Below are 112172 nucleotides of genomic sequence, written 5' to 3'. Positions count from 1 at the left end.
CCAAGCACCGCGGCTGGTATGCGATGATCCCGCAGCTCGGCGCGCCGATTGGTTTTGCGCTGGCCAGCACGCTCTTCGGTTATTTCGTCGCCAATCTTTCCAATGAGGATTTCCTCTCCTGGGGCTGGCGTTATCCCTTCTTCGTCGCTTTTGCCATCAATGTCGTGGCGCTGTTTGCGCGTCTGCGCCTGGTCATGACCAAGGAATTCGGCACGCTGCTGGAACAGCACGAACTGGAAGCAGCTCCCATCCTCGACGTGCTGCGTGTCCATGGCCGCGACATCCTGATCGGCGCCTTCGTGCCGCTGGCGAGCTTTGCGATGTTCCACCTCGTCACCATCTTCCCGCTCGGCTGGATGAGCCTTTACGGCAACCAGCCGATCGGCGCCTTCATGGTGGTGCAGGTGGTCGGCGCCATGGTCGGCATTGTCACCATCATCGCGTCAGGCCTGATCGCCGACCGTATCGGTCGGCGCGCCCAGCTTGCCATCTGCGCCGTCATCATCGCTATCTTCAGCTTCGTCGGGCCGATCCTGATCGCGTCCGGAAACAGCGGTCATGACGCTTTCGTCATCATCGGCTTCGGCGTGCTCGGCCTTTCCTTCGGCCAGGCGACGGGCTCGATCTCTTCCCGCTTCGGCCGCGGCTACCGCTATACCGGCGCTGCCTTCACCTCGGACCTGGCCTGGCTGATCGGCGCAGGTTTTGCACCGCTGGTGGCGCTCAGCCTTTCCAGCCGCTTCGGCCTGCCCTTCGTCGGCTACTACCTGCTGTCGGGCGCCATCTGCACCCTTGCAGCACTCGCCTTCAGCAGGGCGCTGGAGCAGCGCGAATAGACGGACTTGAACCCAGAGGCCTGCATGGGAAACCATGCAGGCTTTTGTTTTTAGCCGACATTCTGGTCGGCGATAAACTGAATTGCTTTCTTGCGATCTGAACAAGTTTTCGCACGGCTGCGATAAGCCAGCTTGATGAGATCGAGCGTCAGACCGATTTGCGAATCGATCAGCCGGTCAGGACGAATTGGTGGAACGCGCCAACTGGTCATTTCACGATCTTTTATCGTGATCTATCGTGTTCGCCAGAAAATCGAACAGGTGGAAATTTCGCGCCTCGTTCAACGCGCACAGAAATGGCCGCCGAAATCTTGCTTTGAAAACCTACTGCGCCATCTGCGGCTGTTTCGCCGCCCGGGCTGCGGTCAGCTCCGCGGTGGTGTGGTTCAGGCGGTCCGCCAGCACCCGCATGATTTCCACAGCCATCTCGGGGAAGTCGCTGAGCAGCTTCAGGAAGTGCTCCTTGCTGATGCGCAGCACTTCGAGCGGCGAGGTGGCGCGCACCGTTGCCGTGCGCGAGACGTCGCAGAGAATGTCGATTTCGCCGACGATCGAATTGGGTTCGACATCGGCGACCTTGATCTCGCCCGCCGGCGAGGAGACGACGATATCGGCGGTACCCGAGAGGATGACATAGGCGGCGTCACCGACATCGCCCTGATGGAAGAGATCCTGTCCGGCCTTGTAGGTCATGCGATCGGAGGTAAAGGCCAAAAGCTTGAGCTTTGCTGGCGCGATCCTTGAAAAGATCGGCACCCGTCGCAGCATTTCGACTTCGTCTCTCAACAGCATGAGCGTTTCAATCCCCTGACGCAGGGTCCACAGGACCAGGCATCTTCAAACTCCGAGGTGTTCCCCATCGGGAACACCCACCATCGCCGCCCCTATAGAATATTACGATAACAGTTCCTTGAACATCCCGTTTTTCTCGGAAAGTTCCGGATAGTTTCCAGCCTCCGCCAATCCGCCGCGATCGAAGAGCAGGATCCGGTCGAACTTCTCCGCCAGCCGGGCATTAGAAAGCACCCAGATGATCGCCGGCCGATGGCCTTCTTCGTGCAGGCCTTCGATGATGTTGCGGGTGATCTGATCCTGAACCCGTTGGTCGAGCGCCGACAGTGGCCGGTTGAAGATGAAATAGTCCGAGCGCTTCAACAGCGCGCGGGCAAGGTTCAGCTTCTGCCGCTGCACCATGGTCAGTCGCTTGCCGCCGGAGCCGACGTCGAATTCGAGGCCGATCGACAGCACGTCGTCATAAAGGTCGAGCGCATCGAACAGTTCGCCCATGATGCCGCGGATGCGGTCGGAGGCGTCGGCTTGCTGATAGGCGATACGGCCGAAGAGCACATTATCCATCAAGCTTGCCGACGGGGTGAAACGCTCGGCATCGTAGCGCTCGATCAGCTCGGCGAGATCGGCCGGAATATGCTCGTGGAACTGCTTGCGGGCGTTGACGATCTTGTCCATGAGCTCGTTCGTCAGCAAGCCGAAGCGGTGGCGCGGCTCGATATAGGCAAAACTCAGCCGGATGATGGCCGAACGTTCCTCGGGCGTGGCGTCCTCGAAGCGGCGGCTTTGCAGCTTCTGCAGCAGCGCCTGGTAAGTCGGAATGTCGTCCGCCGTCATGAAGGTCAGCTGCTGGAAGAAAGGATGGTCCGGCGGCAGGTCGTGGAAGAGTTCCACCGCGTTCTCGGCGATCTCGAGGCCCATGGCGTAGAGATCCGTGCTGAGGCCGGTTTCACGGAAGAGCTCCTGGAAATAGGGATGCGCGGCAAGCCTCCGATTGGTCATCAAAGGCCGCTTCATCGTGCCGAAGAGCAAATTCTCGCCAACCGTCGCCTGGGCGTTGTAGGCGTCGAAATCGAAAGGCACGACGATCGTGTCGAGCCCCTCGTCGCGCAGCCGGTCGCGCAGCGAGGCGCGGAGCGCCACGACGTGGTTGCTGACTGCCACATGCACATCGGTATTGACGGTCGAGCGCAGCGCCAGATCGAGGATGTCCTGCGAGATCAGGACGGCGTCGAGCACCGGGCGGATCGCTTTCAGCAGGTCCTCGGGCCCGCTGGCGCCGGCGGCCTTGTAGTCCACCCAGTCGCTGTTGAGGTCGAGCGTCGGATTGCCGGCCTTCTCTGCCTCGGCGGAATGCCATTTGTACTCCAGCGCTTCCCGCTCGTCGTAAACGGGATCGGTCATCGGCGCATGTTTGAGGCCGTAGAGCAGATTGCTGGCCAGCGTGCCGTGGAAGAAGAAGGTGTCGGCCGAGGCATAGGAGATCCGCCGGCCGGTAATCGATTCCGGCAGGTCCAGGAGATCGCGCCCGTCGATGGTGATGCGGCCGGAGTCCGGCCAGACCATGCGGCCGAGCGCTTCGGCGAAGGCTTCCGCGCCGCTGCCATTCGGCCCGACGATCGCCACCGTCTCGTTCGGCTTGATCTCGACGGAGACGTGGTCGACGAGGCGGGCGCCGCTGTCGTCGGAGAGCGAAAGATTGGTGACGACGAGCGCGCTGGTCAGTGCGCCGACCGGGGCCGTCGCGAGTTCCTGGATACGGCTGTCGATCAGCGGCTCGACATTGAACTGCTCGTAGACCTGCTGGTACTTCACCTGCACGTCCTGGCGCATCTGGTCCCAGTCGATCAGTTCCTTCAGCGGGCCGGGCAGGTCCTTGTAGGCTGAGATGACGGCGACGAGCTGGCCGATGTCGAGCCGGCCCTGTAGCGCCAGGTAGCCGCCGATGGCGTAAAACAGAAACGGCGTGACCTGGGCGAGGAAATTGTTGATGAACTTCACCAGGAACTTCCACTGGTAAAGGTCGTAGCGGATCGAGAAGATCCGGCCGAGCCGCGAGGCGATGTCGGCGCGCTCGAGGTTCGATGTGTCGTTGCCGTGGATCGTGCCGATGCCGTCGACGATTTCGCCGACGCGGCCGGAGAGTTCGCGCGCCGTCAGCTGCCGCTGGCGGCCGAGATCCAGCAGCCGCTTGCGCATGCGGGGAATGACGATCGCCTGCACGCCGACGATCCCGGCGGCGATCATGCCGAGCCAGAAATTCTGCACGATGATGAAGGCGAGCGCCGTGATCGCCTGGCCGCCAAGAAGGGCAGGGGAGACGAAGGCATCGCCGGTGAAGCCGCCCATCGGCTCCACCTCGTCCTTGATCATGGTGGCGATTTCGGCCGATTTTACCCGCTTGAAGTGGATGGGCGGAAAACGCAGCACCCGGTCGATCAGCTCGAAGCGGATACGGCGCAGCATGCGCTCGCCGAGCCGGCCTTTATAGGTGTTGATGTAGAACTTGAAGAGGCCGTTCAGCACCACCAGCGCCAGAAACACCAGGCTGAGGGCCATCAACATCTGGAAACGATTGAGCTGCAACCCTTGGAAGAATTCGACATGGCCGATCAGCGGGATGTCATAGGCAATATGCATGAAGGTCTGCCTTGCGCCCGGACCTTCGAAGCCGTCACCCTGAATCGGTCCGTTGACGATCTGCTTCGGCAGGTCGAAGGACAGGAAGTAGGGCACCATCGAGGCGGCGACGACAGCCAGAATCCACAGCTGCTGCAGCCGCGTGTTCTTCCAGATGTAGCGGGCGAGGCTTTTTTCCATGGCTAACCGTCAGCTTGCTGGGAAATTCCGGGGGCGCGATCCGGGCGCCGGGACGGGGAGGAATTTTGAGAACAGGACCATGCAGCCGGACCGCCGATATCGCAATGAAAACAAGGCGAAGCGACCGGCTGCAGAAATGCCGATTCTCGCCGGAACTCTGCTTATATCACAGGAATTTTGGATTAGGCGAGGGATTCGGCAATCATGGAGCGAATGATGGCGGCGGTTTTCTCCGCTCCGGCGAGATCGAGCAAGACTGGCGCCCTTATCTGTGCCGCGAGTGCCTTTTCGACGGCCTCCTTCACATGGTCCGACGTCAGTCCGTCTTCCGGCAGAATATCGGCAAGGCCGAGTGCCTGCAGCCGTTCGGCGCGCACCGACTGCTCGGTCTCGCCGCCGGCGACGAAGGGGATGAGGATCGCCCGGCACTCGGTGCGCAGGAGATCGCCGACGGTATTGTAGCCTGCCTGCGAGATCGACACCTTGGCGCTACGCAGCAGCGAGGGAAAATCCTTTCGGAAGCGCACCAGCGTCACATTCGGGGCGGCATCCTCAGACAGCGCGGCGAAATCGGCCTCCGGCAGGTTGGGGCCGGCGACCAGCAGCCACCGAAGATCGGCGGGTAGCAGCGCTGCTGCCTCTTTGGCCGCGCCGATCAGTGCAGCACCGACCGCGCCGCCGCCCGCCGATGCGATGATGTCGAATGTCTCGGTCGGTTCCGGCGCCGGCGGTGGTGCGACGAGGCCGGTATAACGCAGCCTGTCGGCGATCTCGGATGTCAGCGGGAAGGTGTCCTCGAGCCTGATGAAATCGGGATCGCCGTGGACGAGCACGGCATCGAAATGATCCTTGACCAGCTTGGCGGTCTCCGCGTCGCGGCCTGCCTTGCGGTTTTCCTGCAGGATGTCGCGCACCGAGCTTAGGAGTTTCGGCCGAGGTTCGGCCTTTTCGATCGCCTCGAGCAAGGGCAAGAGTTCGAAGCGCATCTGTCGCCGGCCGAAGGGGAAGGCTTCGATGATGACGACATCGGGCCTGGCGGCATGGAAGGCATCGAGAAGCAGCGCGCGGCGGGCATTGAGGAAATCCTCGCCCGCTGGCCGGCCATTTGCATCGGCGAGGCCGGAAAAACCGGCATTGCTGGCAACGACCGCCGGCAAGGCCACGGTCTTTATACCCTCGCCCGGAAAGCCCGGCACAGGCAGGCCGCCGGTCACGACAGTCACGTCAAAACCGTCTTCGACAAGCGCATTGGCGATGCGGCTGGCGCGGGCTATGTGGCCGATGCCAAGCAGATGCTGGACATAGAAGAAAATACGCGCTGCCGTCATGACGCCTTCTGCCATTCGGCCTCGAACAGGCCGGTGAGCTGTCTGATGCTGGAGTGATAGTCGAAATGTTCGCGCACCTGGTTTTCGGCTGCGTCGCCGAGACGCTTGCGCAGTGCTGGGTCGCGGATTGCCGCCTCCAGCGCTCTGGCCAGCAGCGCCGGGTCCTCCGGCGGCACGACGAGGCCGTTTTCACCGTTCTTCAGGAGCTCAGGCACCCCGGATACTTCGGTCGAGAGGCAGACGAGCCGCTGGCTCGATGCCTCGACCAGGACGTTCGGCAGGCCGTCGCGGTCGCCGTTGGCGGCGATGCGGCAGGCAAGTGCGAAGAGGTCGGCGCGGCGGTAATGATCGAGCACGTCTTCCTGTGCCATGGCGCCCTTCCAGACGATGCGAGGGGAAATGCCGAGTTCCGTGGCCAGCGCCTTCAGTTTCCCAAGCTCCTCGCCGCCGCCGATATGGTCCATGCGCCAGTTAAGATCGGCAGGTAGCAGTGCCAGCGCCCGCAGCAGCACGTCGTAACCCTTTTTCTCGACGGCGCGGCCGACGCTGAGGATGAAGGCCGGATCGTCGGGATCGCTCCCGGTCCGGTCCGAGCGCTCGCCGGCAAAATGGCCGAAACGGGCAAGATCGAGACCGTGGTAACTCAAGTGCACGGTCTCTTTGCGTGATGTCAGCGTCCGCATGTGTTCATAGCCCGTCCTGGTGCAGGTGACGGTCCAGCGGGCGCTGCCGAGTTTCTCGTTCAGCTCCCAGTCGGGCGACGTCCAAATGTCCTTGGCGTGCGCCGAGCAGGTCCAGGGGGTGTCCGTGAGGATGCTCGCATATTCCGTCACCGAGGCCGGCGTGTGGATGAAATGGGCATGCAGCCATTCGCCCTCGTCCGGCCATTCACGCCCCAGCACCAGTGCCTGGCCGAGACGGCGGAAACGGTTGCGGGAGAGGTCGCGCTTGAGGTCGGCGAGGAAGCGTTTCATCAGCGTCTTGAAGCCGGGTTTGGAGAAACCGGCGGCCAGGCCTTTCAGCACGCGGATTGGCTCTTCGTGTAGATATTCCGGCAGATAGACGACACGCGCCCGGATCTCGTCATGCACGGGATGGCGCTTCTTGTCGGTCGGCCGGCGCATCGAAATCAGCGTGAGGTCGAAGCCGGCCTTTTCGAGGCCGAGCAGCTCCTGGGCGATGAAGGTTTCCGAAAGGCGGGGATAGCCCTTCAGCACAACGAGGATCTTGCGGCGTGGCGGCAAGGCTGTGCCCTATTCCGCGCCGACGAGGGAAAGGTGGCTGCCGCGGCCGTCGATCCACCGGCCGACGGTCTGCGAGATATGGTCCAGCCCTTCGAGACGCATATTGCCGCCGCTCTTCGACGGCGGCTGGCGGAAGGGCAGGCGCTTCAGCGCTTCGGCCATGATGGTGGGGTCGACCGACTGATCCGGCAGCAGCATGTCGACGAGGCCGAGCTCGCTTGCCCGCTGGGCGCGCAGCAGTTGTTCCTCGCGTGGCTTGACGCGCGGCACGATGAGGGCCGGCTTGTCGAAGGAGAGGATCTCGCAATAGGTGTTGTAGCCGCCCATGGCGACGACGCCGGTGGCGCTGTCGATCAGCTCTTCCATGTGGTTGTCGAACTCGATCACCTCGATATAGGGGATCGCTTCTCCCTTCTGCACCAGCTTGGCCCGCTCGGCGGCCGGCATATAGGGACCGAGCACGACGAGCGCCTTCTGCGTCAGCGTCGGGTCGGCCTCGTAGGCGTTCATGACGTCGTGGACGAGATCGGAGCCGTCGCCGCCACCACCAGTCGTGACGAGGATGTAATTATCCTTGCGGGCGTTGATTGAGGTCTTTCCCCTGGAGACGCTGCGCTGCAGGAAGCCGACGAAATCCATCTTCCGGCGCAGGCTGGCCGGCACGTCGAGGCCGATCAGCGGATCGTAGAAATCCGGCGGACCATAGACCCAGACGCTGTCGTAATATTGGTCGATCTTCTGCATGATGCTGTTCTTCTTCCACTCGGCCTCGAGCAGATGCGGCGCGTCCATGATCTCGCGCAGGCCGAGCACCAGGACGGTACCGCGAGCCTTGAGATAAGCCAACGTATCCTCGACCTCGCCCTTCAGCCCCATCGGTTCCTTGTCGACGATGAAGATATCTGGCTGGAAGGTCTCGGCCGTGTGGCGAATGCTCGACTCGCGCATCTTCAACGTCTCGTGCAGGTCGATATGGCTGGCAAGCGACGTATATTCGCCGTTGCGCAGCTTGATGACGCTCGGGATCTTCACGAAGTCGACGCGGGCGCGGTAGTCGAAGGCGCCGGCGATCGTGGCACCCGAAATGATCAGAATGTTGAGGCCGCGATAATCCTCCACCAGCGCATGGGCGATGGCGCGACAGCGGCGCAGATGGCCGAGACCGAAGGTGTCGTGGCTGTACATGAGGATGCGCGCATCTTCGAGACGTCTGGACATGGGCATCCCTTCTGGGGTGAGCGACATACTTAGTGCCCCCACCGTCGGGAGGCCAAGAGGAGGGGGCGGTGCCGTGACGTACCGCCGCATTTCCTGCTATTTGTAGGGATCTGCCGCATCACGCAAGCCGTCTCCCAGAAAGTTGAACGCCAAAATGACAAGAACAACAGGAATGATCGGATAGAGCAGCCATGGATAGAAGGCGATGACGCTGACGCTTTTTGCCTCGGTCAGCAGAATGCCCCAGCTGGTGATCGGCGGACGAAGGCCGAGGCCTAGGAAGGAGAGCGCGGTCTCTCCAAGGATCATGCCGGGGATGGAAATCGTCGCCGAAGCGATGAGATGCGACATGAAGCCCGGCACCAGATGTCGGCCGATGATGCGCGGCGTGCTGGCGCCCATCAGCTGTGCGGCCTGGACATAATCCTCCTCACGCAGCGCCAGGAGTTTGGAGCGCACGGCACGCGCCAGCCCCGTCCAGTCGATGATGCCGAGGATGACGGTGATGCCGAAATAGATGACGATCGGGCTCCACGTCACCGGCATGATGGCTGCCAGCGCCATCCAGAGCGGCAGGCTCGGCAGCGATTGCAGCACTTCGATCAGGCGCTGGACGATGAGATCGAAAAGGCCGCCGCGATAACCGGCAAGGCCGCCGATGATGATGCCGAGCACGAAGCTGATCGAAATGCCAATCAGACCGATCGTCAGCGATATCCGCGCGCCGTAAAGGATGCGCGACAGCACGTCGCGGCCGAGCCGGTCGGTGCCGAGCAGGAACATCTGCCCGCCGATCGCCGGGCAGACAAGATGATAGTTCGAGGCGACAAAGCCCCAGAATTTATAGCCATCGCCGCGGCAGAAGAAACGAATCGGCTGCACGTCATTCTTCTTGTCGGTATAGACCCGGTGGAGCGTGTCGATATCGAGCGTCATGCTCCGGCCGTAGACGAAGGGACCGACGAAGCTGCCCTTGTCGAAGAAGTGGACGCGCTGCGGCGGTGCATGGATGAAATCGACATTGCGCGTGTGCAGGCCGTAGGGCGCCAGGAACTCGACGATCAGGATCATCAGGTAGACGGCGGCGAGAAAGATGCCGGAGATCAAAGCGAGCCTGTGCTGCTTGAACTTCCACCACATCAGCTGCTTCTGCGAGGCGAGATGGATGCGCGATTGCGCCGCCGTCATGCTTTCGGTCGCGTGCGGATCGAAAGGAGCGGTCGAGACGTAATGCGCAAGCGGCGCGCCGGGTGCAGGAAGGGGCGACATTATTTGGTGCTCCTGCCTTGCAGACGGATGCGGGGATCAAGGAAGCCGAGTGCGATGTCTGAGATCAGCACGCCGATGACATTGAGGAAGGCCAGGAACATCAGGAAGGAGCCGGCGAGATACATGTCCTGGCTCTGAAGTGCCTTGATGAGCATCGGCCCCGTCGTCTCCAGCGACAGCACGATCGCGACGATCTCGGCCCCCGAGATGATCGACGGAAGGATCGAGCCGATATCGGCGACGAAGAAGTTGAGCGCCATGCGCAGCGGGTATTTGAGCAGCGCCTTGAGGGGCGGCAGGCCCTTGGCGCGCGCGGTGACGACATATTGCTTCTGCATCTCGTCGAGCAGGTTGGCGCGCAGCCGCCGGATCATGCCGGCCGTGCCTGCCGTGCCGACGATGATGACCGGGATCCAGAGGTGAGAGAGGATCGATCGTGCCTTCTCCCAGCTCATCGGCGCCGAGATATATTGCTGGTCCATCAAGTGCCCGATCGAGATGCCGAACCAGATATTGGCGAAATACATCAGGATCAGAGCCAGCATGAAGTTCGGAATGGCGATGCCCATCAGGCCGAGGAACGTCAGCCCGTAGTCACCCCAGCTGTATTGGTGCGTGGCCGAATAGATGCCGATCGGAAAGGCGATCAGCCAGGTGAGCAGGATCGTCGTGAAGGAGACGAGCATCGTCAGCCAGAGGCGGTCGCCGACCACGTCGGAGACCGGCAGCTGATATTCGAAGGAGTACCCGAAGTCACCGTGCAGCATGCCGCCGACCCAGTAAAAATAGCGCACGATCTCCGGCTTGTCGAAGCCGTATTGCTGGCGCATCTCCTCGATTTCCTGAAGGTTGGCGGTCTCACCGGAGGCACGCAGCTCGGCGATCTGGCTCTCGAAGAAGTCGCCGGGCGGCAGCTCGATGATGGTGAAGACCAGCGCCGAAATGACGAAGAGCGTCGGCACCATGGCGGCGATGCGCCAGAGAATATATCTGAGCACGGCCTCAGGCCTCCTTATACCAGAATGCATCCGGCATATAGACGCCGAGATAGGAGGTGGGATCGAAGCCGTAGAGCGCTTTCTCCGGCAGGTTCTGCAGTTTGGCGGCGCGAAGAACCGGCTGCAGCGTGCTGTTGATCAGGCCGATCGAAAATACCTGCTGCGTATAGAGCGACAGCATCTTGTGCCAGATCACCTGGCGCTCCTCGAATTTCGCCGTCGAGCCCCATTGGCCAAGCAGGTCGACCAGTTCCGCAGCCTCAGGCAGATCCGGTGCGACGCCCTCCTGGCCCGCGGAGAGGTAATGCATGCCCCAGAGCGGCCATTGCAGCTGATCGTCGAGTGTTGGCGCAAGGCCTGCGGGCGACATGTCGGCCGTCGGCACGCCATTGTCGAGGCCGTACCAGATCGACATCATGATCGAACCGCTCATCGCGCGGTTGCGGAAGACGTCGCGCTGCGAGGTGCGGGTATAAAGCGCAAGGCCGATATTGGCCCAGTGGTCGTGCACCAGCTCCAGCACATCGGTGTCGAGATTGCTCTCGCCGGCGGTCTCGACGGTGATCTCGGCGCGCCGCCCGTCGGGCAGCAGCCGGATGCCGTCGTCGTCGCGCTTGGTCAAGCCGAGCTCGTCAAGCAGGCGGTTGGCCTCGTCGGGATCGAACTTCACGAAGGCGTCGGCATATTCCTGCTTGAAGAGCGGGCTGTCGGGCAGGACGGTATCGGCGCTTGGCGTGCCGAGGCCGTAGAAGGCCACCATATTGACCTCGTGCCGGTCGATCGCCAGCGACAAAGCGCGGCGCAGGCGCACATCGCGGAACAGGCCGCGCCACACCTCGTCGGCGCAGTTGAGGTTCGGCAGCAGCGTGATGCGCGAACCGCGCGCAAGCTTCCAGAGATTGACCTTTACCGGAAAGCGCTTCTCGGCCTCCTTCAGGAAGGTGTAGTCGTTGAAATCGATGCCGGTCACCTGCAGGTCGGCTTCGCCTGCACCCGCCTTGGCGGCGATGATCGACGACGAGGAGACGTTGAGGATGAAACGGTCGAGATAGGGAAGCTGCCGGCCGGTCTCGTCGATGCGGTGGAAGAACGGGTTGCGCTCGAAGACGAACTGCTCGGACGGCAGCGGCGTCGTATTGCGCCAGGGATCGAGCGTCGGCAGGTTCGGATTTTCCGGACGATAGGAACGCGCCATCTTGATGTGCAGATCCTGCCATTTCTTGACGCGGTAGGTCTTCATCAGCTCGTCCATCTTGGCCTGGTCGGGCTGGAACTTCTTGTGGAACTGCTTGAGATAATGACCGGGGCCGAAGATGACGAGCGGCTGGGGGCCCGCCAATGTCGGCAGGAACATCGGGTTGGGTTTTTCCCAGGTGTAGCGCACGGTCAGCGGATCGAGCATCTCGAAGCGCGGCAGGCTGCCGTGCGGACGAAGCTCCAGCGCCCCGCCGCCGGGCGTCAGCTTGTCGTTCAGGATGACGTCTTCCCACCAGTAGCGGAAATCGTCGGCCGTGAACGGCTGGCCGTCGGACCATTTATGGCCCTCGCGCAGCGTGAAGGTGAAGACCGTGTCGTCCTCGGACTGGAAACCGGCCAGGATGTCCGGCTGGAATTGCAGGTGCTTGTCGTAGCCGACCAGGCGGGCATAGCCGTAGATCGTCATGAAGCGGATGTCGCGCTGGCTGCCGATGATCGTGCGCACCGTGCCGCCGTAGGCACCGGGTTCGAGCCCCATCTCTTTCAGGTTGACGATGCGCGGGCGCACAGGAATGCGCTCGGCCATCGGCGGCAGGCCACCTGATGCAAGGCGCTCCTTCAGGAATTCTGGCTCGGCGACTTGTTGTGCCCTCACAACCGCCGGCGCAATCGCCGCGCCGACGAGGCCGCCCAGGAATGTGCGACGCGTCACCATCAACGCAGCTCCTTGGCATCGGCGCCCTTGCGGGCGCGCACCAGATGGCCGTCGCCGAGGTCGGCATAGGCAAGTTCGGAAGCATCGTCATGCTCGGCAGTGAAGGTCACGCCCCAGTTCTGCTTGTCGGCGGCGCCGTTTTCCCTGAGCGCCTTGAAATCGAGCGGTCGGTCGAGATCGGGGAAGGGGACGGCGGCAAGCAGCGATTTCGTATAGGGGTGCACCGGATCACGCAGGATGATCTCGCGCGGCGCGATTTCGACGATGCGGCCCTTACACATCACCGCAATGCGGTCGGCCATGTAATCGACGACGGCGAGATTATGCGAAATGAAGAGATAGGTCAGCCCCAGCTCCTTCTGCAGGTCCTTCAACAGGTTGAGGATCTGCGCCTGCACGGAGACGTCGAGGGCCGAGACCGGCTCGTCGAGGATGACGAGCTTTGGACCGAGCGCGAGTGCCCGCGCGATTCCGATGCGCTGGCGCTGGCCGCCCGAAAAACTGTGCGGGTAACGGCTAAGATAACGTTTGTCGAGACCGATTGCCGCCATCAGCCCCTCGACCTTACGCTTGCGCTCGTCACTGTCGCCGCGGTCATGGATCTCGAGCGGTTCGCTCAGGATGTTGCGCACCGTCATGCGCGGCGAGAGCGAGGAGACCGGATCCTGGAACACCATCTGGATCTTGGTCCGCATGTCCTGCAGCTCGGCGCCTTTGACGGCAAGGACGTCGACGACTTCCTTGCCGTCGTTGAACACCACCGCGCCGCTATCGGGAGTAATCGCACGCATCAGGATCTTGCTGAGCGTCGTCTTGCCACAGCCGGACTCCCCGACCAGGCCAAGACATTCGCCGCGGCGGATGTCGAAGCTGACGTCGTCGACGGCGCGCAGGACGGTGGCTTCGTGCTTGCCGAAGAAACTGCGCTTGCGCGTCTTGTAGGTCTTCGAGAGATTGGCAACGGAAAGCAGGATACCCGGCGCCTCTGCCTGGCGCGGCTTCTTCATGCCGACAAGGGCTTCGAGATTGACCTTCACATCGCGCAGCGCTTTCAGCCGCTCGCCGGGTTTCATGTCGAAATGCGGAACGGCGGCCATCAGCCCCTTGAGATAGGGATGCTGCGGATTGCGGAAGATATCCTCGACCGGCCCGGCTTCCATGATCTCGCCGTGATAGATGACGACCACCTCGTCGGCCATGTTGGCGACGATGCCGAGATCGTGGGTGATGAGCAGCATGGCCATGCCGAGCTTGGCCTGCAACTCGCGGAGCAATTCGAGGATCTGCGCCTGGATCGTCACGTCGAGCGCCGTCGTCGGCTCGTCGGCGATCAGAAGCGCCGGCTTGCAGATCAGCGCCATGGCGATCATCGCGCGCTGGCGCATCCCGCCGGACAGTTCGAACGGATACATGTCGTAGGTTCGATGCGGGTTGGAAAACCCGACCAGGCCGAGCATCTCCTCGGTCCTTTCACGGGCTTCCTGCTTGTCGACCTCGGTATGGATCAGGAGCACTTCGCTGATCTGATTGCCGATCGTATGCAGCGGCGACAGCGAGGTCATCGGCTCCTGGAAGATCGTCGCCATGCGCCGGCCGCGCAGATCGCGCATTTCCTCGCTGTCGCGCGGAAAGGACAGGATATCGGTCGTGCTTCCGTCGAGCGGATCGGTGAAGAGGATGCGGCCGGTAGCCTTGGCCGGATTGGGCAGGATGCCCATGACCGACTGGCTGATCACCGATTTTCCCGAGCCGGATTCACCGACGAGAGCGGTGACCTTGCCCGGAAGGATGCGAAGATTGGCTTCTTTTACGACGCGTAACCGGTCACCGAAAACCGAGAAGGAGACGTCGAGATTTTCAATACGCAACAGATCGGCTGCAGACGCCATACCAATGAAATTCCCCAGTCTTCTATGTTCCCGTTAAGGCACACTATCGTACCGCAAACGGGGTGTCTAGCTGATGACAATCATAGAAAAACCAGCATGTCCCGCCGAAGTTCCCCAGGCGAGACGCGCAGATTATGAGACGGGTTGTAAGCTGTTACTGGATGAATTTCTCCATGCTGGTGCGCGTGACCTGTTTCTTGGCGTCGCGATGCAGGAGAATGACCTGCTCGGCTTCGGAAAGTCCGTTCTGCACGGCCTCGCGGAAGCTCTCGTCGACATTGATTGCAGGCGCCGGCGCGCGCGGTTGCAGCACCGTCACCTTCTGGCGGATGCCGCGCAGCTTCTCCTCGCCGAGCGTCGTCCATTCGCCGCCGCAATAACCGGCGAAGGCCTGGCTGGCGACGACCTCGCGGCCGTATTTCTTGGTCAGGATCTGCAGACGCTGGACCTCGTTGACCGCCGAGCCGAAGGCGGAGAAGGTCAGGCGGTCCTTGAGGCCGACATTGCCAAACATGACATTACCGACATGCAGGCCGATGCCGTAGCCGACCCTGGATAGGCCTTTCTGCTCGCGGTCCCTGTTGAGCTCGGCGACCCGCGCCTGCGCCTGGTGGACAGCCGAAAGCGCTGCCTCGCAGGCAATCTTCGATGGGTCCTTGTGGCGCCCGCAAGGATAGACGGCGAGGAAGCCGTCGCCGAGGAAACTCAGGATCTCGCCGCCATTGCGGTTGAATGGGGCGGCGATCGCATCGAAGAACTGGTTCAGCGTGTCGATATAGGCCTGCCGGCCTTCCTTTTCGGCATACATGGTGGATTCGCGCATGTCGCCCATGACGAGGGCTGCGCGGATCGTCTCACCGTCGCCGCGGCGGATCTGGCCGTTCAGCACCCGCTTGCCGGCGTCGCCGCCGAGATAGGTGGTCAGCATGTTGTTGGCGAGCTTGCCGAGCACCGCCATCTTGGCGGCGACCGCCAGATGGTTCTGCATCCTGAGCAGCGCATCGATCATGTCGTCGGAAAAGCCGGTGTTATGGTCCGTCGACCAGGAACCCATCATGCCCTGCACCGAGCCGTCGCCGAAGGGCTGCACGAAGGCGAGGTAATCGGTGATGCTGTCCTTACGCAGGTCCTCGAAAATGGGAAATTCGTTCGGCCCATCCTGCAGCAGCCGGCGGCGGATGTGCTGCAGATTGTTGTCGAGCAGGTAATAATAGGGGCTCTGCAGGAAGCGGTCCGGCTTTTGCCCGGCGGGCATGCGGAAGCCTTCGATGGTGACGCCGCTGGCGCGCCGCCAGGTGAAGCTGAGCGCATCGTAAAGCGGATGCAACATCGAAAAGGAAAGATGCACGCGCGCAAGCGGCAGGCCTGCAGCCGTGAGCCTTTCGCAGAAACCACGGACGATATTTTCAAGCTCGTCTCCGGCCAGCGAAGAGTTCGTCAGCCATTCAGCGACCCGGTCCAACAGGATGGAGGACACGCTGGATTCGATCGTGCTCATTCTCGGTATGATCCTCATAAGGCACGCCATCCCCAAGAGCCAAAAGTCCCTCGGCCGGCACATTTTTCATGCGCAGGTCACAAGGAAATCAGGATGTACGAGCGGTATTATTGTGTCAACGATCTGCCCAAAACCCGGCAGCGGCGCCCTCAGTTCCCAATAGCGGGATAGGACGGGTAGTCCTTTCCAGGTGGTTCATTATCAAAAGTCAAAATAGGGATGCTGCAAATGCGAAACAATGGGATGCGCATTTTTTTGTGCGCTCAAGTTGCACAAGGGCCGTCACCGAGTCATTTCGGCCACACCGGGTCAGCCACATCCGATAAGCATCGCAAGGGGTCGCGGCCGTGTTTTCTGCTCCCCTCGTCAGGTCAGAGACGGAGCCCGGGTTTAATTTGCCAGGATCATGCATTAGATCAGCCTTCTCTTCCCCGTTTGAAAGATCCCGCCTTGGTTATCTCCCCCTTCGATACGCTTTTGCAGAAGATCGAAACCCGCGCGGCGCGTGCCGGCATCATCGGCCTCGGCTATGTCGGCCTGCCTCTGGCGATGGCGGTGGCGCGCAGCGGCTTTGCGGTCACGGGCTTCGACATCGACCCGGGGAAAATGGTGGCCCTCGATGCCCGCCGCTCCTATATCGACGCGGTGAGCGACGAAGCACTTTCCACCGAGATCGATGCGGGACGTTTCAAGGCGACGACCGATTTCGCCGGCCTCGACGAGTGTGACGTCATCATCATCTGCGTGCCGACGCCGCTCACCAAGCATCGCGATCCCGATCTTTCCTTCGTCGAGGCGACGTCGCGCTCGATCGCCGCGCACCTGCGCCCCGGTCAGCTCGTCGTGCTGGAATCGACCACCTATCCCGGCACGACCGATGACGTGGTGAAGGTCATTCTCGAAGGCACCGGGCTGAAATCCGGCTCGGACTTCTTCGTCGGCTTCTCCCCGGAGCGCGAGGATCCCGGCAACCAGCATTATCATACCGCGACGATCCCGAAGGTCGTCGCCGGCGACGGCGCCGAGGCGCTGGCGCTGATGAAGGCCTTTTATGGCGCGGCGGTATCGTCCGTCGTTCCGGTCTCCTCGAATGCGACGGCAGAGGCCGTGAAGCTCACCGAAAACATCTTCCGCTCGGTCAACATCGCCCTCGTCAACGAGCTGAAGACCGTCTATGCGGCGATGGGCATCGACGTCTGGGAGGTCATCGATGCGGCCAAGACCAAGCCCTTCGGCTACATGCCCTTCTATCCGGGCCCGGGTCTCGGCGGCCATTGCATACCGATCGATCCCTTCTACCTCACCTGGAAATCGCGCGAATACGAGCTGCCGACCCGCTTCATCGAACTTGCCGGCGAGATCAATTCGGCAATGCCGCGTCATGTCGTCGGCAAGCTTGCCGAGGCGCTCGACATCCGCGCTGGCAAGGCGCTGAGCCGCAGCAGGGTGCTAGTGCTCGGGCTCGCCTACAAGAAGAACGTCGCTGATATAAGAGAGAGCCCGTCGCTGCGCCTGATCGAGATCATCGAGGAGCGTGGCGGACGGGCGGATTATCACGATCCCTTCGTCGCCGAGATTCCGCCGACGCGCGAATATCAGGCGCTGAAGGGCCGCAAATCGGTGGCTCTGACGCCGGAGACCATCGCCGGCTACGATGCAGTGCTGGTCGCGACTGACCACGACAAGGTGGATTATTCGGCGCTCGCAAAAAACGCCTCGCTGATTGTCGACACGCGCAACGTCTTCAACCGGCTAGGCCTCTCGGCCGATCACGTCATCAAGGCGTGACGGAAACAGCCGAAAGCGACTTGCCGGTGATCTGGCTGGCGGCCACCGCATAACCGCCGGCGGCGCCATCGATGAAATGGATGTGATCGCGCGCGATCGGCGTCGGCACGAAGCAGGTCATCAGCGCTGAGGATTGCCGATGCAGGCCGTAGCGGGCCACACCCTTGGCCTGGGCGTGTTGCAGCAAAGTCTCGATGCGCTTCAGGTGTTCGGCGTCGACGTCGATCGTCATCTTCAGCCCGTCGTCGAACTTGCGGAAATCGGAATTGTCGGCGACGTCGCGCTTGTAGCGGCGGGCATCGAAGCGGCCAAGCGGAATGCCGAGCCTGTAGCACGCGACCGTGATGGCGAGCTGCAGGAAGATAAAGAGCTTCTGCCATAATCGCCGGCTGGGTGGCGCGGTGGCTTTGGCCTCGCGATTGATGCCATGCAGCGAGAAGGCAAGGTTAGGACCATCGGCCGGCACCGGATGGCTGTCCCGGTTCTGCTCGCTGGTAATGGCGACGATGCCGCTGACGAGTTCTTGAAATTCCCGGCCTGGCCGGCCTTCGCCGGGCACGGCGATAATCGAGACGATCTCGCCGTTTCTAGCATCGATCGGGCTCCAGCGGCAGGATAGACCGGTGAGATCCGGGCGCGTTCCCGGGACCGCGCGGGCAATGCCGTAACGGCCGAGTTTCATCTGTCTTTCGGCCCAGCTGGTGCCGCCGCCCCAGAACATCGCATAGGTGACAAAAGGGCTTGCGGAGTAACGTGCGACGCGGACGTCGAGGCCCTCGGCGCGGGTGTCGGCGACCGGTACGATGGCGATGCGCAGCACCAGGTTTAGATCTTCCTCGACCCAGACCTGTGCGGCGGCAAGAGCATCGCGTGCCGCCGCCTCCAGCGAACCCGGAAGCGCGATCAGCGCGCCGTCGCCGCCGAAGGCGAAGGGATAGTCGCCCTTGCCGACGGCATTCAACACCGCCGAAATGACGCTGGCGCCCGCCATGTTGACGTCCTTGTAACGCCCGGCGCCGATCGCCTGCGTCGAGCCGACGATATCGGCGAGCGCCAGCACCCATCCGTCCGGCAGCGGCCGGTAGTTGGCGGCATCGGTCACGCCTTCGAATTCGCTGAAGAGCGGCACTTCGGCAAAGAAATCTTCGTTGGTCACGGTTTTCATGTCATCGAGCTTAGCACAGACCCATGTTGCCACTGCAACGCCAATTCCCATTTACGGCAATCGACTTGGCGAGGTTTCATGTGTTAGAGCCTTTCCTGGTTTCCAGGATGCACGGAAACGCTCTAACTTTTTGTTTTTATGCAATTCCGAACGCAAAACTGCTCCCGCACTTTTTGCTGGAATTGTTCCAGGACCGCTAACGATTTCATGACGGATACGGATTAGATGAGTCGCCTCGACAGCTTCATTCGCCGGTTGACGGCTCAACGCGACATTCTGAACTCGATCATCGATCTGGTAGGGGAAACTGAAGGCCCGGTGCTGGAGTTCGGCCTCGGCAACGGCCGCACCTATGATCACCTGCGCGAGAATTTTCCCGGCCGGCGCATTGTCGCTTTCGACTGGGAAGTCCGTTCCTATTCTGCCTCGACACCAGAGGCGCAAGACATGGTCACCGGCAATATCCGCGAGTCCGGCCAGGCCTTCGTCGGCATCGGTGCGGCCCTGGCCCATGCCGATATCGGCACGGGCCATGACGAGATCGACGCGGTGACGCTGACCTGGTTGCCGCAACTGATGGCCGGCGTGCTTGCCCATAACGGCGTCGCCGTCAGCGGGCTGCCGCTGGAGCATCCCGAGCTGGTCGCGCTGCCGCTGCCCGATGGCATCAAGGAAGGGCGTTATTTCCTCTATCGAAGGACGTAAAGGTGAGCATCGGCGCTGCTGCATAATTCCTGAAATCGGAATCGATTTAAGGATAAAATTGTGCAGCAATGCAAAGTGCTACAACGCCGAGCGTCTAAAAAGGCGCGCGGCGCTATAGTGTTTCGGTTCACGCCACCAGACCCTTGGTCAGCTCCAGCGCCTGCCGTTCGAACAGCCGGCGATAGATACCGTTGTTAAGCCGGATCAGCGCCTGGTGGTCGCCTTCTTCAACGATATTTCCCTTGTCGAAGACCAGCAGCCGGTCCAGCGCTCGCACCGTGGATAGCCGGTGTGCGATGACAAGCGTCGTGCGGCCGCTCATCAAGCGTTCCATGGCCTGCTGGATCTGCACTTCGCTCTCACTGTCGAGGCTCGATGTCGCTTCGTCCAGGATCAGCACCGGCGCATCAGCCAGGAAGGCACGGGCAATGGCGACACGCTGCCGCTCGCCGCCCGACAGCTTGACGCCGCGTTCCCCCACGAGTGTCTCATAGCCCTTGGGAAGGTCCATGATGAAGTCGTGGGCGCTCGCCTGTTTGGCTGCGTGCTCGATCTCGCGGCGCGAGGCGTTCGGCCTGCTATAGGCAATGTTTTCCGCCAGCGTCCGGTGGAACAGAATGGGCTCCTGCTGCACGATGGCGATCTGGCCGCGCAGGCTGGATTGCCTAACCCCTGCGATATCCTGCCCGTCAATGCGGATCGCGCCCGAATTCACGTCATAGAGGCGCTGGATGAGCTTGACGAAGGTGGTCTTGCCAGAGCCCGAATGCCCCACCAGGCCCACGCGCTCACCCGGCTTGATGGTGACCGAAAAGTCCTCATAAAGCGGGGTGGGATGAGCGCCATATTGGAAGGTGACGCGATCGAAGACGATCTCGCCCTCGCCAATCTTGATAGGCCTGGCGTTCGGCTTGTCCTCTATGCCTAGCGGCATCTTGTCGAGCAGCACCAGTTCTTCCATGTCGTTGACGGCACGCTGCAGATTGCGGATGTCCTGGCCGACATTGCGCAGATAGCCTTGCAGAACGAAGAACATGGCCAGCACGAAGGTGATGTCGCCGGGCGTCGCCAGCCCCCGCTGCCACATGACCAGGCCCGTTCCCAAAATACCTGCCTGCATGGAAACCATCATGAAGCCTTGGATCGTGCCGCTCAATGTGCCGCGCTTCCATGTCCGCCGCGTGCGGCTGTCCCATCTGGCCAGCACCAGGCCCAGTCGCGTCTCTTCGCGGCTCTCGGCCCCGAAGGCCTTGACCACCGAATTGCAGCTGATGGCATCCGCCAGTGCGCCACCAAGCTTGGTGTCCCAGGCATTGGCAAGCCTTGCCGCCGGCGACACGAAGCCCATGGAAAGCGCCACGGTGACACCGATATAGATCAGCGAGCCCGCAGCCACGATCAGGCCCATGATCGGCCAGTAGCTGCCGAGCACGATGCTGGCGCCGACCAGCATGACGATGGACGGCAGCAGCGCTACCAGCAGCAGATCGTTAAGCGCGTCGAGCGCCCACATGCCGCGGGTGATCTTGCGCACCGTCGAACCGGCAAAGCTGTTGGCGTGCCAGTCGGTCGAGAACCGCTGCACCTTGTGGAAACCGTTATTGACCACATCCGCCATGGTGCGCAGCGTCAGCCGGATGATGCCGTTGAAGATGAACCAGCGCAGTGCCACGCTGGTCAGGCCCAGAGCCACGACGATGACGAAGGCGTGCAGCGCCTGGTCAGCCGCATTGCTGCCGGCAATGGCATCGACGATCCGGCCGGAAAAAACCGGCACCATGACTTCTGCCAGGGTGCTTGATATCACCAGCACGATGATACCGCCCACCAAGACAGGCCGATGACGCCAATGATGGAAAACAAAGCCGAGCACATGGCGATAGGCATCGGCGCGGAAATCGAGCTTCTTGCGAGTCATTTTAATCGCCCGGCCCGTGTCGGAAACCGGTCCTCAAAATCGAGAGTTGGATGGCACAGCCCGAGCGGGAGACAAAATGATCCCGTCAGATCAATCGGGCCGTTGAAGGATGAAAAAACCGCATGTCGCGCGCGCTTGAGGCGGGCCGCGAATGGAAATGACCTAGTGTCGGGACATTCCGCACGGGAAGGTTTCGATGATTGCTGGCATGCAACGCCTCCCTATGTTCGAACTAAAGCGGTGAGCTTTTTGTACCGGAGCAATGCGCCATTGCCAAGCGGATATTTGCAACCTTACGGAAGTGATGCGGAAACGACACACCTTGTGCGCTTGCCAGGTGACGGTTGGGCCGGCTTGCTCACCCGCAGTGGCATCGTGGTCAGTGATCTGCCGCTGGACCATCCCGCGCTTGCACCTCCACCGCAGGCAATCATCTGCGCTCACGAAGCGCAGGAATAGGATCTGGCCGGGAGCGCGGTCAGTTTTGCCTCGAAGTCGGCTCCGATTTTGTCCAATGTCACGCTGTCCAACCGTCGCAGCAGCAGAGCCTGGGCTTCCTTCATCGCGTCGCCGAGGACGACATTCACCGCCTGCTCCACAAGACACTGCGGCTGATCGTCGGCTGGGCCGATGGCGAAGAGATGTGGCTCGCCGATGGCGCGGTAGACGTCGAGCAGGGTGATCTCAGACAGCGGACGCACCAGCGTCCAGCCGCCGCCATGGCCTTTTTCGGAGCGGACGTAGCCCTGTTCGCGAAGGCCGGCCATGGTGCGGCGGACGACGACGGGATTGGTGTTCAGCATCTTTGCAATCATGTCGGAGGTCGCCGAGTGCTGGTGCTTATCCATGTGGATCAGCACGTGCAGCATGCGTGAAAGGCGGCTGTCATTGCGCATCGTTGTCTCCCCGTCGATCGGACGGGTCATTATCGCAAGCGGATCGTAACAAGACAAGTAACATGATGCTTGACGTTACCGCATCATGTAACTTATGTTGAGTCATGAGTTCGATATCCAAGGAGAGTTTCATGTCATTTGAAGCGATCGTCATCGGCGGAAACTTTGCCGGCCTGTCGGCGGCCATGCAGCTTGCCCGGGCGCGGCGGCGGGTTCTGCTGGTTGACGCCGGCGCGCCGCGCAATCGCTTTTCTGAAGCGTCGCATGGGTTCCTCGGCCAGGACGGCCAAACACCGGCGGCGATCATGCAGGAGGGAAAGCGACAGCTTTCGCTTTATCCGACCATCGCCATCCGCCAGGGGAAAGTCGTCCGGGCGAACAGCGATGGTGATGCGTTCATCGTCGGCACTGAAGACGGCGGCGAAGAACGAGCCGCGCGCATCGTGCTCGCAACCGGTGTCAGCGACACGCTGCCCGAAATCCCCGGCCTCAAGGAGCGATGGGGCCGTTCCGCGCTGCACTGCCCCTATTGCCACGGTTTTGAGGTGAGCGGCGGCAAGCTCGGTGTCCTTGCAAACCATCCGCATTCGGCCCATTCGGCGATGATGATCCCGGACTGGGGAGTAACGACCTTTTTCACCCAAGCGCTGTTCGAGCCCGATGAAGAGCAATTGGCGAAGCTGACTGGCCGCGGTGCCCGGATCGAACGCAGCCCTATCGTCGAATTGTTGGGCGACAATCCCAAGCTCGAGGCGGTTCGCCTCGCCGATGGCCGCGTCGTGCCGCTGGACGCCGTCTTCGTCGCGCCGAAAACTGCGATGGCGAGCCCGGTTGCCGAACAGCTTGGCTGCGCCTTCGACGACGGCCCGTTCGGACCGATCATCCGCACGGGTGACAACAAGGAAACCACCGTCAAGGGTGTCTTCGCTGCCGGCGATGCGGCAAGCGCCATGCACAATGCAACGCTGGCCTCCGCCTCGGGCGTGCTCGCCGGCGTGCACTGCCATCAATCGCTTGTCATGCGGACGGCCGCATAGGGCAGAAGCAGCGCGTTAAACGGATAGAATTCTCGGTGCAAGGTCAGGGGGTCTTAACGCCCATCCCGCAGTCGGCAAAGTGAAAATCTAAACGCGTTAAGCATTGCTTTTAAAATAATGACCCGATGCAACCAACTTATTGCAATTTCTACGTTTGAATTGTAGCTGTTTTTTCAGCTGGAACTACCGTCGTTCTACGACGCTGGCGAACATTAGCAGACGCGCAGCAAACACAAATGGGGCATCGAAGTGGGGTTTTCTGAGGCTGCGGGGACGGCTCTGGTGCAGAAATATGCAACTTTCTCCGGCAGGGCCTCCCGCTCGGAATATTGGTGGTTTGTTTTATTCTATTTCACGGTGCTGTTCGCGATCGGAATTGTGTGCCTTGTGACCTCCAGTTTTTCCGATTTCCGAGGCGGAGTTCCGTCACCAGTGGCCCTCCTCTTGTTCATCGGGGGATTGACTTGGCTCGCAATGTTTTTGCCACAGGTGGCCCTTCAGGTTCGCCGCTTCCATGATCGCAATATATCCGGTTGGTGGTATCTCGCGCTGTTCGTCGGCGGCTTCGTTCCCTACATCGGCGTCATCGCAGGTATTGCGATCCTGGTAATCAGCGTGCTCCCGGGCACAGATGGTCCGAACAAATTCGGGCCAGATCCGCTGCGTCCCGAAGCGAGAGCGGAGGTCTTTGCCTAGAGCATGGCAATCCGCAACGTGGGTCTGCCGGTGGCTCTGTTCATGGCCCGCCCGGTTCGGTTTCCGCATCAGCGATGCGCCTGTTTGAAGCAACCGACTTATTGCAATTTCTACGTTTGAATTGTAGCTGTTTTTCGTTCGAAATTACGATCAACCAAGACACTCATTAGACTGTGGGTCATTGCGGTTGCAGGAAGAAGACAGGGGGCATTGAAATGGGGTTTACTGAAGCTGTTCGGACAGTTTTAACGCAGAAGTACGCAACCTTCTCCGGCAGGGCATCGCGCTCGGAATATTGGTGGTTCGTGCTGTTCTATACCTTGGTAGGGCTCGCGCTTGTAATTTTGGCTTTGGCGATAGGCGCCTTTTCCGACCAACAGGGTGGAGTTTCGTCAGCGGTGGTCGCCATCATGGTGATCGGTGGATTGTTTGCGCTGGCGCTCATTTTACCAATATTATCCCTTCAGGTTCGTCGCTTTCATGATCGCGACATTTCCGGTTGGTGGTATCTCGCGCTGATCGTCTTGGGCATGGTTCCCTATATCGGTACCATTACGGGTCTCGCGATCACGGTTATTTCCGTAATGAGGGGCACAGAAGGCCCAAACAAGTTCGGGCCGGATCCGCTGCGTCCGGAAATGAGAGCAGAGGTCTTTGCCTAGAGAATGACCATCCGCAATCTCGGCCTGCTGGTGGCTCTGTTGCTTGCCACCTCGGCTCAGTTTTCGCCTGCTTGGGCGAAAGACAGCGACAGTCAGCAGGTCGGGGGCGGCGATCATCAAAAGAGCGCCGTCGGAGCCGAATATGCCGCGCAATGCCAGCAGAACGGATTGCGCTGCACGCTCGTCTATGGCGATGCCTCTCCAAAGGTCGAACCGGCGTCGAATACGACAACATCGTCACCACAACGCAAGCCGTTGATGATCCCGCGAGAGCCGGTCGTCAGCGGTCCTCTGGCGGTTGCTATCGTGCTTGTCGGTCTCATCGTGGTCATCGGCTTGTGGATCCGCTTCGGAAATGGCGGCGTCTTGCTTTCATCGGCCCCACGCGACATCAAGCGGCAGGGGGAGGCGCCGGAAAGCTGGCGCACATCGGCAGACGATGCCGAGGAAAAGCCGAGCGACTTCCTCCAACGCATTGCCGCCATGGCGGATCGCAGGCAGGCGCTTGTCCTGTTGCTCAGGCATTGCCTGCTTCACGCGGCTGATGTGACGGGAACGCGGCTTTTCCGCTCGGATACTGAACGGGCGGTTTTCGCCCGTCTACCGAGCAGCATGCCCGACCGCGATCGGCTTGAAAATTTTCTGACCGCGGTTGAACTCGTTCACTACGGCGGCCGCACGCTTGCGGAAAGCCATTTCAGCGTCCTTCTGACGACCGCGCGCGGGTTGCTGTCATCAGGTAGAGTGGCCAATGCGTAACTCGGGCCCTCTTCTGTTTCTGGGGCTGTTGCTTGCGCTGGCGGCGCTGGCAGTCTTTGCGCTGTCGCGCGGCAGCGATTTCGACCGCTCAGCCCTCGGCAACAAGGGGTTGGAATCGTGGCTGCAAGCCAAGGGTATCCCTGTCGTCCGATCCGACCCTCATGTCGCCCGGGCGCGTTCGGAAATCTCGCTGCGCATTATTCCCTTGTCGATACGCCAAGGCGAGACTGTCGCACCTCAGGTAAACGAGGAAGCGGATGATGCAGGCCCGGAAAGTCCGATCCGGGAGTCAAACCGCTATGCCCTGCCAACGCTGATCATTTTGCCGAAGTGGCAGGGCAGCGTTTCAACGGATGGTATTGCCAGCAAATCGAGACTGGTCGATCTCGCCGATATCGGCAGCGAACTCGACAAGATCGGTTATTCAGATTTTGGCTTCGCCCGTAGCAGCACCGATTTTGAAGAGGCGCAGCCGCAGCTGTACCCGGGGCAGCCCATCAGTATCGCCCTCTATCAGGCACAAACCTTCGAACGGTCGAGCCTCCCGGGTGGTTGGGAGGAGCTCGCGGGCACACCGTCGGGCGCACTGCTCCTGCGTGGCGAGGACGACCCCAACATCTATCTGCTGTCGGATCCGGACCTGTTGAACAATCACGGACTGGCTCTGGCCGATAACGCCTCCTTTGCCGTGTCGCTGGTCACGCTGTTGCGCGGCGCGGGCGAGAAGCGGCCGGTCTATCTGGATACATCAGGCCTTCCTCTGGATAGCAAGAAACCGGCGGATGAGGGCCGGACCTACGAGCGCTCTGCCTCCGATTTCAAGCGGTTTTTCGCCTATCCGCTGTCCGTCATCTGGGGAGTGCTGTTTGTTGTTGCCGCTATTTGTTTCTGGCGCGGCGCCTATCGCTTCGGGCCTGCCTTCAACGAGACATCCGGAAACATCGAGCTGTCGAAGACTGCCGCGATCGACGCGACGGCGCGTCTGCTGCGCCTATCGGGTAATGATGGCCGGATGACCGGACAGTTCGTGCTCCATCTGCTTGCGGACAAGGCGCAACTGGTCTTCGGCCCTGGAGCGGGAAACGAGGCGGGCATAGAGCGGCTGTTTAAGCGTTTGGCGCGCCGGGATCAGGCGGCGGCGAAAGCATTGCACTCGTCAGCACAGGCGCTGATCGATCGTGGACATCTGATGACGCGGGCTAATCTGCACCGCAATCTCGAGACATTCAGAAAATCGCTGGGGAGCATTGACCTTGGATCTAGGTGAATTTCGTAATCTTATCGCTGCGGTTCGTGGCGAGATCGGCAAAGCGGTGCAGGGGCAGGATGCGATCATCGATCTCGTGCTGATCTCGATCTTTGCCGGCGGGCACTGCCTCGTCGAAGGTCCGCCCGGCACGGCCAAAACCTTGCTTGCCCGGTCAGTCTCTGCCGCCATGGCGCTGCAATATCGACGCATCCAGTTCACGCCAGACCTGATGCCCGGCGATGTTCTGGGCGTCAATCTCTTCAATTTCCAGACTAATCAGTTCCACCTGACCAAGGGCCCGGTCTTTACCGACATTCTTCTCGCCGACGAGATCAATCGCGCGCCGCCGAAGACGCAATCCGCCCTGCTGCAGGCGATGAACGAGCGGATGGTCACGCTTGACGGGACCGATTATTCCCTGGGGCCGGATTTCTTCGTGCTTGCCACGCAAAACCCGATCGAGCAGCAGGGCACCTATCCCTTGCCCGAAGCACAGCTCGATCGCTTCCTGTTCAAGCTTGTCGTCGATTTTCCCAGCCGCGATACGGAAATTGCTATCCTCTCCAAACACGCGACGCAGGCGCTGAAATCAGACCTGCGCAACGCAGGCATCCGTCCGCTTGTCACGAGTGCCGCACTCGCGGAAGGGCGGGCGCTGATCGATGCGATCCATCTGGACAACACGATCCTGACCTACATCGTCGATCTGGTGCGCGCAACGCGCTCCGATCCCGACATTCTCTACGGCGCATCCACCCGCGCGGCCGACGCTGTTGCATCGGCAGTGCGCGTGCGCGCGGCTTTTGAGGGAAGGGATTACGGCTTGCCGGACGATGTCCAGGCGTTGCTGGTGCCCGCCTTGCGTCACCGCATCGTGCTTTCGCCCTCGGCGGAAATTGACGGGCGCACGCCGGACGAGGTGCTGCGCAATATCATGAACCGCGTGGATGCGCCCCGTTAAATGCGGCCATCCTCCACTCTGATCGCGCTCGTTCTGATATCCGCCGCGGTGACGGTCTTCACTAGCGTGTGGTGGCGCGACATGAGCTATCTCCTACTCCTCATGTGGCTTGCAATCGCAGCGCTCACGGTCGCCGATCTGGTCATCTCCAACTTGGCGGGCAGGATGACGATCGATTTCGATCTGCCGCCGCAAGGCTTTGTCGGCCACACCACCGCGTTCACGGTCGGCGTACGGCCGCAGAAGGGCGTGCTGCCTCAGAAAATCGAAATCCGGCTCGATCTTGCTCCCGAGCTTGTCGTCGACGAAATCAGATGGCTCAACCCTGCATCGGGTGCCGGGGAAGGGGAGGTCAAGTCCTCTCTGGACCTTCATCTGATCCGGCGGGGACGATACGCGGTCAACGAGCTGTGGCTGAAGTGGCCATCGCGATTGAAGCTGCTCGAGATCATCGCGCGCATGCCGGTGGGCAAAGAGATCGCCGTCCAGCCCGACATATCGCCGGTGCTGTCGGGAGCGATCAAGACCCAGATCCTGCCGCTGGAGGCCGGCCAGAAGGATTTGCGGTTGCGTGGCGAGGGATCGGAATTCCACCAGCTGCGGGAATTTGCTAGCGGCATGGATCCGCGCAGCATCGATTGGAAGCGGTCGGCGCGCATGCGCAGTCTCGTCGTGCGCGAGATGCGGGCCGAACGAAACCACCAGATCATCCTCTGCGTCGATTCCGGGCGGCTGATGGGCGAACAGCTTGCCGGCTTCACGAAGCTCGATCGCGCCATCAATGCGGCGCTCGCCATGTGCTGGGGTGCAGGCCTTGCCGGCGATCTCGTCGGCTTCTACAGCTTCGACAGCCGTCCGCGTCTGTTCGTGCCGGCCTTGCCCGGACGAGCGGCCTTTCCGCGGCTGCAGACGGTGTGCGCCGGGCTGCGCTACGAAACCCAGGAGACCAACCATACCTTGGGACTGACCCACCTGTCCGGACGCCTGAAGCGACGGTCGCTGGTCGTGATATTCTCCGATTTCGTCGACGCCATCACGGCGGAGCTGATGATCGAGAACATACAGGTGCTCGCCCGGCATCACTTCGTCGTCTATGTCGCCTTGCGCGATCCGCTGCTCGCGAAGCTCATCGAACCCGAGGATACGACGCTCGATGCCGTCGCTCGCTCGGTTGCGGCACGCCAGATCCTTCACGAAAGGCGCGCCGTCATGGAAAAGCTGGCGCGTCTCGGCGTGCTTTGCCTCGATAGCACGCCGGAAGCACTGACTTCGGATCTCATTGCGCGCTACATCGAAATCAAATCCCGTGAGATGATATGATGGATATCGGTATCGACGGCAGGATGGATAAGGGCGCGACAGTCAATGTCGGCGCTGTCCAGAACGATACGCTTCGTTCGGCCCGCTTCCGGTTGGAGCGCGAGGCACACTGGCGTCAACTGGACGAACTCGTGACGCGTGCCGAGAAAGGGGGCGCAGCCGCGCTCGGCTATGATGAGGTCCGCAATCTCGCCAGCGGCTACAGGCAGGCGATGAACTCGCTGAGCGTGGCGCGCGATATTTCTCTCGATCGCGCCCTGATTGCCTATCTGGAAAGCCTCTGCGCCCGGGCCTATCTCGTCGTCTACGCCCCGCAGGAAAGCCTGGGCGGCCTGATGAGGCGCCTGCTGTCGCACGGCATTCCCCAGGCCGTGCGTCGCTCGGCCCTACCTTTGTTCATCGGCTTCCTGGCGCTCATTCTGGGGGCGGCTGCCGGATACAGGCTCTGCGCCAACGATCCGAGCTGGTTCTATACCTTGGTGCCGCCGGAGATGGCCGACCAGCGTACGCCTGATGCCTCGACCGACTACCTCCGTTCGACCATCTATGGCGATGAAGGGCATGACAGCGACCGGCTGGCCGCATTTTCCGCCTTTCTCTTTTCCCACAACACCACCATCGTCATCCTGATCTTCACCCTTGGTGTGTTCGTGTCGGTGCCGAGCTTCATCCTGACCTTTTACAATGGTCTGATCCTCGGCGCGTTCTTCGCGATGTTTTATCGCAGAGGGCTGGGCTACGACGTCTTCGCCTGGCTCTCGATCCACGGCGTGACCGAGCTTGCGGCCATCGCCATTGCTTGCGCGGGTGGGGCAAGGCTCGGACTTGCCGTTCTCCTTCCAGGTGCCAGAACACGAAAGGAAGCCTTGCGCCACCAGGCGCATGATGCCGTCAAGCTCGCCATCCTGGCGGCGCTGATGCTTGTCGCGGCAGCCTTCATCGAAGGCTTCCTGCGCCAGTTGATACAGAATCCGACCTGGCGTCTCATCATCGGCTGGGGGATGGGCGTCTGCTGGGTGGGCTGGCTGCTGCTTGCAGGCCGCGAAAGCACAGGGTCGCGTGAGGGGGTGCGATGAACCGGACAGACAAGGACGGCAAGCGCGTCGAGCAGTTCATCCCGCCGGAGGGCGTCCCGATCACCTTCGCCATTGCCTCGCTCGGAACCCGTTTCGGCGCGCAATTCCTCGACATCGTCTTCACCACAATCATCATATTCATCTGTGCCACCGCCATCATCTTCACAGGCGTGCTGCCTATGACGGCGGAGGCGATGCTCATGGTGCTGCTCGGTTTTTTGGTGCAGATCCCCTATTACATCCTCTCGGAACTCATCTGGAACGGACGCACGCTCGGAAAAAGAATAACGGGCATCCGCGTCATCAATGTGGACGGACGGCGGCTTACGCCGCACCAGGTGACCGCACGCAACCTGATGAAACAGGTGGAGATTTTCGCCCCCATGGGCCTTTTGGCTTCGATCGACACGCAGTCGGCCTGGGAAAACGGTCTGACGAGCCTCTGGCTTCTGGCAGTGGTCGTCGTTCCCTTCACCAACCGGCGCCGGCAAAGGCTTGGCGATATCATTGCCGGCACCCTGGTGGTCGACACTCCGCGCTCCGTGCTGCTGTCCGACCTCGCACTGTCCGCCCCCGCCGCCGCGTCGACGCAGGCGGAGTACGAATTCTTGGCCGAACACCTCGATGTCTACGGCAAATATGAGCTGCAGACGCTGGAGGACGTGCTTCGCGACTCGACAAAGACGTCCAACCATAAAGAGATCGAACAGATCGTGCGAACCATTACCCGGAAGATTCGGTATGAAGACACCGTGAAGCCCGGCCGGGAGCTGCACTTCCTCAACGAGTTCTATCGCGCCCAGCGCGAGCATCTGGAGAGCTTGAAGCTTTTCGGCACGCTTCGCGAAAACAAATATCATGAGCATTCGCGAACAGAGGCGAAGAAACTTGTTTGATGCGACGTAGTTTCCGAAACAACGCGCCTTCTACGGCAAAAACAGCACGTTGTACTGATCGACATCGCCCGGCAGATCCCGCACCTTCATCTCCACCTCTCGATCCTCGAAGAGGACGAGGCAATCCTCGTAGAAGCCTGATAGCATTGATATGAAGGCTTTCGTTGCCTCTGCTCCGTAGAAGAGCGGCGTGAACTCCATATAGAGCGGCACGCGGCGGGCAAGCAGCGGCTGCATCGACCGGCAGGCGACCGGCTCGTAGCCCTCGATATCCATCCAGACCAGACCGATCGCAGCCGGGTCGATTGAAAGTCCGGCAAGGATTTCGGGGACCGGCTTCACCGGCACGCTTATCTTCTTGTCCGTCGGGCTCTGGCGAATGGCGCTGCTCTTGCCGTGATTGTTGAGGTTGAGGAAAAAGTCGATCTCGCCTTCGTGCTCGCCGGCGGCGCAGTTAACGAGGCGGACCTTCTCCTCCAGCCGGTTCTGGCGGATGTTAAGTTGAAGCAGCGGGAAATTGCGTGGATCGGGCTCGACGCTGACGATCTTGGCGTAAGTGCCGCTCAAGGCGAAATAGACCGTCTGGGTGCCGATATTGCCGCCGATCTCGAGCAGCGTCGCATCCTTCCTGAGCAGGCCGCGCTCGCGCAGGATGACGATCAGCCGGTCGACGGCCTCGCGCTCGAAATGGCCCTTCCGGAAAACCTTGCGGCCGATATAGTCGGCGGGCGAGAAGGTCATCAGATGGTCGCCAGCGTCGACCGTGATCGAGACGACGCGCGGGCCGATATTCTCGATCAGCAGGCGGCGGCCGAAGCGGGTGTCGAAGAAGCGCGAAGCGGCGGCATTGCGCGCCTTGCGCAGGCGGCGGCTCCAGTACTTGGTGGTCAGCCAGGGCTTGCCGGGCATCAGGCTTTTCCTTCGAGCGGTTCTGCCGCTTTCTCTCTCGGAATGACGTAGACTTTCAAGGGCAAGGCCCGGCCGCGCACACTGATTTCACGGCTTTCGATGCCGGCGAGGTCAGCACCCGAAAGGTTCGCCACCGGTTCGGAGATGACGATCGCCGCCTCGAACTCCTTGGCAGCACTTTCCAACCGGCTCGCAACATTGACGGTATCGCCGATCGCCGTCATGCTGCGGACCCGACCGTATCCCATCGTGCCGACGACGGCAGGGCCGGTGTGAATGCCGATCGCGATGCGCAGCGGCAGTGCCAGCTCATCGGCCAGCTCGGCGGCGAGTTTTTCGATCTCGGCGACGATTGCAGCAGCTGCGTTGAGCGCCTGGCGACAGGCTTCCTCCGGCGTGGTGTTGAGCCCGAAGAGCGCCATGGCGCCGTCGCCGATGAACTTGTCGAGCCGCCCGCCCGCCTGCTCCACTGCCTTGCCGATGATTGCGAAATAGCGGTTCAGCAGGAAGACGACGTCGAAGGGCAGGCGGGTTTCCGTCAACGTGGTGAAATGGCGGATATCGACGAAGAGGACGGCGATCTCGCGCTCGCGGCCGGGGCTCGTCTCCTGGCTGTTGGCAGGAAGTGCAGCCTCGATCGCCGGCACGAGAAGCGGCGCGACCGCAACGTCGCCGTTTGGACGAAGCTGGCAGGCGAGCCGGACATCCGGGCCGGCATTGATGCGCCTCAGCGTCGTCTGTTCCATCTTGTCGGGGGCCGGCAGGCTGTCGTAATCGCCAAGGATCTGCACCCGGCAGGTGGAGCACTGGCCCTTGCCGCCGCAGACGGAATAATGCGGCAGGCCGCCGAGCCGGCTCGCTTCCAGCACCGAGAAGCCGCGCGGCACACTGATCACCTCGCCGCCCGGATAATGCACGGAGACCTGGTCCAGTCGTTCCTTCAGCTTTCGGCGGGCGCGGGCGACGACGACGATGAGCAGCGAGGCCGAGAAGGCGCCGTAGAGCCCGGCGCGGATCATGGCGACCTGACGATGAACCTCCGGGTTTGAGGCGTAACGGGTGTTGACGCCCTCCTTGTAGGCGCTGATCGTCATTGCCTGCTGGTAGGACGGATCGGCGAGCGTGCGGCCCATTTCAACGAAGCCGAGCAGCGAGAGCACCGGCACGAGGATCGCAAGCGCCAGCAGCAGCGGCGCAAAGTCCGGATACCAGGGCCGATAGCGCAGCCAAAAATGGATGCCGATGCAGCCGTGGATCCAGACGGCGACGACACCGAACACCTGCCGCACGCCGTTTGTCGGATTCCTGATCCAGAGCGTACTGACGACCGTTTCGTAGTCATCGATGTAGCCGTAGAACTCATGGGCGATGCGCGTACCGATGACGTGATCCATAAGCAGCAGCGGGATCATCAAGCCGAGCACGATCTGCGCCATTTCCCCCTTCGGCATGACGAGGCTGCGGCGCATGTAGATGGCGCGCAGCACCAGTGCGATATGGATGAGGACCGACGAATAGAAGATGGCGGTCCCCAGAGGATTGCGCCAGATCGCCATAAAGAGGTGGGCGGCTTTATCGGCGGCGGCGACGGAAATCAGGCCAATCGCATGGTTCGACAAATGCAGCAGGACGAAGATGAAAATGACGAGGCCGGAACCGAGCCTCGCCCTTCTGATCGCACGTTCCGAAAAAATCCCTGTGGCCGAGACCGTCGTCATTCATTCCCGTTCTTGTCGATGTAACCGCAGGCCCATAGAGATTGAGAAAGAGGCGGAATTGCTTCGATCGCGATCACATTCCATATGCTTATGCGCAAGTTTTAATGAAGGGGACAATAGCGAAATTTTCTTCATAGGCACGAGTGCCAGTTGTAGACAGTCTGTCTAATGTGAGGTGTCAATGCGGGTGGCTTTTTACGCGCCGATGAAATCGCCGAACCATTCGGTACCGTCGGGCGACCGGCTGATGGCGCGGCTGTTGATCCGCGCGCTGGAGCTTGGCGGGCACGAGGTCTACGTGATTTCCGAATTCAGGACCTATGCCTCGACACCGCAAGCCGTAGCCGCACTCGAACCCGCCATCTGCGCCGAGCTGGAGCGGCTGCGGTTGACATGGAAATCCCAGCCGCGACCGGAACTCTGGTTCTGCTATCACCCCTATTACAAATCGCCCGATCCCTTCGGGCCAGCGATATCTGCCGAATTCGCCATTCCCTATGTCACCGCCGAAGCCTCCTATGCGGCAAAACGCGACCGAACCGGCTGGGCAGCGTCACAGAAACGCGTGGGCGAGGCGATCGTGCAGGCGGCGGTCAACATCAGCTTCACCGAGCGGGACCAGGCCGGGCTTGCAGCCGCCTTTCCGCAGGCGCGGCTTGCCGAGCTGAAACCCTTCATCGACACGGCGTTGTTCGAGAAGGTGTCGCCGGCGTCCGACCCCCACCGGTTGATGACGGTCGCGATGATGCGGGCCGGCGACAAGATGGACAGTTATGCGATGCTGGCGAGAGCATTGCGGCTCATTGAAGACCACCCATGGACGCTTACCGTCATCGGCGATGGTCCGATGCGCCAAGAGGTGCAGGCGCTGTTTGCCGATTTTCCAGGTCGGATCGAATGGCTGGGCGAGCGCAATGCCGTCGAGATCGCCGAACTGCTCGGGCGCGGCGGCCTCTATGTCTGGCCCGGCTGCGGCGAGGCCTATGGTCTTGCCTATCTGGAGGCCCAGGCCGCCGGCCTGCCTGTCGTCGCGCAGGAAACGGCTGGTGTGCCAGCGGTGGTCGAGGCTGGCGTGACCGGCCTGCTGACGCCGGATGGCAATGTCGCCGCCTATGCCGAGGCTATAGCTGGCCTGCTTTGCGACAGGCAAAGGCGCGACGTCATGGGGCAGGCGGCGCGGCGCTTCGTGCTCGGCGAGCGCTCGCTTGCGATGGCGGCGCAGGTATTGAACGGAATTTTGCGGGACAATGCAGGAATAGGAGTGACGTGATGACTGAAGGGATAGCCTGGGATCCCCTGCGCCGCGAGCTCGAGCGCTGGCAGGCTGCCGGCCGCGTGGCGCGGTTCTGGCTGCGGGATGACGATGCCGTCGAGCCGACGCCGGCATTGGAGACGTTGATGGTGCTGGCTAGCGAAAACGAGGTTCCGCTGATGCTTGCGGTCATCCCCGGTCTGACCGGCGAGGCGTTGGCTGGGCGGCTGGAGGAGGAAATAGCCGTCGCTGTCGCCGTGCATGGCTGGTCTCATACGAACCATGCGGGGCCGGAGGCGAAGAAACAGGAACTCGGCGGCGAGCGGCCGGCCGACGTCGTGCTCGGTGAGTTGCGTGAAGGGTTCCAGCTTTTGCAGCGCCTGCATCCGGCCCGCTTCCTGCCGGTGCTGGTGCCGCCGTGGAACCGGATCGATGCGGCCCTCATCCCGGCGCTGCCCGGTCTCGGATTTGCAGCCCTTTCGGTCTACGGGCGGGCACAGCAGGGCGGTCCGGTGACCCTCCTCAACACCCATGTAGACATCATCGACTGGCACGGCACGCGCGGCGGACGGACCGAGGCGGAATTGGTGGCCGAGCTGGTGGCCGAGCTTCGCGACCGGTTTGCCGGCAGCAACGAGCCTATCGGTCTCCTCACCCACCATCTGGTGCATGATGCGGCAGGCTGGAATTTCCTGTCGGCCTTGTTTTCAGTGACGGGCCGGCATCCGGCCGTCCACTGGTCTTCGGCCTTGGAACTGCTGGGGCCTTAGCAAATGTCGATCAGGCGGCGTGAACGCGTCCGAGGAAGTCTCGCATGAGTGCTACGACGTCATCGAGATGCGTCTCGAGCAGCCAGTGGCCGCCGCCCAGCAGATGCAGTTCGGCATCCGGCAGATCGCGCAGATAGGCCCGAGCCGATTTTTCCGGCATGTAGTGGTCGTTCGGACCCCACACGATCAAGGTCGGCGGCCGGTATTCGCGCAGATATTTGCGGTGTTGCGGGAACCAGGCCCGGTTCTCCTTCAGTCCGGCGATCAGGTCTATGGCGATCTCCTTTCGCCGCGGCGTGATCAGCGACCAATGCAACTTCCAGAGATCTGGCGGGATGGTCTCAGCCAGAGGGGGCAGCAGATCGTTGAGGAATTCCTCTTTGAAGGCCTCCTCCCTGACTGCCTCAGCCAGCACCTTTCTCATCTCCGATCTCGGAAGCGTCCACGTCGCCTCGATCTCCGCATACTTCGGTCCGAGGGCATCTTCATAAGGGATATCGCCATTCTGGATGATCAGCGCCACGATGCGCTGGGGGATGCTGATCGCCAACCGGGCACCGACAGGCGAGCCGAAGTCGTGCAGGTAGAGGACAAACCGGTCGACATTCATCGCGCCGACGAAGGCCTCCAGCCAGGCAGCATATCCGTCGAAGCTGTAGTCGAAATCATCAGGCGTGCTGCTGTAGCCCGCACCCGGGAAATCCGGCGCAATCAGGCGCCAACGATCGGCAAGGCGCGGCATGAGATTGCGAAATTCATAGGATGAGCAGGGATATCCGTGCGGCAGCAACAAGACCGGCGCATCTTCTCGGCCGGCCTCGCGGTAAAAAGTCTCGACGCCTGCAACCGTCATCCAGCGATGTCGGACGAGAGTGGCCATCGGAAAGCTCCTCAGAATCGTTCGTCGTTCTCTTCACCTTCGGTCTTCGTCATACTGCTCGGCGCCTTCCACCGGTCGCAGCCACGGCTCGCGGCGTTTGACCCAGAGTTCGTAGCTCGGCACCAGAGGCGTCGGCGCCTCGGACAGAATGCCAAGCTTGATTTCCGCCTCCTGGTCGTCGGCGGAAAACAGGCGCGAACCGCAACCGGTGCAGAAATGCCGGCCTTGAAACGCGGCGGTTTGCCCTGAATGTTCGAATTGGCCGGCGGGCCAGATCCCATAAAAGGTAAAGGCCGAACCGCTTTCTTGCCTGCAATCCGTGCAATGACAGATTCCAACGCGTAAGGGTTCGCCCCGGACAGAAATGTGCACCTGCCCGCAGAGACACTTTCCGGAAAGCACGGTCATAACGGATGCCTGTTTCGTTGATTTGCGCTGCCGGAAAAACGGTCTGGCCCAGCATCGGTTCCGCTGTGACGTCGCAGGCATGCTCGGTTCGACGTAGTCGAAGAGCCTCGGACTGGACAGGATAACGGAGGCCCTTAGCGGAGCTGCTAGATCACCACGATCTGATTGTCGCGCGCGGCAAAGGATTCGGGGAAGGCTGCCTGCGCTTGCATTTCCATCTGCGCCAGCTGTTCGTCGGTGCGGGAGGGGGCGTGGTGGAAGAGCGCGAAGCGCTTGGTGCCCGCCATTTTCGCCAGCTCGGTGCCATGCTGCCAGGTCGAATGGCCGAAGCCCTTGAAGCGCTGCATCTCGTCTTCGTTGTAGGTGCAGTCGTAGACGACGAGATCGGCGTCCCGCATCATCTCCAGCGAAACCGGATCATAGCTGCCTGGAATATGCTCGATATCATAGACGAGAGCGACCGAGCGGCCCTGCCATTCGATGCGGTAGCCGATGGCGCCGCCCGGATGGTTCAGCATGAAGGTCTTGATCTCGATGCCCTTGTGAGGGGTCAGCACCTGACCGGCATGGAAATCGCGGAAGTTCATCGTCGCCTGGCAGATGTCGGTCTTGACGGGAAACCAGGGCGGGCTGATGAACTGCTCGACCATTTCGCGCGTGCTCATCTTGCCATCGAGATGGCCGGACCAGATGTTGACGTTGATCGAGGGGTAATAGATCGCCTTGAAGAAGGGCAGGCCGATGATGTGGTCGTAGTGGCAGTGGCTGAAGAACAGATCGACGTCGCTGACGCTGTCGGCGATCATCGATAGCCCAGCCTCGCGCAGGCCGGAGCCTGCGTCGAAGATCATCCGATGTTTTCCGCAGCGAATTTCGATGCAGGAAGTGTTACCGCCGTAGCGATCGAACTCGGGGCCTGACACGGGAATACTGCCGCGGACGCCCCAAAATTTTACCTGAAACAAATCTGTCGTCATCGTTCTTCAAACCGGCCTTCCCACGTCGCCATCGTAGTCATTGTTCATCCCGATGCGAAGCAGTAGAATTCCACGGGTTTGCCTGCGGCCCCTTTCATTCTCCTAACCGCTAGCGGAAGAAGAAGTAGATTTTCCTAAGCAATCGGCTTTCGCTTCGGAAAGCAACCCAGTATGGTTGGTTTTCGGTAAACGGGCTGCTGAGGGCGGGGACATTTTCCCGTACGTCATGCTTATTAGATGGTTGCGCGCGATTGAAAAAACAATTGCCGCCCTGTTGAGCCGAAAAATCCAGTTTTAGGAGCAGCGCGAAAAGCCACGCCAAAGGGCTTGGCCCCACAGGCATTTGGCGCTGTATTGTGGTCAGGCCCTGCTCGACCCCAGTCGCATCCGCGTTCTCCGGCCAAACCAGCATCATATGAGGAAATTCTAATTCCTATTCTGCGAATGCTTCCTTGATTGAGAATGCCAGAAGGAGATATATCCGAGGATATAGAAAATATAAGAGACTCGCGATGCTGCAGCCGGTTATAAACGAGACCATTGCCGAGAGCAGCTACAGGCGCATTCGGGCCGACATCATTTTCGGTCGGCTGGCCCCCGGACAGAAGTTGAAGCTGGAAAGCTTGAAGGAGTCCTACGAGACCAGCATCAGTACACTTCGAGAAGTGCTCAATCGGCTGTCGTCCGAGGGGCTTGTCGTTGCCGAGGGACAAAAAGGTTTCGAAGTATCTCCGGTGTCCGTTTCGGACCTCAAGGAGACAGCGGCACTCAGGCTTCTCCTGGAAACACATGCGCTGGAGCAGTCGTTCGTGCATGGCGACGTGGAGTGGGAAGCTCCCCTGGTATCAGCGCACTACAAATTGGCGCGGATGGAACAGGTGATGGCATCTGGCGACACCAGCAGGGCAGAGGACTGGAAGCGTTACGACTGGGAGTTTCACCAAGCGCTGATATCCGCCTGTGGATCGAAACTGCTGATGGAGACGCACTCGGTGATCTTCGACAGATATTTGCGATACCAGATGGTCGCCTTGTCCTATCGCGGCGATGTCGCCGCCAATGAACATCAGCAGCTTTTGGATGCGGCATTGCGACGCGATGCGGAGACGGCCAAGCGGGTGCTTGTGCTGCATATCCAGGGCGGGGTCGAACATGCGCTGGCAAGAGGGACGCTGAAATAGAAATGATCCGGACGTGTCTCTTCGAGCTTCAGGTCTACCAACGCGGACATTTCGGCAAAACCAGGAAAAGCCATGCTCAAGCAAGTCCATGACCCGGCTGAAACAGTAAGCGATGTCGTCTTCCGGCAAATCCGTGAGGATATCATATCAGGGACATTGCCGCCGGGGGCCAAGATCAAGCTGGAGCAGGCAAAGGAGCGCTACTCCATCGGCATTTCATCGCTCCGCGAAATTCTAAGCCGCCTGACGACGGAAAATCTCGTTGTCGCCGAGGGCCAGCGTGGCTTCGAAGTCAGCCCTGCTTCGCGCCGAGAACTCCTCGAGCTAGCCGACCTCAGGATCGTTCTTGAAACGCACGCGATCGGCCTTGCCTTCGCTGCGGGAAATCTCGAATGGGAGGGGCGCATCGTCGCCGCACATCACAGGCTGGCTGCTGCCGAACGCAAGCTCCTTGCCGGCGACGTCTCGCGGACCGTCGACTGGGTCCGATACGACTGGGAGTTCCATCAGGCGATCGTCTCTGCCTGCAATTCAGCGACGCTGATGGCGACGTTGTCATCCGTCTTCGACCGCTTTCTCCGCTACCATATGCTGGCCGAGAGCTTTCGCGGAAAGCCCGTCGTCGATGACCATAGGCTTCTGTTCGAGCTTTCCATTCAGCGCGACGTTGCTGGTGCAACCGAGGTCGTCAGACGGCACGTTCAAAGCGGCGTGGAGCATGTGCTCAAGAGCGGCCGGATTACCTAAAACACGGCTCAAGAGGCGTCTTTCGGAATTCCTTCCGGACGCATCTGCTTTTTCAACGCGGCGATCCGGAAAATAGCGTTCGGCGCGCCGTATCCGCGGTAGCCTCGGCGCTCGACGATCTCGAAAAAGAAAACCTCTCCATATGTTCCGCTATAGAGCTGGAAATATTCGCCATGCTCGTCTCGGTCATAGAGGATGTTTTCCGCCTTCAGCCGCTCGGTCAGGGCCGGATCGAGGCCGAACCGTGCTTCGACGTCGTCATAATAGTTCGGCGAAATGTGCAGGGATCTGAAACCGCAAACACGAAGGCTTTCGGCGGTTGCAAAGATATCGTCGGTCAAGAACGCCAGGTGCTGTATGCCGGCCCCGAATTTCTCGGCAATGAAGTGCCCCGCCAGGGTGCGGCGATTCTCGGCTCCGTTCATGGTAATGCGCAGCGCGCCGGACTCGTTTTCGACAACTTGGCTGCGGACCACCCCGGCTGGATCGATGATGTCGACCATAGGGGTCTTCCGCGTCTCGAAAATGGACGTATAGAACAAAAGCCAGGTGAGCATTTCATCGTAGCCGACCGTCTGGGCGACGTGATCAATGCGCAAAAGGCCTGCCGACGGCGCGTCGCTGTCGTCCGCAACCGGCTGAAAGTCGATTTCGGAGAAGCGACCCAATGCGCTCTTGTCGTCGATGAGATAGACGATCCCACCTCCCACGCCCCGAATGGCAGGCAGCTCGAGCTCACCCTCTGCGACGGGCTGGGTGAATGGCTCGGCATCCAAGGCGAGTGCGCGCTCATATGCCTTGACGGCGTCGTCGACGACCAGGGCCATGGCATATGCAAAAGTACCGTGAACGGCGTAGGCCGCATTCGCGAATCCTGCCTGATCGACATTGACGAGGATCCGTATCTCGCCCTGCTCGAAAAGAGAGACTTTCTTCGTGCGGTGGATTGCAGTCCTCTTGAATCCGAGAGTGCGCAGCAATGCAACCAGCTCGATTTCATCGTCCTCGTCAGTGGCAAACTCGACGAAGCCGACCCCCTTAACGGAGGGCCTTTCCGGCATCGCCGCTCCGGTCATGCTGCCGATGCCGAGATGGCGGCGCACCTGATCGCCGAGATAGATCAGGGAGCGATGGCCATCGGCCGCGATCGCACGCGACAAACCGCCTCGAAACTGGTCGTTGAAGATCTCCAGGGAGAAATACCCATCATAACCTGTTGCGGCGACGGCTTCGGTGAACGCAGTAACGGGAAGGTCGCCTTCACCTGGCATATTTCGGAAGTGGCGGCTCCAATAGAGCAGGTCCATGTCGATCAACGGAGCATCGGCAAGCTGGACGATGAAGATTTTCTCTTTGGGAATCGAGCGGATGGAATTGACGTCGATCTTACGCGACAAGGTGTGGAAGCTGTCGAGGATAAGACCGACATTCGGATGATCGGCGCGACGCACGATCTCCCAGGCGTCGCGGTGGTCATTGATGTGGCGACCCCAGGCAAGCGCCTCGTAGCCCACCCTCAGTCCACGCTTGGCGGCACGTTCGCCGAGTTCGCGGAAGTCGTCTGCTGCCCGGTCGATGCCGCCGATGGCTGCCGGCGAGACGTTTGAGCAGACGAGCACCAGGTCCGTTCCCAGCTGCTGCATGACGTCGAACTTTCGCTCCGCACGGTCAAATGTGCGGCTTCGCAGCGGCTCCGGCATGCCCTCGAAATCACGAAATGGCTGAAACAGGGTGATCTCCAGGCCATGGTCGCGGACGAGTTTCCCGACATCAGCCGGGCTTCCGTCGAAGGCGAGGAAGTCATTCTCGAAGATCTCGACGCCATCGAAGCCCGCCTGGGCGATCGCCTCGAGCTTCTCCGGGAGTTCGCCGCTGATCGTTACAGTCGCAATCGAGGTCCTCATGTCAAAGCCCTTCCGATATCCGTGCGAGATTAAACGAGCGCCGAAGACGACGATGCGTTCCAGAAAACCGCTCGCTACTATTATGGCAAATGTCGTGAGGAATTCAAATAGCGTGTCTTATTATAAATTCTCATATGATTTTGAAAAACTCTGTTGATTTGAGCGCTCGTCTCTGGCAATCATTGCTCTCACAGTCAAAAGGTGAGGTGGCTGTCCGGTCGAATGACCGCCAAAGGAGGAGGATTTACATGTTCAAGTCTTTGCTAACGCGCCGAAATGCGATGCTCGGAGCGGCGGCCCTGGTGGCTGCCGTCACCCTGGCGCAACCGGCGGCCGCCGTCACGCCTGACGAAATTAAGGCTCGCGGCAAGATCATCGTCGGGATTCAGGGCGACAACCCGCCCTGGGGCTTTGTGACCAGCGGTGGCAAACAGGACGGCCTCGATGCCGACATCGCAACACTGTTTGCCAAGGAACTGGGTGTTTCCGTCGAGTTCGTGCCGCTTGAAGTCAACAACCGCATTCCCGCACTGACGGCCGGCCGCGTCGACGTTTTGTTCGCGACGATGGCAATGCTGCCAGATCGCGCAAAGGCCGTGCAGTTCAGCAAGCCCTATGTTGCCAACGCCATCGTTCTGATTGGTCCGAAATCCGCAGAGATCAAGACGAATGCCGACATGGCCAAGTACACGGTCGGCGTGGCCAAGGGTGCAGCTCAGGACACGCAGGTCACCAAGAACGCACCCCCAGGCACGACCATCCGACGCTATGACGGAGACGCCGCAAGCGTCCAGGCGCTCGTGTCCGGCCAGGTCGAGACGCTTGGTGGCAACATCTTCTATATGGATAGGGTGGAGAAGGCCCGTCCGGGCGAATTCGAAAACAAGCTTGAGTTCCAGAAGCTCTATAACGGTGCTTGCACGCGTCTCGGCGAAAAGGAAATCAATGCGGCGATCAACACCTTCATCGACAAGATCAAGGCCAACGGCGAACTCAAGGCAGTCTACGACAAGTGGATGAAGGTTCCGGTCCCGGAATTCCCGGCTAGCCTCGAGGGCATTCCGTTCGCCGCAAACTGAAAGCTCCATAAACCGAGCATTTAGCCGTGGAGGCGGGCGTCCCTAGTGATGCCCGCCAACGCTACCATCATGTTTGGAGACCGGCTTCGGCCCGCGTCCGGGAGCGCGATCATGAACAAACCAATCTTTGTGCTCAATGGACCGAACCTCAATCTTCTCGGTCAACGCGAGCCGGCGATCTATGGAACAACGACGCTTGCCGACATCAGGCAACGCTGCGTGGCCAAGGCAAAGGCGCTCGGATTCGACGTCGAGTTTCGGCAGACCAATTTCGAGGGCGAACTCGTCGAGAGCGTTCACCAGGCCCGGACTGACGCCTGTGGCATCATCATCAATCCTGCCGCTTATACGTTCACATCGATCGCCCTTCTCGATGCGTTGAAAATGTTCGACCCGCCGAAGATCGAACTGCATATTTCGAATGTTCATGCGCGCGAGAGCATCTACCACAATTCGCTGATCTCGCGCGTTGTCACGGCCATCATGATCGGCTTTGGAGCCGACGGCTATGAACTCGCTGTCCAGGCGATGGCAGGCATGGTCAAGCGGGACTGAACTTTCAGGAAGACGGACCGAAGGATTGCCATGAACTATAAGTTGGATTTCACCCCGGTCATAGATGGCCTGCCGAGCCTTCTGCTTGGCTGCCTCGGGACATTCTTGCTTGCCATTTGTGGGATGCTGCTGGCGATCATCATCGGAATTGGCGGCGTTGCGTTGCGCGACTCTGCGCTCAAGCCGGCGCGATGGCTGGTCATCGCTTTCGTCGAATTGATCCGCAACACGCCTTTTCTGGTCCAGATCTTCTTCATCTATTTTGCGCTTCCGCTCACCGGCATCAGGCTAGATCCGACGCCGACGGCGATTATTGCGCTCGGCATCAACGGGGGTGCCTACGCAATCGAGATCATTCGCGGTGGCGTCCAGTCGATCCCGAAGGGACAGATGGAAGCGGGTCTGGCCCTTGGTCTGCACAAGGCTCAGGTTTTCCGGCTGATCATCCTCAAGCCGGCATTGCGGGCGATCTATCCGTCCCTGACCAGCCAGTTCGTCCTCCTGACGCTGACCACCAGCATTGCATCGGCGATTTCGGCCTACGAGCTGACTTCCGTTTCGCAGCGCATCGAGTCGGAGAGCTTCCGCAGCTTCGAGGTCTACTTCACGGTCACGATTTTCTATTTCGTGATCTCCTGGCTGATGATGCGCATCTTCGCGCTGTTTTCGGCGCGCTACTTCAAATATCCGGTCAAGTAGGAGGAATTCCATGGGTCACGACGAATTCGTCTTCCTCCTGATCGGCTTGAAGTGGACCGTGGTCCTGTCCGCTGTCGGCTTCGTCTGCGGCTGCATTGCAGGGCTCGGCGTCGCCCTTGCGCGCGCCTCGGGCATACCGGTGCTGGAACGCCTGACGGCCGGCTATATCGCTATCTTCCAGGGAACACCTCTGCTGATGCAGCTTTTCGTCGTCTATTACGGCCTGGCGCTGGTGGGGCTGATGCTCGATGCCTGGGTGGCCGTTGCCATCGGCCTGACCCTGCATGCAAGCGCCTATCTGGGCGAGATCTGGCGTGGCTCGATCGAAGCGGTTCCGCGCGGCCAGACGGAAGCGGCAAAGGCTCTCAGCCTCAGATATGTGTCGCGCATGAAGGATGTCATCCTGCCGCAGGCGCTGCGCATCTCGCTGCCTGCCACGGTCGGTTTCCTCGTGCAGCTGATCAAAGGCACCTCGCTTGCATCGATCGTCGGCTTCACCGAGCTGACGCGCGCCGGCAACATCATCTCCAACCAGATCTTCCAACCGCTGACGGTCTTCGGCATCGTCGGCATTCTCTATTTCCTGATGTGCTGCCCACTGACGATTCTTGGCGCGCGCCTCGAACGAAAGTTTGCCGTTTCTGCGCGCTGATCCGCATCCCTGTTCTTCGATGCGATCCAGCCGCCAACGTGGAGTTCATATGATGACCAGTCCCAGTCCTGCTCAAGGCGCAGAGACCATGATCACCATGGAGCGGGTGGAGAAGTGGTATGGCGCTTTTCAAGCCCTGCACGACATCAACATATCGGTTCGTAGCGGCGAGAGGATCGTCTTGTGTGGGCCTTCCGGCAGTGGGAAGTCGACGCTCATCCGCTGCATCAACCATCTTGAGACCTACGAGAAAGGTGAAATCCGCGTCGGCGGAATTCTTCTCGGAAATCAGGCCAGGACCATCGATGCGATCCGCCGTGAAGTCGGCATGGTCTTCCAGCAGTTCAATCTGTTTCCGCATCTGACCGTGCTGCAGAACTGCATGCTGGCGCCGATGAAGGCTATCGGCGTCGGTAAGGCGGAGGCCGAGGAGCGGGCACGCGGGCTGCTCGAGCGGGTCAAGATCCTGGAGCAGGCCGACAAATATCCGGTGCAGCTTTCGGGTGGACAGCAGCAGCGCGTGGCCATTGCCCGCGCGCTTTGCATGCGGCCGAAAGTCATGCTGTTCGATGAGCCGACGTCGGCGCTTGATCCGGAGATGGTCAAGGAGGTGCTGGATACCATGATCGCGCTGGCCGACGAAGGCATGACGATGATCTGCGTCACGCACGAAATGGGCTTTGCCCGCCAGGTCGCCGATCGCGTGATCTTCATGGCCAGCGGCGCGATCGTCGAGGAAGCCCCGCCCGCCGAGTTCTTCACAAACCCACAGCATGAGCGAACCAGAAAATTCCTCGGAGAAATCCTTCGGAAGTAAGGGGTCTCAAGGTCGATGCGTCTGACAAATACACCTCTGGCAGATTCCGGGAGCTGGCAATGAAGCCGCTGGAGATTGCAGTCATGGGAGCCGGCCTCATCGGCAGGCGCCACGCCGAGCGAATTATCTCCGAGCCCGGAACCGTTCTCTCGGCGGTGATCGATCCTTCTGACGCCGGGCGTGACTTTGCCGAGACTGTCGGCGCCCGATGGTACCGGAACTTCTTAGACATCCGCCGTGAGGACAGGCCTGACGGCGTCATCGTGGCAACGCCGAACCAGCTCCACGTCGAGAACGGAATGGAGATCGTCGCTGCCGGCATCCCTGTTCTGATCGAGAAACCGATCGCCGACGATGTCGATGCCGCGGCCGCACTTGTTGCAGCCGGCGAGAAGGCAGGCATACCGCTGCTGGTCGGCCATCACAGGCGCCACAATCCGATGATCCAGGCGGCCAAACAGATCGTCGATGGCGGAAGGCTCGGTCGGATCATCACGGTGCACGCCACCTTCTGGGTCGCCAAGCCCGACGAGTATTTCGACATCCCCTGGCGGCGCGAAGCGGGCGCCGGCCCGGTCTTCGTCAACCTGATCCACGATGTCGATCTCTTGCGATATTTCTTCGGCGAGGTTGAAGCCGTCCAAGCGATGGAATCACACGCCGTGCGGAACCACGCCGTCGAGGAAACGGCTGTCGTCACGCTGCGTTTCGAAAGCGGGGTGCTTGCCACCCTCAACGGTAGCGATGCTGTGGCCGCGCCCTGGAGCTGGGAAGCGACCGCCGGCGAAAACTCTGCCTTTCCCCACTATGACCAATCCTGCTACCAGATCGGCGGCACAAAGGGTTCGCTCGGAATTCCTGATCTAACACTGTGGACGAGCCCTTCGAAGCCCGATTGGCTGGAGCAGCTTGCCCAGGAGCAGGTGCCCTACGCAGCAGCCGATCCCCTTTGCGTTCAGCTCAGACATTTTTGCGACGTCATTCGTGGCGATGCCACACCTCTCGTGAGTGGCCGGGAGGGCCTTGCTACTCTCAGGGTCATCGAAGCGATCAAGAGATCGGCGCGCTGGGGGCAGATGATCCACCTCTCCAAGGCCAGCGCCTCTTCCGACCCCCAGAAAGTCTGACCACATGATCACCGGGACGACCAAACTCATCGCTCACCTCGGCTATCCCACGGAGTCCTTCAAGGCCCCGCTGATCTACAATCCGTACTTCGAGAAGAATGGAATTGATGCCGTCGTCGTGCCGATGGGCTGCAGGCCGCAGGACTATCCGGCATTTCTGAAGCTTCTGTTCCGGCTATCCAATATCCACGGTGCTCTCATCACGATGCCGCACAAGATTTCGACGATGGCGTTTCTCGACGAAACGTCGACCAACGCGAAAGTCGCCGGCTCGTGCAATGCAGTGCGTCTCGCTTCGGACGGCAGGCTGATCGGTGACATGTTCGATGGCGAGGGCTTCGTTCGAGGCGTGTTGCGCAAGGGCAAAAAGATCGAAGGAGCCCGTGCGCTCATCGCCGGTGCCGGTGGCGTCGGTTCGGCGATCGCGGCATCGTTGGCACAGGCGGGCGTCGCCCATCTCGCCATCTTCGACGCCAACGAGACGACCGCGGCCGCGCTGCTCGACAGGCTGAAGAAATACTATCCGCATCTTGAAGTGACGGTCGGCTCCGTCGATCCTGAAGGTTTCGACATTGTCGTCAACGCGACGCCTCTCGGAATGCGACGGGGTGATCCGCTGCCGATCGATATCGACCGCATCTCGCCTTCGACCTTCGTCGGCGAAGTCGTGATGACGAAGGAGATAACCCCTTTTCTCGAGGCCGTGCGAGCGCGCGGCTGTGCGTTTCAGGTTGGGACCGACATGTTATTCGAACAGATCCCAGCCTATCTCGAATTCTTCGACTTCCCGACGACGACGGCCGACAATCTGCGTGCCATCGCCAAGCTCGGATGATGTGAACTCAAAGCGAGGCGGTGATGCCGCCATCGACGGTCAGCATGTGGCCGTTGACGAAGGAGGAGGCATCCGAGGCCAGGAAGACGGCGGCGCCGACGAGCTCCTTGACCTCGCCCCAGCGGCCGGCAGGCGTGCGGTTTTCCAGCCAGGCGGAAAACTTGGGATCATCGACGAGGGCCTGGTTGAGCGGCGTGCGGAAATAGCCGGGCGCGATCGCATTGATCTGCAAACCGTATTTCGCCCAGTCGGTCGCCATGCCGCGCGTGAGGTTCTTCACCGCGCCTTTGGTCGCTGTATAGGGCGCGATGCCGGGACGGGCGAGTTCGGCCTGGACGGAGGCAATGTTGATGATCTTGCCGCGGCCGCGCGCAATCATCGCCTGGGCGACCGGCTGGCTGACATAGAACAGGCTGGAGACGTTGGTCTTGAAGATTTCGTCCCACTTGTCGACCGGGAAGTTCTCCAGCGGGGTGCGAAACTGCATGCCGGCATTGTTGACGAGGACGTCGATCGGGCCGATCTCCGCCTCGATATAGGCGATGGCGGTGCGGCTGGCTTCCGCATCGGTGACGTCGAAGGCGGCACTGACGGCATGGCGATGGCTGCGACGAATATCCTCGGCGGCGGCTTCCGCCTTCTGCGCGTTGCGGCCGTTGATGATGATCGAAGCGCCATGCTCGGCAAGTCCGACCGCCAATGCTCGGCCGATGCCCTGACTGGAGCCGGTGACGAGGACGCGGCGGCCGGAGAGATCGAAAAGGGGAAAGGTCACGAGGCTGCTCTCATCTTGGGAGGTCAACTTGAAAAACGTAGCACCGGGTGCTACTTTGAGACATTCGGAACGGCTTTCAAACCGGGTGGTTTATCAAGGCAGCTCGCAAAGCGCGGATATCGGATTCCGTACTATTGAAAGCTATCAGGCAGGTCGCGGAAGGCAAGGCAGTTGATCTGGGCGGCGTCTGGAGATCGAACATGGCAAAAAGAATTAAGTACAAGAGTGATGCGTTCGAGGCTATTCACACGTCCGCGAAGGCTATGCATAAAATAGGAACAATCGACAAGGAAACGATGCGCTCCTTCGACGAAAGTTGCCTCGTTTCGCCGGGCGTTCTCGATCCTGAAGAGATCAAGGCGCTGCGGGAAAGCAATCACGTCAGCCAGCCGGTTTTTGCACGATATCTGAATACCAGCGAATCCACCGTGCAGAAGTGGGAAAGCGGTGCCAAACGGCCGAGCGGGACAGCGTTGAAGCTGCTCTCGATCGTGCAGAAGCACGGACTTCAGGTTCTGAGCTAGGCCGTTCCAAGCCTCTTGATATTCCCCGTAAGCTCCCCGGCGAGCCGCAGGCTGGCGGCGGTTGCCATCGTCATTTGCGGCAGCAGCAGCCATTCGAGCGTCCAGGCCGCACCGGAGCGTTCCTGTTCGTGGACAAGGGACTGGTGGATGCCCGATAGAACAGTGGCGTTGAAGCGGGCGAGCGAGACGAGGACCTCGGCGGAAACGGGGTTCTGCTTGTGCGCCATCGCCGACGAGGTGCCGCCGCCCGAGATTTCGATCTCATCGCCGGCCTGGGCGAGTAGCGCGATATCCTGCCCCATCTTGCCGAGACCGCCCGATATCGACGCGAACAGGCCGGCAATATCGGCGATCGGCAGGCGCCCGCTCTGCCATTGGGGTGCGTCGGTGAGGCCGAGTTCCTGGGCGAGCGAGGCACGGATGGCTGCGGCCTGCGACCCGAGCTTGTCTAGCGTGCCGGCCGCACCACCGAACTGGACGGGAAAACTCTGCTCGGTCAGGCGGTCGCGAAAGGTCGTCAACGGTGCGCGCCAGGCATTGAGGCGGTCGGCTACGGTGATCGGGATAGCCGCCTGCATGCGGGTATGACCCATCAGCTGGTTCCGGCCGAACTGGCCGTCCAGCGCATCGAGCCCTGCGGCAATGGCGGAAAGCCGGCCGGCAAAGAGGAAGACGACGCCCTTCAGGCGGATCATCAGGCTGGTATCGATGACATCCTGGCTGGTGGCGCCGAGATGCAGGCTTTTTGCCGCTTCCTCGCCGACAGCAGCGCGCAGCTGCTCGACGAGGTCGGGAACGACGACACCGTCCCTTGCCGTTGCCGATCGAAGACTGGACACATCGGGCGAGAAGGCGGCGCAGGTGTCAGTGATGCGCCGTGCCGCTTCGGCAGGGATCAGGCCGTGAGCGGCTTCGGCCTTGGCGAGCGCGGCCTCGAAGGAAAGCATGGCCCGGATATCCGCCTCGGCGGAGAAATAGGGCGCGATTTCATCGTCGCCGAGCAGGCCGGAGAGGAAAGGGTGGTCGAATGGCGATGCGGTCATGGGTGTCTCGTTTTTTGCGTCGTCCCCCATCCGGCTGCCGCTAGCTCTCCCCTCGGGGAGAGAGGGTCGAGTGAGGGGAGGCTACTTGCACGGAGCCCTTAGAACAAGCTGCCGGCATGCAGACCCTCAGATATCGAGAAACACCGTTTCCTTCGGACCCTGCAGATAGATGTCGAAACGACAGATCGCGCCGTCGCGCGTGGCGACCATCGTTGCGACGCGCTCGCGATGCTCGATGCGCGAAAGCAGCGGGTCGGCGGCGTTGGCCTCCGGCTCCTCCGGGAAATACATGCGTGTGTGCAGGCCGATATTGATGCCGCGGGCGACGATCCAGAAGGTGATGTGCGGGGCTTGTTTGCGACCGTCCTTGAAGGGAACGCGGCCGGGCTTGACGGTCTCGAAGCTATAGACGCCGTCTTCAGCACGGGTCGGGCAGCGGCCCCAGCCGGTGAAATTGGGATCGGCGGCGCCGCGCATTTCCGACGGGCTGTTGTAGAGGCCGGCGCTGTCGGCCTGCCAGATCTCGATGACCGCATCGCGCACCAGCGCCCCGGCGCCATCGAAGATCCGGCCGGTGACGGTGATACGCTCGCCGAGCGTCTTGTCGTTGACCATCTCGATGCCAAGATCGGTGTCGTAGACGCCCGTTATGTCGCAGAAATTCGGCGTCAGGCCTATATGGACATAGGGGCCTGCCGTCTGCGACGGGGTTTCCTTGAGATAGCCGAGCTGCTGCATGGTCAGTTGCCTTCCAATTTGTTTTCGAACATCGTCGAGCGGCGGCCGCGCAGAACGATATCGAATTTATAGGCGCGTGAATCCATCGGAATGGTATTGCCCCAGTCGAGCGGCGCGATCAGCTGCTCGATCGCCGACTTGTCGGGGATCGTGCCGACGATCGGACATTTCCAGATCATCGGATCGCCCTCGAAATACATCTGGGTGATCAAGCGCTGGGCAAAGCCATGCCCGAAGATCGAAAAATGGATATGGGCGGGACGCCAATCGTTGATGCCGTTCGGCCAGGGATAGGCGCCTGGGCGGATGGTGCGGAAATGGTAGCAGCCGTCCTCGTCGGTGATGGCGCGGCCGCAGCCGCCGAAATTAGGGTCGATCGCCGCCAGATAGGTTTCCTTCTTGTGGCGATAGCGGCCGCCGGCATTGGCCTGCCAGAACTCGACCAAGGCGCCTGCAACCGGCCGGGCGCGCTCATCGAGCACGCGGCCATGGACGATGATGCGTTCGCCGATCGCACTTTCGCCGGGCTGCGCGTAGTTCAGGATCAGGTCGTTGTCGAGTTCGCCGATCATCGAATGGCCAAAGACCGGACCGGTGGTCTCGGAAATCGTGCCGTCGAGCGACAGCAGCGCGCGCTGCGGCGCACGCAGCACGGAGGTCTTGTAGCCGGGAGTCAGCGCCGGCGCATGCCAGGCGCGGTCGCGGGCGAAAAATCCGCCGGTCTCAGGCTTGCGGTTCGGTCGTTCGGACATGATCCCCTCTCAGGCCGCTTTTTCGGCGTCCATCTGTTCAAAAGCCTGCTTTGCGATCTTGATAGCGTGATTGGCGGCAGGAACGCCGGCATAGATCGCCACATGCAGTAGGGCCTCGCAAATATCCTCGCGGGTCGCGCCCGTATTGGCGGTGGCGCGCACATGCATGGCGACCTCGTCGTCCTGGCCAAGCGCCGCGAGCAAAGCGATGGTGATGATCGAGCGCTCCCGCTTCGTCAGCGCCGGGCGCGACCAGACATGGCCCCAGGCAGCTTCGGTGATCAGTTCCTGGAAGGGGCGGTCGAACTCCGTCGATGCAGCGGCGGCGCGCTCCACATGGGGGTCGCCGAGCACGGCGCGGCGGGTCGCCATGCCCTGGCGATAGCGCTCGGAGGAGGACGCGGTCTCATTCATGGGCTGACTTCTCCAGACGGAATGGATGTGAGGAAGGTGCGGATGATCGCCGTCAGCGCCTCCGGCTGCTCGACGCAGGGAATGTGCGCGCAATCGCGGATGACCTCGTAACGAGCGCCTGATATCAGCTTCGCAGTCGAAAGCACGAGATCGGGCGGCGTCGAACCGTCCTGGTCGCCGACAATGCAGATCGTCGGGACAGCAATCGTTTTTGCGATTTCGGTAAGATCGGCATCGCGAACCGCGGCACAGGCGGCGAGATAACCCTCGACGGGCTGGCGCGTCAGCATGTTGCAATAGCCGGCATAGGCGGTGCTCTCGGGCCGGCGGAAGGCGGGTGTGAACCAGCGTTCCATGATGGCATCGACAATGCTGCCGATGCCGCTTCTCTCGACGGCGGCGATGCGGGCGTTCCAGCTCTCCGCCGTGCCGATCTTATGGGCGGTGTCGCAAAGGATCAGCGCGCGGACGAGATCCGGCCGGCGGTGATAGAGCGACTGGGCGATGAGGCCGCCGACGGAGAGGCCGCAGATGACGGCATCCTTGACCGACAGCAGATCGAGCAGGGCGGCGAGATCCGTCGCATGGTCCTCGATCGATGAGGGGAGCTGGCCGACGTCGGACAGGCCGTGGCCGCGCATGTCGTAAAGCACGATCGCAAATTCGCCGGCAAGCCGCACCACCACGTCGCGCCAGATCCGGAAATCCGTTCCAAGCGAATTGGCAAAGACAATCACCGGCCTATCGGCAGGCGCGCCGATGACCTGATAATGGATCGTCACGTCGTTTATGCGGGCGAATTGCACGTCACTCTCCTCTTGAATGGCGAAATTGACTGGTTGATGGGGTTAAGTAAAATGATATTTCTTGGCGTTTCGATAACTCTGGAGTTATGCGAGCGATGATCGACAACCGCGTCAAGTTCCGCCATCTGCAAACCTTTGTCGAGGTGGCGCGGCAGAAGAGCGTCATGAAGGCCGCCGAATTGCTGCATGTCAGCCAGCCGGCGGTCACCAAGACGATCCGCGAACTGGAACAGGTGCTCGGTGTTGACGTCTTCGAGCGCGACGGTCGCGGCATCAAGATTACCCGCTACGGCGAGGTCTTCCTGCGGCACGCAGGCGCTGCGCTGACGGCATTGCGCCAGGGTCTCGATTCCGTCTCGCAGCAGCAGTTCGCCGAGGCGCCGCCGATCCGCATCGGCGCGCTGCCGACGACCTCATCTCGCATCATGCCGCGAGCGATGGAGCTCTTTCTCAAGGAGAAGACCTGGAGCCGGGTGAAGATCGTTACCGGCGAGAACGCGGTGCTCTTGGAACAGCTTCGTGTCGGGGATCTCGATATCGTCCTCGGACGTCTGGCAGGTGCCGAGAAGATGGCGGGCTTTTCCTTTGAACATCTCTATTCCGAGCAGGTGGTGTTTGTCGTGCGCGCCGGACATCCGCTGCTCGACGGCCGGCAATCGCTGTTTTCAGGCTTCGGCAACTATACGGTGCTGATGCCAACGCGGGGTTCGATCATCCGGCCGGTGGTCGAAAATTTCTTGATCGCCAACGGCGTCTCCAGTCTGCCGAACCAGATCGAGACGGTTTCGGATTCCTTCGGCCGCGCTTTTCTGCGGGCAAGCGATGCGATCTGGATCATATCCAATGGCGTGGTGGCCAACGATGTCGCCGACGGCCGGCTGGCGTTTCTGCCGATCGATACCAGCGAGACCAAGGGGCCTGTCGGGTTGACGATGCGCGCCGATGCCGTGCCGTCGCTGCCGCAATCGATCCTGATGCAGACGATCCGCGAGGCGGCAGGCGAGGTTTCTTGAAGTAGGGAAGTCGGTCCCATCGAGATGAGAAGAAGGATCTGGGCAGGCGGGCAACGCAAGCGACAGTGAAGAACCCGTCGTGGTGTTTTCGATTGATGACCTTCGTTGCGGCCCGCTCGCTGTCCTATTGGCCCCTGGTCGGCCCAAAGCTGGATTTTAGCCGTCTTTAGAACATCGCTTGTGGGATAGACTATACAAACGGTGGTTCGTGACATGGGCTCCAAGTTGAGGAGCGTTGCTGTGAATTCGAATGCCCGCCGTCCAACAGCGGGCAGGCAATTTCTTCCTTGCGATGAACAGTGTTCGCTGTCTAGAATTTGTAGCCGATCTGCAGACCGGCGCGTGTCATGCCGTCGTTCGGCCCATCGCAGCGATTGGCATGCGAGGAGTGGGCGACCTGGGCGATGACGTTCCAGTGGGCGTTGAAACGATAGCCGGCGCCCAGATATTCGTGGAAGAGCACGCGACAGCCGAGTTCCGGGCCGTCACCATCGCCCTCGAGATCGCCGGTATGAATGACGCCGCCGAAGCCGGCTTCGGCAAAAAGCCTCTCGTTCAAATCGACGGTCCAGGTGAAGCCGGTGAAGAACTGGCTGGCCTCGCCTGACGTGCCGATCGAGGTGCCGAGATGCATACGAGGATGCAGCAGCTGTTGCTGCCAGCCGGCCGCCGTATCGTGGCCGAAGGGGTCGAAGAGCGCGGTAATCTCCGGAAAGACACCGTCTTCTCTGGAATGGCCCGATTGTACCGAGGTCGAGAGGCCGAACCGCAATTCATCGAATATCTGCTCGCCGGCAGTTGCCGAGCTCGCAACCGAGATGGCGGCTGCCGCTGCCACCGATGCCATACCCAAAAAACGCAACGCGATCTTTCCGAAGTCGACCCTCATTTGCTGTCTGTTGATTCGCGTCAGACGGGAACAACAAAGAGGTAACATTGGCGCAAGGTTTTGCGAAAGGCCTATTGCCGAGGAAAATGGGGATGGCGGATTGTCAACTTATATGCGGCTTCGCGCTATGTTCACGGTCGGCATCCTCAAGCGCGAAGATGACAAGTTGAATGCAACTTGGAAGGTGGTGTTTGAACAGGCCACAGGGCAGACCAAAACCGATCTTCTTGTAGAACAGCGCCTCTGGAACACCTACAAGGAAGCTTCCTGCCAATTATATGCGAATGGCGAGTGGGGCGCGGAGCGGGCGGTTCTCGATTATGTTTCATGTCGCGCGGGAGTTATCGGCAAGCGAATAACCGACCTCGAAAGCTACGCCGACCTGTTCAAGGGCAATTAGCCACCCTCCTGCAACCTTCCGATCATCAGTTTTCGCGGTGGTTGCCGATGGGTGTCGGGGCTGCCTCTACGGTTCGGAGGATGTCAGAAAGACCGGTTCTTTCAAATCACTTGAAAAATGCCCAAATCTGGACTAAGTCTAGTTCAAGACGGGAGACTTTTCATGCAACATGCGCGACGGCTGCAAAGAGAAAGCCAGGAAGCACAGCGGCTGGAACCCGAGCGGTTCGCTCCGGCCAATCGCAAGAGGCTGAGTGCCCCGGCATTGCGCACCTTTCTGGCAATCGCCGATCTCTGGGGGCTGACCGAAGAGCAGCGTCTGCTGGTGCTCGGCTATCCATCCCGGTCGACCTACCACAATTGGGCCAAACAGGCGCGCGAGCACGGCGCGTTCACGCTTGATGTCGACACTCTGACTCGAATCTCGGCTGTTCTTGGAATCCATCAAGCACTCGGCGTGCTTTTTTCCGATGAACACGCCGGCGTCGCCTGGCTGCGCGCACCGCACCAGGCGCTCGCTTTCGGTGGACATCCGCCTCTTGATATCGTGACGAACGGAACTCAGGACGGGTTGCTGACCGTACGCCGGTTTCTGGACGGCGCCCGAGGTGGTCTCTACATGCAGCCGAATATCCTCGACGAAGCGTTCACGCCTTACGAAGATGTGGACATCGTCTTCCGGTGAGGGATGGTTTTGCCCAGGCGCCGCGTCCGTCGCACCGGCTGATCCCCTCGCAATTTCCGCCAATCGGTCTTTTTGAAACGGTGACGAGGGCAGCCGATCTCGAGGCCGTGATGGAGTTGGTCGGCTGGACCAATGACCGTCTCGTCGCCGACCGCATCCGCCGGCTTCCCGAAGCCGAGTGGGTGTATGGCACACCCAACTCCAGTATCGTGATGGCGGCGTTCCTGCATGTCGCGCCGGGCGGGATGCGCTTCAATGGCCCGGATCTCGGTGCCTGGTATGCCGCCGACAATCTCAAGACGGCAGCCGCCGAGGTTGGCCATCATCTGAGGCGCGAGACAGTCGCGCGCGGGATCGCGACGATGGCGCGGACCTATCGAAGTTATTCGGCCAATCTGATTGGTGATTACCTCGACATTCGCGGAGAACAGACGCTGCGGCCCGACGTCTATGACGGCACCAATTATGCGGCGTCGCAAGTGCTGGGGGAAGAGGTGCGCTCGAGCGGCGGGGCCGGTATCCTTTATGACAGTGTCCGGCTGAGGGGCGGCGTCAACATCGTTGCGCACCGGCCGCGCAATATTCGTGATGTGGTGCAGGTCGACCATTTCGAAATCACGGTATCGGCAGCTGAGCGGCGCATCGATGTCAGGAAGCTTGCAATAAGACGACGACAGCCAAGAGGGAACGCCTAGACCGGGAGGCGCTCGGCCCATGCCTTGGCCGTCTTCGCCATCGTGGCGAGATGATCGGCGCTGGAGAAACCGGAGATCTTCTTACGCGGCTTGAGGTCGTGGTCGCCGTCCTCAAGCCAGAGGATCTCGATCCTGTCGGACAGATCGTAGTCCGGCACCTCGTCCCGCGTCCCGAATTCATCACGCGTTCCTTGGCAGATAAGGGTGGGTGTCGTCAGCGCTTTGAGATGGCCGGTGCGCAGCTTCTCCGGCTGACCGGGTGGATGAAAGGGATAGCCGAGGCAGAGCAGGCCGGCGATCTTTCCTTGACGATGAAGATCGTCGGCGATCATGCTGGCGACGCGGCCACCCATCGACTTGCCGCCGATGATCAGCGGACCGCTCGCCCCGAGTTCGGCAATAGCCGCCACATATTCGGGATTGAGCGTTTCGGCGCGCGGCGGCGGCTTGCGGCCTTCCGAGCTGCGGCGGGCGGCCATATAGGCGAATTCGAAACGTGCAACGCGGAAGCCGACGGCGGCGAGCGCACTTGCCGCGGACGTCATCGATGCCGAATCCATCGGCGCGCCGGCGCCATGCGCAAGAAGGATGGTGAAGCGCGCATCCTGGGGCCCCTGCAGCAGAAACCTGTCAAGCATCGGTATTCCTCCATCCCATCGTCGGAACCATGTCGACGGCCGTGACTTCTTCCTTGAAAGGAGAATGACAATGTCGACGAATGATCAAAACGTAAAGCCCGAGCAGCGACGCCCCGAAGATGTCGGCGCCGGCGGTGCAGCCGGCCGGGGTCAGGGACAAAAGCGAACGGCCCGTGGTCAATCCGATCACGGGGGTCGCATCCTGATCGACTGCGGTCAATTGTTGTGCTGACCGTAGAAACGCCTCTTGAAACACCGGCGGACAGGGTCCATATACCCGTCCTGCCTGAAAAATGGATGCGCGCGGTATCGACGTCGTCGAGCTGTTCGTTGTCCGACAGGATAAGGGCGCTCCCCGCAAGGGTCGAGCGCCCTTTTTGCTGCCCATTCCTTGATTTTCGCAGTCGGCCCGAGCGGAAATAGAGGATTGATCACAGAAGATGGTTCGCGCCCTCTTTCGGTCATTGCACGCGTTGTGTCGTCTGTAACCGAGTGGCGCAGGAGGGAGCGCCCACCATCGGTCAAAAGCCTTAGAAACCGGGCTTCCATGCAACGGCCACGAGTGATCGCAACGTGGCCTAAAGATGCTGACGCGCAAAAATCTCGATACGAATGGAAGGCGTTAAAGGGTGCCGCTTGCAGAAAGCGTTTCCTGAGATCAAAGGCGTTGCGTACCAAGGGCTCTACGGGCAGGTGAGCATGCGCGGGTATCCAGTCGCGGCGGTCGCTTCAAATTGCCGTTTTCGTTCCGCTCACGGGGCCCTTCCAATGTTCATCGCGTTCCGGTGTAACATTCCCGCTTTTTAGGTCAGTCAGCAAGCGCGGCCACGATCAATCAGTTGCCCCAGCCAATTTGGAACCGATCAAATCGAACCTCGCTCAACGGCTGGTTGGAGGGGCTCAGCCTTACCGAACGAAGAACGAGACGAAGCTCGGGGGAATAGTATAGTTCAAAAATAATCGGAGGCAATTCCGTTAGTTCGAGACGGCTGTTGATGGCCCAAACATTGTAAGAACAAGATGCAATAGTTTCCTCTCCCCAGCCGTCGAACCTGATAACAGTAGCGCCCGAAACGGATTTTTGGCCATTGATGAACAGTGTCGTCTCGGATTGCCAGTTCTTCTTCTGTGGTAGATCGTCTAACGCAATCGCATTCGCGTATTTCAGCTCATGCGTCCCGCTGGCACTAACTCTCTTTTCGACGAGCAAGGGGTGCAAATATACAGCCGACACCGGCTGCAGTGAATGGTTACGCTCCATCAGCCGTTGTTCGGTGAGACCCGGACCGTCCGGCTTGTAGAACACGGAATAGAAAGGTACTTCTCTGGTAAGCAGCACGCCCTGTTTGGTTTCTTTAGCGCTCAAACAACTGCTAGAGGCAGGCGCCGCCAATGTTATTCCAGCCAACAGCGACAAACTTCTTAGCAAGATCGACATTCCAGAGATCCCTCATCCAAATCCGCTACCGTGGCGCTTGGGCGAAATTCCATTCTCTTGCGCATGCCGTCCCCTACATCGCCATCTTCCTCGAGATCATGTAGCCTCATGCCTAAAGCCTGAGGTGACACATGACGAAAATCGGTTATGCCCGGGTCAGCACCATCGATCAGGATTTCGAAATACAGCACAGCAACGGCTCTACGCCCAGGGGTGCGTGATCGTTCGGTAAAGTCTCTGGCGCGAGCCGTGAGGGCCGAACGGAGCTCGCAACCATCATTGAGTTTCTGGCAATTCCTCTTCGTTCCAAGCGGTTAAGACGCAGTAGAATCTAAATTTCAAGGCTAGGCCCGCAGGTCGGAATGGGCGAGATACCCCTTTTTGATAAATGTTCGCCATACGCGAACGCGGCTACGATATTTCGCGCGAAATGGCGGAGATGGGGGGCATGCGTCCGGGTTATCGCAATCAGCAGAAGAAATCGGTGCTGTTCAAGGCGCCGGGCTTATTCATCGGCGCCCTCGCGTTTGGTGCAGCCGGCGGCTGGACCGCGAGCGACTTGCTGGCCTCATGGAGCGGCTCAGGCGGCTCGGGACAATCGTGCAAAATCAAGGGCAATGTCAGCATCGCCACCGGCGAGAAGCGCAACGGAGGAAAAAGCGGCTTACGTTCCCGCAGTCGTCATAGATGGGGTGGACCCCAATTCCCGCATAGATATCAAAGATTGTGTTCGGATGTGTCTCGTGGAGGGCGCCCACTTTGGAGATCGGGACATGGTCCTTCCAGAAGAGATCCATGGATTGTACGCTCGTCGTTCTCCTAGGTCATCCATCGAAATTTGATCCAAGTTATGGTTCGATCAGTCCATAAAGTGGTGCATCGAGTCTAACGTCGGACCCCCAAGGACTTGCGCGGCCTGGTCGGTCGGAAAGTTCCCCTAACTCGATTGTATAACCCGGACTATTTAGTCGTATTACTTAAGAGCTAATTGATTTATTGTTGCACGGATTTTAGGGTCCCCAATCCGAAAATAGCCAAGGCAGCCCATACACAGCCAACCATTTCTCCGTCTTAGTGTCGCGGCAGCGGACTGAGCGATACTGCAAGCTTACTACATCACGTTGCGCCTCGGCCCCAGTTCGGCTAGGGCTGCGAACGATTTCATCGATGGCGACGCGGTCGGCGACCCGACGAAACCGCCCCTACAGACGCTCTATGGTGGGCTTGGCATCGACACGGCAGTGTCCTACGGTCTCCGCGCGCAATATAAGATTGAGCCGCCGATGTCGCTGATGAATTCCGGAGGCGCAAGCGGAATGAACGTCGATGCAGACGATTGAGGATTGGCTCCGTCAACTCGGTCTCGGCCAGTACGCTGAAGCCTTCGTCAAGAATGACGTTGATCTTCGGGCGCTCCCTCATCTCGCGGAATCCGACCTCCAGGAGCTCGGTGTCTCGCTTGGTCACCGGAAGATTATTCTAGCTGCTATCAATGGACTTGCGCAGCCACGCCCGGCCGAACAGCCTCCTGCTTCAGCCGCTTCCGAAACCGCGTCCGAAGCTGCGGCTGACCGGCGACTGCTCAGCGTGCTCTTCTGCGATTTGGTCGGATCGACAGCGCTGTCCGCGCAGCTCGATCCTGAAGACATGCACGAGTTGATACGTCGTTACCAGGATAGCGTTGCCAGCGCAGTTACGCGGTTCGGAGGCTACGTCGCCAAATATCTCGGAGATGGCGTGCTTGCCTATTTCGGATGGCCTATGGCTTACGAGGATCATGCTGAGCGTTCAATCCGGGCCGGCCTCGAAGCAATGGCCGCCGTCGACGCCCTGCAGTCTCCGAACGCGCAGCAATTGAAGGCTCGCATCGGCATCGCATCCGGGCACGTGGTCGTTGGCGACACCGACGGCAGCGCGAAGGAGCGTGCATCGATCGCAGGAGACACTCCAAACCTGGCAGCACGCCTGCAGGGCGCGGCCGCCCCTGGCCAGATCGTGGTCTCAGACACCACCCGCCGCCTCGCCGGGCAGTCGTTCGATATCCGGAGCCTCGGCGGGCAGAACCTCAAAGGCTTCGTCTCACCCATTGCGATGTTCGAAGTCCGAGGTCAGCGAGCGGTGGATAGCCGTTTCGAAGCCGCGCATGCCAGCGGACTTTCGAAATTTGTCGGCCGCGTTAGTGAGATCGGCCTTCTGCTCGAACGGTGGGAGTTGGCGAAGTCGGGGCAGGGCCAAGCGATCTTTCTGTCGGGAGAGGCTGGCATTGGGAAATCGCGCCTTGTCGAAGCTTTTGAAGAGCGCCTGCAAGGGACGCAACATGAACTCATTCGGTTGCAGTGTTCACCCTATCATGCGACCTCGGCCTTCTACCCGATTGTCGAGCGACTGAGCCGGGTCGCTTCGTTCGACCCGGCAGATGACCGGTGCATTCGTCTCGAAAAGTTTCGCGCCCTAGTTCGCCGCTATGGCGAAAGTCCCTCCGAAGTTGGCGCGATCTATGCTGAGCTGCTGTCGCTCGACTTGGGCGACGAGTTCAGACCGCCGGATCTCTCCGCGCACCAACGCAAGGAACTTCTCGTCCGGACATTGGCTAATCGTTTGCTGCTCGCGGCCAAGATCGCACCGGTGCTCCTGGTCTTCGAAGATGCGCATTGGATCGACCCATCCACCAGCGAAGTGCTGCGGGAATTCGTCAGCCGGCTTCATGGCATCGCAGCCCTTGTCGTCGTGACCCATCGCCCGGAATGGAGAGCGGATTGGGCGAGCGGACTGGCGCAGGCGACGACGCTCTCTATCGGTCGCCTGACCAGGCAGCAAATGCACGAACTCATCGAATCAATGGTATCCGACATTCCCGAACAGCTTGCCGAAAGGATCGCGGAGCGAACCGACGGCGTGCCGCTGTTCATCGAGGAGCTCACACGCTCTGTCGTGGAGAGCGGAAAGGCGTCGTCGCTCAACGTTGAGATCCCGGACAGCCTGCAGGGCTCGCTGATGACACGTCTCGATCGTTTAGCGAAGACGACCAAGGAGATTGCGCAAATTGCCGCCGTGATAGGCAGGGAATTTGATCGGGGCCTTCTCTCAAAGGTCGCAGGCGTCGACGATCGAACGCTCGAGAAGGCGCTGAATCAGCTTGAGTCCAGCCAGATCGTCGTTGAAGACGGCGTCTTGCAGGATGCACTGGTTTTTCGCCACGCGCTCATTCAGGATGCAGCCTACCAATCACTTCTAAACCGCCGCCGTCGACATTTTCACGAGGAGATCGCACGGGTTCTCGTCGACCAGTATGACGACGTCACTGCCACCCAACCCGAGCTCATTGCCCAGCACTACGAGAAAGCGCAGCGGACTGAGCTTGCGTTTCCCTTCTGGATGAGGGCTGGAGAACGTGCCCTTGCAAGGTCAGCCAACTATGAGGCGGTCGACCATTTCCAGAATGCCCTGGCGATCGCAGAGCGAATTCCCAAAGGACCTGTGCGGCGAACGAATCTGCTCGCCGCGATCCTCAGGCTCGGGGACGCCCTTTTTGCTGCTGGCCGGATGACGGATTCGCTGGCGCAATACAGGCTGGCTGCGCAATTGGCACGCGAAGGGGCCGACACGCAGGCCTTTGTTCGCGCAGTCATCGGTCTCGACGGCTCCAAATTCCTCTCCTCGAACTCGCTTGCCGAAACCGTGCCGCTTCTTAAGGAAGCCCTGACGATGGTTCAACCAGCAGATGAGAGTTCCCGGTGCCAGCTTCTCAGCCGCCTTGCGCGGGGATACACCTACCTGAGCGACAGCAATAACGCCGCAAAATACGTTGTAGAGGGAATCGAACTAGCCCGACGGGTCGGAGATAAAACTGCGTTAGTGGAGCTCTCCGCTCTGCCATTCCTGACACCGGCACCGGTTAAGTCCGTCAGGGAGAGAAACGACCGGCTCGCTCGCGTAGATGAAATAAGACGCCTCGCGGATGAGATAGACGACGACGATGTGAAAAGCCGTGCGCTTTCAGTTGAGGCGTACGTCTCCACCGAGCTCGGCGATCGCGTCCGAGCCGACCGGGCGGTTGACGCACTAGACGAACTTGGGACCAAGCGGCAGCATCTCAACGTCCAGTTCTACGCTCGTATCGCAAGAGCGATGATGGCTATCCTCGATGGACGATTCACCGCCGCAGAGGAGCTTGCTGACGAAGCTCTGATACTGGGCATGCGTACCCTTGGCGTGGCGGCCGAGGGCGTCTATGGAATGCAGATGTTCGCGATCCGGCGGGAGCAGAGCCGCCTGTCGGAGGTCGCACCGATCATGAAATTGTTGATCGAGGAGAACCCGGAGGAAGTCACGTGGTTACCAGGCTTTGCGTTGGTCGCCTTTGACCTGGGCTATCGGGAAGCGGCCCAGCGGAGGCTGAGCGAGCTCGCCCGCACCCGCTTCGCTCTTCCGATTGACGGTAAACGAAGCGCGTCTCTCTCGTTCCTGACGGAAGTCGCCGCCGGTCTCGGCGACGCGGATGCTGCTCAGACCCTCTATGAGCTTATGCTCGACTACAAGGAGATGACCGTCACAATAGGTATGGCGACCGTCTGCTTCGGCGCGGCAAGCCGCTATTTGGGAGTGTTGGCCGCCGCGTTGGGTGAATTCGACAGAGCCCCGAAGCACTTTGAGCACGCGCTCGAGATGAACTCGGCCATCGGCTCGCGGCCGTGGCTCGCGCACACACAGGCAGATTATGCGGACTTCCTAATGAAAATTGGTAGCCGGGCCGCAATAAAGAGAGCAATGTCTCTATTCGAGCATGCCCGGTCAACCGCGGCTGAACTGGGAATGGTCCGGCTGCAACAGCGCCTGAAGCCAACGATTCATTAGGACCAGCAGTTCGCTGCTTTTAGTGGGAAGAAGGTCTCGTCATGCCACGCTACATCATTGAAAGAAACTTCGCAGAGCAACTCGATTTATCGAAAGAAGGTGTCGAGCAAATCAACCTGATCAACGACCAGGAAGGAGTGAAGTGGATTTTTTCCTTCCTCAGCGCGGACCGGAAAAAGACTTACTGCCTTTACGAGGCGCCCAACACTGAAGCCATTCTCGCCGCCGCCGGGAGGAACCATGTTCCCGCAGATGTGATCATCGAGGTTAGCGGGGAGATCGGTCCCAACATGTTTGCATAGCTCTCCTCGGCCAAGCACAGCTCGGGGTGAGGCGGCTGGGATCCTCCGAGGTGCCTTCGGCCGGAGTGTGACTTTTTCATTCGCGAGGACTTTGAAGGACCCTGCAAAGCTATGATTGCCAAAGCTCGTTTGACTGGGGCAGGCCCGCGGCACGATTTCGCAAGGGCAACGATACGCTGACAGGCGAGTATTAGTTTGAAATGAGGACCTGCCTAGGATCGCGCCGACGCGACTGGTCTCCGCACGGGCACTGGCTGCTGGACGACGGTTAGAGCTGTGATACCCGCCTCATCGGCCGCGCGCAGGAATGCGACCCGAAATTGCTCTGGAGCGATCTTACCGCTGATCGCGTCGACGCAAGCCTTCACCGCAGTGACGTATTCTTCGCCGTCATCGGAGGGCCAGTCCTTGAGCAGCATATATGCCGCGTCGCCGAGGGTGCGGACGATAGTGTGGACTGGCTGTCCGCGCAGAGCCAGCCCGACGGGTGTGAATGCAGAGGTTGCGTCCCAGTCCATGTTCTCGACCGCTCAAGGCAGGGATCGCAATCCCCAAAGCACGATACGCGTATATTCGGAATCCGTAATTGACGATTGGTTACCTGACGTGACCAGGCGTGAAGGTATACCGTAGGAAGGGAGCGGGCGCTCTACGATTTGATATCGGAGCGCCCTTAAGCTGCATCGGCCTTTGTTGCGATGATGGCCGATGGCTGGATGCCCTAATGATGAGATTCTGGTGAGATTTCAACCTCCAGTGGGCAGTTTCTGGTTGGATCGGAACCGAGGGCTCGGCGAAAACATTCACTTTCACCGCCCATTTACCAGCTTTCATGCTGAACGCAGGTTCGTCTTGGAGGCGTTGGTTGTTTTGTTTAGAGTGAAAACACTAACAATGGTTGTGCTCGGTGCTATTCATTTCGATTGGACTTCTCATAGCCCACGTTGCCGTTGTCGCAGCGATTTTCGCTCTTGTCGGCCAGCATCGATGGTTGATTGCGCTTCTGCTCAGCTGGTATGGCATCGTCATGATGGGGGTCATCGCGGCCATTTGGGTTCACTATAAGAAATCGACCCGACGCGCGGAGCCGTCTCACTAAAATGCGGGGCACCTCAAACTCGAAGCCGGGTGGCGCGGTACTCGTTCTGTTCGAGACGGAACATCTCAAAGGCAGCATTCGAACTGCGCTCGCACAGGCAACACTCACTCCGTGGCAACGGAACAGTCACGATCTTTCGGGCCGAGCGGTCGGTGTTTGACTTTCTCGTGTCGCCGCGGGCGGAGCACGCCTCAACCTACAGTCGTGTGTTGGTTCTCCTAGCGTTCTATATCGGTCGAGTAGGGGATTTCGGCTTCCTTCAACGCCAACAAGAACGACTCCTGAGCGCTTTCTTCTGAAACATGTCCGTGATGGACGCCTTCGCAAGCTTCAAGGGCCGCGATGTAAGCCTTTCCGTCAGAGACTGGCCAACGGGCAGATAGTATCGAACGCCTGTTTTGCCGATCTCACGGTGATTGACTTTCGCAGATGTAGAATAACGACCCTCGTCCACAAGACACACGCTCCATCGCCAGCGGGCAACCCGCCGAACGGACGTCCGCTTCGCCCCAACTTGTGTCTATGACGAAGGTTCCTCACGCTTGTTTTCAGCCATCCTGAGGTCCAGTGCCAGTCGTAACTGGCCCGCTGACAGGTCCGGGTCTGCACTTAAAAGATCAATGGCGGCAGCGTATGCGGCTTCCGCGCAATTCCCGCCTGCATCGATGGAGTTCGCGTCGCACCAGTCGGCTATTACCTTGGTGAGCATCTCTATGTACCGTTCGGATAGTTCCGGAAGATTTAAGAGGTTTAGAGACATTATTGTGGCCCCACCTAAGGCAAGAGCACGTCTTATCGCCCAATCGGCCTCGCCCTGGTAAGATCGCCGATCTGGAGTACTATACGCTAAATATGGCGCGATGGTATGGCGGTCCCGCCCATGCCGAGCTTTTCACAGCTGATCTCCGCGTCGCCTTGCGGCCGTTTCGCAATCAATCTTAACCTAAAGCCGCGATGCGTCCTGCCGAGTGGCCAGGTGTACATTTCGCTCCCTACATCCTACTGACGGACGCCTTAACAAGAGTGGTCAATGTGGGTCGAGCGGCGGGCCTGTAAAAGTGATACCATAAGTGGCCGCCGAGCCGACTATTGCGGCCATGTCTTCCGGGATGCGGTATTTGTTGTGGCCCATCTCCAAAAAATAGGCTTCGAAACCCCCAGGAGTGAGCATGGTCAGCATTCGTTCCGGCTGCTCGCCTGCAACCCTGAAGGTGTGCTCCACGCCGCGCGGCATGAAGACGGCTTCCCCAGGTCCCTTGACCACCGTTCCGTCCTTTGTCCAAAACTCGACATCGCCCGAGAGTACAAAGAAGGCTTCGTCTTCGTTTTTATGAACGTGTCGAGGCGGACCATACCCGGGTTCGGTGACGCTATCAACGAGCGCGAAAGCGCCGCCGGTTTCTGGCGTGGTCAACAAGGCGCCTTGCTCTTCTGTCTCGACACCTTCCGCAACGGAGAAAAGCCCAAGCTCTGTTGCCATCTCGATGATGTGCAAAGTTACCGAACTCGTCGCCGCGCCTCGTCCGATCGTATCGATAAACGATTTGTCGATCTTGAGCGCATCTACAGGCAAACCTTGAAGATACTGAAGACTTGAATAGCCTGTGCCAAAGTCGTCAATGGCGATCGAATGGCCAGCCCTTCGCGCTCTGTCCAAATTCGCGCGGGCGGCATCGACGTCGATAAAGCCCCTTTCGGTCGCCTCCAACCAGATTTGCTCGTTGCGAATGCCCGTGTGCCGAAGTTTTTCGGCTATCATATCGATGAAGCGGCCCGACTTGATGTCTACCGCAGAGAGATTGATGGCAATGTACAGCCCCCTGTCGTCAACCAGAACAGTGTTCAGTTCGCGAACCACCTCGTCGAGTACCTGGTCGGTGATGGGCACGATCAGTCCGGTTTCCTCCGCCAGAGGAATGAAGAGATCAGGCCTGACGAGGCTGCCATCTCGCCGCCTCCATCGCACCAGCGCTTCGGCACCCACGCAGATGCCGGTCGCTAGTTCGACGATCGGCTGATAGTGCAAATGAATTGCCGCTTTTGGATGGCAAACTCAAGCTCTGCACGTGGCGACAGCCTGCCTCTAGAAAACGCCACGACCATAACCACGATGAAGGCGGCAATGAACAGGCCTACAGGAAGAAACAACGCCAACTCGCGACGGAGCTGACCGTAGACCATCTTTGACTGCTCTGATGCTGCGGCGACAACGCCGTCTCCCACTAGCGACGCGAATCATTGTGCAGATGATGGCGCGCAAACGAAACATCGGGATCATTAACCCCGTCGATCAGCAACCCTGTATTACTAAAGAGGACGAGTGATATCCCCGGACGCAGCTCGACATCGACAAACCTCGAAGGCACGAACTGCGAGGGAAAGCTCCGTCATGGAGTTCCCACGGCTGATAAGCGGAAGAATTCGCAGATGCACCTGTACGCCGTTGGAAGTGGTATAATCTCCACCTTCCTTGGGGATGTCGGCTTCCGTTATACCCCATGACGTGCATTTTAAATTGCCGCCCTCGAAGTAGCCGATCTCTTCGACAGATACGGTATTCATCGTCATCTTGCGCATCAGCGCGATGCGCTCTTGCGAGCATGGAGCAACGTTTGCCGCATTCATATCGACGAGCGCTTGGCGCGCGTCGGAAAACGTGAATCTTGCGCGCTCAGTGACGCTGACGGCATGGTCGCGAAGGATAGACAGTTCCTTGGCTATTGCGATCTGCCAAGAGGCATAAGCCATGGCGGCGAGCGGCGCGACAGCCCCAACGACCGCAAGAACAATGCCTAGCGAGATAACGTGATGCCGTCTTGCTTGCATGAGCCACCCGTAACTCAACCAAAGCACCATAGGTGGCAATAGTTAAAGAATAAGGATTGCTCGCAGGCTAACGGTGCAGTCGCGGACTTATCTGCCCCGATCGCGATCCATCTTGACCTGAAGAAGCATGCTGGAGCCGGCGACGACAAGTTCAAGCAGGAACGAAACCAGCGACAACATCAATGATACGATTGCGCCGCCGAAGAACCAGACGAGGTTTTCTGGTTGCAAACGTATCGCCAGGGCACCCGACAGAAGATTGAGGATTGCGCAACACGTGCAGATGCCAGCGACCGCACCAAATATCACGGCTACTTCCAGAATCAGCGTACGACGTCGCAGATACATCAGTTGCCGTTGACGGTTCTGCCTTGGAGGAGGGGTGTCGGTGACCTCATTCAGTCTGTCTGACACCCTTCCGAGACGAGTGACGTAAATGCCAACAAAACCGCCGGTGCCTGCCAGGAGGAATACCGGGGCTAACGAAGTTTGGATTACTTGGGCGTAATCCACTATGATTTCGGGGGTATCCATTCGCGCTCCAAGGCGTCCAATGTCACTGCGAGTGAAGCCAAGAGAAACGACGGACTAGTCAGACTACTTGCAAAACGTGGTGAATGACAGTCGTCCGGTCCCTATCTCATCGCCGTGAAATTCCTATATTAGAAGAGTATTGTAAACCGACGCGGATCAAGCCGCCATTGACCTCCGCCGATCGGGGGGGATGACTACTACCTCTGGTTGTCATTTACGCTCCTATTGCCATTACACACTTCACAGCTGGTCAGGATCGTGTCATCTCTGTTATTAAGAAGATGCTAAAGAACGAAGCGTCACTGCGCATGAGAGTTTGCGATTCTCTGCATTTCTTAATGGGGAGCGGCAATGACAGGTGCAAACCCGGATACCATTCGCTCCCTTAAACCTTCTCCAGACCAGGTTATGGAGCAACTCGATCGCATATTGAGCAGTCGTGACTTTGACCTACCGCAGCGGGCAAGAAGATTTCTGCAGTTTATCATCGAGGAAACCCTCGATGGGAGAGGAGGATACCTCAAGGCCTTCACAATCGCCCAAGCGGTATTTGGTCGGGATGCTTCCTTTGATGCCCAGAGCGACCCGTGTGTCCGAGTAGAGGCCAGCCGCATCCGACGAGAGTTGGAGCGGTATTACCTGCTCGAAGGGTCGCAAGATGACATTGTCATAGCCGTCCCCAAAGGGAGATATGTGCCAAGCTTCCGGATGCGGGAGGTGTCAGACGGCCAGGCAACGGCTCCAGCCCAGAAGCCCCCGCCGATGCCTATGGACGCGACTTTTACGCGCAATGCCGCCGTCGCCCTTCCGCAGTCGTGGCAATGGTTGGTGACAGCTGCGACCATAAGGGCTTTCGTCCTGGCTCAGGCATGGGTTTGGCTGGACGCACCGAACACGGCTGCCACGACGACGATACCATCGATCCTTGTCGAGCCATTCGAGCCGATATCCAAAGCCCCGGCAGCGTCGGCCATCTCTCAAGGTCTTTCCTATGACCTGGTGAACAAGCTGTTTTCGCTCAAGAACATCGTCGTAAAGGCCGACGGCGCGCGGAGTACGAGAGATAGTCTCTATGTTCTTCAGGGCACCGTGCTAATGGATGGGGAGAGATTAAGATCGTCGGCCCGGCTGGTGAGGCGGTCGGACGGCGCTGTCGTCTGGGCTGAAAACTACTACGACGATATAGGCAAAGAAACAGTGTTTAAAATCCAATCGGACGTTGCTGGGAGCATTGCCACGTCCGTGGCGCGGCCGCTTGCTGTCATCGGTGAGCGACAAAGCAGGCGATCCTATGAAGGCGGTCAGGGGCATCGACTTCAGGATGGGGCTGGGTGTTGCCTGGAATAAAGAGGACCCAACCGCCTCGCGCGATGACATCGTCGATATCGCCCGCTCATTGGCGCGGCCGGCCAGATGACTCAGATAAGTCGCCGCCTCTGCGGACCGTGGTTACCGCGATTGTTGGCGATGATGCATGATGCCTCCAACGGCTTGGGGTTAGAGAAAATTGGGTGGGAAGGCGGAGTAATTTTGCTACAAGCCGCCCCTCTCAACGGACAAACGGTCCTTGAAAGCGATACCGTTCGATCTCACTTGATATGCTGACTTCGATTTTGAACTGACAGCTTTTTTCGCAAAGAAGCTGCCGCCGGTGCTCAGTAAAGACGCCTTATGACGTCAAGGAAACCAGCATGGCTATCATCGACCAAATTTTTTGCTTCTTCGTTCGCTCAATAGTGGGCGGATAGGCTAGGAAGCAGTGTTCCTTATCTTCTCAGTTCGCGGCACATTGGAACGGAAAGTTCTGATTCCGTCTGCGCGTGTTTTTGACGCGACCCGCATCTCCAATCGAATGAGGTGACTTTTGACGCAGTTCTTCGAAACCACTCAAGGAATAATGGCAATGGGCGCGCTGATTGCTGCCGGTGGCTTAACTGCTGGCGCCTGCATCCCCGCGGTGATTCAGCTCGCAAGAAAGCAGATCAATCGACGCCCAAGAAGCGAGGCGAGAAATCTGGCGATGATGACAGTGTTGGCGCTCGACGACTTCGTTGGCGCGAGCTATGCGGCAGTCCGGGACATCCCAGAATTCAATCGGATGGATGAGGGCGAATTCGCGTTTCACGTTCCGGATCCCGTCCTTTCGCTTCCGAAGGACGCCGATTGGAAGCTTTTCACTGCCGAGTTGTCAGACGAAATCTTGTGGCTGTCGAACAGGGTCAAGAACCTCAACTATGCATTGGATAGCCTCGATCTGTCCAGGCCCGGGTTCGATGGCTTCTTTGAGAAGCGCCAGGAAGGTTATGCGGGTCTTGCAGCCGAGGCCATGGACCTAATAGAGCGCATGCTCGAAAAGTTCGGACTGACGCTGCCTACCAAGCCTGACTACTATCGCCAGCGCGAGGGCCTCGCATCGGCGATCCTGAGCGTGGGAGAACGAAGCTCCGGCCGTCGAACAACCGGGCCTGTCACGCAATCGAACGGATCGAATGTCCTGCAACTATTTCCAAAGACAGGCGATGAAGCTGACTGATCTAACGCAAATAAATTGCTCTGCTAACGGCAGGAATTTCGATTGAGATCCGCGATAGGGAGTTGAAATGCAAGAGCAATCGCTAAACCCGATCCAACTTGGGTTAGTGCAAGCCAGACGAGCCGTTTAGCTTCCAAGAACCATCTGCTGGACAAGCTACACCATTGAATCGAGTCACGCCGTCAAGGCTTTGCTTGCTTGTGACGAAGTCGCGGCATCCGTCTGGATTGTTTGTGCCTGGCCGAACCTGCTCGATAACCCCAGCGCTGCCAGTGGAAGGGTTAGCCCACGCCAGCGGATCAGAACCGACCGTGGCCCGTCCCACGGTTTCGGCGATCACCATTTGGTCGGTGATCGGAACTGCCGTCGCAGCGACCGGAGCAACTGTGGCCGTCTGAAGAGGCTCGGGGTGCGAGCAAGCGGTAAGCACCAGCACAGGCGACACGAGGGTAATCACGATCAGTTTTGAAAGCATAGAGTGACAAACCAGCCATTCGGACTCTGCCTATGACATCGCATTGTGACCAGATGCGGGCGCCATCCTTATCTGTTGTGGATATGGCGCTTCGCGGTACTTCTCGGCAGTTTGACCGCCTTCTCCTTAATCGGGGAAGGCGCTTTTCGTTTGTGGCGTAGCCGCCAAAAGCGCAGGCGGCCGGCTTTCGCGCCGCAGCTCCTGACGGCACTACCGGACGAAAAAACGCTGAAAATTGGCGGAACTTCCGCCGCTATTATTTGTTCTCAGATTCGCAAAACAAACTGGGGTTACCACAATGACGCAAATCCGTGAACCGGAGCGCCGGAGCAGAATCTTGCGCGGCCGCCCCGATAGCCTTGATGAATTCGCTTCCAAATATGGCTTGAAAGGCGAGCAGACAGAAAGCCTGTTCGCCCGCTTCGGACCCTCCTCGATCGAACTCGACCTGCTGATGGCCGCCAAGCGCCGCCGGCCGGTTCGGCAGGACAGACCGGTCCCGCAGGACAGCATTCCCCAACCATCGAATGGAATGGATAGATGAGCAGTAGACGCCACGAATGGATCAGCAAAAGAGCTTATGCGATTTGGGAGGAACAGGGCCGCCCTCACGGCCGCGACGACGAACACTGGCGCCAGGCAGTTGCCGAACGCGACGCGCTGGAGCGCACACAGGCTTCCGTTGATGGCCGCGAGGTACTGGTGAAGTTTCGCCCGAAACCGCAGCGGCCGGGAATGCCGCGCCAAGATTGGGGCCATCCATCGACGAAGGTCGGCTGAGCGGCGTAACTCGCTTTTAAGCGGTTATTCGTGCGCATCACATGACAAAGCACCAGTTATCGCTTGGCCGGGCTTCACCATCGACGGGGCTGCGGCTTGGGTCAGGTCGTGGTACCAAAAAGGCCCCGCTTTTTGAAGCGGGGCTAAGTCCTGGGTTGAGTGGATCGTGCATCGAATGTAGGACGGCAGCCTTTAATAATCTCCGCACGGCCCGAATGCTTTACTATCAACGGAGCTTTTTGTTCCCGTTCCGACGGATTTTTTTGATCTTTCATCCGCTAGAGATCAAGGCGCTGAAGGAGCTCGCTGTGGACCAGAAAGGCGCCCCGCCGAAACGGGGCAGCTTGGGGAAAGGACGGATCGCACAGGAAGGAAGGGAAGCGGACAACCCCAGTTTGGGGCGCCTGTGCGATCCTTAGGGCCTAACAGTAGATAGTCCGAAAAGTTCCTGTACGGTTCCGGACGATTGAGTCCAAACGACTGGAGAGGGCGGATCGTGAGGATCGCAAGGCCGGTACCCAGCGCCTTCGCGTCGACGCAGGAGCCCGAGCCGGTTGGCTTTTCACTCAATGTCCTTGGGATGCCTTGCCGCGATTAAGAACGCAAACCCGCCTGACCAATGCCGCAAGTTGATCACCCCAAATGATGACATAACGATGGGCGCCTGTGCGGATAAGAATCTCTATCGCCGGAAGTTCGTCAATGTGCTTTCCAGCGTATTCAATAGCTGCTTGCAGAGAGATGAACTCTTTGTTCTCGCTGCCGGGGACCCAGCTGTGAACTGTGATCGGAGTAGTGGAATACATCAACATCATTCCAGGCAACTTCGTCTCCACAAGTTAGGCGAGAGTCATGCATATCAATTTTCAACCTGGTGTACGACGTGAACAACCAAATCTGGTTACTGGTCGGTTCACGCCAGCGCAACGAGGTGATGCATGGAAAGTAGGACGCGCGTTCCGGCACGTCCGAACGCTAGACATGGCAGATGAAAGAAAGTTCCGCTTCGCCGCCTTAGCTTCCGCCTGCGGGGGTGGGAAGAAAACCCCGCTAGAGCGGGGATCAGGAAGGGGGGTGTTTTTTACGGCTAGTGACTTGGCCACGTTGCAAATCACCTTGCTGATAATCATACATTTTCAATAAAATAGTACTTTTGAGATGCTGTTTCCATAGCTATTTGCGACTAGGCACTGATCGTAAGACTTCGCTCTGATGTACAAAGTGACTTCAAGTCGAAAATAGTCTCTAGTATTATTCGATCGGCCGCTCGGCGATATTGCCTGACCCCACGCAATCAATCTCCTGTGCGCTGAGCGGTCTTCCAATCACATATCATCGAAAGCGTACTCTCAATTACTGTTCGTCCAATTTCTCGGAGAGATGGTGCAGCAAAGCATCCCGGCCCGGTGAGCTCTGAAGCGCGTCGACAGCCGTTGTGAGCGCAAGTTGCCCGCGGTTACTATCAATGTCGCAATGATGCTGCGAACACCATTCTGTCACGGTATCGACCACAACTTCAATATCATGGTCGGAAAGGGAGGTCAGCGCTGGAAACATCTAGGTCGTCCATACATCTGTAGCCGAGGCTGTTGGACTAATTTCGGCGATCCAACCTGAACGTTGGATGAAGGGGCAATAGGCTCAAGGCGTTCGGCGTGTTCCTTCGCTTCCTTCATAATCCCAGCCTCGTCATGGTCGACGACGATCTCCGAAGGACGATGCCGTTTAGTTCAGACTAAGAAGTGTCGCGGTGGAGACGAAAGCCATAGGCCCGGAAAGGGCCGGCGCGGCAGGGCGATCTGGCGCCACGCGTAAATCCAATTAGACCACCTGTTCGCCGCGGGCCTCTCAAGAATTATCTTCGACAGCTTCTCCGCATGCGAAATGTCATCGAGCGTCGCGATAAGCTTTTCGAACTCGCTCGAGACACGATTGAACTCGGCGTCCAGCATGTTGACGATTTCCGGTATCGTCGAGGACACGGACGCAATCAGCCTGTCGATCCATACGCGGGCTCGGCTGGCACATTTGCGAGAACCTCCCGCCGATGCGTCTTCAGCTCGCGGTGGATGCGAACGATAAGGGCTGCTCGATCCGCTCGGCTCAAGAGCGGAAGCCTTGTCTGCGCCTGCTGGATTTCTGTTATCAGCGCCGTTGCCATCCCCTGATCTCCAACACTCTAATACAACCCGTCCCATTCACGAGCTTGGTGCAGCGTGGTCCGCACCGCGCGACCTCCGCCGATAATCAATTGCTCGTCGCAACGAGATCCGACATGTCGCAGCTGCGCCGCGGTCCTTCCCATGGTTGATACGTATTGTCTTCCGGTCGATACGACTTGTAGCGAGCGGCGCACCGGGCTGCCGCCTGTGCATTCACTTTCGTGCCGACGCCTTCATCGGCCTCGGCGACAGTCCGCTGGAACGGCGATGCGCATTCGCGGGTCTCACCGCTATAGGACCGATAGCTGTTGGTCGTGGGATCGAAAGAGCGATAACGTTCCCCACACCAGGCAAGATGCGCGGCCGAAAGTCTGGGCTGCGGTGTCTGAAGTTCGGCTGGCGGGCGAGCCGAATCGGGCCTTGCCGCTGACGCCGTGCTCGCCGACGCCTCGGTCACATAGCTGGAATAGAGAGGCGGAATTCGTTCATAGGGCTGCTGCCGAGGATCGACTTTTACCGGCGTCGTCGTCCACAGATCGCGCGCTGCGAGCTCCTTGAAGGCGTGAGGTTCGGAATCCGCCACGACATGGGATGCGACAGATGCGGCAGCGACGCAGGCCCCGACCGAGCTTAAGATGCCAAAGGCAACGGATGCGATGGCTTTCATTGTCCCGACCCCTGCTGTTGAACCTGTGGAACCCAGACACGGCCGGCGGCACTGCTATGTCGGCCGCCGGTGGCGACAAGCACGGCGAGAATGCCGGCGATTGCCAGCAGGATGGCGATCAGCGGCACGGCCAGACCACCGGATTTCTCTTCGGAATAGATCATGTTCCTCTCCTCGCTGGCGCTCCGGCGGCGGGGGTCGCCGCCGAGGCGCTGGCGGTTATGTCGCGATGATGTAGACGATGGTGAATGCAGAAGGATCGACGATGACAATCCGGCCGTCGGCAAGGATGAAGAAGCGGTAGCCTTCATATTGCGGAACGATCTTCACGATGCGCGGCGGCAGCGGTTCCAGCCGTACCTTCTTCGGGATTTTCACCCCGACGGAAACCGTGAAGTCGACTTCCTTCACCGGCTCGACATGGACTTCCTTCACGACAGTGCGAATTTCAGTCTGCTGCTCGACTGATATGTTGACGTTGGTCTTTGTGTTCGTCTGGTTATTCGTGGCGGTGGTGTTGTTGACGTTGGTTTCGGACGAGCTCTTGTTCGTTGTCGCGTTCTGGTCCGTCGATTGCTTCGAGGCATCACCGCTCTGCGTGTTGGCGCCTTTGCCCGTGCCCTCTGCAGGCTTGGCATTTTGCGTGCTGCTCTTCGTACCTGAGGTGGCTGCGCCGCTGTTATCGGTGGTGCCGGACTTGGCGACGGGCTTCTGTTCGGTGGTCGTGCCGCTACCGGCGTCTTGCGATCCAGGCTTGGTTTCAGTCGAAGCCTTGCCGGAGGCGCTTCCGCTCGTCGAAGACTTATCCTGGGAAGGCTGCTCGGCGCTCTTCTGGGTATCCGAGCCCTGACCGGATTTCTGCTGCGATGACTGGCCCTTGCCTTGCGGGCAGGCTCCCGAGGCGTCGGGGGTGCAGTCGGTGCCAGTGCCGGCGGCGCTAGAGCCGGACTGCGAACCGGTGTCCGTGCCCGTCTGAGAACCGGATTGGGGCTGGCCGCTGCTCTTGGTGTCCTGCTGGGCTGCTGCCGGCAATGTTGCAAGGGGCGACACGCTCAGTGACAAGGCTGCCATGAGCATGGTGAGATGGTTGCTTTTCATGATCAATCTCCGAGGTTTCGGGCACGCGATGCCGCCTCGCATTCTCATGCGTCGCATGCGTGCCCTCACTGTTAGAAAAACGGCCTAAGCCGGTCCGTCGGTCATTGGATGACCTGGACGACCTTTCGGGAAGAAGGTTCGACGATCACACGCTGATCGTTGATGATCGCGTATGCATATTTCGGATCATCGGGGACTGGTGTCACGACAACGGTCTCCGGCAGGGGCTGTCCTACAACCACCTTCTCCTTCACCACGACGCGTTCGGTCGGGGCCGGAGCCTGCTGGACATAAGTGATCACTTTCTGAGGCGGTGGATCGATGACGCTGCCTGCCACGCCGCCGACGATGCCACCGACAGCAGCACCCACCGGACCACCGACAATCGCGCCCGTGGCAGCTCCACCTGCCGCGCCTGTCACCGTTGACGACTGCGCGAACGCTGACGTCGATGCCAACAGGATGCTGGCGGCAATTCCTACTGCTTTGATATTCATCTGTTTTTCTCCTTTGACGCGGTTGGTTCCGCTGGAGGTCGAAACCGTCAAACAGAAAAACTGTTCCAGAGCTGGGACTTCGTGCCGGGGCTACATCGGACCTTGGTCTCAGCCAGTATGGATACCGCCAACTTATTGCATGGGGAAACGGCTCAACATCCGGTCCTGGATGTTTTCCTGGCCGACGATCATCGTTGCAATTGAGATGGCTTTGTCGCGGTCTGCAGGATTTGTTATGTAGCCTTCGAGCAGAACGACGGGGCCGAGCATCCTGATCTCGATGGCGCTGCTGTCAATGTCAGGATCGACGGAAAGAGCTGCTGATATCGTTGCGATAGTAGAGGCCGCACTATGGCCTTCCGAACAGCGGTCTTCATGACTATTGGGGCCGAACTTCATACTCTCCTCCTGTTCCGCCCCTCCACGGAACTTCATGTTACCTCAAGCCTGATATGAGAAGCAGGTCCTGGGCCGGCCAGTCCGACTTAGGTCCGTCTTCCCCTCGGCGCTATCCGACTTAAATTTTGCTGATCCTTGTTGAAAGGACACCAGGGAGGTTTTAGCGATGTTGCTGTATCCAGTCAGGACCTCCCTGGTGACGCGCTGTGGACCCATGTCAACAAGGATAGTGTCGGCAGCATTGAGTTCATTGGGAAGGAGCCGACAAACGGGGCCTCAAGCGTTCAGTGGAAGGTGTGCCCGCTCGCGACGCGATGCGTTCTTGCGCGAGCGTTCTTGGCTGCCATGGACAACGCATCAACTATTCTATCGGGGCTCGCCGGCTTAGTGACGACAGCTCGGCCCTCCGGATCCTCGGTGAGGCCAGGGTTCACAGTGAAATACACCACCCCAATTCCGAATTCGGAAAAGAGGGCGCGCGCAATGGAAGGCCCGGTGATTCCATCCCCAAGCCGGACGTCGATGATGGCGATGTCTGCTGCGGAGCCGAGCTCCAGAGCTTCCGACATGTCCCCCGCGGTGCCAGTGATTTCAAATCCGGCGTCGATCGCGACGTCCTCAATCACCAGAGCGATTCCCGGTTCGTCTTCGACGATGAGCAGGCGCATGGTTCGTCTCCAGGGCGGCTACAAAATCAGCGCGGCGCTCTCTGGCGTCGCCAATCGAAAACACTCCACACCACAAGCGGTTCCACGTGTAGGACTTCAGTCTGAAGCATCCCCAACTAAGGTCCGAGATCCTCCCCGCGCCCTGCCATGAAGAATTGTCCGTGGACCAGACCTTGACGTCAGGCCCGAACGCTTCCTGTGCGGAATACAACACGGTCTTCGTCTCGGGATGACCACAGCAAATCGTGAATATCAACCGCGAATGAAGATGAAATGCGGCGATCAAATTGCTCCGGGCCTGGGAAGCAGGCCCGCGATGCTTTCAACTTATTTGATGACTTCAATCACCGTGCGGGTTTTCAGGCAATCTCTCGAAAGGCGGTAGACGCCTTGATGTCTCGTTCGAGATCGAGATGCTCTGCCTTGAACATGAATTGCTGCCTGTCCAGAAGCGCGAGGCCCCGTTTTGACTTGGACTGAACGCCGAACCGGAAAGGTGCGATCGCGTCGATCTTGCGAATGAAGATGAACAGGTCCTTCGGAGCGCCGTCCTTCAGTTCGACTTCGATTTCCCGAACAGGCGAGCGCCTGTTGCCAGACACTACGTCTCCTCGATCAACGACCACCTCCACGGTCTTCACGAACTAGGCGAGTGCGTCGCGATGGTCGGGCAAGGCGCACAATTAGGTGACAGTCCACAGGAGGCCGCCGATCATAAGTTGCAAGATCAGGTTGAATCAACACCCCAACGCTCTACTTTTCGACCGTCTCGGACCAATGAGCCGGTCAAGGCGTAACCTTCACTGGCCGCTGCTATGCCGCAACCATCAGGCTTGGATTATTCCTTCGGCGGCCCGCCCCGCCGCTCCAGCGCCGTCTTCCGGATGGTCTCCGCGATCTCCGGACTACTGCTCGACAACATCTGGAAATCCACGGCGTAAAGCGACAGCAGCGATACCTCGGTTGCTGCGGTGACCGTCGCTGAGCGCGGTTCGCCGCTGATCAGCGCCATCTCGCCAAAGAAGTTTCCGGCACCGAGTTCCACTGGATGGTCGGGTGTCGCCACGGTGACCCGCCCCTCGACAATGAAGAACATCTGATCGCCAACATCGCCCTTGCGGCAGATCACGGCACCTGCGGGGACAACGCGCGGTCGCAACGCCCGAACGATCTCGATCAGTGCAGCGGAACCAAGCTTCTGGAAGAGGGGTACGGCAGCGACCAATTGCCAATTGCTAACGAAGTCTTGGCGGCGAACCTCTTCGTAGAAGCCGGTGGCGAGGATGCCGGCCCAAAGTGCAAAAATACCGATCCCGCTCATCATCACCAATCCGGCCAGAACTCGACCTGCGAGGGTCTGCGGGATCTCGTCGCCGTAGCCGGTCGTCGACAGCGTCACGACCGCCCACCACATCGCCTGCGGAATGCTGCCGAACCTATCGGGTTGGACATCTCGCTCGATGATATAACCGGCTAACGCAGCGCCAAAAAGAACGATGCCGAACACCGATGTAACGCCAAGCAGATTGCGCGATTCATTCGCGACCACCTTTGCCAGCAGCCTGAAGAAGGTCGAGTCGCGCAACGGCTTGAGAAGCCAAATGGCGCAAAAGAGGTTTCGATCAGGGGGCCCAACGAACAAGAATGCAGCAGCAGGAACCAGAACCGCGAGCAAATCGATCACGAGGGCAGGCATCCCGCCCGACAAGCGGTGGCGCCGTGAAAGCAATGCGCCGCTCAATTGGAGGACATAGGCCAGCCAAATTGCCGCAAGTAGCAGCTCAAAGACAAGCCTCTCCCGTCCAGTGAGGCCCTGCGTCGTCAGTGCGGCAACGACCAGGAGACCGATTGTAGCGAACAGCGCGTTGAGCGGCGTCGAAATCTTTGAGAACGGCACTGCCGACATTACCTACTCCCAACCACCCGGCATTCTCGACAATAGATACCTTCGGGCCACACGCAAGGGAACGGGGGACTGATGCAGGTGCCGCCCGAGGATCCCGTGACTCACGAGGCCATCAGACCAAGCGGGACGGGCAAAACGACGCTCCTGACGTGCATCAACCATTTGGTGAAGCCAACATCCGGCACGATTGCTTTCGACGATATCAGGATGGATTTCGCGCGCCCGGACAAGATTGCCGTCCAGGCGATCCGTCTCCGCACAGCGATGGTGTTCCAACAGTTCAACGTCTTCAAAAACATGACGGTCATCCCGAACGCTATGGATCCGCTGGTCGTCGTGCAGGGCAAGTCCAAGGAGGAAGCCGCTCTTTGTTTGTGTCGCCTGGAGAAGATCATTGCAGATGATCTCCGTCCACGCGCGGAAGCTCGCACGCTGTGGAGGTGTCTTTGTCCACATTGCCGCGTCCTGCGCGACGCCGATCAGATCGAGTAGCGCCTCGCGGCAGCGACGGTGACGACTGATAAGCTGCCTGGGATTTAGCGCGGCGATTAGGTATCGACTCCTTGGTTGGTCGTGGGGCCACGCGGACTACGAGCTGAAGCGATCCCAGTTGGCGGTAGGTCGCGGCGAACGTGGTAGGCTTGGCCCTTCAAAGGTGAACGTTTCGGACCAAGGTCTTGTGATCCTCCGAATAAATTCTTAGGTCACCCATAGGTCGTTGCATTCTGCGAATCCCTGACTAAGAGACCGACATGATCCTTGCCCTCTCAGGCGTCAGAAAATCCTACACCACGGCCGAGGGGCTAATCGAAATACTAAAGGGGGTCGACCTTCAGGTGGCCTCTGGCGAAAGCGTGGCCCTGACGGGAGAGTCCGGCAGTGGCAAGAGTACGCTGCTTCACCTGGCTGCCTGTCTGGATCGCGCGGATAGTGGATCCATCGTCATGAACGGACGGGACATCCGGCAGCTTAATGAGAATGAATGCGCTCATTACCGTAGAACCCAGGTGGGCTTGGTTTTTCAACAGTTTAATCTCATCCCTTCGCTGACAGTCGCCGCCAATATCTCATTCCACGCAAAGCTCGCCGATCGATTTGATCCTGCTTGGGAGATGGAGCTGATTGGCAAATTGGGGCTGCGTGATTACATCAGCCGCTACCCCGAGCAACTATCTGGAGGTCAGCAACAGCGCGTTGCGATTGGGCGGACCTTGGCCGCGCGGCCGCCACTCATTCTCGCGGATGAGCCAACGGGCAACCTGGATGAGCAGACCGGAGACAGGGTCCTAGATCTTATGGTCAGTCTGTCACGGACCGCGAGGTCCGCTCTTCTGCTTGTGACTCACTCCGCAAGGCTTGCAGGCGGTCTGGATCGAATAGTGGTTCTTCGCGGCGGGAAGATTGTCGAATGAACCTCGTCGCTTTCGCAGCGCTGCTGTCGCATTGGCGCCGAAAGCCGCTTCAGCTGCTCACCTTGGTCATGGGAATAACGCTCGCAACGGCGCTTTGGTCCGGCGTCCAAGCAATCAATGCAGAGGCTAGGGCAAGTTACGCACGGGCATCATCGGTTCTCGAGCAAGGAAGCCTTCGGCAGATCGTTGCCAAGGAGGATGATGGTATTGCGACCGCGGTATATGGAAGCCTTCGCCGAGCAGGCCTGAACATTTCGCCTGTCATCGAGGGCAACTATCGCTTTGGGCCGGTGCGGATAAGAATGGTCGGCATCGAGCCGCTGACCATGCCCAGGGGTAGTTCGGGCGTGACCATCGCAAACGGTGCGGAGCTCTCCGACTTCTTTTCCACTACTGGGCTTCTTTTGGTATCCGCCGCGACTGCTGAGCGGCTGCGTGGCAACACGGATATGGCCGTCAAAGTCCACGGCAACCTCCCAGACGGCGCTGCCTTCGTGGACATCTCCGTAGCGGACAAATTGCTTGAAAAACATGGGAAGATCGACCGTCTGGTCATAGCTCCCGAGCAGCGGGTTACAGTTCAAGCTCTCGAACAAATAGCGCCGGGGCTGACCATTCGCGAACCGGCCGACCAGCCGGATGTCTCGCGCCTCACGGACAGCTTCCACCTTAACCTGACCGCTTTCGGGTTTCTGTCGTTCGTCGTCGGTCTGTTCATCGTTTACTCCACAACAGGCCTGACCTTCGAACAGCGTCGCGGTACCCTTCGAACACTGCGATCTCTTGGTGTTTCCCTTCGGACTCTGGCCGTCATGCTCGTGGTTGAACTGTCGATACTGGCCCTGGTTTCCGGCGTTCTCGGGGTTATTCTCGGCTACATCATCGCCTGGCTCTTGATGCCGGGTGTCGCTGCCACCTTGCGGAACTTGTATGGGGCGAATGTGTCGGGCTCGCTGTCAATTCGGCCCGAATGGTGGCTAGCGGGACTGGCGATCGCTCTTGGAGGGACCGGCGTTTCCTCGGCACAGAGCCTTTGGCGCGTCTGGGCACTGCCGATCCTCGCAGCGGCTCAACCAAGGGCGTGGGCGAGAGCATCAGCGCGCTCGCTGGTTTATCAGGCTGGAGCTGGCGGGTCGTTGCTAATATTCGCAGCCCTCCTTGCAATAGCCGGGTCCGGCCTTGTCGCGGGCTTTGCAGTACTCGCTTGCCTGCTTCTCGGAGCGGCACTGATACTGCCAGGGCTTATTGCCGTTACCCTGATCACGGCTCAACATTTCGCAAGAAGCGCTCTTATGGAATGGTTCTGGGCAGATACCCGTATACAGCTGCCGGGGCTGTCACTGGCCCTGATGGCCCTTCTTCTAGCATTGTCGGCAAACATTGGTGTCGGCACGATGGTTTCCAGTTTCCGATTGACGTTTATCGCATGGCTGGATCAACGCTTGGCCGCAGAGCTATACGTGACCGCCAAGGATGACGACCAGTCCGAGCGACTGCGGACTTGGCTTCAGCGGCACGCCACAGCAGTCCTTCCGATCTGGAGCGTCGACGGTGAGGTCTCAGGTGAGCAGGTCCAGATTTTTGGCGTCGCAGATGATCCGACCTATCGGGAGCACTGGCCACTGATCGCTTCCGATAAGGACGTGTGGGGAACGGTTGCTAACGGGCAGGGCGCTCTCGTCAACGAGCAGATGTGGCGTCGTGGTCAAGCTAAGATCGGCCAGCCTTTGGTTATGCCGGGTGGGTGGACTGCTACCGTAGTTGGCGTTTATTCAGACTACGGAAACCCCATCGGGCAGGTAATTGTTGGCATCGATACCTTGGTTGATCATTACCCGAATGTGCCGAAGCTCCGATACGGCGTCCGCGTGCCTCCCGAGCAAGCCCAGGACCTGAAACGTCAGCTAGTCGCGGAATTGGGTCTGCCTGAGACAGCGATCGTCGACCAGGCTTCACTCAAACGACAGTCGCGAGCCATCTTCGACCAGACATTTAAGGTGACAGGTGCACTGAACGTCCTCACGCTGGCGGTGGCGGGATTTGCCATGTTCTCAAGCCTCTTGACCCTCTCTGGAATTCGGCTTCCGCAGCTTGCACCAGTCTGGGCGATCGGTGTGCGGCGTCGAGATCTGGCTCTATACGAAATTGCCCGGACACTGGCGCTGTGGCTCGTGACATTTCTGGCGGCGATTCCCGTCGGTCTTACTTTGGCATGGGTGCTGCTTTCGATTGTGAACGTGGAGGCATTCGGGTGGCGCTTGCCGATGATGGTCTTTCCGATCGACTGGCTCTGGCTGGGAGCGATTGCGCTGCTGGCGGCGTTCTTGTCGGTGCTGGTGCCGGTCAGGCGCCTGGCCACGATCAATCCTGCAGACCTGCTTAGGATTTTCGCGAATGAACGTTAGAAAAGTTTCATCCGCCTTTGTCGCGGTGGCTATGGTCTCTCTGGCTGAACAGGCGTCGGGGCAGGGGTTCGCCGGACTGGGATCGGATGCACAGGGCTTTTCGATCCCGGAGCGTGGACGCGATCTCTCGTTTCCTGCCGATCATGGCGCTCATCCGGATTATCGGATCGAGTGGTGGTATGTCACCGCCAACCTCAAGGGTGAGGATGGCAAGCGGTATGGGGCGCAGTGGACATTGTTTCGATCCGCTCTGGCTCCGGAAGAAAGGCCAGGCTTCGCAGATCCCCAGCTATGGATCGGGCATGCGGCGATTACCACCCAGTCTCACCAGTTCGTCGCCGAGCGCTTGGGCCGGGGCGGAGTTGGACAGGCAGGCGTCGAGGCCACGCCGTTTCGGGCATGGATCGACGACTGGCAGATGACTGGTTCCACTGAGAGCGCCTTTGACCTTGGGGATCTTTCGGTGACTGCGAGCGGGACGGATTTCAGCTTTGGCTTGAACCTTGGCGCCGATGGCCCGCTCGTGCTGCAGGGTGATAACGGGTTTTCTGTGAAGTCATCAGGCGGGCAGGCGAGCTACTACTACTCGCAACCGTTCTACAAGGTCTCCGGCGCAATCACGATCTCCGGATCCCCGGTGAAGGTCACCGGGAGAGCGTGGCTGGATCGGGAGTGGTCGTCTCAGCCGCTCGCCTCAAACCAGACGGGGTGGGACTGGTTCTCATTACATTTCGACTCTGGCGAGAAGCTTATGGCCTTTCGCCTTCGCGATGATAAGGACGGGTTCATCTCCGCGAACTGGATATCCTCGGACGGGCGAACGACACCCCTGTCGAAAGAAGAGGTTCAACTGGAGCCTTTGCGGAAGGCAACAGTCAAGGGGCGAGAGATACCGGTGGAATGGCGAATACGCGTTCCAGGTAAGTCGCTCGATATAAGAACCAAACCGTTGAATGACCAGTCCTGGATGGCGACATCGACGCCATACTGGGAGGGGCCGATAGATCTCAGGGGTTCAATGTCAGGCGTCGGATATCTCGAAATGACAGGATACTAGTCGTGGGGCGGACTCTTATGGACGCACAGCGTCGTACGGCAATGTGACCGCGGTATTGGACAAGAGGCTCGGCCGAAATCAGGCTTGGGTGCTAAGGCGACCTGAACATGTGCGATATAATGCTTCTTTTCCTTGCTGGCTTGTTAGCAGGCAGCATGAATGCGTTGGCGGGCGGCGGGTCGTTCGTATCCCTGCCTGCGCTGATATCGGTCGGAGTGCCGTCGGTAGCCGCAAACGCGACAAGCACCTTAGCCTTGTTTCCCGGCGGTATGGCGAGCTCGTGGGTCTACCGTGATGGGGTTAGGAGTGTGTGCGGCGTCAATGTCGTGCCCATTGCTGTCGTGACGGTGATGGGTGGTGTGGCCGGAAGCATTCTATTGCTGCTAACCCCTTCGAGGATTTTCGATGGTATCCTGCCATGGCTTTTGCTGGTGGCGACATTGATGCTCGCTGCAGGTCCGAGGCTCAGCGCCCAGTTGCAGACGCAGGCACGTCCGAGTGTTCTGGCGTTCGCAACGGTTCAGTTATTTCTCGGTCTTTATGGCGGCTATTTTGGCGGCGCGGTGGGTCTCATGATGCTTGCGGCGTGGAGCGCGCTCGGGGGCGGGGACATCAAGAGCCTGAATCCGACAAGAATGGTGATGGTAACCGCCGCCAACGCGGTCGCCGTCGTCGTCTTCGTACTTGCCCGGGCAATCGTATGGCAGGAGTGCATTCCCATGACGATTGGAGCCGTTATCGGCGGATGGATCGGAGCGCATATCGGACGAAGGCTGCCATCACCGGTCGTTCGGCTGCTAACCCTCGTGGTCGCCTTTTTAACGACCGCAGTGTTCTTTTCGCGAGCTTACCTTTGAGCGGAGGTCCCGTGTCCCTCAGGCTCTCAGTCAATAACTTGCAATTCAAGGAGCCGAAGTCCTGCAAGATGCTCAAGGGGCACGACGAATGGATCGCGGGAAAGCTCGATCCAGCGGATTTGATTGAGAACGCACGAACGATCGTCATTGCCGCCGAACATTGGCGGCACGCAGATGAGCTTGTGCCCAGTGTTCGCCTTTCCAAATGCGCGGATTTGCTGGTTCGTGCGAGAGGCGCGATCCCGGGTGCTGGATCACTCAACTAGCGCCCGCAATGCGGCGGCGCGTTCTCGCGTAGGGATTGAGGAACTGGCGTCGCCAGTTTCTTGTCTAACGATGAAAGCCGGGCTTCCGATCGAAAGCGATCAGCGCCCATGTCCAGAAGGAACCAAAAGGGAGGCTTTGGGATATCAACCCGCAACACCGCAGGAAATAGATACACATTGTGTATGCGTTTGTGGTATAAGGCCTTGAAGGAAAAGGCCATGACCAGCAAAAATGCCACTGATACCCATACCCGCGCCGTTAACTTGAGGGTTCGTGAGGACGTTCGCGTCCTGATCGACCGCGCCGCCAAGGCCCACGGGAAAACCCGTTCGGATTTCATGATCGACGCATCGCGCCGTGCCGCAGAAGACGCGCTTCTCGATCAGACATTGGTGCGGGTCGATCCTGACAGCTACAAACACTATCTCGCCGTCCTCGACCAGCCGCCAAATAGCGAAGGCTTCGAACGGTTGATGAATGCTCCCAAACCCTGGCAGCCGTAATGTTGTCTGCACCGATGCTTCTCGGCGAAGCGCACGATCTCCTGCTATTCGACAGCGGGCACGACAGCCTTGATGAATGGCTGCGCCGCAGGGCGCGGGCCAATCAGGTCAGCGGCGCATCGCGAACCTATGTGGTCTGCGAGGGCGAGCGCGTTGTCGGTTATTACTGCCTCTCATCGGGAGCGCTGGCGGTCGCGGACGCTCCCGGAGCGATCCGGCGCAACATGCCCGACCCGGTTCCCATGGCAGTCCTTGGCCGTCTGGCCATCGATCGCAACTGGCAGGGAAAAGGAATCGGAGCCGCGCTGTTGCAAGACGCCGTGCTGCGTACCGGACAGGCAGCCCATATCATGGGTATTCGCGGCCTTCTGGTTCACGCGATCTCCGATGAGGCCAAGGCCTTCTATGAGCATTTTGGATTTGCAGCGTCGCCCGCGAATCCTATGGCCTTGGTGTTATCATTGAAAGCTCAAGTAGGCCTGAAGTGATCGGTGAAAACAGTCGCTCGTCTGACAACCCAACGACGGTCGGCGAATTGACGGAGAGCTTTGAAAAGTTTGTCTAAAATCGGAATCCATGTCCTAATTGCCACATGGTTTCGAATATTTGGAGCCTGAAGGACGAGGAGCTCACTCCCATCAGAACGAATGTCGCATGATCTCGGTCAGCAGCATGCACTTGAACGCCGCGGCAGAGCAGTCCCCAAGTCGGGCTTCGTTGGGCCTCCTGGGCGTGAGCTTGCGTCATCGGAACGTCGCCGTCGTCTGGCTCGGGGCCATCAGGCGGCGGAGTCTCCCTCAGGATCTCGCTCAGGTTCGGGATTGCCGATCGGCGGCGCTGGCGGCGGAACGATAGGCTCGCTGGGTACGGACATGATTTCCTCCTTGCTAACCGAAACTCGCCTGTCCTTCCGTTTATTCAAGAGTGGTGCCGTGATGAGAGATGCTTTTCCCGAGCAGCGAACCGATCGCCGCCGGCGCTCTCGGGCCATGGCCCACTCTTTGATAAGGAAGAGCAAGGTACAACCGTCAAAAAAGCCTGGACCCTCGCGGAGAAGACGGACAAGGCGATCCGAGGCTCTTGCAAGCGGTATGGCATAGGCGGCTCCATGCCTGGCTCGCCGATCGAGATATCCGTGCCGGCTTGGGATGGTGAAACATGGCGACGTGGCAGCGCTGGAGCCGGTCCGGTAGGGGCAATCGCGGCCATCCCTGGTTAAGCGGTATTTCGATGATGTCGACGTTCCGGAATAATTCGGGGGGGCCGACTTCCTCGCGAACATGTCGGCGGCCTTCGTGGATTCAGCATGCCGGGTAATGAGGCTGGCGAGCGTTTCCCCGCCAACAGGAGCCCATGCTGACGCTGGCGATGCTGAGGCGACTGAAGCGCCTTTAAGACATGGTCTCCTTTTTATGATGCGGCCTGCGAAACAAACTTGGCAGAAGATCACGGAACAGTTCTTGCACGGTTACTAATATATTTACCGTGGGAGACCGAAAGTCATGAAATGGCACACATCCGGAGAGTTTACCCCTCTGATGCTCGTTGTAAGCGGGTCGGAAAAATACAAGCTCGTCGCGACCCTTTTCCAGGCTGCCGAAATGCTGACGGCTAGCTGGCCGGTCGACGATGGAGAAGAATATCTTATAGCGATTAGGGCCTGCCGGAATGCAATTCATGGGGAAATTCCGGCTCAGGATGCCCGAGCAGCGCTTATCCGTGCCGCCGACGAAGCTGGCATTCCGGTGATCACCGTTCACTGAGTTTCCGCCGACTAATGAGCTCATGGGCGCCTCCATGACACGGGTCTCTCGTTGCGCTGCATGCGCAGGTCCACTCCGCTGAGCATCACCTTCAGGCTGCGCGCGGCCAGCAGCTCTTTTGGCCTCTCTTCGGCGACAAGTGCCAGCTTCCGTTCCTTCATGTACTTCGCGTGCGTCTCCGGCGTGTCGAAGCCAGGAACGAAGGGAACACCTTCCCAGCAACCGCATGTTCTGCCCGCCGCATCTACCGTGTCGCCGTCGACGACGGTCAAAGATCCGCAGATGATCCGCCCAGCAATCGTTGAACGATATCTCCACGCTCGGCCGCCTCTAGCGTCCGCCTGAGTGCCTGTTCCTGCTCGTATGACCTGTGTGGGAAATGCTCGAAGCACTACCAGCGAGTCGCCACAGCCGGAGAAGGACTGTTGTCCCAGCCACTCCACTCCTCGCATCCCTTTTCTTCGCAATAGTCGACATGCATTTGCGGTGCTTCCGTCAGCGGCCGTCTGTCGGTGTCGCTCATCATTCCTCCTGGAGTTGCCAGCCCGCTTTCGGGACTGGCCACCGCTTCTGGGCCTGCGCATGCGGCCGGCTTTGAATACGAAGCGCTGTTCGGTCGTTTGCTTGCCTGCCGCGCATCCTGCGCGAAAGCATGCGCGGGCAACCGACAGGCTGATGCTCTCGCGGAAAGACTGCGGTTGCGACGACCATCAGTCTCTCAGAGCAGTTTCGAATGACACGGGCTTTGGTTGGGGACGGTCAAGCATAGGCGTCAGCTCTGGTCTCGGGCTCAACATTACAAACCGGCCATCGCAACCGCTTTCGCTCATGATTCATTGTGGGCATATCAGTCTCGATGGTAGCTCGGTCGCCAGCCGCGGGCCATGCCTCGGCTCATGGCGCCTTCGGTCAATGCCAATTGCCGGCGAAGGTGACGGATGTCGTCCAGCAGGGTGTCTATAGCTGCGTGGGTATCGCCTCTGTGGTAGGCAATCACCTTTGCACGCTCATCGTCTTCCACGGCTTCGCCGATCGGCTGCTCTCGCATATCCGTGCTCCGTACTTCGATTTTCAGAATGGCGGCCGCGCGCCGATGTTCCTATTATGTTCTCATATAGATGCGAGTCAATAATCAATCTGGGTCAATTGCTTTTTTAGGCGCTGCTGATGTCATCGCGCGATGACAAAGCCGCCTCGCAAACCTTCCAAGCCGCTGCTCGGCGAAGCCGACGCGCCGGTCCGCAGTCGGCCGCGCCGTCGCCGAGATCCTGCGCAGCCCAATCTCCCCTTGGACCCTATGCCCGCGCGCATCGAGCCATGCCTTGCGCTGCTGAAGGCCAGGCCGCCGAAGGGCGACGATTGGGTTTTCGAGATCAAATGGGATGGCTATCGCCTGGCGCTTCATATCGAGCCTACAGGCATGCGAATCCTGACGCGGGGAGGCCACGATTGGACGTCCCGGTTTCCTGCCATCGAACGGGCGGCGAAAGAGCTCCCCGTCGCCACGGCGATCCTGGACGGGGAGGCTGTGGTGCTGGACGAGCGGGGCCGGCCCGATTTCGGCCTGCTGCAACAATCGCTGGGCGGTCGCGGGGGCAAGAAGAAGTCAAGCGACGCCATCTTCATGGCCTTCGATCTGCTCTATTTCGACGGCCATGATCTCAGGAATTCCGAACTCAGCATGCGCCGGCAGTTGCTCGAGGATCTGGTGCCGGCCGAAGGGCGGGGCGATATCCGGCTTTCCGAGGAGATCGAGGCGGACGGTGATCAGTTGCTGGCGAGCGCCTGCCAGCATGGGCTCGAAGGCATCATCGCCAAGCGCCGGGATACGCCCTATCGCTCCCGCCGGATCGGCGACTGGGTTAAGATCAAGTGCATCCAGAGCGACAGCTTTGTGATCGTCGGCTACGAGCGATCCACAGTCGCGCGTGCCGGGATAGGTCGGCTTCTGCTCGCCGCGCGCAAGGGCAAGGAGCTAGTCTACGTTGGCGGGGTCGGGACTGGCTTCAACGAGCGCAACGCTTATGAGCTTCGTGAGATGCTCGATGGCCTCATCACATCCATGCCGGCTGCGTCCGTCGATCGCAAAAGAGCAATATTCGTGAAGCCAAGGCTCATCGCCGAGATCGAATACCGGGCGTGGACGGATGACGGGAAGCTGCGGCATGCCGCCTTTAAGGGGCTGCGGGAGGTGCAGGATGAGGCGACGGTTTATGAGATGGAATAATCCGCCAGCGCCGCTACGGCCCGCAATTGCAACAAGGCTTGAGGATCCCGTCAAAACTAGAGTAATTGGGATAAAGATGGCAGAGCCAGCCGCCACCAAAAGAGGCCAAACGATCAGGAGTTTCTCTCTCGGCTTCGCCGTGAAGCGATCATCATCTTCGAATTCGGAAATTTTTGGGCCGAAATCTTCGCTGAAGTCGAAGCCATTCTTATAATAGAAGATGATTGACCGGATGTACCAATACCAGCTGTTGGCGCAAATGGCAGCTGACCCGCAGAACACGAGCCACACCCACAGCGGAGCCTGCTCTTGAGCACGCAATAAAACTTCTCCCTATCGACCGACGCCTAGTAGCGTTTGCACCAAGAGATCAAGCCGTGCCATCAATATCGCCGTCTTCGTCGAGTTCATACACCGGCAGATACGTGTTCTTCTCCATCCACTCCCGCACGATGAACCTGATCGTGTCGTTACGCGTCATGCCGAACTCGCCAGCCAGGTCTCGCAGGGCGTCCTCGACATCATCCTCCATCGACACGGCGCCGGAATTACGCAGCCGCAGCGCCGCGCGGCGAAGCATGATCTGCAGATCGGCGCGTGAGATATCTGCGATCCGATTGGCGGCGTCTTCGAGGAGGGTTGCGGTGTCGGGGTATGTCATGGGTTCACCTGCGCACGGTCATTGGGGATGGCGCAGCGAAATTGATGCACACCACGAATTGCCGGTCGAACGGACCAGTCCATCCAATCTGCCGGCATCCAAAAGCGCAGCTGCCGAGGAGGGAGGCTGCCGGAAAACGCAAATGAAGCGGGTCATCAGGTGCTACTCGTCAATCTCATTGCCATCATCGTCGTACTCCGCCCCGCGGCCGGAGTCTTCGACATAAGTCCGACATCCCTCTTCAAAAGACGACGAATTGCCCGAGCAATCATCCTCGCTTTGAATGCCGTTTTCCTCCGCCCAGTCATAGCCGGCCCTGTGGCCCTCGCAGTTGTCTACGCATGAATTCCCGCCGAAGCTCTGGGAGAAGCCGGGGGCTGCGAAGCTTAGCCCCAGCAGAACGCTCGCAAACAGTATCGTTTCAATTCCAGCTCGTGGCGGAAGTGAACCGACGCGAGATGAGCATGTTGGAATGTGAGCAGATGGTTGCCCAGCAACGGCAGGCCGCTGCGGTTCTCGTGGGGCTTGCATTGGTCGGGACCGCTGCTGCTGTATGCGCCAATGGCAACTGCGGCGGCGGTGCATATACCCCAACGAGACGCTATCCAGGCAACTGCCAGTACGATTGGCAATACGACGACGCCGCCGGCAATAGGTGCGGTGGCAGAAGCGCAATGTCTCGTCCGGGAGGTTGGTAGTGCGGAAAGTGATGACAATATCGCTGGATCCTGAGTTTCCAGGGCGGTCTTGCAGAGCGCGGCTTTGCTCACGGCCGATGGCTTGTTGTTGAATTCAACCGGCGTCGTTGTGCAGCTCGCCAAGGCGAACGACATCGCCACGACGCCGAAACGTCGAGCCAACAGATACATTTTCACGGATAACCCCTCAGATGCCCGCTGCCAGCATCGCTTTCGGCACGACGTCAAATTGCATGTTAATCTATCGTTAACGCAGCTTTAGGATGTGCGGTGAAGGCTGCCATTGGCGTACCGCCCATCCTGTCTTACTGCGCAAGCGCGGCGCCGCCCGCGAAACAAATCTGGAGATCCGCTCGCGAGATATCTACGATTGGGTCGGTGGCGTCCTCTCGGAAGGGCGCGATGCTGATCATGAGCTGGTTCGATGGTCCGCATTCGAAGGCGCGATCTTGATCTGCTTGGCTTTGGTGGTCCGGGCGCCGAGCCGGCCAAAGCGCGGGGCGAATATTTTCCGTCGGCACTGTCGATTTTCGCAACAGCCGATCGTCCTTGTCATGATGTGCTGCACCGTGGTCGTGGCTTCAGCACGTTCTCAGGCTACAGAAGGAGCTATTGTCATGGATAATCAGCATCTGGCACCCGCCGCCGTGCTTGCGGCCAAGAACGGCGTCCGGTTTCCCAATGAGAGCGAGGCGTATCGCAGCGCCCGCGACGCGCTGCTGGCCGAAGAGATCGAGTTGCGCCGGCACATCGAGCGTGTGGCAAGACAGCGCCGGGCGCTGCCGCCGGGCGGCGAGGTGACGAAAGACTACCGCTTCGAGGGCAGCGATGGGCCAATATCCTTCAGCGAGCTCTTCGCCGACAAGGAGACGCTGATCGTCTACAGCTACATGTTCGGCCCGCAACGCGAGCGTCCATGCCCGATGTGCACCTCGCTTCTGTCGGCCTGGGATGGCGAAGTGCCTGACATCCAGCAGCGCGCAGCGCTTGCCGTCGTCGCCCGCTCGCCGATCGAAAAGCTGCTCGCCTTCAAGAAAGAACGCGGCTGGCATCACCTGCCGCTATATTCCGATATGACGGACGACTATAGCCGCGACTATCACGCGATCGGCACGGATGGTGGCGATGGTGCCGCCTTCAACGTTTTCACGCGACGCGACGGCACCATCCGCCATTTCTGGAGCCAGGAGATGGGCGAGGTGACGGCTGATCCGGGCGAGGATCCGCGCGGCGCGCCCGACCTGATGCCGCTTTGGACCATTATCGATTCGACGCCCGAAGGCCGGCCCGCGGACTGGTATCCGAAGCTGTCCTATTAATAGCCGGCGTCGTCCGCCGTCAGCCGGTGGAGCGGTTTCTGGAGGCTTCGACCCATTCGATGCTGGTGACGGCGGCATCCGGCAGCGGCGACGGATCGATGTCGTAGACATAGCCGGAGAGCATGTCGGCGGCGCGTTCCGTCGCCTTTATCTTCGCCTCGGTTTCCGCGACCGCCTTGGAGATTGCTTCGATGCGGGCGCGAAACATGTGGGCGAGCACATCGCGGCCGGACTGTTTTTCGAGCCGTTCGAGATGCAGTCCGACGCGCGAGGCGTGGCGCTCCAGCTCGCTCTTGCTGAAACGCGCCTTGCGCAGTTCTTCGGAAAGGCTGTCCTGCATGACGGCGACAGGATCGAAACTTCCCGGTGCGCGCTCGTCGAGCACTGCATCGGTGACGAGCTTCTCAATCATCACGAGCGCCTGCAATTCGGCCGCATCGGCGAATTCAACGTCATAGCCGGTATCGTCGTAGACCTTGCGCCGGACCGGATCGAGAAGCAGCCCATAGGCTTTCTGCAGATTGGCAAAGGCTTCCGAATCACCACCCGAATCGGGGTGGGCAACCTTCGCCAGGCGCCGATAGGCGGCCTTCAGCTGCGCCTCGTCCGCATCGCGTTCAACGCCGAGAATATCGTATGGATCCGTCACGCCTGCTCCCTTGCTCCCCGGCACGTTGCGGGCAGTCTAGGTCTTCTTCTGCATCAGAAGGGCGAAGTTTAGACCGAAACGACGAATGACGTCCATGGCCCGAGATGGCGATGGTTTATGCACATGCCGCGCCAAATCATCGATTGTTTAATGTTTTCAATTCGTTGTTCGGAAATCAGCTTGTGGTGATCGAAGCGAGATAACATCTGGCTTCGCCATCGATTTCCAGCACGGTTGCGGTCGCGTCCTCGATCAGCAGTGCATCGCCGGCCGCAAGCGCGCCGGTCTCGCCGTCCTTTCGGAATGACAATGCGCCCTGATCACAGAGAAACAGGCATGTCGCGGGCGGTAGCGGCACGTTCTTGCCGCCATCGACGTCGATGCGGATCAACCTGTGGGCGAGCCCGACACGGCGTGTCATGACGTTGAGATCGGTGATTGATCCATCCTGGAGCCTGGCCGTGACGGAGACATCCGCGGGGAAGGCTAACGGATCGCTTGCCGTTGTCAGCAGCACCGGCGCGCTGCCTTCCACTTCGAGCACCATGCCGTTACCATCAAGGATCGCCAGCGTGCGGTCGATGCCGGGAAAGATCGAAAACGGGCCGTCCTCTGCGACCGTCGCCATGCTGATGCGCCAGTCGAAGTCGTCGATCGAAGCGTCAGCTGGAAAGACGGCGATCTCCACCGTCTCTCCCTTGCCGTTTTTCCAGGGCATGCGTTTATGATCGCCGGCGCGCAGGATCCTCACCGGGTTCAGTTCCCGAGAATGCCCGGCAGGCGCAGGCCCTTTTCCTTGGCGCACTCGATGGCGATCTCGTAGCCGGCATCGGCGTGGCGCATGACGCCGGTCGCCGGATCGTTCCAGAGCACACGCTCGAGACGTCTTGCGGCATCGTCCGTGCCGTCCGCGCAAATGACCATGCCGGAGTGCTGCGAGAAGCCCATGCCGACGCCGCCGCCGTGATGCAGCGACACCCAGGTCGCACCCGATGCCGTGTTGAGCAGGGCATTGAGCAGCGGCCAGTCGGAAACGGCGTCAGAACCGTCCTTCATCGCTTCGGTCTCGCGGTTCGGCGAGGCGACGGAGCCGGAGTCCAGATGGTCGCGGCCAATGACGATCGGGGCGGAGAGTTCGCCTGTCCTCACCATCTCGTTGAAGGCGAGGCCGAGCTTGTGGCGGTCGCCTAGACCTACCCAGCAGATGCGTGCCGGCAGGCCCTGGAAGGCAATGCGCTCCCTGGCCATGTCGAGCCAGTTGTGCAGGTGCTTGTTGTCAGGCAGCAACTCCTTCACCTTGGCATCGGTCTTGTAGATATCCTCCGGATCGCCGGAAAGGGCCGCCCAGCGGAAGGGGCCGATGCCGCGGCAAAACAGCGGACGGATATAGGCCGGCACGAAGCCCGGGAAGGCGAAGGCGTTTTCGAGGCCTTCGTCCTTGGCGACCTGGCGGATATTGTTGCCATAATCGAGTGTCGGCACGCCGGCATTCCAGAAAGCGATCATTGCTTCGACGTGCTCGCGCATCGAGGCGCGCGCTGCTTTTTCCACTGCCTTCGGATCGCTTTCGCGCTTTGCCTTCCACTCACCCATCGTCCAGCCCTTCGGCAGGTAGCCGTTGATCGGGTCGTGGGCCGAGGTCTGGTCGGTGACGATATCGGGGCGGATGCCGCGGCGGACCATCTCCGGCAGGATTTCGGCAGCATTGCCGAGCAGGCCGACGGATTTGGCCTCGCCGGCCTTGGTCCAGCGGTCGATCATCTCAAGCGCTTCATCGAGCGTCTCGGCCTTGGCGTCGACATAGCGGGTGCGCAGGCGGAAATCGATCGAATCGGGATTGCATTCGACGGCAAGGCAGCAGGCGCCGGCCATGACGGCGGCGAGCGGCTGGGCGCCACCCATGCCGCCGAGGCCGCCGGTCAGGATCCATTTTCCCTTGAGATTGCCGCCGTAGTGCTGGCGGCCGGCCTCGACGAAGGTCTCGTAGGTGCCCTGCACGATGCCCTGCGTGCCGATATAGATCCACGAGCCGGCCGTCATCTGGCCGTACATGGCAAGGCCCTTCTTATCCAGCTCGTTGAAATGATCCCAGGTCGCCCAATGCGGCACGAGGTTGGAATTGGCGATCAGCACCCGCGGTGCATCCTTGTGGGTGCGGAATACGGCCACCGGCTTGCCGGATTGGACGATCAAGGTTTCTTCTTCCGTCAGCGTCTTCAGCGTCGCGACGATGCGGTCGAAATCCTCCCAGGTGCGGGCGGCGCGGCCGATGCCGCCATAAACGACGAGCTCGTTCGGATTTTCGGCGACGTCAGGGTCGAGATTGTTCATCAGCATGCGCAGCGGCGCTTCAGTCATCCAGCTCTTGGCATTGAGATCGTTGCCGCGGGGCGCGCGGATTTCGCGGATATTGTGGCGTGGATTGTTCATGGCGGTTCCCCTGTCGAGTGATCGTTATCGTTTCAGGCCTGGTGCAATCTGTTCGATGCGCACCAGAATTTTTTTAAGATGGACGCGAAGTCTGTCTGCCTTGGCGGCATCGTAGGCGAAGGGCGTCGCCTCGGTTTGGAGATGCGTCGATTGCGCGAGCTCCATCTGGATCGCGTGCACACCAGTGTCGGGCCGACCATAGTGGCGTGTCGTCCAGCCGCCCTTGAAGCGACCGTTGAGCACACTGTCGTAACCTTCGGCGGCTTCGACGACGGTGAGCGTCGCCTGCTCGATCGCGCTGTCGCACGTCTTGCCCATGTCGGTGCCGATATTGAAATCCGGCAACTTGCCTTCGAAGAGGAAGGGGATGTGGGAGCGGATCGAGTGGCAGTCGTAGAGAATTGCGACGCCATGGATGGCTCTCACGCGCTCGATCTCGGTGGCGAGTGCGGCATGATAGGGAGCATGGAAGTCCCGCAGCCGCGCCACGATGTCGGCTTCGTCAGGCGCCTGCCCATCCTTCCAGATCGCCTTGCCGTCGAAATCCGTCTGCGGAATGAGGCCGGTGGTGTTCTGGCCGGGATAGAGGCTGACGCCCGCCGGATCGCGGTTGGCGTCGATCACATAGCGGTGGAAGGTGGCGCGCACCACCGTGACGTTGTCCAGCAGGCCGTCATAGAGCCTGTGGATATGCCAGTCGGTGTCCGCCAGCATCCTGCCATTGTCGTCGAGCCGGTCAGCAATCTCAGCCGGCACGTCGGTGCCGGTATGGGGGAAGCCGAGGATGACGGGGGAGGTGCCTTGGCGAATTTCGCATGGGGAGGAGACTTTTTCCGTCGCCATCATCTCAACCCTCCAATACCGGCAATATGCCAGACGAAACCGAGGCGTTCAGCGCGCCCGTTGCCACCAGCTCGGCGGCGGCGGCGAGGTCGTTTGCCATGTAGCGATCGGCGTCGAGGCTCGGAGCTTTGCTGCGAATAGCGGCGATCGCCTTGGCAAGCTCCGGGCTCGTCGATAGGGGCGCGCGCAGTTCAACGCCTTGGGCGGCGGTCAGCGCCTCGATGCCGATGATGCCGAACAGGTTCTCGGTCATGGCAAGCAGGCGGCGGGCGCCATGGCAGGCCATCGAGACATGGTCTTCCTGGTTGGCCGACGTCGGTGTCGAATCGACCGAGGCCGGGTGCGACATCTGCTTGTTTTCCGACATCAGCGCCGCCGACGTAACCTCCGCGATCATCAGGCCGGAATTCAAGCCCGGCTTCTTGGCGAGGAAGGCCGGCAGGCCGTAGGAGAGTGTCGGATCGACCAGCAGCGCGATGCGGCGCTGCGAAATCGCACCGATCTCGCAGACGGCGAGCGCGATCTGGTCAGCGGCGAAGGCGACGGGTTCGGCGTGGAAATTACCGCCGGAGACGACGGAATTGTCCGAGAGAACCAGCGGATTGTCGGTGACCGCATTGGCCTCGATTTCAAGGGTGTGCGCGACCGAGCGCAACAGATCGAGGCAGGCGCCGTCAACCTGCGGCTGGCAGCGGATGCAATAGGGATCCTGCACGCGCTCGTCGCCCTCGATGTGGCTCTGGCGAATGATGGAATTTTCGAGCAGCGCGCGAAGCGCGGCTGCCGTGTCGATCTGGCCCTTGTGGCCACGCAGTGTGTGAATATCCGGATGGAAGGGCGCCGAAGAGCCCATGGCGGCATCGGTGGACATGGCGCCGGTGATAAGGGCTGCCTGTGCGGCACGATGGGCGCGAAACAGGCCGGCCAGCGCCAGCGCCGTCGAGGTCTGGGTGCCGTTGATCAGCGCCAGGCCCTCCTTTGCGGCGAGCACCACTGGTCTGAGGCCAGCCCTTTCGAGGGCTTGCGCACCTGAGAGGCGTTCGCCGGCGAAGAAGGCTTCGGCCTCGCCCATCATCACCGCCGCCATATGGGCGAGCGGGGCGAGATCGCCGGAGGCGCCGACCGAGCCCTTTTCCGGGATCAGCGGGATGACGCCTTTTTCCAGCATGCCTTCTATCAGCCGTACCAGCTCCAGCCGCACGCCGGAGGCGCCGCGTCCGAGCGAGACCAGCTTCAGCGCCATGATCAGCCGCACGATATTCTCAGGCAGCGGCGCGCCGACGCCGCAGCAATGCGACAGGATGAGATTGCGCTGCAAGGTGGTCACATCGGCGCTGTCGATCTTGATCGAGGCGAGTTTGCCGAAGCCGGTATTGATGCCGTAGACCGGCGCATTGCCGGCGGCGATCTCGGCGATACGGGCAGCGGCCTTGGCGATCCCCGCATCGAAGGCGGGATCGAGCCTTGCCGGTGCGCTTGTCCAGTAGATGATTTCCAAATCCTTGAGCGAGACGGAGCCCGGGTGGAGTGTGATGGTCATCGACCGTTCCTTTCGCCCTTGAAGACGCGTGTGTGAAGCGGATTGAAGCCGATGCGGTAGACGAGCTCGGCAAGGCTTTCGATATTCCAGATGGCGAGATCGGCGGATTTGCCGGGTTCGAGCGTTCCTGTCTTGTCGAGCAGACCGAGCGCGCGCGCACCTTCGCGGGTGGCGCCGGCGATGCATTCCTCAACGGTCAGGCCGAAAAGTGTGGCCGACATGTTCATGGTGAGCAGCATCGAAGTGAGCGGCGAGGTGCCGGGATTGCAATCAGTGGCGATCGCGATCGGCACGCCTGCCCGCCGCAACGCCTCAACCGGCGGCTTCTGCTTTTCATGGATGGCGTAGAAGGCGCCGGGCAGCAGCACGGCGACGGTGCCGGCTGCGGCCATCGCCGCAACGCCATCTTCATCGAGATATTCGAGGTGATCGGCTGAAAGCGCGCCATAGGACGCGGCGAGCTTGGCGCCGCCAAGATTGGAGAGCTGCTCGGCATGCAGCTTGACCGGCAGGCCGAGCGCCTTAGCCTTGTCGAAGACGCGGGCGATCTCGGTCGTGGAAAAGGCGATGCCCTCGCAAAAGCCGTCGACGGCATCGGCAAGACCGAGATTATGCATGTCGTCGAGACCTGGCAGGACGACATCATCGAGATAATCGCCGTTGCGCCCCTTATATTCCACTGGCGTCGCATGGGCGCCGAGATAGCTGGTGGCGACGCGGACCGGTCTGATATGGCCAAGCAGGCGGGCGCTCTGCAGCATCTTCACTTCGCCGGTTCGGTTCAGCCCGTAACCCGACTTGACCTCGATCGTCGTGACACCTTCGGCAAGCAGCGTGTCGAGCCGCGGCAGAGCCCCGGCGACGAGTTCCTCGACCGACTGCGCATTGGTCGCCTTCACCGAGGAGACGATGCCGCCGCCGGCACGCGCAACCTCCTCATAGGTGGCGCCTGCAAGGCGCATTTCGAACTCGCGGGCGCGGTTGCCGCCATGAACGATATGGGTGTGGCAGTCGACGAGGCCGGGCGTAACCCAACGGCCTTCCAGATCGATGATTTCGGAGTGTTCGATGGCCGATGCCGGCAGGTCGCTTTCGGCGCCGGCAAAGGCGATGCGGCCGTTTTCGATCAGCACGGCGCCCTTTTCGACGATGCCGAGCCCTTCTTTATCGGGCGCAAGCGTGGCCAGCCGCGCATTGCGCCAAAGCGCCGGACGGGCGTCGGCGGACGAGGCTTCCTCTGAAAAATTGTTCCCGGTCATCAGCTTTGCGCCTTTCCTTATGCCAAAACATGTATATACATAATCAGCAGGTGACAAGAGAAATTTTGCGCGCTTTTCTGGAAAAGAAAGATCGGCGACGCGCTAAAAGGAGAGGGAAGGCCATGACCACACTTCACGCAGACACGGCACTGACCCCGCAGGGCTGGCAGAAGGATGTGCGGCTGACGCTCGAAGCCGGGCGCATCGCACGGGTCGAAATCGGCACGTCTCCCAGGCCTGGCGACGAACGCCACGCTCTGCTTGTTCCCGCCATGGCGAACCTGCACAGCCATGCCTTCCAGCGGGCGATGGCCGGCCTTGCCGAAGTGCGCGGCCCGGCCAATGACAGCTTCTGGAGCTGGCGCACTGTCATGTACAAGTTTGCCCTGGCGATGACGCCGGCGCATGTCGAGGCGGTGGCGGCCAAACTTTATGCGGAAATGCTTGAGGCCGGTTTTTCCCGCGTCGGCGAATTCCACTATCTCCACCATGATAGAGATGGCAGCGCCTATGCCAATATCGCCGAGCTTGCCGAGCGCATCGGGGCGGCGTGTGAAGAGACCGGTATCGGCCTGACGTTGCTGCCGGTCTTCTATGCCCATTCCGGCTTCGGCGGTGCTGCCCCCATCGATGGCCAGCGGCGTTTCATCAATTCGCTCGAAAGCTTCGAAAGGCTGTTGGAGGGGTGCCGTGCGGTGACCAACCGGCTCGACGGGAGCGAGCTCGGGCTGGCGCCGCACAGCCTCCGCGCCGCGACACCGGAGGAGCTCACAAGGCTCGTGCCGATGGCGGGCGAGGGTCCCATCCATATCCATGTCGCCGAGCAGGTGAAGGAGGTCGAGGACTGCATCGCCTGGTCCGGCGCTCGGCCTGTGGAATGGCTGCTCGATCATGCGCCTGTGGATCAGCGCTGGTGCCTGATCCATGCGACGCACATGACCGAGGACGAAACACGGCGGATGGCGAAAAGCGGCGCGATCGCCGGACTCTGCCCGATCACCGAAGCCAATCTCGGCGACGGCGCCTTTGCCGCGCCGCTCTTCCTCGAAGAGGGCGGACGTTACGGCATCGGCTCGGATTCCAACGTGCTGATCTCCCTGCCGGAGGAACTGCGCCAGCTCGAATATTCGCAGCGCCTGGCGCTTCGCGCCCGCAACGTCGTCGCGGCACCCGGCGGTTCGACGGCACTTTCGCTGTTCACGCATGCGCTTGCCGGTGGCGGCGCCGCATTGAAAGCACCGACAGGTCTCGCTGAGGGCCATCACGCCGATATCGTTTCGCTCGATACGACGGCCATTCCCTATCTCACAGGCGACCAGATCCTCGACCATTGGGTATTTGCCGGCGGCGTTTCCGTCGATTGCGTCTGGACGTATGGGCGCAAGCAGGTGGAGGGCGGCCGCCATCTCAGGCGCGACGCCATCGACCGGCGATTCCTCGCTGTCATGGGCGAATTGCTGGCCGCCTGAAAAAGAGCTTTGCCTGTCCAAACATTCGAATTAGAGCAGTTCCAGCAAGTGTGTAGTGGTTTTGCGTTCGGGATTGCGTAAAAACAAAGAGATAGCGGGAGACCAATCGGAACGTGGCGATGAACCAAAGCAGGGATCCCACCTTGCATCAGCGCATCCTCAGCGACATCGAGGGTCGTATCGTCTCGGGCGATTGGCCGCCGGGGCACCGCATTCCCTTCGAGGTCGATCTCGCCACGCAGTATGACTGCTCGCGCATGACGGTGAACAAGGTGCTGACCCAGCTCGCCAAGGCCGGCCTTATCGAGCGCCGCAAGAAGTCCGGCAGCTTCGTCACCCAGCCGCAGGCGCAATCGGCTGTTCTCGAAATCCACGATATCAAGGCCGAGGTGCAGTCGCTGAACCTGCCCTATTCCTATGCGGTATCGAAAAAGACGAGCCGCAAGGCCAAGGCAGAAGACAGTCGAAGGCTGGAACTGCCTGTGGCGTCCTCGGTCGTCGAGGTCGTCTGCATCCACAATGCCGGCATGCGGCCCTTTTGCCTGGAGGAGCGGCTGATCAGCCTTGCGACGGTGCCGGAGGCCGCCAATGCCGATTTCCTGACGATGGCGCCGGGTCCCTGGCTGCTCAACCAGGTGCCTTGGAGCACGGCCGAACACCGGATCCACGCCGTCTCGGCCAATGCCGAAGTGGCCGCCGTCTTAGACATAGCGCGCAACACCGCCTGCCTCGTGGTCGAGCGCCGGACCTGGAGCGGCGCCGGCCCGGTGACGCATGTGCGCTTCACCTATCCGGGCGATCGTCACGCGCTGGTGGCGCGTTTCACGCCGGCGTCGCAATAGGTCCGCTATGTTCCATATACAACTTGGGCAGTGTTTTTATTCCTCAAACATCTTGCCGCTGCGTGCTTCCAGCCGGTAGCGGTGGCCGGGATAGACGAGGCGGGCGGTCGAGACCACCTGCTTTGCCGACCATGTGCGCCGTCGGATCGTCAGGCACGGTTCGGTCTTCATGATGGTCAGCAACTTGCATTCCCAGGCCTGCGGCATCGCCGCCTCGACAACGTGTTCGGAGCCGCTGAGCGGGGCCGCAGCCGTCAGATAAGCGTTCGGCGTCAGCGTCGAAAAATCCTGGTCGAGATATTCAGGCGCGGCCTCCGGATGGACGAAGCGGTCCTCGATCTGCACGGGAACACCGTTTTCGCTGTGGACGATCAGCGAGTGGAAAACCGCAGCACCAATCGGCAGTTCCAGCGCGTCGGCAACCTCGGGAGAGGCGGTTTCCTGGGCGAGAACAACGACGGAGGCCTCGTGGACATGACCGCGTTCGGCGATTTCCTCGGCGATGTTGCGGACCTCGAAGAGTGCCGAATAACCCTTGCGCTCGGCAACGAAGGAGCCGACGCCCTGGATACGGACGAGTTCGCCTTCGTTGGCAAGTTCGCGCAGCGCCCGATTGGCGGTCATCTTGCTGACGCCGAGCTCGACGACCAGCTCGTTTTCCGAGGGCACGCGATATTTCGGCGGCCATTCGCCGCTCTGGATGCGGTCGAGGATCACCTGCTTGACGCCGGCATAGAGCGGGGTGCTATCATTTTCCGCCAGTTCGCGCTTCATCTCGCCGGGACGCTTCATTGCCTATTCCTTTTGCACGAATGGAATTCGCCACATAATTCGACTTTCCTCTTGCATATCACAAAATATCTCATATGGTACCATATACAACCTCCCAATCGGTCCTCGAAACAGAAATAGGACAGGAAAGGGCAAGCCGGCGAAGATCGGCCGTGGTGCCGCAAGGTCTGTTTCAACTCCAGAGGAGAATTCAAACATGAAATTCAGCGCAATCCTGCTTTGTGGCGTGGCGGCTTTTTCCGCCTTCGCCGCACCTGCCTTTTCCAAAGACTGGACGAAGGCGACCATTACCCTCGAAGGCGCCTATGCGCCCTGGAACCTCACCAATGCCGACGGCACGCTCGGCGGCTTCGAACCGGAACTCGCCAAGGTGCTGTGCGAACGCGCCAAGATCGAATGCACGCTGGTCGCCTCCGACTGGGACGGCATGATCCCGGCGCTCAACGCCGGCAAGTTCGACGTCATCATGGATGCACTGTCGATCACCGATGAGCGCAAGCAGGTCATCGACTTTACGGTTCCCTATGCCGCCACGCCTGCCGCCTTTGCTACCGCCAAGGACAGCCCGCTGGCAAAGGCCGCCGGCACCGGCACCACGATCAAGATGACGCCCGGCCAGACCGGCGTGAAAGAGATCGACGCGCTGAAGGCCGCCTTCAAGGGCAAGACGATCGGCATCCAGGCGGCGACCGTCTACGCCAAGTTCGTCTATGACAATTTCGGCGATATTGCCGAGATCCGCGAATACAAGACCGGTGCCGACCGCGACCTCGACCTGCAGAACGGCCGCATCGACCTCGGCTTCGACGATGCCGTCTATTTCAACAATGCCTTTGCGTCCGCCAACGGCGCGCTCGACTTCACCGGCCCCGAGATCGCCGGTTCGATCTGGGGCGAGGGCGAAGGCCTGGGTGTCCGCAAGGCCGACACGGACCTACGCGACAAGTTCAGCGAAGCGATCAAGTCCGCACTTGCCGACGGCACCGTCAAGAACCTCTCGATGAAGTGGTTCAAGGTCGATGTCAGCCCGCAATAAGCGTTTCGGCCTTTCGGCCGCAAACACCGGTCTCCGGCTTTATCGCCGGAGACCGCATGCTATTGTCAATCCGCAAAACACTGCCACGGACGGGGAACGGACGATATGGCAAGCTTGGAACTTCTCGGCTTCGGCTCGACGGGATGGGGCGCGTTGCTTATTGCCGCCGCCTTGATGACGCTGGCTGTCACGGCGACGGCACTGGCGATCGGCGCAGTGCTCGGCGCGATTGTCGCAGCTGCGAAACTCTCCGGCAATCTTGTCCTCGTCACGCTCGGCAACGTCTATACGACCGTGTTTCGCGGCGTGCCGGAACTGCTGATCATCTATCTCATCTATTTCGGCGGTTCGTCGGCCGTCACCTCTATCGGCCAGGCGATGGGTTACGAGGGGTTCCTCGGCTTGCCCTCCTTTGTCGCCGGTGCGCTTGCCGTTGGCATCATCTCCGGCGCCTACCAGGCGGAGGTCTTCCGCGGCTCATTTCTCGCCATCTCCAAGGGCGAGCTCGAGGCCGCCTCGGCGATCGGCATGCATCGCGGCATGCGCCTTCGCCGCATCATCATGCCGCAGGTGTTTCGCCTCGCCATTCCTGGTCTCGGTAACGTCTGGCAGCTCAGTCTCAAGGATTCGGCGCTGATCTCCGTCACCGGCCTTGCCGAATTGATGCGCACCAGCCAGGTGGCGGCAGGCTCGACCCGGCAATATTTCCTGTTCTTCATTGCCGGCGGCTGCCTCTATCTGCTCCTGACCAGCCTTTCGGACCGCATCTTCAACGGGGCGGAGCGCCGCGCCAATCGCAGCATGCCGGCATCCGCCATGGGCCAGGCGTAAGGAGGCGACAATGGATTTCACCTTCATCGCCTCGACCATGGTCACCCTGCTCAAGGCCGTACCGACGACGCTCATCCTGTTTTCCCTGTCGATCGTCTCCGGCGGCCTGCTGGCGCTTGTCATCGTCTGGATGCGGACCAGCGGCAACCCAGTGCTTTCGGGCTTCGCCAAAGGCTATATCTTCGTCTTCCGCGGCTCGCCGCTGTTGATCCAGATGTTCCTGGTCTTCTACGGCCTCGGCCAGTTCGGCGTCATCCGCTATTCCTTCCTCTGGCCGTTCCTGCGCGAGCCGATGGTCTGCGCCGTGCTGTCACTGGCGCTCTGCACCGCCGGTTACACGGCGGAGATTTTCCGTGGCGGCATTCGCGCCGTCTCCCCGAAGGAGATCGAAGCGGCACGCTCGATCGGCATGTCCGGCTTCCTGCTGGTGCGCCGTATCCTGGCGCCGATTGCCTTCCGTCACGCGCTGCCGGCCTATTCCACCGAGATCGTGCTGATGATGAAGTCGACGGCGCTCGCAAGCCTTGTCACCGTCTGGGAAGTCACCGGCGTGGCGCAGCGGCTGATCTCGCAGACCTACCGCACAATGGAAGTCTTTCTCTGTGCGGCGATCATCTATCTCGTCCTCAACTTCATCATCCTGCAGGGCATGGCTCTGCTCGAATATTCGCTGTCCCGACATCGCCGCGCCATTCCGCAGGCGCTGAAGGCGTAGGCGGCCTAGAACAGGATGATTTTAGGCCGGGTCGGCCTAAAATCTGAATCCTGTTCTAAACTAAATAGTTAGAGCATGATGTTGTCCGAAAACCGCTCACACTTTTCGGCATCATGCTCGTGACCCCGATTGGAGCACTCATGCCAGGCGTAACCCGACTATCGGTCCGCAATATCCGCAAGAGCTTCGGTACGCACGAAGTATTGCGCGGCATTTCCCTCGATGCGGAAGACGGCGATGTGATCTCGCTGCTCGGCGCCTCCGGCTCCGGCAAGTCGACCTTTCTGCGTTGCATTAACATGCTCGAAACTGCCAGCGACGGCGAGATCTGGGTCGACGGTGAGGAGATCCGCATGGTGCATAAGGGCGGGCGAAGCAAGCCGGCCAGCCAGAAGCAGGTGGACCATATCCGCTCCGAACTTGGCATGGTATTCCAGTCCTTCAATCTCTGGTCCCATATGACGATCCTGCAGAACGTCATCGAAGGGCCGATCCATGTGCTGAAGCGACCGCGTGCCGACTGCATCGCCGAGGCCGAAGCGCTGCTCGAAAAGGTCGGCATCGCCGATAAGCGCCATGCCTATCCGGCCCATCTCTCCGGCGGCCAGCAGCAGCGCGCCGCGATCGCCCGCGCGCTAGCGATGAAGCCGAAGGTGATGCTCTTTGACGAACCGACCTCGGCGCTCGATCCGGAGCTTGTCGGCGAAGTTCTGCGCGTCATGCGCGCGCTGGCCGAGGAGGGCATGACCATGCTCGTCGTCACCCATGAGATGAGCTTTGCCCGCAACGTCTCGAACCGCGTCGTCTTCATGCGCGAGGGGCTGATCGAAAGCAGCGGCAAGCCGGACGACATGTTTACCGGCGGCGCCACACCCGCGTTTCGCCAGTTCATCGGCCATTTCGGAAGCGGTCAATGACCATCACCATCGAAACCGTGCTGACCTGGCGCGATGTCGCGCGCGTCGGGACCGGAGAAGCGCTGGCGCTGTCGCCCACCGCCTTGGCGCGCGTCGAGCAGGCAAGCCGCATCGTTGCGCGCATCGTCGAGACAGGCGTGCGCGCCTACGGCGTCAACACCGGCGTCGGGGCACTCGCCGATACGGTGGTCGATCGTGGCTCGCAGAGCCTGCTGTCGCGCAGCATCGTGCTCAGCCATGCCTGCGGCGTCGGTCCGTTGCTGGCCGCCCGCGAAGTGCGCGCGATCATCGCGGCTGAGATCGCCAATTTCGCCCATGGTCATTCCGGCGTGCGGCGCGAGATCGTCCAGCATCTTGCGGCCCTGCTGGAACATGATTGCATTCCCGACGTGCCGTCCAAGGGCTCTGCCGGGTACCTCGTCCATAACGCCCATATTGCGCTTGTTCTGATCGGCGAAGGCAGCGCTCACCGGGACGGCCGGCGCATGAGCGGTCGCGAGGCGCTTGCTGCGATCGGCCTCGAACCGCTGGTGCTCGGCGCCAAGGAAGGCTTGAGCCTGGTCAACGGCACGGCCTGCGCCACCGGTCTGACCGCCGTGGCGCTTTCGCGTGCCGAGCGGCTGCTCGACTGGGCCGATGCGATCGCCGTGCTGACGCTGGAAGCGGCAGGCTGCCAGATCGCCGCCTTCGACGGGGCGGTGCTGGCGCTGCGCCCATCGGCGGGAATAGAAAAAGTCGGAGCGAGCCTGCGCGCGCGGCTTCAGGGCAGCGGTCTTGTCGCCGCCGCCTTAGGCCGGCGCACGCAGGATGCGCTCAGCCTTCGTTCGGTGCCGCATGCCCATGGCGCTGCCCGCGATGTCTTCGACAATTCCGCCCGCGTCGTCGATCAGGAGCTTGCTTCGGTGACGGACAATCCGGCTGTCTCAGGCACGCCGGAACACCCGATCGTCTCCTCCGAGGCGCATGCCGTTGCCCCGGCGCTCGGGCAGGCGGCCGATAGCCTGGCCATTGCGCTGGCACAGATCGGTGCGATCAGCGAACGGCGCATGGACCGGCTCGTCAATCCGCTGGTGAGCGGCCTGCCGCCTTTCCTCGCCAGCGATGCCGGCAGCCATTCCGGCTTCATGATTGCTCAGTATACCGCTGCCGCGCTCAGCAACGAGAACCGCCGCCTTGCCGCACCCGCGGCCATGGACGGCGGGCTGACCTCAGGCCTGCAGGAGGATTTCCTCGCGCATCCGACGGCTGCCGCCGGCAAGCTGCTCGCCGTCATCGACAACGCCGAATATATCCTGGCAATCGAGCTGATGGCCGCTGCCCAGGCGCATGATTTCCTGGCGGCGACGGCGCCGCGGGCCGCAGGAACAGACCTGGTCTACAAGGCCGTGCGGGAGCATGTTTCCCACTATAGTGACGAACGGCCGCTCAACGGCGATATCGAAGCCGTTCGCAGCCTGATCCGCGATACTTCGCCGCCGCTATAATCGACTGTCAGAACGGTTTGCTTGTTTCGGAATTCTGCTTCGGCCTTTCGCCAGCCTCGAGCCGTTTGAGGCACTGGCGATAAGTCGGGTAGAGCTGATCCACCCGCGAGAGCGGAAGCGTCCAGTCGCCTTCGTCGCCGGCAAAGGTAAGCTGCACGTCAGGCGTTCCGGCAAAGGAATTCTTGATGATCTTCTTCAGTCCGCCGCTCCCCTTGCTGGCCGGACCCCAGAGGCGAAGCGTGTTATTGTCGAAGAATTCGGCGGCGACCACTTTCGTCGTCGTACGGTTGGTCAGCGTCACCTCGGTCTTGGTATCGGCCGGAATGTCCCATGTGTTCTTTGATACCAGCCAGAACGTCTCGGTTGCGCTCTGGCGGAATTCCATGGTCTTGCCGATCTCGCTGTCCCACAGCAGGCGGCAATAGGGATGCGGGCTCTCATTCGCAAAGCCGACTGACCATTGTCTCGCGCCGCCGATCCAATCGGTCTCGCCGAAGGCTGAGACCGGCTGCAGGGCGGCTGCAATCAGAACCATCACTGTCGGAATTTTCATCGCCGAAATCTTCTCCAACGCAATCGGCTCCAGCAATAGCAAAAGAAGGTTGAGCTTTTGCTACTACAGCCGCCGCGCGCGTCGTCGACTGCGGATTCACTTCGGGAAGAGGAACGTGACCGCGACGCGGAAGCCCAGTCCTTCCGGGCCATTGTCTGGAGCCGCCGCCCAATATCGTATGCCCGCCGTCAGGCTGATTGGCTGCTTGTCGATGGTGATCAGCTTGGCGACTGCGAAGTTGATCGGCACCGACCAGTCGTTCGTTTCCCAGTTATATGTCGACTCCGTATTCAGCGAGAACGTCCAGGCGTCCTTGGTCGTGTAGGAGAGGAACGGCTGGAGGAACGTCGAACTCACATCCTCCCGGTCGCTTTGACCAGCGAACGACCAGATGTGGTTCCCGAGAAAGCCGTAAGTCCAGGGGCCGTCCTGCTTAAGGACGACCGCTGTCGGACCCGCACCCCACTTGCCGCTTCCGAGGAGCTCGTCCGTCGCCGTCGGCAACAGGAACACCGGGCCGACGCCCCAGACGATGCCGCTCTCGGTCGGCTTGGACGGCGAGAAGAAGAAACTTTGCGTGATGTCGCCCAGACCGAACTGCGTTCCCGACGGTCCGGCAATGTCGTTCTGCCATGTGACTGGCAGGATGGTGCGCGAGATGACGTTCCAGTCCTCGTTTATCTTGAAGGGAATGACCGGCTGAATGTTCAGCGTCGCCTTGTCGCCGTCGTCTGGACCATAGCCGTGATCGTAGTTGAACTGGAACGGGACGCTGATGAGCGAGGCTATCGGATTGGAAAGCTTCTTCGCCAGGTCTTCACTCGACTGGGCGGCTGCCGTCCCTGTCCAGACACCGAGCGGCGCGACAACCAGTACTACCCAAGAAGCGACTTTCTTCATCAATGCCTCCATGATCCGATTGAACCCAGCCCGCAGGGCAGGCTTCCTCCGAAATGAAACGATATCGCCCGGATCGATCCTGTTGGATACCGAACTGTGAGCCGCTGTCACGGCGGCTCTCTGCTTCCTGGGAGACGTCGTTGTTCCGGCTCCTCGAGGACACCAGGTGTTCAAAAGGCGAGCATACTGGAAGGATAATCGCTAACAGTACGAAGTTCGCCAGTCCGCCCGTTAGAACCGAATGGCGACTCCGATAATCGGCCCCTGCTGGACGACGTCGAAGACGAACCCGTCATTATCGTAGTTGACGCCGAGTGCACGATATCCGGCGACCGCTGAGACGGTGTCGTTGAACTTGTAGCCGAGGCCCAACGCCACATCCCAGTCGATATCGGCGCCGCCGGCGCCCAGCAGGCCCCACCCGGTGACATAGATTTCCGGCGTGAAGAAGTAGTTTCCTCGGACGCCGGCGACGGCATCGACCCATGTGGCGCTGTCCTCCACATCCACTCCGGCCAGAATGCCGCCATTGAAGGAGATCTCGGTTTTGGCCGACCAGACCCTCATGCCACCGACCACGTCGAGGTGGCCATTTTGATCTTCGAGCACGGCGTAACCGACGCCAAGAAATCCCGCGAAGGTCTTCGATGTCACATCGACGCTATCGGCAAGGATGCCGGCAGGTGTGTCGGCGTCGGCACCGAGCTTGGTGTAGATCACGTCACCCACGATGCTGAATCGATCGTATCTTGCTTCGCCTGCCGCCATGAAAGCGAAGTCGAGGTTATTGAGGATATCGCCGAAATCCGCGTCGATATGAACTTCCGGCAGCCCAAACTGCCCAATATCGCCGGATATGCCGGCAGCCCAGAAATATGGCGCGAAGGTGAATTCCCAGCCGCTCTGGCTCTCGACCGTTTTTGCTTCCGGCGTGAGCGGCGTGATATCGGCGGCGTTGCCGACCGACGCTGTGGACATGCCCGCCAATAACAGAATGGCATGCAAGTGTATGGCCTTCATGAGAATCCCCCGATCTCGTTTGTCGCCTCGGCACTGCTGTCCCGAGTCAGCACTGTGCAGCGAGAAGTAGATTCGGGCAAGCTTGAATACTATTTTCCGTTGACCGCCCGCTTCAACTGCTCGATGAGACCAGAAATCTGCTGGTCATCAGGCCTCAGTCGCGCCAGATCTTCCGCGTATTTCAGCGCTTCCGGAACGCGTCGAAGCTTGAGACTGTATTGGAGTGCCAGGCCAAGGATGTCGGCGTCTGCGCCTGCTGCCCAACCATCGAGCTTGTCCAGCGCCTCTTCCGTCCGGCCAGCGGAATCGAGAGCGACGGCAAAGGTCGTCTTGTAGCGGGAGTTTTGCGGATCCAGCCGCACCGCTTCTTGGAGTTCCATTATCGCATCAGTCAATGCCTGCTTGCGTACCAGCGACAGCGCATGTCCGTAACGCAGATCCGCGCGTTCAGGCGCCATCCCGATCGCTTCGGCATAAGTCTGCTCCGACCTGTCGTTCCGGCCGGTGGCGCGGTAGAATTCCGCGAGATTGATGCGCATTGCCTCCAGTGTCGGGTCGAGCGAAATCGCCCGTCGGAAGGCGGCTTCGGCCTCGGCCGTACGCTGTCGAGCAAACAGGAAGACGCCATAATTGCTTTGTGTTTCCGCGACGTCGCCATTGGTTTCGACATAGGCGCGCAGGTCCGCGACGGCGGCTTCGAAATTGCCTTGCTGATCGCCGAAGAGGTGGGGAGGAGTGCCGGCGAGTGCGTTGGCGGCAGCAACGCGCACCGCGAGCGTTGCATCGCCCAGCAGGTTGCCGATCGCCTCCAGCCTCTGCTCCGGCGGAATGTTGCCTGCCGCTTCCGCAGCACCGAGCCTGACGAGCGGATCTGCATCGGCTGCGGCCGTTTGAATGTCGGCGGTGATCTCCACGCCGCCAGTTCGGCTCATTGCTGCGATGGCGCTACCCCTGACAATTCCTGCCTGGTCATGGTCACTGACAAGCGCGCGCAGAGCCTCCACCGCGGCTTGATCGCCGTTTGCAGCTCCGGCGAAGGCATGGGCGATCGACGGGCGTTTGCGCCATTGCGTTCCGTACCATTCGTCCATCGTTTCGGCTGCCCAATCATCGATTTTGCCGACATGGCAGGTCGTGCACGCGTTCGGCGTTCCGAGGCTTGCCGACAGGTCAGGCCGGGGGATGACGAAGGAGTGGTCTCGGCGCGGATCGACCTTCATGTAGGTGCGTTCCGGCATGTGGCAGTTGGCGCATTGTGCCCCGGTCGAACCGGCCTGATGACGGGTGTGCGCGGGAGTGTCGAACAGACCGCTCGGATCCTGGTTGACGAAGCGCTCCGGCTTCGTCTCGGTGTGGCATTGCGTGCACAGCGCATTGCCTTCGACCTTAAGCCCGGCCTCGTGCGGCCGATGACAGTCGAGACAGGTGACGCCCGCCCTTGCCATCTTGCTTTGCTGAAACGAGCCATACTCGAAGACCTCGTCGAGGATCTGCCCGTCCGGAAAATAGAGGTCCTGCCGGAGCAGGGCGGGGGAGAAATAGTCGAGAAGGGGTTTTCCCGGCTGGTAGCCGTCCAGCAGCTTGGTGCGCCTGGCATGGCAGGCAAAGCAGATGCCCGCATCGACTTTCGGGAAGCTTGCATCCGGGATGAAGGATGAGAAACTGCCCGATTGCGCCGAAGCGACGTGCTTGGCTCCGGGGCCGTGACAGGACTGACAGCCGATGCTGGTGGCGACGTAGGTCGACTTGTATGCGTTGGTCTGCGGTTGAAACCTTGCCTGGGGATCGGTCGAATGACAATCGATGCAGGTGCGGTTCCAGCGGTAGAAAGGACCTGTCCAATGATAAGTCGAGCCCGGTTTAGCCGGGGTGCCGTTGCCGAGCCAGAACCACTGCCGTCTGACCGTATCCCAGGCGATGTCGAGAGCCTGCAGCCGTCCTCCCCCGATGTCGACGAGGTATTGCTGCAGGGGCTCGTAGGCGAAGGTGTATTTGATTTCGAACTCGGCTTGGCCGCCGTCCGCTCCCTCGGTGCCGACGAAGAAACGGCCATCGCGACGGGTAAAGGTGGTGACGACGCCGTCATGGTCGAACCGGGTGTTGTTGAAATCGCCGCGTACTGTTTCGTCGTCAGCCAGCGCCATGGCCTTCGCATGGTGAGACTTTGAAAAAGCCGCGGCCTGATCGGCATGGCAGGATGCGCACGTCCTTTCGTCCACGAAACCCTCATGGATCGATATCTGCGGGTCGGCCCCGGATGTCGAGATGTCGTCAGTGGCAAGGCTGCGCCCGGCAGGCGCGAGCAACAACAGGAAGAGCAGGACGGCTATTTGTCCCACTGCTGATGACCGAACAGATGCTGCCACTCAATCGCTCCCTATTGACGTGTTAGAAAGCCGGGGTCGCCGTGGTTCAAACCTCTGGCGTGAGGCGCAATCCTAATCCTTGAACACATGTTTCCAGTCAGCCTTCATGTCGACCACGGTCCAGCCGGCGATTGCGGCCGCATCAAGCGCCTTGTCGAGGCGGCCGACTTCGGTATCACGGTCGTAGGCGTATTCATGCTCCGCATCGGTGTGATGGATCAGCACGCCGAGTCTGGCGGGTGCACCGGCCATGGTCGTCCATTGCAGCATTTCGAGATCTCCGTCGGAATTGCCGAAGGCGGCAATCGG

The 112172-nt window shown here is 60.1% G+C and carries 115 protein-coding genes and 7 pseudogenes (2 of these 122 cut by a window edge); 54 read left to right on the top strand and 68 right to left on the bottom strand.

The genetic code is table 11. The features are described 5' to 3' along the window. A protein-coding gene (locus U5G49_RS26270; protein ID WP_018246254.1) for an MFS transporter crosses the window boundary here: on the top strand, window positions 1-836 show its 3' portion. It extends 496 nt beyond the left edge of the window; 836 of the gene's 1332 nt are visible here — the last part of the coding sequence; the start codon falls outside the window, past its left edge; its stop codon occupies window positions 834-836. A 50-nt stretch (window positions 837-886) separates the two neighbouring features. Here the strand turns inward: U5G49_RS26270 and U5G49_RS26265 are convergent, their stop codons facing one another. The 11 genes from U5G49_RS26265 to U5G49_RS26215 all read right to left on the bottom strand — a co-directional run bounded on the left by U5G49_RS26265 (window position 887) and on the right by U5G49_RS26215 (window position 15801). Beyond that, window positions 887-1048, bottom strand: a complete 162-nt coding sequence (locus tag U5G49_RS26265) for a hypothetical protein (RefSeq protein ID WP_193443807.1) — start codon at window positions 1046-1048, stop codon at window positions 887-889. Window positions 1049-1160: 112 nt separating this feature from the next. Next, entirely contained in the window at window positions 1161-1628 is a 468-nt protein-coding gene (locus U5G49_RS26260) for a cyclic nucleotide-binding domain-containing protein (protein ID WP_193443805.1), read from the bottom strand. Between the two features lie 102 nt (window positions 1629-1730). Beyond that, the gene (locus U5G49_RS26255) at window positions 1731-4445 is read right to left on the bottom strand and encodes an ABC transporter ATP-binding protein (RefSeq protein WP_193443803.1); all 2715 of its coding nucleotides are present in this window, start codon (window positions 4443-4445) and stop codon (window positions 1731-1733) included. A 182-nt stretch (window positions 4446-4627) separates the two neighbouring features. Further along, window positions 4628-5788: a glycosyltransferase family protein gene (locus U5G49_RS26250; RefSeq protein WP_193443801.1), complete on the bottom strand. Its 1161-nt coding sequence runs from the start codon at window positions 5786-5788 to the stop codon at window positions 4628-4630. Beyond that, entirely contained in the window at window positions 5770-7017 is a 1248-nt protein-coding gene (locus U5G49_RS26245; protein ID WP_018448783.1) for a glycosyltransferase, read from the bottom strand. Before U5G49_RS26245 ends, U5G49_RS26250 begins: the two co-directional genes overlap by 19 nt. A gap of 9 nt (window positions 7018-7026) precedes the next feature. Beyond that, the gene (locus tag U5G49_RS26240; protein ID WP_018246259.1) at window positions 7027-8235 is read right to left on the bottom strand and encodes a glycosyltransferase family protein; all 1209 of its coding nucleotides are present in this window, start codon (window positions 8233-8235) and stop codon (window positions 7027-7029) included. Window positions 8236-8331: 96 nt separating this feature from the next. Beyond that, complete coding sequence (locus U5G49_RS26235; protein WP_193443799.1) at window positions 8332-9504, bottom strand: ABC transporter permease; 1173 nt, start codon at window positions 9502-9504, stop codon at window positions 8332-8334. Beyond that, a complete protein-coding gene (locus tag U5G49_RS26230; protein ID WP_018246261.1) occupies window positions 9504-10502 on the bottom strand; it encodes an ABC transporter permease in 999 nt (332 codons plus the stop codon). The genes U5G49_RS26235 and U5G49_RS26230 overlap by 1 nt, the downstream gene beginning before the upstream one ends. Before the next feature lie 4 nt (window positions 10503-10506). Then, entirely contained in the window at window positions 10507-12414 is a 1908-nt protein-coding gene (locus tag U5G49_RS26225) for an ABC transporter substrate-binding protein (RefSeq protein WP_193443796.1), read from the bottom strand. Next, the gene (locus U5G49_RS26220; RefSeq protein ID WP_193443794.1) at window positions 12414-14303 is read right to left on the bottom strand and encodes an ABC transporter ATP-binding protein; all 1890 of its coding nucleotides are present in this window, start codon (window positions 14301-14303) and stop codon (window positions 12414-12416) included. Before U5G49_RS26220 ends, U5G49_RS26225 begins: the two co-directional genes overlap by 1 nt. A gap of 154 nt (window positions 14304-14457) precedes the next feature. Beyond that, window positions 14458-15801: an adenylate/guanylate cyclase domain-containing protein gene (locus tag U5G49_RS26215; protein WP_026188741.1), complete on the bottom strand. Its 1344-nt coding sequence runs from the start codon at window positions 15799-15801 to the stop codon at window positions 14458-14460. Between the two features lie 450 nt (window positions 15802-16251). Between U5G49_RS26215 and U5G49_RS26210 the strand changes: the two genes are divergently transcribed. After that, a complete protein-coding gene (locus U5G49_RS26210) occupies window positions 16252-17589 on the top strand; it encodes a nucleotide sugar dehydrogenase (protein ID WP_130729797.1) in 1338 nt (445 codons plus the stop codon). Here U5G49_RS26210 and U5G49_RS26205 read toward each other — a convergent pair. Then, window positions 17579-18805: a DUF3095 domain-containing protein gene (locus U5G49_RS26205; RefSeq protein WP_193443791.1), complete on the bottom strand. Its 1227-nt coding sequence runs from the start codon at window positions 18803-18805 to the stop codon at window positions 17579-17581. The genes U5G49_RS26210 and U5G49_RS26205 overlap by 11 nt on opposite strands. A 174-nt stretch (window positions 18806-18979) precedes the next feature. Here U5G49_RS26205 and U5G49_RS26200 point away from each other — a divergent pair, with 174 nt between their 5' ends. Then, window positions 18980-19459, top strand: coding sequence for a class I SAM-dependent methyltransferase (locus U5G49_RS26200; protein ID WP_065276185.1), 480 nt, complete (start codon window positions 18980-18982; stop codon window positions 19457-19459). Between the two features lie 127 nt (window positions 19460-19586). Here U5G49_RS26200 and U5G49_RS26195 read toward each other — a convergent pair whose 3' ends face one another. Beyond that, window positions 19587-21377: an ABC transporter ATP-binding protein gene (locus tag U5G49_RS26195; protein WP_193443789.1), complete on the bottom strand. Its 1791-nt coding sequence runs from the start codon at window positions 21375-21377 to the stop codon at window positions 19587-19589. 440 nt (window positions 21378-21817) lie between these two features. After that, window positions 21818-22273 carry an Rrf2 family transcriptional regulator gene (locus U5G49_RS26190; RefSeq protein ID WP_115156718.1) on the bottom strand — a complete coding sequence of 152 codons (456 nt, stop codon included), beginning with the start codon at window positions 22271-22273 and terminating at the stop codon, window positions 21818-21820. A gap of 131 nt (window positions 22274-22404) precedes the next feature. Here U5G49_RS26190 and U5G49_RS26185 point away from each other — a divergent pair, with 131 nt between their 5' ends. From U5G49_RS26185 to U5G49_RS26145, 9 genes are all read left to right on the top strand, one after another. After that, on the top strand, window positions 22405-23310 hold the full coding sequence (locus tag U5G49_RS26185; protein WP_193443786.1) for an NAD(P)/FAD-dependent oxidoreductase: 906 nt from the start codon (window positions 22405-22407) through the stop codon (window positions 23308-23310). A 249-nt stretch (window positions 23311-23559) separates the two neighbouring features. After that, window positions 23560-24006, top strand: coding sequence for a DUF805 domain-containing protein (locus U5G49_RS26180; RefSeq protein WP_115156716.1), 447 nt, complete (start codon window positions 23560-23562; stop codon window positions 24004-24006). Between the two features lie 215 nt (window positions 24007-24221). Beyond that, window positions 24222-24668: a DUF805 domain-containing protein gene (locus U5G49_RS26175; RefSeq protein ID WP_115156715.1), complete on the top strand. Its 447-nt coding sequence runs from the start codon at window positions 24222-24224 to the stop codon at window positions 24666-24668. Window positions 24669-24671: 3 nt separating this feature from the next. Next, window positions 24672-25427, top strand: coding sequence for a hypothetical protein (locus U5G49_RS26170; RefSeq protein ID WP_115156714.1), 756 nt, complete (start codon window positions 24672-24674; stop codon window positions 25425-25427). Further along, on the top strand, window positions 25420-26694 hold the full coding sequence (locus tag U5G49_RS26165; protein ID WP_115156713.1) for a hypothetical protein: 1275 nt from the start codon (window positions 25420-25422) through the stop codon (window positions 26692-26694). The genes U5G49_RS26170 and U5G49_RS26165 overlap by 8 nt, the downstream gene beginning before the upstream one ends. Further along, complete coding sequence (locus tag U5G49_RS26160) at window positions 26681-27637, top strand: AAA family ATPase (RefSeq protein ID WP_064655171.1); 957 nt, start codon at window positions 26681-26683, stop codon at window positions 27635-27637. Before U5G49_RS26165 ends, U5G49_RS26160 begins: the two co-directional genes overlap by 14 nt. After that, entirely contained in the window at window positions 27638-28957 is a 1320-nt protein-coding gene (locus U5G49_RS26155; RefSeq protein WP_193443784.1) for a DUF58 domain-containing protein, read from the top strand. Then, complete coding sequence (locus U5G49_RS26150) at window positions 28957-30033, top strand: stage II sporulation protein M (protein WP_193444144.1); 1077 nt, start codon at window positions 28957-28959, stop codon at window positions 30031-30033. Before U5G49_RS26155 ends, U5G49_RS26150 begins: the two co-directional genes overlap by 1 nt. Beyond that, a complete protein-coding gene (locus U5G49_RS26145; RefSeq protein ID WP_115156710.1) occupies window positions 30030-30929 on the top strand; it encodes an RDD family protein in 900 nt (299 codons plus the stop codon). Before U5G49_RS26150 ends, U5G49_RS26145 begins: the two co-directional genes overlap by 4 nt. Before the next feature lie 30 nt (window positions 30930-30959). Here the strand turns inward: U5G49_RS26145 and U5G49_RS26140 are convergent, their stop codons facing one another. Both U5G49_RS26140 and U5G49_RS26135 read right to left on the bottom strand, forming a co-directional pair. Beyond that, window positions 30960-31838, bottom strand: a complete 879-nt coding sequence (locus U5G49_RS26140) for an FkbM family methyltransferase (protein ID WP_115156709.1) — start codon at window positions 31836-31838, stop codon at window positions 30960-30962. Continuing rightward, the gene (locus tag U5G49_RS26135) at window positions 31838-33556 is read right to left on the bottom strand and encodes an adenylate/guanylate cyclase domain-containing protein (protein ID WP_193443782.1); all 1719 of its coding nucleotides are present in this window, start codon (window positions 33554-33556) and stop codon (window positions 31838-31840) included. Before U5G49_RS26135 ends, U5G49_RS26140 begins: the two co-directional genes overlap by 1 nt. Window positions 33557-33737: 181 nt before the next feature. On the opposite strand from U5G49_RS26135, the gene U5G49_RS26130 reads away from it, so the two are divergent. Together U5G49_RS26130 and U5G49_RS26125 are read left to right on the top strand one after the other, a co-directional pair. After that, a complete protein-coding gene (locus U5G49_RS26130) occupies window positions 33738-34826 on the top strand; it encodes a glycosyltransferase family 4 protein (RefSeq protein WP_193443780.1) in 1089 nt (362 codons plus the stop codon). After that, window positions 34826-35578: a polysaccharide deacetylase family protein gene (locus U5G49_RS26125; protein WP_193443778.1), complete on the top strand. Its 753-nt coding sequence runs from the start codon at window positions 34826-34828 to the stop codon at window positions 35576-35578. Before U5G49_RS26130 ends, U5G49_RS26125 begins: the two co-directional genes overlap by 1 nt. Before the next feature lie 10 nt (window positions 35579-35588). Here U5G49_RS26125 and U5G49_RS26120 read toward each other — a convergent pair whose 3' ends face one another. From U5G49_RS26120 to U5G49_RS26105, 4 genes are all read right to left on the bottom strand, one after another. After that, window positions 35589-36458, bottom strand: a complete 870-nt coding sequence (locus U5G49_RS26120; RefSeq protein WP_193443776.1) for an alpha/beta fold hydrolase — start codon at window positions 36456-36458, stop codon at window positions 35589-35591. A gap of 33 nt (window positions 36459-36491) precedes the next feature. Continuing rightward, window positions 36492-36866: a GFA family protein gene (locus tag U5G49_RS26115; RefSeq protein ID WP_065276171.1), complete on the bottom strand. Its 375-nt coding sequence runs from the start codon at window positions 36864-36866 to the stop codon at window positions 36492-36494. Window positions 36867-37012: 146 nt separating this feature from the next. Beyond that, window positions 37013-37843 carry an MBL fold metallo-hydrolase gene (locus tag U5G49_RS26110; protein WP_113541671.1) on the bottom strand — a complete coding sequence of 277 codons (831 nt, stop codon included), beginning with the start codon at window positions 37841-37843 and terminating at the stop codon, window positions 37013-37015. A gap of 109 nt (window positions 37844-37952) precedes the next feature. Beyond that, window positions 37953-38258, bottom strand: a complete 306-nt coding sequence (locus U5G49_RS26105; protein WP_193443774.1) for a hypothetical protein — start codon at window positions 38256-38258, stop codon at window positions 37953-37955. Window positions 38259-38355: 97 nt separating this feature from the next. Here U5G49_RS26105 and U5G49_RS26100 point away from each other — a divergent pair, with 97 nt between their 5' ends. Further along, on the top strand, window positions 38356-39024 hold the full coding sequence (locus U5G49_RS26100) for a GntR family transcriptional regulator (RefSeq protein WP_018494407.1): 669 nt from the start codon (window positions 38356-38358) through the stop codon (window positions 39022-39024). Window positions 39025-39096: 72 nt separating this feature from the next. After that, the gene (locus tag U5G49_RS26095; RefSeq protein WP_115156703.1) at window positions 39097-39771 is read left to right on the top strand and encodes a GntR family transcriptional regulator; all 675 of its coding nucleotides are present in this window, start codon (window positions 39097-39099) and stop codon (window positions 39769-39771) included. Window positions 39772-39779: 8 nt separating this feature from the next. Here U5G49_RS26095 and U5G49_RS26090 read toward each other — a convergent pair whose 3' ends face one another. Further along, window positions 39780-41675: a bifunctional sugar phosphate isomerase/epimerase/4-hydroxyphenylpyruvate dioxygenase family protein gene (locus tag U5G49_RS26090; protein ID WP_193443772.1), complete on the bottom strand. Its 1896-nt coding sequence runs from the start codon at window positions 41673-41675 to the stop codon at window positions 39780-39782. Between the two features lie 248 nt (window positions 41676-41923). Between U5G49_RS26090 and U5G49_RS26085 the strand changes: the two genes are divergently transcribed. The 7 genes from U5G49_RS26085 (at window position 41924) to U5G49_RS26055 (ending at window position 47439) form a co-directional block, all read left to right on the top strand. Beyond that, window positions 41924-42754, top strand: a complete 831-nt coding sequence (locus tag U5G49_RS26085) for a transporter substrate-binding domain-containing protein (protein ID WP_115156701.1) — start codon at window positions 41924-41926, stop codon at window positions 42752-42754. Window positions 42755-42865: 111 nt separating this feature from the next. Next, window positions 42866-43309 (top strand): type II 3-dehydroquinate dehydratase, encoded by a 444-nt coding sequence (locus tag U5G49_RS26080; RefSeq protein ID WP_115156700.1) that lies wholly within the window; start codon window positions 42866-42868, stop codon window positions 43307-43309. Window positions 43310-43339: 30 nt separating this feature from the next. Continuing rightward, window positions 43340-44008, top strand: a complete 669-nt coding sequence (locus U5G49_RS26075; protein WP_018246292.1) for an amino acid ABC transporter permease — start codon at window positions 43340-43342, stop codon at window positions 44006-44008. 10 nt (window positions 44009-44018) lie between these two features. Continuing rightward, complete coding sequence (locus U5G49_RS26070; protein WP_115156699.1) at window positions 44019-44660, top strand: amino acid ABC transporter permease; 642 nt, start codon at window positions 44019-44021, stop codon at window positions 44658-44660. 52 nt (window positions 44661-44712) lie between these two features. Further along, on the top strand, window positions 44713-45477 hold the full coding sequence (locus U5G49_RS26065; RefSeq protein WP_115156883.1) for an amino acid ABC transporter ATP-binding protein: 765 nt from the start codon (window positions 44713-44715) through the stop codon (window positions 45475-45477). A gap of 59 nt (window positions 45478-45536) precedes the next feature. After that, the gene (locus tag U5G49_RS26060) at window positions 45537-46604 is read left to right on the top strand and encodes a Gfo/Idh/MocA family protein (RefSeq protein ID WP_193443770.1); all 1068 of its coding nucleotides are present in this window, start codon (window positions 45537-45539) and stop codon (window positions 46602-46604) included. Window positions 46605-46608: 4 nt separating this feature from the next. Continuing rightward, window positions 46609-47439 (top strand): shikimate dehydrogenase family protein, encoded by an 831-nt coding sequence (locus tag U5G49_RS26055; RefSeq protein WP_115156697.1) that lies wholly within the window; start codon window positions 46609-46611, stop codon window positions 47437-47439. Window positions 47440-47446: 7 nt separating this feature from the next. Here the strand turns inward: U5G49_RS26055 and U5G49_RS26050 are convergent, their stop codons facing one another. Further along, entirely contained in the window at window positions 47447-48214 is a 768-nt protein-coding gene (locus tag U5G49_RS26050) for an SDR family oxidoreductase (protein ID WP_112908856.1), read from the bottom strand. A 134-nt stretch (window positions 48215-48348) separates the two neighbouring features. Between U5G49_RS26050 and U5G49_RS26045 the strand changes: the two genes are divergently transcribed. Then, window positions 48349-48738 carry a helix-turn-helix domain-containing protein gene (locus U5G49_RS26045; RefSeq protein WP_183620536.1) on the top strand — a complete coding sequence of 130 codons (390 nt, stop codon included), beginning with the start codon at window positions 48349-48351 and terminating at the stop codon, window positions 48736-48738. Here U5G49_RS26045 and U5G49_RS26040 read toward each other — a convergent pair. From U5G49_RS26040 to pcaD, 5 genes are all read right to left on the bottom strand, one after another. Next, on the bottom strand, window positions 48735-49781 hold the full coding sequence (locus U5G49_RS26040) for a 3-carboxy-cis,cis-muconate cycloisomerase (protein ID WP_115156882.1): 1047 nt from the start codon (window positions 49779-49781) through the stop codon (window positions 48735-48737). The genes U5G49_RS26045 and U5G49_RS26040 overlap by 4 nt on opposite strands. A 126-nt stretch (window positions 49782-49907) precedes the next feature. After that, window positions 49908-50519: a protocatechuate 3,4-dioxygenase subunit alpha gene (gene pcaG, locus U5G49_RS26035; protein WP_193443768.1), complete on the bottom strand. Its 612-nt coding sequence runs from the start codon at window positions 50517-50519 to the stop codon at window positions 49908-49910. Between the two features lie 2 nt (window positions 50520-50521). Beyond that, window positions 50522-51271, bottom strand: a complete 750-nt coding sequence (gene pcaH / locus U5G49_RS26030; protein ID WP_115156694.1) for a protocatechuate 3,4-dioxygenase subunit beta — start codon at window positions 51269-51271, stop codon at window positions 50522-50524. A gap of 9 nt (window positions 51272-51280) precedes the next feature. Next, the gene (pcaC, locus tag U5G49_RS26025) at window positions 51281-51685 is read right to left on the bottom strand and encodes a 4-carboxymuconolactone decarboxylase (protein WP_115156693.1); all 405 of its coding nucleotides are present in this window, start codon (window positions 51683-51685) and stop codon (window positions 51281-51283) included. Then, on the bottom strand, window positions 51682-52491 hold the full coding sequence (gene pcaD / locus U5G49_RS26020; RefSeq protein WP_193443766.1) for a 3-oxoadipate enol-lactonase: 810 nt from the start codon (window positions 52489-52491) through the stop codon (window positions 51682-51684). The genes pcaC and pcaD overlap by 4 nt, the downstream gene beginning before the upstream one ends. 95 nt (window positions 52492-52586) lie before the next feature. Between pcaD and pcaQ the strand changes: the two genes are divergently transcribed. Beyond that, window positions 52587-53504 (top strand): pca operon transcription factor PcaQ, encoded by a 918-nt coding sequence (gene pcaQ, locus U5G49_RS26015; protein ID WP_115156691.1) that lies wholly within the window; start codon window positions 52587-52589, stop codon window positions 53502-53504. Window positions 53505-53814: 310 nt separating this feature from the next. On the opposite strand, the gene U5G49_RS26010 is transcribed toward pcaQ, so the two are convergent. After that, complete coding sequence (locus tag U5G49_RS26010) at window positions 53815-54393, bottom strand: acyloxyacyl hydrolase (RefSeq protein WP_193443763.1); 579 nt, start codon at window positions 54391-54393, stop codon at window positions 53815-53817. On the opposite strand from U5G49_RS26010, the gene U5G49_RS26005 reads away from it, so the two are divergent. The 3 genes from U5G49_RS26005 to U5G49_RS25995 all read left to right on the top strand — a co-directional run bounded on the left by U5G49_RS26005 (window position 54323) and on the right by U5G49_RS25995 (window position 56172). Further along, complete coding sequence (locus U5G49_RS26005) at window positions 54323-54793, top strand: lysozyme inhibitor LprI family protein (RefSeq protein WP_246288872.1); 471 nt, start codon at window positions 54323-54325, stop codon at window positions 54791-54793. The two genes, U5G49_RS26010 and U5G49_RS26005, sit on opposite strands and share 71 nt — an antisense overlap. 162 nt (window positions 54794-54955) lie before the next feature. Then, window positions 54956-55477, top strand: coding sequence for an MbcA/ParS/Xre antitoxin family protein (locus U5G49_RS26000; protein ID WP_115156688.1), 522 nt, complete (start codon window positions 54956-54958; stop codon window positions 55475-55477). Beyond that, window positions 55474-56172 (top strand): RES family NAD+ phosphorylase, encoded by a 699-nt coding sequence (locus U5G49_RS25995; RefSeq protein WP_193443761.1) that lies wholly within the window; start codon window positions 55474-55476, stop codon window positions 56170-56172. Before U5G49_RS26000 ends, U5G49_RS25995 begins: the two co-directional genes overlap by 4 nt. On the opposite strand, the gene U5G49_RS25990 is transcribed toward U5G49_RS25995, so the two are convergent. From U5G49_RS25990 to U5G49_RS25980, 3 genes are all read right to left on the bottom strand, one after another. Continuing rightward, window positions 56169-56810, bottom strand: coding sequence for an alpha/beta hydrolase family protein (locus U5G49_RS25990; RefSeq protein WP_115156686.1), 642 nt, complete (start codon window positions 56808-56810; stop codon window positions 56169-56171). The two genes, U5G49_RS25995 and U5G49_RS25990, sit on opposite strands and share 4 nt — an antisense overlap. Then, entirely contained in the window at window positions 56803-57030 is a 228-nt protein-coding gene (locus tag U5G49_RS25985; RefSeq protein WP_193444175.1) for a hypothetical protein, read from the bottom strand. The genes U5G49_RS25990 and U5G49_RS25985 overlap by 8 nt, the downstream gene beginning before the upstream one ends. 615 nt (window positions 57031-57645) lie before the next feature. Then, window positions 57646-58248 carry a hypothetical protein gene (locus U5G49_RS25980; protein WP_115156685.1) on the bottom strand — a complete coding sequence of 201 codons (603 nt, stop codon included), beginning with the start codon at window positions 58246-58248 and terminating at the stop codon, window positions 57646-57648. A 388-nt stretch (window positions 58249-58636) separates the two neighbouring features. On the opposite strand from U5G49_RS25980, the pseudogene U5G49_RS37170 reads away from it, so the two are divergent. The 3 genes and pseudogenes from U5G49_RS37170 to U5G49_RS25965 form a co-directional block, all read left to right on the top strand. Continuing rightward, a pseudogene (locus U5G49_RS37170) lies at window positions 58637-58891 on the top strand (succinoglycan biosynthesis protein exoi); the annotation flags it as partial. A gap of 683 nt (window positions 58892-59574) precedes the next feature. Next, window positions 59575-63102, top strand: coding sequence for an ATP-binding protein (locus U5G49_RS25970; RefSeq protein WP_193443759.1), 3528 nt, complete (start codon window positions 59575-59577; stop codon window positions 63100-63102). A gap of 41 nt (window positions 63103-63143) precedes the next feature. Next, on the top strand, window positions 63144-63404 hold the full coding sequence (locus tag U5G49_RS25965; RefSeq protein ID WP_018246314.1) for a DUF4242 domain-containing protein: 261 nt from the start codon (window positions 63144-63146) through the stop codon (window positions 63402-63404). 212 nt (window positions 63405-63616) lie between these two features. Here the strand turns inward: U5G49_RS25965 and U5G49_RS25960 are convergent, their stop codons facing one another. From U5G49_RS25960 to U5G49_RS25945, 5 genes are all read right to left on the bottom strand, one after another. Then, on the bottom strand, window positions 63617-63922 hold the full coding sequence (locus U5G49_RS25960) for a DUF982 domain-containing protein (protein ID WP_193443757.1): 306 nt from the start codon (window positions 63920-63922) through the stop codon (window positions 63617-63619). 799 nt (window positions 63923-64721) lie between these two features. Continuing rightward, window positions 64722-64847 (bottom strand): DUF982 domain-containing protein, encoded by a 126-nt coding sequence (locus tag U5G49_RS37165; RefSeq protein WP_407693060.1) that lies wholly within the window; start codon window positions 64845-64847, stop codon window positions 64722-64724. Window positions 64848-65530: 683 nt separating this feature from the next. Then, window positions 65531-66529: an EAL domain-containing protein gene (locus tag U5G49_RS25955; RefSeq protein ID WP_246288866.1), complete on the bottom strand. Its 999-nt coding sequence runs from the start codon at window positions 66527-66529 to the stop codon at window positions 65531-65533. Window positions 66530-66810: 281 nt separating this feature from the next. After that, window positions 66811-67329 carry a CSS-motif domain-containing protein gene (locus U5G49_RS25950; RefSeq protein ID WP_210262171.1) on the bottom strand — a complete coding sequence of 173 codons (519 nt, stop codon included), beginning with the start codon at window positions 67327-67329 and terminating at the stop codon, window positions 66811-66813. 87 nt (window positions 67330-67416) lie between these two features. Then, window positions 67417-67863 carry a DUF2721 domain-containing protein gene (locus tag U5G49_RS25945; protein WP_193443755.1) on the bottom strand — a complete coding sequence of 149 codons (447 nt, stop codon included), beginning with the start codon at window positions 67861-67863 and terminating at the stop codon, window positions 67417-67419. Between the two features lie 351 nt (window positions 67864-68214). Between U5G49_RS25945 and U5G49_RS25940 the strand changes: the two genes are divergently transcribed. The 3 genes and pseudogenes from U5G49_RS25940 (at window position 68215) to U5G49_RS25930 (ending at window position 70396) form a co-directional block, all read left to right on the top strand. Then, window positions 68215-69210 (top strand): hypothetical protein, encoded by a 996-nt coding sequence (locus U5G49_RS25940; RefSeq protein WP_246288862.1) that lies wholly within the window; start codon window positions 68215-68217, stop codon window positions 69208-69210. Then, window positions 69155-69280, top strand: a pseudogene (locus U5G49_RS25935) (LysR family transcriptional regulator); the annotation flags it as partial. The gene U5G49_RS25940 and the pseudogene U5G49_RS25935, both read left to right, overlap by 56 nt. A gap of 447 nt (window positions 69281-69727) precedes the next feature. Then, window positions 69728-70396, top strand: coding sequence for a hypothetical protein (locus U5G49_RS25930; protein ID WP_193443752.1), 669 nt, complete (start codon window positions 69728-69730; stop codon window positions 70394-70396). A gap of 103 nt (window positions 70397-70499) precedes the next feature. Here the strand turns inward: U5G49_RS25930 and U5G49_RS25925 are convergent, their stop codons facing one another. Further along, the gene (locus tag U5G49_RS25925) at window positions 70500-70739 is read right to left on the bottom strand and encodes an RT0821/Lpp0805 family surface protein (RefSeq protein WP_246288902.1); all 240 of its coding nucleotides are present in this window, start codon (window positions 70737-70739) and stop codon (window positions 70500-70502) included. Window positions 70740-71169: 430 nt separating this feature from the next. On the opposite strand from U5G49_RS25925, the gene U5G49_RS25920 reads away from it, so the two are divergent. Both U5G49_RS25920 and U5G49_RS25915 read left to right on the top strand, forming a co-directional pair. After that, window positions 71170-71415, top strand: a complete 246-nt coding sequence (locus U5G49_RS25920; RefSeq protein ID WP_193444140.1) for a hypothetical protein — start codon at window positions 71170-71172, stop codon at window positions 71413-71415. Continuing rightward, window positions 71412-71651, top strand: a complete 240-nt coding sequence (locus U5G49_RS25915) for a DUF2934 domain-containing protein (protein WP_115156680.1) — start codon at window positions 71412-71414, stop codon at window positions 71649-71651. Before U5G49_RS25920 ends, U5G49_RS25915 begins: the two co-directional genes overlap by 4 nt. 566 nt (window positions 71652-72217) lie before the next feature. Here U5G49_RS25915 and U5G49_RS25910 read toward each other — a convergent pair. The 11 genes and pseudogenes from U5G49_RS25910 to U5G49_RS25860 form a co-directional block, all read right to left on the bottom strand. Continuing rightward, entirely contained in the window at window positions 72218-72466 is a 249-nt protein-coding gene (locus tag U5G49_RS25910; RefSeq protein WP_246288900.1) for a hypothetical protein, read from the bottom strand. A gap of 538 nt (window positions 72467-73004) precedes the next feature. After that, a complete protein-coding gene (locus U5G49_RS25905; RefSeq protein WP_115156678.1) occupies window positions 73005-73208 on the bottom strand; it encodes a hypothetical protein in 204 nt (67 codons plus the stop codon). Window positions 73209-73504: 296 nt separating this feature from the next. Next, window positions 73505-73812 (bottom strand): annotated as a pseudogene (locus U5G49_RS25900) (hypothetical protein); the annotation flags it as partial. Window positions 73813-73898: 86 nt separating this feature from the next. Beyond that, the gene (locus U5G49_RS25895; protein WP_193443747.1) at window positions 73899-74480 is read right to left on the bottom strand and encodes a BA14K family protein; all 582 of its coding nucleotides are present in this window, start codon (window positions 74478-74480) and stop codon (window positions 73899-73901) included. After that, a complete protein-coding gene (locus U5G49_RS25890; RefSeq protein WP_018241696.1) occupies window positions 74477-74644 on the bottom strand; it encodes a hypothetical protein in 168 nt (55 codons plus the stop codon). Before U5G49_RS25890 ends, U5G49_RS25895 begins: the two co-directional genes overlap by 4 nt. Before the next feature lie 55 nt (window positions 74645-74699). Further along, complete coding sequence (locus tag U5G49_RS25885; protein ID WP_115156676.1) at window positions 74700-75578, bottom strand: DUF1236 domain-containing protein; 879 nt, start codon at window positions 75576-75578, stop codon at window positions 74700-74702. Window positions 75579-75679: 101 nt separating this feature from the next. Continuing rightward, complete coding sequence (locus U5G49_RS25880; RefSeq protein ID WP_193443745.1) at window positions 75680-76075, bottom strand: DUF1236 domain-containing protein; 396 nt, start codon at window positions 76073-76075, stop codon at window positions 75680-75682. 132 nt (window positions 76076-76207) lie between these two features. After that, the gene (locus tag U5G49_RS25875; RefSeq protein ID WP_193443743.1) at window positions 76208-76474 is read right to left on the bottom strand and encodes a BON domain-containing protein; all 267 of its coding nucleotides are present in this window, start codon (window positions 76472-76474) and stop codon (window positions 76208-76210) included. A 284-nt stretch (window positions 76475-76758) separates the two neighbouring features. Continuing rightward, window positions 76759-77142 (bottom strand): response regulator, encoded by a 384-nt coding sequence (locus U5G49_RS25870; protein ID WP_193443741.1) that lies wholly within the window; start codon window positions 77140-77142, stop codon window positions 76759-76761. Window positions 77143-77501: 359 nt separating this feature from the next. Then, window positions 77502-77744 carry a CYTH domain-containing protein gene (locus U5G49_RS25865; protein ID WP_115156673.1) on the bottom strand — a complete coding sequence of 81 codons (243 nt, stop codon included), beginning with the start codon at window positions 77742-77744 and terminating at the stop codon, window positions 77502-77504. 236 nt (window positions 77745-77980) lie between these two features. Beyond that, window positions 77981-79048, bottom strand: a complete 1068-nt coding sequence (locus U5G49_RS25860) for a cyclic nucleotide-gated ion channel (RefSeq protein ID WP_115156672.1) — start codon at window positions 79046-79048, stop codon at window positions 77981-77983. Between the two features lie 72 nt (window positions 79049-79120). Here U5G49_RS25860 and U5G49_RS25855 point away from each other — a divergent pair. From U5G49_RS25855 to U5G49_RS25815, 9 genes and pseudogenes are all read left to right on the top strand, one after another. Then, window positions 79121-79441, top strand: a pseudogene (locus U5G49_RS25855) (ATP-binding cassette domain-containing protein); the annotation flags it as partial. 359 nt (window positions 79442-79800) lie between these two features. After that, window positions 79801-80460, top strand: coding sequence for an ABC transporter ATP-binding protein (locus U5G49_RS25850; protein WP_193443739.1), 660 nt, complete (start codon window positions 79801-79803; stop codon window positions 80458-80460). Further along, the gene (locus U5G49_RS25845) at window positions 80457-82865 is read left to right on the top strand and encodes an ABC transporter permease (protein WP_193443737.1); all 2409 of its coding nucleotides are present in this window, start codon (window positions 80457-80459) and stop codon (window positions 82863-82865) included. Before U5G49_RS25850 ends, U5G49_RS25845 begins: the two co-directional genes overlap by 4 nt. Continuing rightward, window positions 82855-83922 carry a lipocalin-like domain-containing protein gene (locus tag U5G49_RS25840; RefSeq protein ID WP_193443735.1) on the top strand — a complete coding sequence of 356 codons (1068 nt, stop codon included), beginning with the start codon at window positions 82855-82857 and terminating at the stop codon, window positions 83920-83922. The genes U5G49_RS25845 and U5G49_RS25840 overlap by 11 nt, the downstream gene beginning before the upstream one ends. A 107-nt stretch (window positions 83923-84029) precedes the next feature. Then, window positions 84030-84779, top strand: a complete 750-nt coding sequence (locus U5G49_RS25835) for a sulfite exporter TauE/SafE family protein (protein ID WP_193443733.1) — start codon at window positions 84030-84032, stop codon at window positions 84777-84779. Window positions 84780-84790: 11 nt separating this feature from the next. After that, window positions 84791-85045 carry a hypothetical protein gene (locus tag U5G49_RS25830; protein WP_246288859.1) on the top strand — a complete coding sequence of 85 codons (255 nt, stop codon included), beginning with the start codon at window positions 84791-84793 and terminating at the stop codon, window positions 85043-85045. 219 nt (window positions 85046-85264) lie between these two features. Next, window positions 85265-85549 (top strand): type II toxin-antitoxin system TacA family antitoxin, encoded by a 285-nt coding sequence (locus U5G49_RS25825; protein ID WP_026188748.1) that lies wholly within the window; start codon window positions 85265-85267, stop codon window positions 85547-85549. Then, window positions 85549-86037 carry a GNAT family N-acetyltransferase gene (locus U5G49_RS25820; RefSeq protein WP_193443730.1) on the top strand — a complete coding sequence of 163 codons (489 nt, stop codon included), beginning with the start codon at window positions 85549-85551 and terminating at the stop codon, window positions 86035-86037. Before U5G49_RS25825 ends, U5G49_RS25820 begins: the two co-directional genes overlap by 1 nt. Before the next feature lie 1014 nt (window positions 86038-87051). Beyond that, the gene (locus tag U5G49_RS25815; RefSeq protein ID WP_017957861.1) at window positions 87052-87312 is read left to right on the top strand and encodes a DUF982 domain-containing protein; all 261 of its coding nucleotides are present in this window, start codon (window positions 87052-87054) and stop codon (window positions 87310-87312) included. Window positions 87313-87332: 20 nt separating this feature from the next. Here U5G49_RS25815 and U5G49_RS25810 read toward each other — a convergent pair whose 3' ends face one another. From U5G49_RS25810 to U5G49_RS25795, 4 genes and pseudogenes are all read right to left on the bottom strand, one after another. Beyond that, entirely contained in the window at window positions 87333-87584 is a 252-nt protein-coding gene (locus tag U5G49_RS25810; RefSeq protein WP_246288856.1) for a hypothetical protein, read from the bottom strand. Next, window positions 87581-87793 (bottom strand): annotated as a pseudogene (locus U5G49_RS25805) (hypothetical protein). Before U5G49_RS25805 ends, U5G49_RS25810 begins: the two are co-directional and overlap by 4 nt. A 41-nt stretch (window positions 87794-87834) precedes the next feature. Further along, a pseudogene (locus tag U5G49_RS25800) lies at window positions 87835-88079 on the bottom strand (hypothetical protein). Between the two features lie 80 nt (window positions 88080-88159). Continuing rightward, window positions 88160-88360 carry a hypothetical protein gene (locus tag U5G49_RS25795; protein ID WP_027687810.1) on the bottom strand — a complete coding sequence of 67 codons (201 nt, stop codon included), beginning with the start codon at window positions 88358-88360 and terminating at the stop codon, window positions 88160-88162. 132 nt (window positions 88361-88492) lie between these two features. Between U5G49_RS25795 and ligD the strand changes: the two genes are divergently transcribed. Beyond that, window positions 88493-89539: a non-homologous end-joining DNA ligase gene (gene ligD / locus U5G49_RS25790; protein ID WP_193443728.1), complete on the top strand. Its 1047-nt coding sequence runs from the start codon at window positions 88493-88495 to the stop codon at window positions 89537-89539. A gap of 13 nt (window positions 89540-89552) precedes the next feature. On the opposite strand, the pseudogene U5G49_RS25785 reads toward ligD, so the two are convergent. From U5G49_RS25785 to U5G49_RS25770, 4 genes and pseudogenes are all read right to left on the bottom strand, one after another. Next, a pseudogene (locus U5G49_RS25785) lies at window positions 89553-89860 on the bottom strand (hypothetical protein). Between the two features lie 49 nt (window positions 89861-89909). Next, window positions 89910-90200 (bottom strand): CopG family transcriptional regulator, encoded by a 291-nt coding sequence (locus tag U5G49_RS25780; RefSeq protein WP_193443725.1) that lies wholly within the window; start codon window positions 90198-90200, stop codon window positions 89910-89912. A gap of 162 nt (window positions 90201-90362) precedes the next feature. Then, window positions 90363-90626 (bottom strand): hypothetical protein, encoded by a 264-nt coding sequence (locus tag U5G49_RS25775; RefSeq protein ID WP_376770321.1) that lies wholly within the window; start codon window positions 90624-90626, stop codon window positions 90363-90365. Beyond that, a complete protein-coding gene (locus U5G49_RS25770; protein WP_246288895.1) occupies window positions 90587-91069 on the bottom strand; it encodes a hypothetical protein in 483 nt (160 codons plus the stop codon). The genes U5G49_RS25775 and U5G49_RS25770 overlap by 40 nt, the downstream gene beginning before the upstream one ends. A 446-nt stretch (window positions 91070-91515) precedes the next feature. Here U5G49_RS25770 and U5G49_RS25765 point away from each other — a divergent pair, with 446 nt between their 5' ends. Then, the gene (locus tag U5G49_RS25765; RefSeq protein ID WP_115156662.1) at window positions 91516-92217 is read left to right on the top strand and encodes a DUF899 family protein; all 702 of its coding nucleotides are present in this window, start codon (window positions 91516-91518) and stop codon (window positions 92215-92217) included. A gap of 19 nt (window positions 92218-92236) precedes the next feature. Here the strand turns inward: U5G49_RS25765 and U5G49_RS25760 are convergent, their stop codons facing one another. From U5G49_RS25760 to hutI, 6 genes are all read right to left on the bottom strand, one after another. Continuing rightward, window positions 92237-92866, bottom strand: a complete 630-nt coding sequence (locus U5G49_RS25760; RefSeq protein ID WP_065276511.1) for a J domain-containing protein — start codon at window positions 92864-92866, stop codon at window positions 92237-92239. A 175-nt stretch (window positions 92867-93041) separates the two neighbouring features. Continuing rightward, window positions 93042-93617 carry a HutD/Ves family protein gene (locus U5G49_RS25755; protein WP_115156661.1) on the bottom strand — a complete coding sequence of 192 codons (576 nt, stop codon included), beginning with the start codon at window positions 93615-93617 and terminating at the stop codon, window positions 93042-93044. Between the two features lie 5 nt (window positions 93618-93622). Further along, a complete protein-coding gene (gene hutU / locus U5G49_RS25750; RefSeq protein WP_024319882.1) occupies window positions 93623-95296 on the bottom strand; it encodes a urocanate hydratase in 1674 nt (557 codons plus the stop codon). A 24-nt stretch (window positions 95297-95320) separates the two neighbouring features. Next, window positions 95321-96142 (bottom strand): N-formylglutamate deformylase, encoded by an 822-nt coding sequence (gene hutG / locus U5G49_RS25745; protein WP_193443723.1) that lies wholly within the window; start codon window positions 96140-96142, stop codon window positions 95321-95323. Between the two features lies 1 nt (window position 96143). Beyond that, window positions 96144-97679: a histidine ammonia-lyase gene (gene hutH / locus U5G49_RS25740; RefSeq protein WP_193443721.1), complete on the bottom strand. Its 1536-nt coding sequence runs from the start codon at window positions 97677-97679 to the stop codon at window positions 96144-96146. Then, the gene (gene hutI / locus U5G49_RS25735; RefSeq protein WP_115156876.1) at window positions 97676-98938 is read right to left on the bottom strand and encodes an imidazolonepropionase; all 1263 of its coding nucleotides are present in this window, start codon (window positions 98936-98938) and stop codon (window positions 97676-97678) included. The genes hutH and hutI overlap by 4 nt, the downstream gene beginning before the upstream one ends. Before the next feature lie 122 nt (window positions 98939-99060). Here hutI and U5G49_RS25730 point away from each other — a divergent pair, with 122 nt between their 5' ends. Both U5G49_RS25730 and hutC (U5G49_RS25725) read left to right on the top strand, forming a co-directional pair. Further along, on the top strand, window positions 99061-100407 hold the full coding sequence (locus tag U5G49_RS25730) for a formimidoylglutamate deiminase (RefSeq protein ID WP_115156875.1): 1347 nt from the start codon (window positions 99061-99063) through the stop codon (window positions 100405-100407). A 119-nt stretch (window positions 100408-100526) separates the two neighbouring features. Further along, a complete protein-coding gene (gene hutC, locus U5G49_RS25725; RefSeq protein ID WP_115156874.1) occupies window positions 100527-101249 on the top strand; it encodes a histidine utilization repressor in 723 nt (240 codons plus the stop codon). Between the two features lie 36 nt (window positions 101250-101285). Here hutC (U5G49_RS25725) and hutC (U5G49_RS25720) read toward each other — a convergent pair whose 3' ends face one another. Next, window positions 101286-102041: a histidine utilization repressor gene (gene hutC, locus U5G49_RS25720; protein ID WP_018246348.1), complete on the bottom strand. Its 756-nt coding sequence runs from the start codon at window positions 102039-102041 to the stop codon at window positions 101286-101288. Window positions 102042-102237: 196 nt separating this feature from the next. Here hutC (U5G49_RS25720) and U5G49_RS25715 point away from each other — a divergent pair, with 196 nt between their 5' ends. The 5 genes from U5G49_RS25715 (at window position 102238) to U5G49_RS25695 (ending at window position 107024) form a co-directional block, all read left to right on the top strand. Beyond that, window positions 102238-103077: a transporter substrate-binding domain-containing protein gene (locus tag U5G49_RS25715; RefSeq protein ID WP_028732658.1), complete on the top strand. Its 840-nt coding sequence runs from the start codon at window positions 102238-102240 to the stop codon at window positions 103075-103077. Between the two features lie 105 nt (window positions 103078-103182). Beyond that, the gene (locus U5G49_RS25710; protein WP_018069855.1) at window positions 103183-103908 is read left to right on the top strand and encodes an ABC transporter permease; all 726 of its coding nucleotides are present in this window, start codon (window positions 103183-103185) and stop codon (window positions 103906-103908) included. Between the two features lie 10 nt (window positions 103909-103918). After that, complete coding sequence (locus U5G49_RS25705) at window positions 103919-104623, top strand: ABC transporter permease (RefSeq protein ID WP_018448839.1); 705 nt, start codon at window positions 103919-103921, stop codon at window positions 104621-104623. Between the two features lie 140 nt (window positions 104624-104763). After that, window positions 104764-105540, top strand: a complete 777-nt coding sequence (locus U5G49_RS25700; protein ID WP_018246352.1) for an ABC transporter ATP-binding protein — start codon at window positions 104764-104766, stop codon at window positions 105538-105540. After that, window positions 105537-107024: an HAL/PAL/TAL family ammonia-lyase gene (locus U5G49_RS25695; RefSeq protein WP_193443719.1), complete on the top strand. Its 1488-nt coding sequence runs from the start codon at window positions 105537-105539 to the stop codon at window positions 107022-107024. The genes U5G49_RS25700 and U5G49_RS25695 overlap by 4 nt, the downstream gene beginning before the upstream one ends. Window positions 107025-107031: 7 nt before the next feature. Here U5G49_RS25695 and U5G49_RS25690 read toward each other — a convergent pair whose 3' ends face one another. The 5 genes from U5G49_RS25690 to U5G49_RS25670 all read right to left on the bottom strand — a co-directional run. Continuing rightward, a complete protein-coding gene (locus U5G49_RS25690; protein ID WP_193443717.1) occupies window positions 107032-107577 on the bottom strand; it encodes a hypothetical protein in 546 nt (181 codons plus the stop codon). Window positions 107578-107673: 96 nt separating this feature from the next. Further along, on the bottom strand, window positions 107674-108477 hold the full coding sequence (locus tag U5G49_RS25685) for a transporter (RefSeq protein ID WP_370091298.1): 804 nt from the start codon (window positions 108475-108477) through the stop codon (window positions 107674-107676). A 231-nt stretch (window positions 108478-108708) separates the two neighbouring features. Continuing rightward, window positions 108709-109497: a hypothetical protein gene (locus U5G49_RS25680; protein WP_193443715.1), complete on the bottom strand. Its 789-nt coding sequence runs from the start codon at window positions 109495-109497 to the stop codon at window positions 108709-108711. Between the two features lie 89 nt (window positions 109498-109586). Continuing rightward, window positions 109587-111863, bottom strand: a complete 2277-nt coding sequence (locus U5G49_RS25675) for a tetratricopeptide repeat protein (protein WP_284199227.1) — start codon at window positions 111861-111863, stop codon at window positions 109587-109589. A 72-nt stretch (window positions 111864-111935) separates the two neighbouring features. Then, window positions 111936-112172, bottom strand: partial view of an HAD family hydrolase gene (locus U5G49_RS25670; RefSeq protein WP_115156868.1) — the final stretch only. Its footprint extends 774 nt past the window's final position; 237 of the gene's 1011 nt are visible here — the last part of the coding sequence; the start codon falls outside the window, past its right edge; it ends in the stop codon at window positions 111936-111938.

The sequence above is a fragment of the Rhizobium indigoferae genome (assembly GCF_034554815.1).
GTDB classification, from domain to species: domain Bacteria; phylum Pseudomonadota; class Alphaproteobacteria; order Rhizobiales; family Rhizobiaceae; genus Rhizobium; species Rhizobium leguminosarum.
The sequence above is the reverse complement of the archived record's forward strand: the minus strand, read 5'-3'. Positions and strand labels throughout refer to the sequence as shown.

Bases quoted from the DNA above. Each gene is read 5' to 3' on its own strand.
- U5G49_RS26065 (WP_115156883.1), top strand. From the start codon at position 44,713: ATGACCAGTCCCAGTCCTGCTCAAGGCGCAGAGACCATGATCACCATG.
- pcaG (WP_193443768.1), bottom strand. From the start codon at position 50,519: ATGCAGCAGCTCGGCTATCTCAAGGAAACCCCGTCGCAGACGGCAGGC.
- U5G49_RS25860 (WP_115156672.1), bottom strand. From the start codon at position 79,048: ATGTCGGCAGTGCCGTTCTCAAAGATTTCGACGCCGCTCAACGCGCTG.
- U5G49_RS25715 (WP_028732658.1), top strand. From the start codon at position 102,238: ATGAAATTCAGCGCAATCCTGCTTTGTGGCGTGGCGGCTTTTTCCGCC.
- U5G49_RS26060 (WP_193443770.1), top strand. From the start codon at position 45,537: ATGAAGCCGCTGGAGATTGCAGTCATGGGAGCCGGCCTCATCGGCAGG.
- U5G49_RS26095 (WP_115156703.1), top strand. From the start codon at position 39,097: ATGCTCAAGCAAGTCCATGACCCGGCTGAAACAGTAAGCGATGTCGTC.
- U5G49_RS26125 (WP_193443778.1), top strand. From the start codon at position 34,826: ATGACTGAAGGGATAGCCTGGGATCCCCTGCGCCGCGAGCTCGAGCGC.
- U5G49_RS26130 (WP_193443780.1), top strand. From the start codon at position 33,738: ATGCGGGTGGCTTTTTACGCGCCGATGAAATCGCCGAACCATTCGGTA.
- U5G49_RS25895 (WP_193443747.1), bottom strand. From the start codon at position 74,480: ATGAAAGCCATCGCATCCGTTGCCTTTGGCATCTTAAGCTCGGTCGGG.
- U5G49_RS26005 (WP_246288872.1), top strand. From the start codon at position 54,323: ATGGCGGCTGCCGCTGCCACCGATGCCATACCCAAAAAACGCAACGCG.
- U5G49_RS26250 (WP_193443801.1), bottom strand. From the start codon at position 5,788: ATGGCAGAAGGCGTCATGACGGCAGCGCGTATTTTCTTCTATGTCCAG.
- U5G49_RS25835 (WP_193443733.1), top strand. From the start codon at position 84,030: ATGTGCGATATAATGCTTCTTTTCCTTGCTGGCTTGTTAGCAGGCAGC.
- U5G49_RS25840 (WP_193443735.1), top strand. From the start codon at position 82,855: ATGAACGTTAGAAAAGTTTCATCCGCCTTTGTCGCGGTGGCTATGGTC.
- U5G49_RS26225 (WP_193443796.1), bottom strand. From the start codon at position 12,414: ATGGTGACGCGTCGCACATTCCTGGGCGGCCTCGTCGGCGCGGCGATT.
- U5G49_RS26110 (WP_113541671.1), bottom strand. From the start codon at position 37,843: ATGACGACAGATTTGTTTCAGGTAAAATTTTGGGGCGTCCGCGGCAGT.
- U5G49_RS26235 (WP_193443799.1), bottom strand. From the start codon at position 9,504: ATGTCGCCCCTTCCTGCACCCGGCGCGCCGCTTGCGCATTACGTCTCG.
- U5G49_RS25880 (WP_193443745.1), bottom strand. From the start codon at position 76,075: ATGAATATCAAAGCAGTAGGAATTGCCGCCAGCATCCTGTTGGCATCG.
- U5G49_RS25905 (WP_115156678.1), bottom strand. From the start codon at position 73,208: ATGTTTCCAGCGCTGACCTCCCTTTCCGACCATGATATTGAAGTTGTG.
- U5G49_RS26170 (WP_115156714.1), top strand. From the start codon at position 24,672: ATGACCATCCGCAATCTCGGCCTGCTGGTGGCTCTGTTGCTTGCCACC.
- U5G49_RS25820 (WP_193443730.1), top strand. From the start codon at position 85,549: ATGTTGTCTGCACCGATGCTTCTCGGCGAAGCGCACGATCTCCTGCTA.
- U5G49_RS25960 (WP_193443757.1), bottom strand. From the start codon at position 63,922: ATGGACTGGGACGCAACCTCTGCATTCACACCCGTCGGGCTGGCTCTG.
- U5G49_RS26100 (WP_018494407.1), top strand. From the start codon at position 38,356: ATGCTGCAGCCGGTTATAAACGAGACCATTGCCGAGAGCAGCTACAGG.
- U5G49_RS26175 (WP_115156715.1), top strand. From the start codon at position 24,222: ATGGGGTTTACTGAAGCTGTTCGGACAGTTTTAACGCAGAAGTACGCA.
- hutH (WP_193443721.1), bottom strand. From the start codon at position 97,679: ATGACCATCACACTCCACCCGGGCTCCGTCTCGCTCAAGGATTTGGAA.
- U5G49_RS26070 (WP_115156699.1), top strand. From the start codon at position 44,019: ATGGGTCACGACGAATTCGTCTTCCTCCTGATCGGCTTGAAGTGGACC.
- U5G49_RS26055 (WP_115156697.1), top strand. From the start codon at position 46,609: ATGATCACCGGGACGACCAAACTCATCGCTCACCTCGGCTATCCCACG.
- U5G49_RS25685 (WP_370091298.1), bottom strand. From the start codon at position 108,477: ATGAAGAAAGTCGCTTCTTGGGTAGTACTGGTTGTCGCGCCGCTCGGT.
- ligD (WP_193443728.1), top strand. From the start codon at position 88,493: ATGACAAAGCCGCCTCGCAAACCTTCCAAGCCGCTGCTCGGCGAAGCC.
- U5G49_RS26205 (WP_193443791.1), bottom strand. From the start codon at position 18,805: ATGGGAATTGGCGTTGCAGTGGCAACATGGGTCTGTGCTAAGCTCGAT.
- U5G49_RS26090 (WP_193443772.1), bottom strand. From the start codon at position 41,675: ATGAGGACCTCGATTGCGACTGTAACGATCAGCGGCGAACTCCCGGAG.
- U5G49_RS25920 (WP_193444140.1), top strand. From the start codon at position 71,170: ATGACGCAAATCCGTGAACCGGAGCGCCGGAGCAGAATCTTGCGCGGC.
- U5G49_RS26240 (WP_018246259.1), bottom strand. From the start codon at position 8,235: ATGTCCAGACGTCTCGAAGATGCGCGCATCCTCATGTACAGCCACGAC.
- U5G49_RS26085 (WP_115156701.1), top strand. From the start codon at position 41,924: ATGTTCAAGTCTTTGCTAACGCGCCGAAATGCGATGCTCGGAGCGGCG.
- U5G49_RS26200 (WP_065276185.1), top strand. From the start codon at position 18,980: ATGAGTCGCCTCGACAGCTTCATTCGCCGGTTGACGGCTCAACGCGAC.
- U5G49_RS25795 (WP_027687810.1), bottom strand. From the start codon at position 88,360: ATGCGAGAGCAGCCGATCGGCGAAGCCGTGGAAGACGATGAGCGTGCA.
- U5G49_RS25690 (WP_193443717.1), bottom strand. From the start codon at position 107,577: ATGAAAATTCCGACAGTGATGGTTCTGATTGCAGCCGCCCTGCAGCCG.
- U5G49_RS26080 (WP_115156700.1), top strand. From the start codon at position 42,866: ATGAACAAACCAATCTTTGTGCTCAATGGACCGAACCTCAATCTTCTC.
- U5G49_RS25910 (WP_246288900.1), bottom strand. From the start codon at position 72,466: ATGATGTTGATGTATTCCACTACTCCGATCACAGTTCACAGCTGGGTC.
- U5G49_RS26010 (WP_193443763.1), bottom strand. From the start codon at position 54,393: ATGAGGGTCGACTTCGGAAAGATCGCGTTGCGTTTTTTGGGTATGGCA.
- pcaH (WP_115156694.1), bottom strand. From the start codon at position 51,271: ATGTCCGAACGACCGAACCGCAAGCCTGAGACCGGCGGATTTTTCGCC.
- U5G49_RS26150 (WP_193444144.1), top strand. From the start codon at position 28,957: ATGGATATCGGTATCGACGGCAGGATGGATAAGGGCGCGACAGTCAAT.
- U5G49_RS26255 (WP_193443803.1), bottom strand. From the start codon at position 4,445: ATGGAAAAAAGCCTCGCCCGCTACATCTGGAAGAACACGCGGCTGCAG.
- U5G49_RS25990 (WP_115156686.1), bottom strand. From the start codon at position 56,810: ATGCTTGACAGGTTTCTGCTGCAGGGGCCCCAGGATGCGCGCTTCACC.
- U5G49_RS26265 (WP_193443807.1), bottom strand. From the start codon at position 1,048: ATGACCAGTTGGCGCGTTCCACCAATTCGTCCTGACCGGCTGATCGAT.
- U5G49_RS25950 (WP_210262171.1), bottom strand. From the start codon at position 67,329: ATGCAAGCAAGACGGCATCACGTTATCTCGCTAGGCATTGTTCTTGCG.
- U5G49_RS26220 (WP_193443794.1), bottom strand. From the start codon at position 14,303: ATGGCGTCTGCAGCCGATCTGTTGCGTATTGAAAATCTCGACGTCTCC.
- U5G49_RS25870 (WP_193443741.1), bottom strand. From the start codon at position 77,142: ATGCGCCTGCTCATCGTCGAAGACGAACCGGGAATCGCTCTGGTGATT.
- U5G49_RS25710 (WP_018069855.1), top strand. From the start codon at position 103,183: ATGGCAAGCTTGGAACTTCTCGGCTTCGGCTCGACGGGATGGGGCGCG.
- U5G49_RS26135 (WP_193443782.1), bottom strand. From the start codon at position 33,556: ATGACGACGGTCTCGGCCACAGGGATTTTTTCGGAACGTGCGATCAGA.
- U5G49_RS25970 (WP_193443759.1), top strand. From the start codon at position 59,575: ATGCAGACGATTGAGGATTGGCTCCGTCAACTCGGTCTCGGCCAGTAC.
- U5G49_RS25705 (WP_018448839.1), top strand. From the start codon at position 103,919: ATGGATTTCACCTTCATCGCCTCGACCATGGTCACCCTGCTCAAGGCC.
- U5G49_RS25765 (WP_115156662.1), top strand. From the start codon at position 91,516: ATGGATAATCAGCATCTGGCACCCGCCGCCGTGCTTGCGGCCAAGAAC.
- pcaQ (WP_115156691.1), top strand. From the start codon at position 52,587: ATGATCGACAACCGCGTCAAGTTCCGCCATCTGCAAACCTTTGTCGAG.
- U5G49_RS25815 (WP_017957861.1), top strand. From the start codon at position 87,052: ATGAAATGGCACACATCCGGAGAGTTTACCCCTCTGATGCTCGTTGTA.
- U5G49_RS26165 (WP_115156713.1), top strand. From the start codon at position 25,420: ATGCGTAACTCGGGCCCTCTTCTGTTTCTGGGGCTGTTGCTTGCGCTG.
- U5G49_RS25945 (WP_193443755.1), bottom strand. From the start codon at position 67,863: ATGGATACCCCCGAAATCATAGTGGATTACGCCCAAGTAATCCAAACT.
- U5G49_RS26115 (WP_065276171.1), bottom strand. From the start codon at position 36,866: ATGACCGTGCTTTCCGGAAAGTGTCTCTGCGGGCAGGTGCACATTTCT.
- U5G49_RS26040 (WP_115156882.1), bottom strand. From the start codon at position 49,781: ATGACCGCATCGCCATTCGACCACCCTTTCCTCTCCGGCCTGCTCGGC.
- U5G49_RS25780 (WP_193443725.1), bottom strand. From the start codon at position 90,200: ATGACATACCCCGACACCGCAACCCTCCTCGAAGACGCCGCCAATCGG.
- U5G49_RS26190 (WP_115156718.1), bottom strand. From the start codon at position 22,273: ATGCGCAATGACAGCCGCCTTTCACGCATGCTGCACGTGCTGATCCAC.
- U5G49_RS25915 (WP_115156680.1), top strand. From the start codon at position 71,412: ATGAGCAGTAGACGCCACGAATGGATCAGCAAAAGAGCTTATGCGATT.
- pcaC (WP_115156693.1), bottom strand. From the start codon at position 51,685: ATGAATGAGACCGCGTCCTCCTCCGAGCGCTATCGCCAGGGCATGGCG.
- U5G49_RS25940 (WP_246288862.1), top strand. From the start codon at position 68,215: ATGACAGGTGCAAACCCGGATACCATTCGCTCCCTTAAACCTTCTCCA.
- U5G49_RS25925 (WP_246288902.1), bottom strand. From the start codon at position 70,739: ATGGTGATCGCCGAAACCGTGGGACGGGCCACGGTCGGTTCTGATCCG.
- U5G49_RS26075 (WP_018246292.1), top strand. From the start codon at position 43,340: ATGAACTATAAGTTGGATTTCACCCCGGTCATAGATGGCCTGCCGAGC.
- U5G49_RS25890 (WP_018241696.1), bottom strand. From the start codon at position 74,644: ATGATCTATTCCGAAGAGAAATCCGGTGGTCTGGCCGTGCCGCTGATC.
- hutU (WP_024319882.1), bottom strand. From the start codon at position 95,296: ATGAACAATCCACGCCACAATATCCGCGAAATCCGCGCGCCCCGCGGC.
- U5G49_RS25875 (WP_193443743.1), bottom strand. From the start codon at position 76,474: ATGAAGTTCGGCCCCAATAGTCATGAAGACCGCTGTTCGGAAGGCCAT.
- hutC (WP_115156874.1), top strand. From the start codon at position 100,527: ATGAACCAAAGCAGGGATCCCACCTTGCATCAGCGCATCCTCAGCGAC.
- U5G49_RS26215 (WP_026188741.1), bottom strand. From the start codon at position 15,801: ATGAGCACGATCGAATCCAGCGTGTCCTCCATCCTGTTGGACCGGGTC.
- hutC (WP_018246348.1), bottom strand. From the start codon at position 102,041: ATGAAGCGTCCCGGCGAGATGAAGCGCGAACTGGCGGAAAATGATAGC.
- U5G49_RS26105 (WP_193443774.1), bottom strand. From the start codon at position 38,258: ATGATGCTGGTTTGGCCGGAGAACGCGGATGCGACTGGGGTCGAGCAG.
- U5G49_RS26155 (WP_193443784.1), top strand. From the start codon at position 27,638: ATGCGGCCATCCTCCACTCTGATCGCGCTCGTTCTGATATCCGCCGCG.
- U5G49_RS26140 (WP_115156709.1), bottom strand. From the start codon at position 31,838: ATGCCCGGCAAGCCCTGGCTGACCACCAAGTACTGGAGCCGCCGCCTG.
- U5G49_RS25730 (WP_115156875.1), top strand. From the start codon at position 99,061: ATGACCACACTTCACGCAGACACGGCACTGACCCCGCAGGGCTGGCAG.
- U5G49_RS26185 (WP_193443786.1), top strand. From the start codon at position 22,405: ATGTCATTTGAAGCGATCGTCATCGGCGGAAACTTTGCCGGCCTGTCG.
- U5G49_RS25850 (WP_193443739.1), top strand. From the start codon at position 79,801: ATGATCCTTGCCCTCTCAGGCGTCAGAAAATCCTACACCACGGCCGAG.
- U5G49_RS26145 (WP_115156710.1), top strand. From the start codon at position 30,030: ATGAACCGGACAGACAAGGACGGCAAGCGCGTCGAGCAGTTCATCCCG.
- U5G49_RS26000 (WP_115156688.1), top strand. From the start codon at position 54,956: ATGCAACATGCGCGACGGCTGCAAAGAGAAAGCCAGGAAGCACAGCGG.
- U5G49_RS26120 (WP_193443776.1), bottom strand. From the start codon at position 36,458: ATGGCCACTCTCGTCCGACATCGCTGGATGACGGTTGCAGGCGTCGAG.
- hutI (WP_115156876.1), bottom strand. From the start codon at position 98,938: ATGACCGGGAACAATTTTTCAGAGGAAGCCTCGTCCGCCGACGCCCGT.
- U5G49_RS25695 (WP_193443719.1), top strand. From the start codon at position 105,537: ATGACCATCACCATCGAAACCGTGCTGACCTGGCGCGATGTCGCGCGC.
- U5G49_RS25980 (WP_115156685.1), bottom strand. From the start codon at position 58,248: ATGTCGATCTTGCTAAGAAGTTTGTCGCTGTTGGCTGGAATAACATTG.
- U5G49_RS25680 (WP_193443715.1), bottom strand. From the start codon at position 109,497: ATGAAGGCCATACACTTGCATGCCATTCTGTTATTGGCGGGCATGTCC.
- U5G49_RS26260 (WP_193443805.1), bottom strand. From the start codon at position 1,628: ATGCTGTTGAGAGACGAAGTCGAAATGCTGCGACGGGTGCCGATCTTT.
- U5G49_RS25845 (WP_193443737.1), top strand. From the start codon at position 80,457: ATGAACCTCGTCGCTTTCGCAGCGCTGCTGTCGCATTGGCGCCGAAAG.
- U5G49_RS26195 (WP_193443789.1), bottom strand. From the start codon at position 21,377: ATGACTCGCAAGAAGCTCGATTTCCGCGCCGATGCCTATCGCCATGTG.
- U5G49_RS25885 (WP_115156676.1), bottom strand. From the start codon at position 75,578: ATGAAAAGCAACCATCTCACCATGCTCATGGCAGCCTTGTCACTGAGC.
- hutG (WP_193443723.1), bottom strand. From the start codon at position 96,142: ATGATGGCGACGGAAAAAGTCTCCTCCCCATGCGAAATTCGCCAAGGC.
- U5G49_RS25825 (WP_026188748.1), top strand. From the start codon at position 85,265: ATGACCAGCAAAAATGCCACTGATACCCATACCCGCGCCGTTAACTTG.
- U5G49_RS25770 (WP_246288895.1), bottom strand. From the start codon at position 91,069: ATGTATCTGTTGGCTCGACGTTTCGGCGTCGTGGCGATGTCGTTCGCC.
- U5G49_RS25700 (WP_018246352.1), top strand. From the start codon at position 104,764: ATGCCAGGCGTAACCCGACTATCGGTCCGCAATATCCGCAAGAGCTTC.
- U5G49_RS25965 (WP_018246314.1), top strand. From the start codon at position 63,144: ATGCCACGCTACATCATTGAAAGAAACTTCGCAGAGCAACTCGATTTA.